Raw genomic sequence first — 113,827 nt, 5'->3', positions numbered from 1 at the left:
CTCGCCTCGAGGACATTTCCATGACAGATGCGACACCGGAAGGCGCTGTCACGGCCGTGATCGGCGAAACCATGTCGGCCCTGTCCGTGGCGGACATCGTGGATCTCGACGAGGCCCGCAAGCGGCTCGACAAGGAACTGGCCCAGCTCGACAAGGACATCACGTCGACCGAGAAGAAATTGTCCAACGAGAATTTCGTTTCCCGGGCTCCAGCCGAGATCGTCGAGGAGAACCGCGAGCGCATTGTCGACTGGACGGCCCGCCGCGAAAAGCTGAAAGCCGCCCGAAAGGGGCTTGAAGGGCTCTGACCAATGCGGGCATCCTGTTCCGGTATGAACAGGAGCTGCCCTCATGACATTTCGCTACCTGACGATCGCTGCGGCGGTCTTCCTCGGCGCGTGCGCAACGTCCGATCCGGCCGAAACGGCAACGGACATGCCTGAATGGCGCCTCGTGATCCATGGCGGCGCGGGAGTCATCACGCGCGACGGCATGACTCCGGAAAAGGAGGCGGCCTACACGGCTGCGCTGGAAACCGCGCTGGAGGCCGGGGCGGAGGTGCTGCGGTCCGGCGGCAGCGCTTTGGATGCCGTCGAGGCGGCGGTCATCCCGATGGAGGACGATCCGCTGTTCAATGCCGGCTATGGCGCCGTGATGACCGCCAGCCAGGAACATGAGCTCGATGCGTCGATCATGGACGGCCGTGACCGAAATGCCGGTGCGGTGGCGGGCGTGAAGCGCGTGCGTAATCCGATCAGGGCGGCCCGCGCCGTGATGGAGCAGTCGGAGCATGTCATGTTCGCGGGAGACGGCGCCGACGCCTTTGCCGAGTCGCAGGGCCTCGACATGGTCGACAATTCCTATTTCTACACCGAGCGCCGTCAGAATGCGCTTGAACGCGTCCTCAAGGATCGCAAGCGCACCGCCGAAGACCGCCATGGCACGGTGGGCGCGGTTGCCATCGACATGAACGGCAATCTCGCCGCGGCGACCACCACGGGCGGCATGACGGCGAAGGCAGCCGGACGAATCGGCGACTCGCCCCTGATCGGGGCGGCCACCTATGCGGAGAATGGTGTGTGTGCCGTATCCGCCACCGGGCACGGCGAATACTTCATTCGCGTGGGCGTGGCCAAGACAATCTGCGACCGGGTGAAACTGGCTGGCGATGATTTGAAACAGGCTGCCGACACCGCGCTCGCCGAGGTGGCCGATCTGGGCGGCGATGGCGGCGTCATCGTCATCGGCGCCGATGGCGATTTCGCCTTCATCTTCAATTCCGAAGGCATGTACCGGGGGCTCATCGATGCATCCGGGGCAAGAACTGCCATCTATGGTGACGAATAGCCTCTTTCCCGCAACAGATATGCGCGCTAGGGGCTAGGCAAAGCAGACAGGACAATACCCTCATGAGCAAGACCTGGGACAAATCGAGACTTCCCTCCCGCCACGTCACCGAAGGACCGGAACGGGCTCCGCACCGCAGCTATCTCTACGCGATGGGCCTGTCGACCAAGGACATTCAAAAGCCTCTGGTCGGCGTCGCATCCTGCTGGAACGAGGCAGCCCCCTGCAACACGGCGCTGATGCGGCAGGCACATGCGGCGTCCGAAGGCGTGAAAAAGGGCGATGGCACGCCCCGCGAGTTCTGCACCATCACCGTCACCGACGGCATCGCGATGGGCCATGAAGGCATGCGGTCTTCCCTGGTCAGCCGCGATACGATTGCGGATTCGGTTGAGCTGTCGATGCGCGGCCACTCCTATGATGCACTGGTCGGAATTGCCGGGTGCGACAAATCCCTGCCGGGCATGATGATGGCCATGCTGCGCCTGAATGTGCCCAGCGTGTTCCTGTATGGCGGCTCCATCCTGCCGGGCTCATATGAGGGGCGCGACGTGACCGTGCTCGACGTGTTCGAGGCCGTCGGCGCCCATGCCGCCGGCTCCAACTCCATGACCGACGAGAAGCTGCACGCGCTTGAAAAGGTGGCCTGTCCGGGGGACGGGGCCTGTGGCGGCCAGTTCACCGCGAATACGATGGCGTGCGTGTCGGAGGCCATCGGCCTCGCCCTGCCGCTCTCATCCGCGCTTCCAGCCCCCTATACCGACCGCGATGGCTATGCCGTGGCCAGTGGTGAAGTCGTGATGCAACTGGTTGAGAAGAATTTGCGTCCCCGTGACATCTGCACGCGCGAGGCGTTCGAGAATGCCGCCATCGTGGTTGCGGCCACCGGCGGCTCGACAAATGCCGCGCTGCACCTGCCGGCGATGGCCCATGAGTGCGGCGTCAAGTTCGACCTCGAAGACGTTGCCAAGATCTTTCAGAAGACACCCTACATCGCAAACCTGAAGCCCGGCGGCGACTATGTGGCCAAGGATTTCGGCGAAGCGGGCGGTGTGCCGATGCTGATGAAGACCCTTCACGAATCCGGCCTGATCAATGGTGACTGCCTGACTGTTACCGGCAAGACCTGGGCGGAATACCTCGAAGACATCGAATGGGACCCGAACCAGAAGGTCATCCATCCCGCGACCGACCCGATCACGCCGACGGGCGGTGTCGTGGGCCTGTGGGGGTCGCTGGCCCCCGATGGTGCCATCGTGAAGGTCGCCGGGCTGCACGAGCTGAAATTCTCGGGCCCGGCCCGCGTTTTCGATGGTGAGGAAGCCTGTTTCCATGCCGTCACCCACCGCGAATACAATGAGGGCGACGTCCTGGTCATCCGCTATGAGGGTCCGAAAGGCGGCCCGGGCATGCGGGAAATGCTGTCGACCACGGCGGCCATCTACGGACAGGGGATGGGCGACAAGGTGGCCTTGATAACGGACGGCCGCTTTTCCGGCGCCACGCGCGGCTTCTGCATCGGCCATGTCGGTCCCGAAGCGCAGGAAGGTGGTCCGATCGGCCTGATCCAGGATGGCGACATCATCACCATTGATGCGGAAAAGGGCACAATCGACGTGCACCTGACCCCGGCCGAACTGGAAGACCGCAAGCGCAACTGGAAGCCGCGGGTCACAGCCTACGGCTCCGGCGCCCTGCAGAAATTCGCTGCCCTGGTCGGCCCGGCCCACAAGGGCGCGACCACGCATCCGGGCTTCGAGGGCGAACGCCACGTCTATGCCGACATCTGATACAGGTTTTACCTGTCACGGAATCCGAGCTTAACTGGGGCGGTCTTTGATTGAGAGGCCGCCCCTTATGACTCAGGACCCGTCCCTGACCGACCCCTTGCCCCTGGACCCTGACGTCGTGAAAACGCTGGGCGACCTGCCGGACGAGTTCCGCAACTTCCCGCGCCTCTTCCAGGACGAAATCCGTCCGGCCCTGCTCACCCGCGAGGCCGAACGCGAGGCCGCCGTCGCGAAGGCGCGCCAGGCACGCTATGTCGGCATTGCGCTCGCCCTGATTGGAGGGCTCGCCGGGGCATTTCTGATCCGGCATCCTTTGGCCGCCATTGCGCCAGTCGTGATCGGTCTCGGCTATCTCTATTGGGGCGGGCGCGATGTCCGCCGCCTCGGCCGGGAAGCCAAGGATCTGATTGTCCAGCCTGTCGTGCGGGAACTCGGCCTCTCCTTCGCGGCCGAACCCGGGTCGATCGAGTCGATCTACCGCCATCGTCAGGTCCGGACCGTGCCGGGCTGGGACCGTGCGAGCTATGAGGACCTTCTGACCGGCCAGCGCAATGGCGTCGACTTCGAATTGTTCGAGGCGCACCTCGAGGAGCGGCGTTCCTCAACCGATTCCAAGGGCCGCAGCCGGACGCGCTGGGTCACCGTGTTTCGCGGCCAGTGTCTCCGTCTGCAATTCGACAAGCGGTTCTACGGGCGCACCCTGATCACGCGCGATGCCGGCTTCTTCAACCGGTTTGGCGGGGGCAAGGGCATGAGCCGTGCCTCGCTCGAAGATCCGGTTTTCGAGAAGATTTTCGAGGTCTACACGACAGACCAGGTCGAAAGCCGCTATCTGCTGACGCCTGACCTGATGCAGGATCTGGTCGATCTCGAAAAGGCCTTTCATGGCGGGCGGTTGAAAGCCTGCTTCGATGGCGGCGAGATGTTCATCACTCTGGAGGGCGGCGATCTGTTCGAACCCGGCAGCATGTTCAAGCCGCTCGACAGCGTCGACCGGGTCAAGGAACTGCTGACGGATTTTTCTGCCATCTTCCAGATCATCGATGCGGTGGTGCGCGGACGCCGCCGCGAGGAACTCGAGCGCAAGTGATCCGGTCCAAATGCGGCGGATCCGGGGCAGGGCCATTCAGCTTTGCTTCAGTAGCGCGCTGCCATAAACAGGCCCAGACATCGAAAGGCCCCTCTTCATGATCAGATCCCTCGCCACCGGTATCCTGCTTGTCCTTGCCGCACAGATTGCGACGGCCGAGGCAATGACGGCGGCGGATGTGAAGCGGTGCAATGCGATGGCGGCGACCCTGGCGCCGAAAAAGGCCGAGATTCAGCAAATGCAGGAAAAGCGCGACGCCATGGCCGAGACCGTCGAGGCCAAGGGCGATATCTGGGAAGAACTGGAAGTGCACCGGCTGGCATCCGCCGGTCATGCGGCACAGGCCGATGCGGCCAAGGCCGACTATGAATCGTCGAAGAAAGACCTGATGAAGACCGAGTTCGCCCTGCAGGCGCTTGCCCGCCAGTTCAATCAGGACATTGCCTCCTACAATCAGAGCTGCGCCACCAAATAGGGGCAGGTCCGCGGTGTCCGAAACAGCTGGACGAAGATCGACGGGGATGCGCTATTGGCGCGTCACCGTCGCATCGACTCGTGGGCGCTGTTGAAATTCCATCATGTGTCAACGTTGACAACTTGATTTTGATAGGCTCCTTGTTGTGCGATAACATTCGAGGCAGAACCTCGGTATAATCACACAAGCGGGCAGGGGGTTGCCTGCCGCGATTCAGGGAGGGCGCGCGGGTATGAGCGACGCAACTACGACAGTACATTCAGAGACTGGACAGGGCAGTTTTGGCCAGGTCCTGCTCATCACCGCCGTCGCCACGATCGGCGGCTTTCTTTTCGGTTTCGATTCCGGTGTCATCAACGGCACCGTGGACGGTCTGCGGGCGGCCTTCGAATCCCAGGACATCGGCACAGGTTTCAACGTCGCCTCGATGTTGCTGGGCTGCGCCGTCGGCGCGGCCCTTGCAGGCACCCTGTCGGACGCGTTTGGCCGCCGCACCATGATGATCGTTGCCGCGGTGTGTTTCATCATCTCCGCCTTCGGCTCCGGCATTGCCGGCTCCTCGACCGAGTTTGTCATCTACCGCATCATTGGTGGCCTGGCAGTCGGCGCTGCCAGCGTCATGTCTCCGGCCTATATCTCGGAAGTCGCACCGGCAAAGTATCGCGGACGCCTGTCCTCGATCCAGCAGGTGGCCATCATCAGCGGCCTCTTCATCGCCTTTGTATCCAACTATCTGATCGCGCAGGCGACCGGCGGGTCCGCCATGAATGAATGGCTGCTCGGCTTCGAAGCCTGGCGCTGGATGTTCTGGATGGAATTGCTGCCGGCAGTCTTCTTCCTGGTTGCGCTTCTCTTCATTCCCGAAAGCCCGCGTTTCCTCGTGGCGCAGGGATCAACCGATCAGGCCCGCTCCGTTCTGACCCGGCTCGCTGGCGCGAAGGCGGCCCGCCGCAAGGTCGATGAGATCGAGGAATCGCTGGCCAATGATCACAAGCCGTCCCTGAAGGACGCGCTGGGCCAGTTCGGCTTCAAGCCCATCGTCTGGGTCGGGATCGGCCTGGCGGTGTTCCAGCAACTCGTCGGCATCAATGTCGTTTTCTATTATGGCGCAGTTCTGTGGCAGGCGGTTGGCTTCTCCGAGAGCGATGCGCTGCTGATCAACATCATCTCGGGTGCGGTCTCCATCGTTGCCGTGATTATTGCGCTCCTGCTGATCGATCGCATCGGCCGCAAGCCGCTGCTCTGGGTTGGCTCCGTCGGCATGACGGTGACACTGGCCATTCTGGTTGTCTGCTTCTCGAACGCCGTCACCGTGAACGGGGCTGTCAGCCTGCCGGGCACCTACGGTCTGATCGCGCTGCTTTCGGCGAACGCCTATGTCGTGTTCTTCAACGCGTCCTGGGGGCCGGTGATGTGGGTTGCCCTGGGCGAGATGTTCCCGAACCAGGTGCGGGGCGCGGGTCTTGCCGTATCGGGCTTTGCCCAGTGGATAGCCAATTTCGCGATCACGATGACCTTCCCGATCATGCTGGCAACGGCCGGCATCGGGCTGGCAGGAGCGTACGGCTTCTATGCCGTGTGCGCCCTGATCTCGGTCTTCTTCGTGTTCAAGGCAGTCCGGGAAACCAAGGGCCTCGAGCTTGAGGAAATGCAGGGCTAGGCCCGCACTTTATCCGCCCCCGCCGATCCGTCGGCGGGGGCGTTTTCACAAAACAACAAGGGAGGTCACGATGGCCAAGTCCGTCCGGAAATCGTCAATCATCTCGTTGCTGGGCGGGGCCGCTTGCGTGGCGCTGCTCACCGCCTGCAATCTCACACCGGTCGAAAATGCGGCCGCCGAAATGTCGGACGTCGCCGAACCCGTCCAGACCGCGCTGATGACGGAACGCGACCTCACGGTGACGCCGGACCTGTGGCCGGAAATCAAGGTCCCGGCACTCGACCCGGTCATCGAGGCCCGCATCGATGACATCATGTCAAAGATGACCCTTGAGCAGAAGGTCGGGCAGGTCATCCAGGCCGACAGTGACAGCGTCACACCGGAAGAGGTGAAGCAATACCGGCTGGGGTCGGTCCTGAGCGGCGGCAGTTCTGCGCCCGGCGATGACGCGTTCGCACCAATGGACGCGTGGATCGCTGCGGCAGACGCCTATTGGGAGGCGTCCGTCGATCCGGAAGGTGTCGAGATTGCCATTCCGATCATCTGGGGCATCGATGCCGTTCACGGACATGCCAACCTCGCCGGCGCGACCATCTTTCCGCACAACATTGGTCTCGGAGCCGCGAACGATCCTGATCTGATCGAGGACATTGCGCGCATCACGGCCGAGGAACTGATTGTGTCCGGTCACGACTGGACCTTTGCACCTACCATTGCCACCCCGCGCGATGACCGCTGGGGCCGCACCTATGAAGGATATTCCGAACGCCCAGAAATCGTCCGGGCCTATGCCGAACGCATCGTTTACGGCCTGCAGGGGCGTCCCGACACGGATGGGTTCCTCGGCAATGGCCGGGTGATTTCCAGCGCCAAGCACTATGTTGGAGATGGCGGCACGCTGGACGGGATCGACCAGGGCGAAACCCAGGCCACCGAACAGCAGATGATCGACATTCATGCCCAGGGCTATTTCTCGGCGCTCGAAGCCGGGGTTCAAACGGTCATGTCCTCGTTCTCCAGCTGGCAGGGCGTCAAGATGCATGGCAGCCACGCCATGCTGACGGAAGTTTTGAAGGACCGTATGGGCTTCACCGGGTTTATCGTGGGTGACTGGAACGGGCACGGCCAGGTCCCAGGCTGTACGAATACGGATTGCCCGCAATCCCTCAATGCCGGTCTCGACATGTATATGGCACCCGACAGCTGGAAGGGCCTGTATGAAAGCACGCTCCAGCACGTGAAGGGTGGCAATATCCCGATGGAGCGTCTGGATGATGCCGTGCGCCGGATCCTGCGTGTGAAACTCGCTTACGGCATTTTCGACAAGCCTGCACCGAGCCAGCGCCCCGGCGCTAATGATGAGAGCCTGCTTGCCACACCGGAAGCGCGCAATATCGCGCGCCGCGCCGTGCGTGAGTCGCTTGTGCTTCTGAAGAACAATGACAACACATTGCCGCTGAGTACGAACCAGACAGTGCTTGTTGTCGGCGATGGTGCAGACAGCATCACCAAGACGGCCGGCGGCTGGACCCTCTCCTGGCAAGGCGGCGGGTATGACAACAGCTATTTCCCGAATGGCGAGTCCATTCTGGAAGGCATCGAAAAGGCATTACTGCCCGGAGGTGGCACGCTGATCTTCGACCCGACCGGGGAACAGGAAGTCGACGCCGATGTCGTAATTGCGGTGTACGGCGAGAATCCCTATGCTGAGGGTATTGGTGATATCCGGACGATGGACTTTGTGCCGAACGGGTTCGATACGGAGATCCTTGAAACCTATCGTGATCGCGACATTCCGGTTGTGTCGGTCTTCCTGTCCGGTCGTCCGCTCTGGGTGAACCCGGAGATCAATGATTCCGATGCCTTCGTTGCTGCCTGGCTGCCGGGATCCGAAGGTGGCGGCGTTGCAGACGTCCTGTTCCGGACCGATCCGGAGTTCGATTTCACGGGACGGCTTTCCTATTCCTGGCCAGCAACGGCGCAGCCGGGACTGCTGAACCCGTCCGATGCGCCTTATGATCCCTTGTTCGCCTACGGATATGGTCTCAGCTATGATGGCGACACCGCCTTTGTGGGCGAACTCAGCGAAGATCCGGGCCTGTCGGAAGACTTGAAGGGCAATGCGGATCCGCGGACCCTGTTCAAGCGGGGACGGCCGGGCGACCGCTGGAGCGCGCTGCTGGCTTTCGAAGGGTCATATACGACCCTGCCTGCGGGCGCGACGGAACTCGCGGGCCTCAGCGTGTCCCGGACTGACTACGAGATTCAGGAAGACGCATTGGTCATGTCGTGGTCCGAACCGTCCGGGGCGCTCTATATCGGATCATTCGCAAATGCAGTTGATCTCAGCGATTCTGGTGAGACGGGACTGGACATCGTCTTCGCCGGCAAGGTGCCGGATGGCGGAGAGCATGAACTCATGATCAGCGGCGCATGCGACCAGAACGGTCATTGCGAAACCGCTGAAGTGTTCAACGTATCCGGGGCGGAATGGGCAGAATATCGCGCGCCCTCCGCCTGCATGGGGCTCACGGATCTGACCAATATCAGCATTCCGGCCGTGATCGCCACGGTGGATGCCGGGACCGTAGCCATTGCGGACATCCGGTTTGAGCCGTCAACTGGCGGATCCTGTTCGGAGCGGTAATCTGCTCCGGGGGGCGAGGGGGAAGGGGCGGTCTCATCGAGAGGCCGCCCCTTTGCATTTCAATTGCCTGCAGATTGGGCGTAGAGTCCGAACAGCGTTCCGACGAACCCGCCTGCCTTGTCCGTGCTGAGCATCGTGCCATCCTGGCCAAGAGAGATCGCCTGCCAGTCGCCTTCTGGGGCGGCCTGGTAGAATGCCAGATCGGGCCCGTCGGACACGATCTTCAACCGGACCGGCTCGCCCGTTTCCGACGCGACCGGCATTTCTGCCACCAATTCTCCATCGCGTCCTGACGTCTCTTCGCTGCGCCGGCGCACCCGTACAATTTCCTGTCCGTCTTTGGAGCGAGACACGCCGAGTGTGTAATAGGCGGCATCATTCTGGAACACGGCGAGCCCAGCTTCATCCAATGCGTCCGCCGGCTTGAACAAGACCTCGGTCGAGGCTTCCGCATGTGTGTGCTGCTGGCGGCGGCCGAGCAGGGTGGGATGCCCGGCATCGCCGAGACGGACCGGACCCGCCGAAATGACAAGATCGCCGTCGTCCAGCCTGAACCAGTCGTCCGATTGCGTTCTCACACGCAACCAGTGCAAAGGCAGGGTGTCCCCGACGAATGTGTCCGTGTGAGTGAAGTTTCCGGTCAGTGGCAGAGGGGCCTCGGGCTGTACGGGCAGGTCCGGCCGGTCGATCACATAGGGCAGCACGTCCCCGGGGGCCGTAATGCGCGGAAGGCCATTGTCCCAATAGGCCGGCATCAGGAAGGTTTCCCGGCCGGTATTGTATTCATTGCCCTGATAGGGGCGCGTGCCCAGGAATACGGCCCACCAGTTCCCGTCGGCATCCTGTGTGAAATCCGCATGGCCGACAGATGTAATGGGATTAGGGCGGTCTTCCGGAAGGTCTCTCTGTGTCAGGACCGGATTGTCCGGATGCGGCGTGAAAGGCCCCAGCGGAGACTCCGCCGTGAAAATGACCTGGGAGTGTTGCGGGCCCGTGCCCCCTTCGGCCGCGCTCAGAAAATATCGTCCGTCCACCTTGTAGAGGTGAGGGCCTTCGATCCAGGCAGGCTCCGCCGACAGGTCAACGCCGCCATTCACGGCTACCACGGCATCCGACAATGGCTCGAAGGTGACCGGGTCGACTTCGCGAATCCAGACCGCCCTGTGCCCGCTATACAACGGCTCTCCCTCCGGCGCATCATTGTTCAGGATGTAGGCCTTGCCGTCTTCATCGAAGAAGAGCGACGGATCGATACCGCCGATATGCGGCAACCAGACCGGGTCGGACCATGGGCCCGCCGGGTCGGTTGCTGTCACGATGAAATTCCCGCCGCAATCGACACAAGTCGTGATGACGTGGAACCGGCCATCATGAAATTCGATTGTCGGGGCAAAGACACCGCGCGACACGGTGAGACCGGAAAAGTCGAGCATGTCCGGTCGGTCGATCACATTGCCGATCTGCGTCCAAGTGATCAGGTCCTGGCTGTTGAACACCGGAATGCCCGGATAGTGGGTGAAAGAGGAGTTCACGAGGTAATAGTCGGCGCCGACCTTCACCACGCTTGGATCAGGATAATAGCCAGCGAGTATCGGGTTCCGGGCCTCGTCCGGTGCCAGAGGCGTCTCGAACACCGGATCCTGGCCTGAATAGGTCAGATAGGCAAAGCGGGCTTCTGCTACATCTGTCTGGGCCTGGGGCAGTTCGGTCTGCTCCGGCGCGTCTGTTGCTGCCGGTCCACAGGCGGCCAGCCCGGCCATGGCTGCACTGGCCATCAGGCCGGCGGTCAGTTTCGGTCTCATCATGTCACTCCCTGTCGGACGTCCGGTCTGGACCCGGTTTCTGTTCCGGTTATGATAGCGGTATCATAATTAAAAGGCCAAGCCCGTTTCGGGCTGGCAAATTCCGGGAGGCCCACATGACCGAATTCACTCGACGCCACACGCTTGCCCTGATGGCAGGCACTCTTGGCTCCGCAGCCTGCGCCCACGGCAATGGCGAGACGGCATCGGGCGACTCCGGAGATGTGCCGCTCAAGACTCTTGCTGCCGGGAAAGGCATCCGCTTCGGCACCGCGATGGATGCGAGAGAAATCCATCAACCGGACTATGTCGACATCGTCCTGGCGGAATGTGCGATCATCGTCGCCGAGAATGAGCACAAGATGTACACGATCCAGCCAACGCCGGAGAAGATGGACTGGGGCCCGGGCGATGCACTCGTCGAATTTGCCAAGGCTCACGGCCTCGGCATGCGCGGTCACACCCTGCTGTGGCAGCATCCGCAATGGCTGCCGGACTGGGTCAATGACACGACTTTCTCGTCCGCGGTGGAAGCCGAGACACTCCTGCGCACCTATGTTCAGGCGGTCGCTGCGCGCGATGCCGGCTTCATTTATTCCTGGGATGTCGTCAACGAGACGATTGATCCGGAAACGGGCGAGATCCGGGAAACGTCGCTGACCCGCGCCATGGGGCCGGAGGTCCTGGACGCCGCGTTCCATGCGGCCCGGGAGGCCGCACCAAGCGCAACACTCGCATACAATGATTACATGAGCTGGGAACCCAGTCATGAAAAGCACCGAAGCGGGGTGCTGCGGATGTTGGAACGTTTGAAACGAAATGACACGCCTGTGGACGCTCTGGGCATCCAGAGTCATTCGAATGACGCGCCACCCTCGGCTTTCACGCCGACCCAGCAACGCATCTGGCGCAATTTCGTCGATGAGGCCGTCGGCATGGGGCTCGAAATCTATCTGACCGAATTCGACGTCAATGACTCGATGATGGCCCCCGGAATTGCAGAGCGCGACCGGGAAATCGCGGCCTTCACGCGGGACTATCTGGACATGATGTTCAGCTATCGCGAGACAAAGGACCTCCTGGTTTGGGGACTGGCCGACCATCACAGCTGGTTGCAGGGATTCAAGCCGCGCGAAGACGGATTGCCGAAGCGACCGACGCTCTACGATTCGGCCTATCGCGCCAAGCCGATGCGGGAGGCGGTCGCGGCGGCCCTGCGTGCGGCGCCAGTCCGTTCATGAGCTGCGCCAGATTACCCCATCTGGCTGAATCGTCTTGAAAATCTTGCAGAAACACGATGAGGTCCGAGCGACCGGCGACCATCAGGCATAGCCGATGAATCGAGACAGGGAGCCCGCCGACGGGAAGAGACAGACAGGAATGGCCGAAAAGATTTCAAAAACTGGCAGACGCCAGCACGCCACCATCAAGGAAGTCGCAGAACTGGCCGGCGTGTCCCAGATGACTGTTTCGCGCGTTCTGAACCGCCGCGACGTGGTGCGGGAAGCCACACGTGCCAAGGTCGAAGAGGCCATTCGCGAACTGAAATACCGGCCGAACCTGCTCGCCCGCAGTCTCGCCGGCGGCAGCTCGCTCTTCATTGGAATGATCTTCAACAATCCCAGTAATTCCTATCTCAGCGAATTGCTGATCGGCGCCATGAACCGGTGCCGGGAAGCGGGCCATCACCTCGTTCTGGAGGATTTCTCCTCTTATCAGGACCCCGAAGATGTCGACGAACTTGTCGGCCGTGTCAGCGGCGCAGGACTGGATGGCATTCTTGTTGTCCCCCCCCTCAGCGAAGACGATCTCCTGCTGTCGAAACTCGAAGAGGCCGGCATTCCCTGCGTGCTGATCGCGCCAAGGGTTCGCCCGGAGGAAGGCACCAGCCTGTCCATCGATGATGAAGCGGCCGCCAAGCGGATGACGGAATACCTGATCGAGCATGGTCACACCCGGATCGGGTTTGTGATCGGGGCGGAAGACCAGGTTTCTTCGCATCGGCGCTATAGCGGCTTCCAGATGGCGATGAAGGAACACGGACTGGACATCGACCCGGCGCTTGTGCGTCGCGGGCGGTTTACCTATCGCAGTGGCATGGAGGCGGCAGACGCCATGCTGGAACTGGATGACCTGCCGACTGCCATCTTCGCCAGCAATGACGACATGGCCGCCGGCGTGATCGCGTCGGCCTTTCGGCACGGCAAACGCGTTCCGGAAGACATCTCGGTGGTCGGATATGATGACACGCCCATTGCCAGCGCCATCTGGCCGCAACTGACCACGGTTCGCCAGCCCATTGCCGAAATGGGTTATCAGTCAGTGGACCTGCTGGCGTCTTTCATTTCCGAGGACGGGGCCAATGCACACAATCTGAATCCGGTGCTCGACGTGGCCATCATCGAGCGGGATTCGGTTTCCAGACTGAAGCGCTAGCGTCCGGGCAGTTCCCGCACGGTCAGCGTGATCTTTGCTGACAGGCTTTCCCCCGGCGCAAGGGTGTGCAGGCCGGTCACTTCCCTGGAGTGCCGGCTGTTTACAGCGTCAGGCGCGTGGCTGACCGGTTCGACGCAAAAGAAATCCTCGCCAGGAGGCGTGTACACGACGACATGGCCCAAGAGGCTGTCGGATTCCAGATCGACGGCAATCTTTTGGGCGGGCCATTCGATCCGGCTGACACAGCTTGAAACGGTGAAGGCGTTATCCAGGTCGGTTTCATTCACTGATTGCCAGCCGGTCAGGTCGGCAGATGGGGGCGGGCAGGAGAGACGGTCCGGGATCATGCCGGAATCTGCTGTCCACATCCTGTCGACCGGAACGCTGAACCGGGCATCGCCCCGAGGAAAATAGGGGTGCCACCCGAGCCCGGCTGGCATGTCTTCGTCACTTGTATTCGTCAGTGTCATGATCAGGTCGAGGCGATTGGCGGTGACGCGGAACGCCTGCTCCGCGCGATAGGCCCAGGGCCAGTCGGAGGGCGCATACTTGAACTCCAGACAGGCCGTCTCCGGGCCGCTGTCCACGACCTGCCATCTGTCGAGCCACGACTGACCATGGATCGCGTGCGGCTCCGGCAGGAAGTTCGGCGTCAGGGATACGGCGCGACCGTTCCAGTCGAACCGGGCATCGGATATCCGGCCCGAAAATGGGAAGAGCGGAAACCCGCCCGTATGCAACGGGCTCTCCACCCCGACCTCATCAAAGGGCCGCAGAACGTCGATTCCCCGATAGGTCAGGTTGCCAACGCTGCCGCCTAGATCGGGCAAAAGGGTCAGCACCAGCGTATCCGACTCGAGTGTGAGTTTTGCGTGTGACGTGGAGTCGGCCAATTCCGTTTCCTCATTTCAAATTATCTCGATCACAAAGCATGCGAACGCTAACATGAAAAGAAGGGGAATCCCTCAATCCGGCCGTGTGACGCTACGGAAACGGACTTCGACTGCGTAGTTTCACCAATTGAATTTCCGCCCTTGCCGCATCAAAAATGAAATGATAGCGGTATCATTTATGGAGCGGCCGCCCAGAATCAGGCCGCCGGGAGGACATCGGACACGTGTTTCTAGGGATCGATATCGGAACATCGAGCGTGAAGGCCGCGCTAATCGATGAGGCAGGGCGCCAGGTTGAAGTCAGCCAGGCTGACCTGCCCATTTCGCGACCGAAGCCGCTCTGGTCGGAGCAGAATCCTTCCGACTGGTGGACCGCGACCAATATGGCCGTCGCCAAGCTGGACGTGAACCGTCGCCACAAGGTGCAGGCGGTCGGTCTTTCTGGCCAGATGCACGGCGCGACCCTGCTGGACAAGTCGCTGGCATCGATCCGCCCCGCGATCCTGTGGAATGATGGGCGCAGCTTTGCCGAGTGCCGAGATCTGCAGGCGTCTACGCCCGCCTTCGTGTCGGAAGGCGGAAATCTCGTCATGCCCGGCTTCACGGCGCCAAAGCTCGAATGGGTCCGGCGGCATGAACCGGCCCTGTTCGAGAAGGTGCACAAGGTCTTGCTGCCGAAAGACTATGTGCGTCTCAGAATGACCGGGGATCTCGCATCCGACATGTCCGACTCTTCGGGCACGCTGTGGATGGATGTGGCAGGGCGGGACTGGTCGGGGGAATTGCTGGCGGCCTGCGGTCTGACCGTGGACCACATGCCGAAACTTTATGAAGGCCACGAGGTCACCGGCATCCTGCGTCAGGAAGCCGCCGAGGCCTGGGGCATGGATCGCGTGCCTGTCGTGGCAGGTGGCGGCGACAATGCGGCGGGCGCTGCGGGCGTCGGGGTCATCGACGAGGGCGAGGCACTGCTGTCACTAGGCACGTCCGGCGTAATCTTCGTCGCAGGCAACACATTTCGTTCGAATCCGGAGTCTGCAGCGCATGCCTTCTGCCATGCCCTGCCGGACCGGTGGCATTTGATGTCGGTCATGTTGAGCGCAGCCAGTTGCCTCGACTGGGCCGTCAAACTGACCGGGGCGCCCGATGCTGGCGAGCTCGTGCAACGCGCGCAGACAGAGACAGGTCTTGGTGGACCTGAATTCTTCCTCCCCTATCTGTCTGGCGAACGCACGCCTCACAACAATCCCCATGCATCGGGTGTCCTGTTCGGTCTGACCCATGATTCCGGGCCCGCTCAGATCGGTCAGGCCGTGCTGGAAGGTGTGGCGTTTGGCATGGCGGACGGGTTCCGGGCGCTCGTCGATTCCGGCGTCGATGTCCATTCCATTTCCGTGATCGGCGGCGGGTCCCAGTCAACCTATTGGGGCCGCATTCTGGCGGCCGTCCTCGACACGCCCATGGTGTACCGCGATGGCGCGGCAACGGGACCTGCCTATGGCGCTGCCAGGCTTGCGCGCTATGCGATCATGGGAGGTTCGATTGAGGACATGTTCGACGCGCCAGCTGTTTTGCAGATCGTGGAGCCGAAGGAGAGCGACCGCGACCGGCTTGCCCCGAAACATGAGAAATTCGGTACGCTGTACCGTATGCTGAAAGATGCCTTTTGAGGAGAGTGAACTATGGCTGACGGACAAATCAAGGTGGGCGGCGACCCCGTCTTTAAGGGCATCGACCCGATCAGATTTGAAGGACCGGACAGCGAGAACCTGCTGGCCTATCGCTACTATGACAAGGACCAGATCGTGCTGGGCAAGCGGATGGAAGACCATCTGCGGATGGCCGTGTGCTATTGGCATACGTTCTGCTGGGATGGCTTCGACGTGTTTGGCGGCGGAACGTTCAATCGCCCCTGGCACGGCGCTGTAAATGATCGCGCTGCAGCCGACGCGAAGATGGCCGCCGCCTTCGAGTTCTTCAGCAAGCTCGGCCTGCCGTATTACTGTTTCCACGATGTGGATGTGACGGAAGATTCTCCGACGCCGGATGAACTGTCCAGCAATCTGAAGCGGATGGGTGACCGGCTCGCTGCCTATCAGGAAGCCACGGGGATCAATCTCCTTTGGGGGACGGCGAACCTGTTCAGCAATCCGCGCTTTGGTGCCGGTGGCCTGACTAATCCGAATCCGGAAGTGGCCGCTGTTGCGGTTCGCCAGATCCGTGACTGCATGGAGGTTACCCATGCGCTCGGCGGCGAGAATTATGTGCTGTGGGGCGGCCGGGAAGGCTATGACACACTGCTCAACACTGACCTTGACCGGGAGCTTGGCAATTTCGGCCGGTTCCTCGCCATGGTCGTCGACCACAAGCACAAGATCGGGTTCGAGGGCAAAATCCTGATCGAGCCCAAGCCGCACGAACCGATGTACCACCAGTATGATTTCGACAGCGCAACCGTGTACGGCTTCCTCAAGCGGTTCGGCCTCGAGGACGAGGTCCATGTCAACATCGAGCCCAACCATGCGACCCTGGCCGGTCACAGTTTTGCGCATGAGATCGCGACGGCAGTGTCGCTCGGCATCATGGGGTCGATCGACATCAATTGCGGCAACTATCAGAATGGCTGGGATACCGACCAGTTCAATCTCGATATCCGGGACATCACGCTGGCGCTGATCGAGCTGCTGCCGTCCGGCGGGCTCGATACCGGAGGCTTCAATTTCGATGCCAAGGTCCGTCGTCAGTCCAGCTCGGTTGAAGACCTGTTCCATGCCCATGTCGGCGGCGTGGATGCGCTCGCACGGGCATTGCTCTCGGCAGCAGACATCCTGGAGCGCGGGGATATCGCGAAATTCAAGGCTGACCGCTATGCGGGTTGGGAAAACTCCGATCTCGGCAAGATGATGCTGTCTGAAGGCGCCAGCCTGGAGAGCATCGCGGATCACGCCGCCAAGGCCGGCCTCAGCCCTTCGCACGCAAGCGGCCGCCAGGAAATGCTCGAGAACCTGGTCAATCGCAGCCTGAAATAGCCTGCGGCCTGTGCAAGGCCTCGCCCACGCCTCCGGTGGTCGAGGCCTTGTCACTTCCGGGAAAATAACGCTAGTTTGTCCGTCAGGCCTTCTTTGGCGGACAATTTGTGTCTCCAGCGTTTTCTCGCTGCGCGGGCGTCCACCGTTTGAGGGTTCCAGCAGAGGAGCCGCGATGACTGACGGGCTGAAAACGCACTGGGCCTCCGGGCATGCCCGCCCCGCGACCATCATTGATGTGGCGCGCGAGGCTGGCGTCTCGTTCAAGACCGTCAGCCGTGTGCTGAATGGCGAGACCAATGTCCGGGAAGAGACCCGGTCAAAGGTGCTTGAAGCGGTCAAGACGCTCAACTATCGCACCAATCACAATGCCCGGAACCTGCGGGCACGGCACAGCCAGATCATCTGCCTGTTCTATGCAAACCCGTCCCGGAACTATATCGGCGAAGTGCAACTCGGCGCCCTGCAGCGGTGTCAGGCCTATGGCTACAGCCTGATCACGGAGGATTGCAGCGACAATCATCCGTCCCTTCTTGCATTGCGCGCCGAGACAAAACTGGCAGGAGCCATCCTGACCCCGCCCTTGTCGGATGACGCCAAACTGATCTCCGAATTGCAGAACCGGAACATCCCCTTCGTGCGGATCGCGCCCGCAGAAGATGTTGAGCATGGCCAGGACGTCGCCATTGATGATGCGGCGGCAGCCCGCGAGATGACGGAATACCTGATCGGGCTGGGGCATCGCCGCATTGGCTTCATCAAGGGCGCCGATAGTCATGCGCAAGCTGTGCGCCGCTTTGCCGGATACCAGCAGGCATTGTCGGACGCCGGGATCGAGGCGGACCCGAACCTGGTTCGAGACGGAGATTTCGCGTTCGACTCTGGTGTGGCCGGCGCCGAAGCGCTGCTTTCCCTCCAGGATCGGCCGACAGCCATTTTTGCCTGTAATGACGATATGGCGGCCGGGGTGCTGGCCGTGGCCTATCGGCGCCAGATCACAGTGCCGCGCGACCTGTCTGTGGTCGGGTTCGACGATACACCGCTTGCCACCACGATCAGCCCGTCCCTGACGACCATCTATCAGCCCAGCCGGGAACTGGCCGCAGAGGCGGTCAGCATGCTGCTGGAGGATTCGACGCCCGGCGGGGACGCTCCCCGCCACAAGCTGCTCGACTACAAGCTGATGCTGAGGGAATCCACAGCGGCACCCCGCCGCTAGCTGTCAATTCCGGAGTTCCTAAACCGGCAGGTTTCGTGTAAGCCGCGCGGCGATGACCGAGATCAAACCCCTCCCGCACATCCTGCAGACAAAGCCCTATGTGCCCGGCGGCAAACTGGCCGGTGCGCAAGGCCATGTGATCATGCTGGCCTCGAATGAAAACCCGTTCGGGCCCAGTCCGAAGGCGATCGAGGCGATGAAGGCGGTCGCCGCTGATGTGCACGTGTACCCGGACCCGGAATATCGGGCCTTGCGGGAAACGATCGCCGCAGCGACCGGGATCGCAGACTCTGCGCGCGTGGTTGTCTCAGCCGGCTCCGACGAAATCATTCACCTCCTGACCCAGGCCTATGCCGGGCCGGGCGACGAGATCCTGTTCACGGAACACGCCTTTTCCATGTATCGCGTCTCGGCCCTGTCGCATGGGGCGGACCCGGTGACCGTGCCGGAAACGGAGCTGACGGCCGGCGTCAATGCCATTCTCGGCGCTGTGTCGCCGCGGACGAAAATCCTGTTTCTGGCGAACCCCAACAATCCGACCGGGACGATGCTGCCGGTCGACGCCCTGACACAGATCCAGGACAGCTTGCCGCCTCATGTCCTCTTCGTGGTCGATGGCGCCTATGCCGAATATGTCGGACCCGAATACGAGGCCCGGATCCGGGATCTGGTCGACCGCCGGGCAAACACGGTGATGATGCGCACCTTCTCGAAGATCCACGGGCTGGCCGCGCTTCGCCTCGGCTGGGGCTACATGCCGGAAGCAGTCGCGCAGACCTATCAGCGCATTCGCGGGCCGTTCAACGTCAACGGACTGGCCGTCGCGGCCGGCATGGCCAGCATCCAGGATGTGGAGTTTCTGAGTCGCAGCCGCGAACACAATTCCGACTGGAGGGTACGCATGACAGGCGCCTTGAATGCCATCGGCCTCGCGACGCCACCCAGCCACGCCAATTTCGTGTTGCCGGATTTCGGCACGGCGGAACGGGCCGCCGCGGCCAACGAATACCTGAAAGCGCGCAACATCCTGGTGCGGGCGGTTGGCGGATATGGCCTGCCAGCCCGGCTGCGCATCACCGTCGGTTCGGCTGAGGACAATCAGGCCGTTCTGTCCGCCCTGTCGGATTTCACCGCGTCACGCTGATATTGTCGATCAGACGGGTCTTGCCCAGCCAGGCGGCACCCAGAAGGCGGGCCACAGTGCCGTCCGGCAAGGGGGCGTCCGGCAGGTCTTCCAGCGTATCCGGATCGACCAGGCTGACATAATTCATTTCACGAAATCCCGACGCCATGATCAGGTCGCGGGCCTCTGACAGGACTTCCGCAGGCTTCGCGCCGAGGGACAGCCGAACGGAGGCGCGGTGCAGGGCGGCCTGCAGGGCGCCCGCTGCGCGACGCTCTTCCGATGTAAGGTACAGATTGCGGGAAGATTGCGCGAGGCCGTCCGGATCGCGCGTGGTCCGGCCGCCGAGAATCTCGATCGGAAAACCGAGATCGCGCACCATCCGCCGGATGATCTGGAGTTGCTGGTAATCCTTCTCGCCAAAAACCGCCACGTCCGGCTGAACATGGAGGAAGAGGCGCGCCACCACGGTTGCGACCCCATAGAAGAAATGCGGCCGGTAGATGCCGTCCAGCAGGTCCGACATCTGCTCCACCCGGACATTGGTTCGGGTGCCGTCGGGATACATTTCCTCCACGGCAGGCAGGTAGACCAGATCGCATCCGACCGAATCGAGTTTTGCCCGGTCGGCCGATTCGTCCCGGGGGTAGGTGTCGAAATCCTCGCCCGGAGCGAACTGTGTGGGGTTCACAAATATGCTGGCCACGACCTTTGTTGCACGGGTTGCAGCCGTCTTCACCAGCGATAAATGCCCCCCATGAAGTGCCCCCATTGTGGGAACAAATCCAATGGTTTCACCGGCTTGGCGCCAGGCGCGAACCTGTTGTTGCAACTCGGCCCGCGAGCGTACCGCGGCCGTTAACGTACCTGTCTTGGAATTCACTATGAAAAGTTCCCGTATGAGGATTGTTTAAAACATCCTGCCAGAGGATTTCGTAAACGCGTTGTTAACCCATTCGGAGGAATTTCAAACCCATGACACACCGCATTCTCGCTCCGCTCAAAACATTCGCGCTTTCCATCGGTCTCCGTCTGGCCGCCGGCAAATCTGCCGCCGCAGACATGGCAATGCCGGAGCCGATCACCGAATACCTGAACCCGAATGCGGTGGACGAATGGATGTTCGACCGCGATGGCAGCCCGGTGACGGAATCTGCGGAACTCTATTCCCGCGATCTGGGGCGGGTCTCCGGCACGCTCTCCAGCCTGCGCGGCCTGCTGACCGACATAGCGGCGCATGCGCCGGTCAATGCCGAGATGCCGAAGCACGCTGCCTTCGGTCCGATCATGTCGGATGATTTGCTGTTTGATGGCGAGCCCATGGCGGCGCATTTCGGCGACATGCCGATGGAAGATGCCGACCTGTTCATGGATGTGGTCTCCACCGGAAAGTCTTCCGGTTCGGAAATGTCCCACGTCGCCTGAGCCCTGATCTGCTGACCGAGTACACTAGGAGTTGTCGATAATGCCCGCTGATGGATTCGCCCCGCTCACCACGGATAGCGGCCCGGACCTGTCAGCGCAGCAGCGCGAGGCCCGCGTCATTGTCGTTGGCAATGAAAAGGGCGGTGCGGGCAAGTCGACGGTCTCCATGCACCTGTCCGTTGCGCTGATGCGCATGGGCAAGAAGGTGGGCGTCATTGACCTCGACGTGCGCCAGCGCAGCCTGACCCGGTATCTCGAGAATCGCCTTCGCTGGATGCAGTCCACGGGCGCGCGTCTGCCCATGCCCGAAATCGTTCGCGTGGATGCGTCCACGGAAAGGGACCTCGACAAGGCTGAATCGGAGGAGACCCAGCGTTTCCTCAGCAGCGTGGCGCGCCTCAAGAAAGCCTGCGACTTCATCATCATTGATGGTCCGGGCGGTGACACCTATCTCTCGCGCCTCGCGCATGTGAATGCCGACACATTGATCACGCCGCTGAACGACAGTTTCGTCGATTTCGATCTGCTCGGCGATGTGAACCCGCAAACGCTCGAAGTGCTGCGGCCCAGCTTCTATTCCGAAATGGTCTGGTCCTGCCGCAAGAAAAAGGCACAGACCTCGCGTCGTCCGATTGACTGGATCGTCATGCGCAACCGGATGTCGCCACTGGCGGCGCGGAACAAGGAACGTGTCGGCGAAGCCCTGACGAATCTTTCCAAGCGGATCGGCTTCCGGCTCGCGCCCGGCCTGTCGGAGCGCGTGATCTATCGTGAACTCTTCCCGGCCGGCCTGACCCTGCTGGACCTGACCGAAAAGGGCTCCAACGTCTCCTTCACGATGAGCCATGTGGCTGCCCGTCAGGAGATGCGCGATCTGCTGATCGTCCTGCAACTGCCGGAGCTGGTTGGAGCCGAGATCGAATTCTGATCCCGTTGATACGAGCGAGACAACAGGGGCCAGCCTGCGGGCTGGCCTTTCGCATGTTTCGGGCTCACACTGCCTCCAAAACAGGAGGAAGCGCAGATGGTGTTCAACAATAGCGACTGGCTGGCGCAGGTTCAGGAAGACATTGTCGATCCGGATCGGGAAATCGTTGACCCGCATCATCATCTCTGGCCGCAGGCCGACATGCACTACAACGTCCCGGAATTCCTGGCTGACCTGACCAGCGGCCACAAGATTGTGCATACGGTATTCATGGAGTGCGGTGCAGCCTATCGGGAAGACGGGCCGGATCATTTGAAACCCGTTGGCGAGACGGAATTCGTGGCGGCGGCTGCGGAAGACATGAAAGCGAAAGGCGGGCCTCATATTGCGGGGATCGTCGGGCATGCCGATCTGCGTGGTCCGAATCTCGAGGAGGTTCTGGATGCCCACATGGAGGCTGCCAAAGGCCTGTTTCGGGGCATCCGCCATGCCGGCTCGCGCGACACGAGCGGCGCGACGCTGCGCATACCGGGCCGCGCGCCGGAGCGCCTGTATGCCGATGATGATTTCCGGCGCGGCGTGCAGCTGCTGGGCGAACACGGGCTCTCCTATGACACCTGGCACTACCATCACCAGAACCGCGACTATCTGGACCTGGTGAAGGCGGTTCCGAACACGACCATGGTGCTCGACCATTTCGGCACCCCGATCGGCATTGGCCCCTATGCCGACAAGCGCGAAGAGATTTTCGAGCAATGGTGCGATGACATGGCCGATCTGGCGCATTGCCCGAACGTGGTCGCGAAACTGGGCGGCCTTGCCATGCCCGACAATGGCTGGGGCTGGCATGAGCGGGAGACGCCGCCGACCTCTGACGAGTTCGTGCTGGCGCAGGCGCGCTACTATGATCACATGATCGATTGTTTCGGTGCTTCGCGCTGCATGTTCGAAAGCAATTTTCCGGTCGACCGCTGGTCCATCAGCTATCCGGTGCTCTGGAATGGACTGAAGAAGATTGCCGCGAAGTATTCCGAACTGGAACAGCGCGCCCTGTTCAGCGAAACGGCCCGGCGCATCTACCGGCTGTAGGCGCGTCTAGGCAGGCCGCACCAGAGCGCCTATAGCGCCCGAATGGCTGTTTTTCCTTTCGAGATTTCCGCGGTCGAGGGCAAGGCCCGGACCGGTGTGCTGAAAACACCGCGCGGCGACATTCGCACGCCCGCCTTCATGCCTGTGGGCACGGCGGGCACGGTGAAGGCGCTTTACATGGACCAGGTGAAGGATGCCGGGGCCGACATCATCCTGGGCAACACGTATCACCTGATGCTGCGGCCGGGCGCCGAGCGTGTGAAGCGCCTCGGCGGCCTGCATGTCTTTGCGCACTGGGACGGGCCGATGCTGACCGATAGTGGCGGCTTTCAGGTCTGGTCGCTGGCGCAGTTGCGGAAGATGGATGCGGATGGTGTTACCTTCCAGAGCCATATCGATGGCTCCACGCACCGGCTGACCCCGGCGCGCAGTATCGAAATCCAGGCCGATCTGCTGGGCGCAGATATTTCCATGCAGCTGGACGAATGCACCGATTATCCCTGCAGCCATGAAGAGGCCGAGCGCAGCCTCGACCTTTCGCTTGACTGGGGCCAGCGTTCTCTCGACGCGTTCGGCGAACGGGACCGGCAGACCCTGTTCGGAATCATTCAGGGATCGAACTATGCCGACCTGCGGGAGAAATCCGCCCGGGGCGTGGTGTCGCAAGGCTTTGGCGGCATTGCGCTTGGCGGCCTCGCCGTAGGTGAGGGCCACGATCAGATGTGCGCCACCATCGACATGACGGTGCCCCATCTTCCAGATGCCCTGCCACGCTATGTCATGGGCGTCGGCAAGCCGATTGACCTGGTCGAGAGCGTGGCGCGTGGCATCGACATGTTCGACTGCGTCCTGCCGACCCGGTCAGGACGTCACGGTCAGGCCTGGACCTGGGATGGACCGGTGAACGTGAAGAATGCCCGCTTTGCAGAGGATCTGTCTCCATTGGACGAGGCCGTGAACTGCCCGGCCAGCCAGGATTATTCTCGCGCCTATTATCACCACCTGTTCAAGGCGGGCGAGTATCTCGGGCCCATGCTGCTCAGCTGGCACAATACGGCCTTCTTCCAGGCGTTGATGCAGGAGATCCGCGCCGCCATCGCCGAGGGCCGGTTCGAGGCGCTGCGCAGCCGTCTCCAGGCCGCCTGGGCGTCGACGAAATCTAGTCCGAAGGATGAACGGGCGTGAGATTGTCCAGCTGTTTCTGCTGGTAGGCATCGTACGCGCCCGAATCCTGGGGCGCGGTGGGTGCATCGCCCTTGTAGGTGACGGCCGTTGGGTCGCGTTCCGCTGCAAAATCAGGCCGTGCGGGCAGGGGGCAGTCCTTGGCCAGACCCATGCCCTTGAGATAGGCGCGTTGCTGGGCGCCGATCTTGTAGGCCGTATTGTACTTCTTCGCGTAGCTTTCCGCGCCGGTGGCCTTGCGGACAATGCCTCGGAACGGGATCAGGCCGCGGGCCTCGGATGCGATGGCCCCCAGCGTGGCGTCCGAAGCGGAATCGGCGAGTTTCTCTGTTCTCAGCCGTTCATCCGGTACCGGTGTGTCCCAATCGGGCCCAAGCACGGCGTCGAGTTGCGCAAGCCGTTTCAGAATGTCCTCGCAACTCAGAACCTCGGGCAGGTCATAGGGGCTCTGCACCCCTTTCAGGATTTCCGGGATCGGCTCGCGTCTCAGATTGAGGTCTTCAAGCGGCGACAGGGCGGCGTCGCCCAGTCCGTCACGCGTCTGGCTGTAGGCGCTGCCGGCGGCGGCTTCGACATTGCCGGCGAGATTGCCGTCCGAATCGGTCTTTTGCTGCACGGGGGCCGGCTGGCTGGCGCAGGCACCAATCAGGGCGATTACTGGGAACAGGGGCGATATACGTCTCATCTGGCGAGGGTGATGCGAAAATTGTGGCGACTTCAAGCCATACTGTGCAAGAGGCGGTTGACCCGACCGTTCTGGTCGCCTAAATCGCGCGTTCCGGCGTGCCCTTAGCTCAGTCGGTAGAGCAACTGACTTTTAATCAGTAGGTCACAGGTTCGACCCCTGTAGGGCACACCATTCTTCCTTCCGTTGACGCCTAGCGGCAGAAATCGATCGAGGATCGGTCTCGGGAATGAAATGCCTGGCCGCGCAAGCGAAGGCCTGTTCCGAATTACCGCCATTTAACCGCCTGCGCGATGGATCCGTCGGAACATCACGGCCGCTCGGCCCGTTGGTTTCCCGAAAGGAGACCATGATGAGCAAGTATGAAACCGATATCGACCCGCAACGCCGGGATGACCTCAGCCAGCAGCGCGGCGAGGGCGAGACGCCCGGCCGCGGCGACACGAATCAGGCAGGTTTCCGGGAAACCTCTCCTCAGCCCCGAGACGGCGAGCATGGTTTTCTCCGGGATGACGGCCAGAAAGACCGTCCGCAGGCCTCCGGTACGGCCGAGGAGCGCGCACGGCGCCTCGATGAAGGCAACAATCCCGTCCTCATGCCGCGCGACGGCCGCCATCCGAATACGCCGGATATGTTGAACGCGGACACGGGCGCTGATGACAGCAAGGCTGGCGCCAAGACACCCGCGCCGGACACGCAGGAACTGGAAGACGCCTATTCGCAAAACGATCCCGGCGTCGAAACCAAACAATAAGCCAGCACAAATGGCCGGAGCGGGCCCAAGCCCCTCCGGTCCCGTCTGATCGGTCCTTGGCGGATGGAGCCATGCTCCGTTGGCCGGGGGCCGTTTTGGTATGTTGGATGAAATCATGTGGCCCCGTGTGCACGCGGGAGCGCGTTCCATCCGCCGGGACCCCTGGAGACGTACCAGATATGGTCTCGCAAGGTTCCGGACCTTTTGATGGCCAGCAGATTCGCCGAAATCGCCGACCAGGTACAGGATATGTCTTCCGCATCTCCGCCGGATTGGGGGGGGCTGCGATGCATTGTTATCACACGGGAAAACCCAGCCATGAGCGGGGAGTGCGGCAGCTGGATCATTGTTTGGCGCAGGCCCAGCGGCTAAGCCTTCGGCGCAGAAAGGATACGCTGATGGACAGGCATACGCGAATTGCCGTGCGGAACCGTTTGCTGGCCCGGCTGAGTACGGGCGACCCTTTGCTCATGGGCATTCTGAACGTCACGCCGGACTCCTTCTCTGATGGCGGCGCGCATGACTCGCTGTCGGGCGCACTTGCCCATGCCGAGCAGATGCGGGCCGAAGGCGCCGACATTCTGGACATAGGCGGGGAGTCGACCCGGCCGGGCGGCGAAGAGGTCAGTCTTGAGGATGAATGGGCGCGGGTCGCCCAGCCGATTGCCCGGCTCGCCTCGGAGGACGCGCTGCCGGTCTCGATCGATACGTACAAGGCAGAGATCGTCCGGCGGGCTGTGGCGGCTGGTGCGGTGCTGGCCAATGATGTCTGGGGCATGACCCGTGATGCGCAGATGGCCGACGCCGTGGCCGAGACAGAGAGCCTTGTCTGCATCACCTATAATCGCGGCGCGACAAATGCCGACATCAATCTACGCCAGGACATGGCCGACTTCATCGGGCGCGCCTTCGAGAGCGCTGATCGGGCAGGCATTCCGCGCGCACACATCCTGCTGGATCCCGGTGTAGGCTTTTCCAAGACCTATGAGCAGAATTTCGAAGTGCTCGCCCATCTGGACCTGATGGTGGAGACCGGCTGTCCGGTGCTGGTGGGGGTGTCGCGCAAATCCTTTATCGGCCGCCTCACGGGCAATCCTGTCGCGGAGCGGCTTGTCGGCACGCTTGCGGCGGGCCTCGATAGCGTCTACCGGGGCGCGACAATTCTTCGTGTCCATGATGTGGCCGCCCACCGGGAGGCGCTCGACATGTTCCAGGCCATCAGGAGTGCCAAGTGACCGACCGTATCTTCGTTACCAATCTTTGCCTCCACGGCTTCCACGGCGTCCACAAGGCGGAGAAGTCCCTCGGGCAGAAATTCTTCATCGATATCGACTGCCGCCTCGGACAGCCGGCCACGTCGACCGATCTGATGGAAGAGACGGTCCATTATGGCGAGGTCTGTGACCTGGCGGAGGAATTGTCCGGCAAGACCGTGTTCAACCTGATCGAAACCTTTGCCGAGCGCATCGCGGATGCCATCCTTCAGAAGTGGGACATTGTGGAAGAGGTGACCGTCACCGTTCGCAAGCCTTCCGCCCCGATCCGGCATCTGGTGGACCATGTCGGCGTGTCCATCACGCGGGCCCGCAATGGCTGAGGCGGCGCTTGGCCTCGGCACCAATATGGGAGACCGGGAAGCCGCGCTCTCACGCGCCGTGGCGCTGCTGGAGCAGATGCCGGGCGTTGAGGTGATCGCAATCTCCGGCCTCTATGCCAGCGCGCCCTGGGGCGTTGAGGACCAGCCGGATTTCCTGAATCTCTGCGTGCTCATCGAGACCGACCTCGGACCGATGCAATTGCTGCATGCCTGCAAGGCCGTCGAGGCGGAGCTGGGGCGTCAGACGCGTGAGCGCTGGGGGCCGCGGGAGATGGATTTGGATGTGCTGATGATGCCCGGTGTCGAGATGGACACCGAGACGCTCTCCATCCCGCATCCGCGCATGCAGGAGCGCCGGTTCGTGATGGAGCCGTTGGCGGAGATCGCGCCGGATTGGGTGCTGGATGGTGAGCCCATCGAAAGCAGAACGGCCGCCCTCAGACGGAGAGCGGCCGATCAGATTTGCGAGCGGGACGATTCAGCGACGCGCCGCTTTGCTGAGCTGAGAGCCCGCTAGAGGTTCTTGACGATATCCTCGACCATCTTCTTCGCGTCTGCGAGCAGCATCATCGTGTTGTCGCGGAAGAACAGCTCGTTCTGGATGCCGGCATAGCCGGAGCCCATGGAGCGCTTGATGAAGAGGACCGTCCCGGCATTCTCGACGTCCAGGACCGGCATGCCATAGATCGGGCTGGTCGTGTCGGTCTTGGCGGCGGGGTTGGTCACATCGTTCGCGCCGATGACGAAAGCAACTTCGGAATTGCGGAAGTCCGAATTGATGTCTTCCAGTTCGAAGACCTCGTCATAAGGAACCTGGGCCTCGGCCAGCAAGACGTTCATGTGACCCGGCATCCGGCCCGCAACGGGGTGGATGGCGTATTTCACTTCGACGCCTTCTTCCTTCAGCTTGTCGGCCATTTCCTTCAGCGCGTGCTGGGCCTGCGCCACCGCCATGCCATAGCCGGGCACGATGATGACCTTGGACGCGTTCTTCATGATGAAGGCCGCATCCTCAGCCGAGCCGCGCTTGAACGGACGATCGGCATCTGCACCGGCGGCACCCGCGGCTGCATCGTCGCCGCCGAAGCCGCCGAGGATGACCGAAATGAAGCTGCGGTTCATGCCCTTGCACATGATGTAGGACAGGATCGCACCGGACGAACCGACCAGCGCGCCTGTGATGATCAAGGCGAAATTGCCGAGCGTGAAGCCGAGCGCCGCTGCAGCCCAACCCGAATAGGAGTTCAGCATGGACACGACGACGGGCATGTCTGCGCCGCCAATCGGAATGATCAGCGTGATGCCGAGGATCAGGGCGAGGACCGTAAGACCCCAGAAGGCCCATTGTGCCTGGCCATGCGTCTGGATCAGGATGACCAGCAGCGCCACGATGCCGACACCGATCAGGATGTTCAGCAGGTGACGGGCCGGCAGCATGATGGGCGCGCCGGACATGTTGCCGTTCAGCTTCGCGAAGGCGATCAGTGAGCCGGTAAAGGTCAGCGCACCAATGGCGGAGCCCAGACCAAGCTCGATCAGCGACGCGGCCTTGATGCCCTCGAGACCTGCAATGCCGAAACTGATGGGTGAATACAGCGCAGCAGCAGCCACCAGCACAGCGGCAAGGCCAACCAGGCTGTGGAAGGCAGCGACCAGCTGCGGCATGTCCGTCATCGGGATCTTGCGGGCGATGATTGCGCCGATCGTGCCGCCGATGGCGACGCCGCCGAGGATCAGGCCCCAGGTTTCGAGATCAAGCTGGTTCCAGACGAGGGCCAGCGTGGTCGCCACGGCGATGGCCATGCCGATCATGCCATTGCGGTTGCCCGCGCGGCTGGTGGCCGGGCTGGAAAGACCGCGCAGGGCCAGGATGAAGAGGATGCCGGCAACGAGATAGAGCAGCGGCGCCCAAGTGGTGTGGAAGGAGTCCATGCCTTAGTCCCCCTTCTTCTTGTACATGGCCAGCATGCGCTGGGTGACGAGAAAGCCGCCGAAGATGTTCACGCTGGCGAGGATCACAGCGACCGTGCCGAGGATCTTGGAGACCCAATTGTCGGAGCTGAGGCCGACCGTGGCGGCGGCTACGAGCGCGCCGACGATGATCACGGACGAAATGGCGTTCGTCACAGCCATCAGCGGCGTGTGCAGGGCCGGCGTCACCGACCAGACGACATAATAGCCGACAAAGCAGGCCAGCGCGAAGATCGCGGCCAGGAAGACGGTGGAATCGATGCCGCCGGCATCTGCGAAGGCGGGCAGCGCGAAGCTGGCCGCGGAAAGCGTCAGGAGTGCGCGCTTCATGATTGGATCCTTTCGTTCACCGTCGCACCATTGCGCGTCAGCAGCATGGCGGTGACAATTTCGTCTTCGGTGTCGAGATTGAGGCTGCCATCCTCGGCTGTGACCAGCGGCAGGAAGGCGACAAGGTTCTTGGCGAACAGGGATGAGGCATCGGCCGGAAGGCGAGCAGGGAGGTTGGAGAACCCGGCCACTTTCACGCCGTTCACGTCAACCACTTCATCCGGCCTGGACAGCGGGCAATTGCCGCCCTGGCTGACGGCCATGTCGACGATGACCGCGCCGGGCTTCATCGTTTTCACCATGTCTTCGGTGACCAGAACCGGCGCCGCACGGCCAGGAATCAGGGCTGTCGTGATGACAATGTCCTGCTTGGCAATGTGGCTGGCCGTGAGCTCGGCCTGCTTGGCCTGGTATTCCGGCGACATCTGCTTGGCGTATCCACCAGCAGTTTCGGCCGCCTTGAACTCCTCATCCTCGACCGCGATGAATTTTGCGCCAAGCGAGGCCACCTGTTCCTTTGCGGCGGGGCGCACATCGGTGGCGGTCACGACTGCACCAAGACGGCGGGCGGTGGCGATGGCCTGCAGACCGGCAACCCCGGCGCCCATGACGAACACCTTGGCCGGGGCAATCGTGCCCGCAGCGGTCATCATCATCGGCATGGCGCGGCCATAAGTCTGGGCGCCTTCGATGACGGCGCGATAGCCCGCGAGGTTCGACTGGGACGACAGGGCGTCCATGCTTTGCGCGCGGGTGATGCGCGGCGTGAATTCCATGGACAGGGCCGCAATCTTCTTTCCGTTCAGCGGGGCTGCGTCCAGATTTGTGGGGTCCATCAGAGCGATCAGGGCGATACCTTCCGGCAGGGCGCTGATTTCATCGGCTTCAGGTGCGCGCACCTTGAAGACAATGTCCGCCCCCTTGGCCGCAGCCGACGCATCGGCTGCAATTGTGGCGCCGGCATCGGTGAAGCTGTCGTCAGGGAACCCTGCGACAGTGCCCGCTCCGGACTCGATTGTGACAGAGTGGCCAGAGGCCACCAGCTTCTTGACGGTTTCTGGTGTAGCCGCCACACGGGTCTCACCAGCTCGTCGTTCCCTCAGCACAGATATTTTCATGAGGCTGGGATAGAGGAAAAATATTGCGGCGTGCAATACGAAATTTTGCATTGGAGGGCATGAGATTGTTGAGTTTAGCTAATAAGACGGCACTGGTAACGGGCGCATCGAGTGGATTGGGTCGCCATTTCGCAGGCGTTCTGGCTGATGCAGGCGCCTATGTCGTGTTGGCGGCGCGACGTCTCGACAAGCTGGAAGAAGTTGCGGGCGAGATCGAGAAACGCGGCGGAAAGGCCCTTCCGGTCGAAATGGACGTGACCTCTGAAGACAGCGTCACCGGCGCATTCGGAGAGATTCGCGAGGCGCTGGGCCGGCCATGCGACGTTCTGGTGAACAATTCCGGCATGTCCCGGGAAGGCTGGTACTGGGACATGGACGAAAAGGACTGGGATGCAGTCATCGAGACGAATCTTACCGGGGTCTGGCGCGTGGCCAAGCATGCGACACGGGCCATGATGCAGGCTGGCGTGCCGGGATCGATCATCAATATCGCGTCGATTACCGGACTGAGACCGTCCAATATCATTTCGGCCTATTCGGCCTCCAAGGCAGGTGTGGATCATCTGACCCGCACCATGGCGCTGGAGGCCTCACGCCATGGCATTCGCGTCAACGCCATCGCGCCCGGCTATTTCAAGACCGCCATCAATGACGATTTCCTCGAGTCGGAGGCGGGTCAGCGCATGGCCAAGCGCGTGCCGATGCGCCGGTTCGGAGACTATGACGAGTTGACCGGGCCCTTGCTGCTTCTCGCCTCGGATGCGGGCAGCTACATGACCGGCGCGACGGTCGTGGTCGATGGCGGACATAGCCTGACCCCGCTTTAGGTCTTGAATTTTTCCATCATGCAGATTATCAGGCCGCTCCCGCCGGGGCGGCTTGGTAAATGCCGGGTGAATCGCACGGTGAGACAATGTCTTGAAGCCTGGCTTTGATGGAGAGTTGAGCGATGCTCACGACAGTCGTGTCCACAGGGGTTGTCGCGGTGATCTATGGCGAGGTGGACCCGGCCACCCGAATGCAGGAAAATGCCGCCGAATCCCTGCGCGCAGCATCTGCCGAGCGGACTGAAATGCTGCGGACCTTTGCCTTGCTGGACAGCGACAATCCGACGGCCACGCTGCGGTGTCATCATGGGTTCCAGGCGCCCAATGGCGGCCTGTTCTGCGGTCCGGTCACAGACTGAGACATTCCGACAGAGGGCGTTAGGCATCGGTTAGCTCTCATCGCCTATGATCCCGGAAAATTCCGGAGATTCCGATGGCCCTTCCGAATGTACAGCCAGATCCTCAAGAGGATGCCGAAACGGGCGTTGCCGTTGAAGCGCGCGATCGCCGGTCAGGTCCACCGCGCTCCAAACCGTCCGCCGCGGGGCACACAGCCTCTCCGGCGCGCCGCCTGCAGCGTCTGCTCGAAGTGGAAATGCAGGGACGCCGCGCTCCGTCCATCGGGCGCAGCATGACGCCCATCTTGGTCCTGTCACTTGCCTGTAGCGTCGCTGCGTTAAGCCTGTATGGCTTTGGCTGGCTGTAGGATTGCAGGCATTTTCCTGTTTTAAGTTAACGCGGTCTAAGGCCAAGCCTGTTTAGAACCGGTCCTGTCGGCTTGCGCCGTCATGTTGAATTCCAAGGAGCTCCTGTCTGATGCGCGTTCGTAAAGCCGTCCTTCCCGTTGCCGGATTTGGCACGCGGGTCCTGCCCGCGACCAAGGCGATCCCGAAAGAGATGCTGCCGGTCGTCGACCGGCCCGCCCTGCAATATGTGGTGGACGAGGCGCTGGAAGCCGGCATCGAACACATTGTTTTCGTGACCGGGCGCAACAAGGGCTCCATCGAGGACTATTTCGACATTGCCTACGAACTGGAAGTGGCGCTGGAAGCCAAGGGCAAGGACGCCATTCTGGAGCAGGTGCGGGCAACGAAGCTGCCGGCCGGCGCCGCGAGCTTTGTGCGCCAGCAATCACCGCTCGGCCTCGGCCATGCAGTCTGGTGCGCCAAGGACATTGTCGGAAACGAGCCCTTTGCCGTTCTCCTGCCGGATGTTCTGGTCAAGGGCACGCCATCCTGCCTGGCGCAGATGGTTGAGGCCTATGACAAGGTCGGCGGGAATATTATTGCCGTGGATCAGGTGCCCATGGAACGCGTCTCGTCCTATGGCGTGATCGCGCCGAAAGGGACCGATCGCGATGGCCGCCTGATCGAAATGACGGGCATGGTCGAGAAGCCGCCGGTGGCAGATGCGCCGTCGAACCTGAAGATCACCGGGCGCTACATCCTTCAGCCGGAAATCTTCGGCCTGCTGGAAAACCAGGGCAAGGGCGCCGGCGGCGAGATCCAGCTGACCGATGCAATGGCGCGCCTGATGGAAGCGCAATCCTTCTACGCCTACGAGTTTGACGGCCAGGATTATGATTGTGGCTCGAAGATCGGCTATTTCCAGGCCGTGCTGGGCTATGCGCTCGACAATGAAGAGATTGGCGAGGAAGCGCGCGCGATCGCGAAGGCAATGCTCGGCTAGCAATCCGTTGCAGGACAGGCAGGTTCGGTCTACGCCTCCGGCATGACCGATCCCGTCCTGCCGACTTTTGAAGACATTGTCGCCGCCGCAGACCGTCTCGACGGTGTGGCCCGCGAAACGCCGGTGCTCACGCATGCGGCGCTGGATGAGATGTCCGGCGGCACGCTGTTCGTGAAGGCGGAGTGTCTGCAGGTCACGGGCAGTTTCAAGATACGCGGCGCGATGAACCGTCTGGCGCAATTGCCGGACGCACAAAGGGCTGCCGGTGTCGTGGCCTTTTCGTCCGGCAATCATGCCCAGGGCGTGGCGCGGGCAGCCCGGCTGCTGGACATGCCAGCGCTGATCGTGATGCCGTCCGATGCGCCGGCCATCAAGGTGGCCGGGGTCGAGGCCGACGGGGCGGAAATCGTGTTCTATGATCGCGAGACCGAGAGCCGCGAGGAGATTGCGGAAACGATTGCCAGGGAACGCGGCGCGATCGTGGTGCCCAGTTTCGACGATCCCCACATCGTGGCCGGGCAGGGCACGGCAGGCCTCGAATTTGCCCGGCAGATGGCTGTGCAGGGCGCGCCTCTGGACCATCTGATCTGCTGTGCCGGTGGGGGCGGCCTGATCACCGGGATCGCCCTGGCCATGAACCGCCTGTCGCCCGATACACACATCTGGGCCGCCGAGCCCGAACAGCATGATGACTGGGCTCGCTCGCTGGCCTCGGGCGAGATCCGCACCAATGCGCCCGGAACGCGGTCCTTCTGCGATGCGATCCTGACGCCCGCTCCGGGCGAGATCACCTTTGCACTCGGCAGGCGGCTGCTCAGCGGGGGGCTGCTGGCGTCCGATAAGGAGGTCGCCACCGCCATGCGCGCAGCCTTCCGCTATCTCAAGATCGTTGCCGAGCCGGGCGGGGCAGCCGCCCTGGCGGTTGCGCTGAAAGGGCTGCCGGGCGCCCTGCGTGGAAAGCGGGTTGGGGTGATCGTCACCGGCGGAAATGTTGACGCCGGTTTGTTTGCGGATGTCCTGAACGGTACCTGAGCCGTATTCCGTAAAGATTTGTGCCCGGATCATTAATCTTCGGGGCGCGAAGTCTTTCAGTATGGTTAATCTGCCGTTCCGTTCGCAAATCAGATTTTGTGCCGGGTCTTCAACAGACCTTATCGCCTCGCGATTAATCATGAATGCTGATGAGGGCGCATCAGGCGCGGGAGAGGGCATTCAGAATGAAACTCGGACCCCTAATCAGTCTTGGATTGTCGGCAGTACTCGGCATCGCAGCCGTGTTTCTCGGCCGATACTATATGTCATCCAACAACAATGATGCGGTGGCGGAGATTTCCGCCCCGGCGATTCAGATGTCCTCCGTGCTCGTTGCCGCTGCGGCCATCGAGCCGGGAGAGCAGGTTTCGGCGAGCAATGTCAAAACGGTCAATTGGCCTGCGGCCTCGGTTCCCGAAGGCGTGGTGGAAGATGCGTCGGCCTTGTCGGAAATGCTGTATGCGCGCGGCCTGATCCTGCCGGGTGAACCGATCATGCTGGAGAAGCTGGATGCCGAAGGCAATCTTCTGACGCTGGCAGCAGCCATCGAACCTGGCATGCGGGCCGTCTCGGTCACCGTGCGCAGCGATACCGGCGTTGCCGGGTTCGTTCTGCCGGGCGACCGAGTCGACGTGAACGAGTTCATCCAGCGTGAGCCCGGTCAGTCCGCAGCGTCCTATGGCGGCGACGCGGTGCGGGTGACGGCGGACCTGATCGCCCGGCCTGTCTTGCAGAATGTGAAGGTGCTGGCTGTCGACCAGACTTTCGATTCCGGCCTTGAAGGCGCCCGCCCGTCCAGCACCGTGACGCTGGAAGTGTCGCCGGATGGCGCGCTGCGGTTGGGCGCGGCCGGCATGCAGGGCTCTCTGGGCCTCGCCCTGATCGGGCGCAAGGAAGAAGCTGAAGTCATCCGTCTCGTGAAGACGGAGCCGAAACGGCCCGTTGTCCGCCGGCGAGCTCCGAAAGCGCCGTCGACTGCGAATGTCCGCGTGATCAATGGCGACAAGGAAGTCACCGTCACGGCGCCGGCCGCTCAGCCAAAAACCCTGACCGGGGAGGCAAATTGATGCCCAAGCTCACCTATCTTCTTCTGTTCGTGGTGATCGGCATTGTCGCCGTTGCACCAAGCCATGCCTGGACCGAGCGCACGTCTGCCCCGGATGCCCGGACCCTGGTGCTCGAAAAAGGCCGTTCCACGGTGATCGAGGCCGATCAGGCCTTCTCCACCCTGGTCGTCGCCGATCCCGACATCGCCGAAGCCATGGCCACATCCAACCGGTCATTCTTCCTGCGCGGCAAGGTGCCCGGTACGACGACCGTTCTGATCTACAATGCAGATGGCACGATTGCGGAACTGATCGATGTCGAGGTCGAACTGAGCCTCGACGAGTTGCGGGCCGATCTCGGCAATCTCCTGCCGGGAGAGCGAATCGACGTCTATCCGGTGCATGACGGCATCTTCCTGGACGGCAAACTGACCACGGCTGCGGCTGCGGAAATGGCCGTGCAGGTTGCCGAGCGCCATGTGCCCGGCGGCGTCGCCAATGGCCTGTCCGTGGGGCAGAGCCAGCAGGTCCTGCTGGAGGTTCGTTTCCTCGAGGCCAGCCGCAGCGCCGTGAAGGAAATCGGCTTCGGCAATGATATTGACGCCCGGGATGCTGTTGCCTTCACCGAGCCGTCCTCGATTTCCGGTCTCGCCTCCAAGACGGTGGCCCTGTTCACCAATGTCGGCGGTGAGAACATCGACATCGAATTGCGCGCGCTGGAAGAGAAGGGTGTCGTCCGTACACTGGCAGAACCCAACCTTGTGGCCCTGTCGGGAGACACGGCCAGCTTTCTGGCCGGCGGCGAATTCCCGATCCCGGTGTCGAACGAGGATGGACAGGTATCGGTCGAATTCAAGAAATTCGGGGTCAGCCTCGACTTCACACCCACTGTTCTGGGCGACGGGCTGGTAAATCTGCGCGTCCGCCCGGAAGTGTCGCAGCTGGATCGCAACAATGGCATTCGCGCCCAGGATATCGAAATCCCCGGCATCTCTGTGCGGCGCGCCGACACCACGGTCGAACTGCATGACGGCCAGGCGTTCGCCATCGCCGGTCTTCTGCAGAATGACTATTCCAATGATGTCCGCCAGACGCCGTGGCTGGGAAATGTGCCGGTGCTGGGCGCGCTGTTCTCGTCCAAACGCTATCAGCGCCAGGAGAGCGAGTTGGTGATCATCATCATTCCACGTCTCGTACAGCCCGCGCCGCATCCGGGCCTGCTCAGGTCGCCTCTGGATGCGTTCGCTGAGCCAACCGAAGACCAATTGTTCCTGCAGAGCCTGACCGCCCCTGCGCCGGTTCACGGAGAGGGAGACTGACATGAATCTCAAATACCGCACTCTGGGCATTCTGCTGGCGGGCCTGCCGCTGGGCGCCTGCGCCACGCATGATCATCAAGATACCTATCTGCTCGGTCAGGCCACGGCTGACAATATTGCCCGCCAGTCCGTCCGGGATGTCAATCTCAGCAATTCGAAAGCCGTGGAGTCCACCTCCGGCCTGCGCGCGGCCAATGCCGTGAAGGCGCTGAATGAGGGGCGCACGAAGGAATTGCGGGATTCCTCGGTCAGCGAGTCCGGAGGAAGCTGATGTCCGGAGCTGCTCGTAACCTGTCTGATGCCGGCACGCAGACTCCGGCGGCCAGGATGTTGCCGGCCATTGCCGCGCTTGCCGGGCCGGAACGGATGGCCCAGCTGAAAGGTATCTGCCGCAATGTGGTGGACCTGGCATCACTGGACCCGGCCAGCATTGTCGAGAAATTCGGCGGCGCGCTGATCCTGCTGGAACATGGACAGCCGGGTGCAGAGCAGGTCGTTCTCGGGCTGGCCGTCGACAAGCCTGACAGCGCGATCCTCATGGTATCGGATCATCTGCCGGCGCACCTGGTGCGGGCCTTGATGAAGATCGAGGCGTCGGACATTCTCCCGTCGGATGCGGATGCTGGCGACATTCTGGAATCCGTCGAACGGATCCGCGCTGCCGCCGAAGCCGGCACATCGGGGGGAGACAGTTCCGCGTCTGCCGTATGCTGGGCCTTCCGTGGGGCGGTTGGCGGGGCAGGTGTGTCCACCCTGGCAATCGAGAGCGCATTCTCCCTGTGCGAGAAAGTCGGGCCCGGAAAGGTCTGTCTTGTCGATCTGAATGTCTCGGACGGCATGGTCAGCTCATTCCTCGAGGCTGTGCCGAAGCTGGACCTTGCGGCCCTGTCCGCCGCACCAGAGCGCCTTGATGCCCGGCTGCTGGCGGCCTGGTGCTGGCAGCATGAGGATGGCGTGGCGACGATTTCCGCACCGCGCAATCCGGATGCCGACGCGCTGGCGACCGAGGCCGCGATCCTGCGGCTTCTGGACGTTGCCTGCGCCGAATTCCCCTTTGTCATCGTTGATATGCCGCGTCACATGATGCCCTGGACGAAACCCATTCTCGGCGCCGTCGACGAGGCCATAATCGTCAGTGAGCTGACTGTGCCCAGTCTGCACGCCGCCGCGGACATGGCGCGGGAAGTGGACATGCTGCGCAGTTCCGACCGCAAGGCCAAGCTCGTGCTGAACCGCATGTTCCCCAAGAAACGCTTTCGCGCGGAATTCGCCGTGGACAAGGCGGAAAAGGCAATCGACCGAAAGATCGATGCAACCATCACATCCGATTGGGATGCGGCCCGCACAGCGGTCAATCTCGGCAAGCCGATTGCCGACGTGAAGCCCAAAAGCGCGCTTGTGGCGGACATATCGGCCCTCGTCGACAGCCTCATGCCGGACGAGGCCGTACAGGCCGCCGACGCCGCACAGCAACGCAGGAGTGCCCGATGAGCCGGTTTGGATTCTCGAACGCAGCGGCAAAGCCGCAACCTGTCGCATCGCCGGATCCGGCCCCGGAAACGCCGGCGGTTCAGTCTGCGCCGCCTCCGCCACCAGCGGATACCAAGGCGTTTGACCAGCTGGATGCAAAGCTGCGGGTGCATGCAAAGCTGATCGACGAGCTTGATCTCAGCGTGCTCGACAAGCTGGATGACGAGACGATGCGGCGGCGTGTGCGCGGCATTGTTTCGGAAATCATCAAGAAGGAAGACATGGCGCTGTCGGCGGCTGAGGAAGCCAGTTTTGCCGATGCGGTGATGGACGAGATGACCGGGCTCGGCCCGATCGAGCCACTGCTGAAGGATGACTCGATTGCCGACATCCTGATCAATGGCTGCAATCAGGTCTATGTCGAGCGTCACGGCAAGCTGCAACTGGCGCCCGTCCGGTTTGCAGACAATGACCATTTGCTGCGCATCGTGCAGCGGATCGTTTCGGCGGTCGGTCGGCGGGTGGATGAAAGCCAGCCACTGGTCGATGCCCGCCTGCTTGATGGCAGCCGCGTCAATGCCGCCGTCCTGCCCATTGCCATTGACGGACCGCTTGTCTCGATCCGGAAATTCTCGAAGTCTCCCCTGACCATGGAAAAGCTGGTCGGGTTCGGAGCGATCCCCGGGCCGGTTGCGAACTTCATCCTGGGTGCAGTGAAATGCCGGGCCTCGACGGTGATTTCCGGCGGTACCGGGTCTGGCAAGACCACGCTCTTGAACGCGCTGTCCTCCGCCATCAGCCCCGACGAGCGCATGATCACCATTGAGGATGCCGCAGAACTGCAGCTTCAGCAGCCGCACGTTGCGCGCATGGAAACCCGCCCGCCCAATATTGAGGGCAAGGGCGAGATCCGCCAGCGGGAACTGGTCAAGAACGCGCTGCGCATGCGTCCCGACCGCGTCATTCTGGGCGAGGTGCGGTCCGAGGAAGCGTTCGACATGCTCCAGGCCATGAATACCGGTCATGAAGGGTCCATGGCGACGATCCACGCCAACAATCCGCGTGACGCCCTGACCCGTCTGGAGCAGATGGTGATGATGGGCGGCATGAAGATTTCCGAAGTGGCCATCCGTGGTCAGATTGCCTCGGCCGTGAATTTCATCGTACAGGCCACGCGTCTGTCTGACGGGTCCCGGAAAGTGGTGTCCATTTCCGAAGTGACCGGTATGGAAGGCTCGGTCGTGCAGTTGCAGGAAATCTTCAAGTTCGAACGCACGGGCACAACGGAAGACGGCAAGGTGCAGGGTCATTTCGCGGCCACCGGCCTTCGGCCGAAATTCCTGGACGAGATGGAACGCCGGGGCGTTCACATGCCTGAAGGCTTGTTCGATCCGTCAACGCGGTTCTAGGGGCCGGGCGCGTGTCGTGGTTGCCTGATCTTTCTAGCACCAGCCTGACGATACTGGTGCCTGTCATCATGGCCATCGGGGCCGTGTTTCTGGCCATTCAGTCCGTGATGGGCATGGTGACCGAGGCACAGACACGCCGCATCGTGAACAAGCGCCTTCAGTTCAAGGATCGTTTCGAGACGACCAGCGAAGCCATGATCGAGCTGCGCAAGGCGCGCGGTCTGGACGATAATGGCAATTTCGCCATGCCGCTGCGCTGGTTCAATCAGCTGGTCGTGCGGTCCGGCCTGAAATTCCAGCCCATGAAATGGTTCGGCATGTCGGCCGGTGCAGGTCTCGTGGCCGGGCTCGCCTATTGGCAATTCGTCGGGGGGCTGTGGCCCGCCATCGGCATTGCGGCTGTCCTGTTTGCGCTGGCACCAATCATTGGCCTAAAATTCGTGGCCGGCCGGCGCATGAAGAAGATGTCCCAGCAATTGCCGGATGCACTGCAGATCGTCTGCCGCAGCCTGGAAGCCGGCCATCCCGTCGCAACCGCAGTCGCGCTCGTCGCCCGGGAGATGCCGGATCCCATAGGCACCGAATTCGGCATGGCAGCCGACGAGGTCTCGTATGGCATGTCGCTGACCAATGCGGTCCAGCGCATGGCGGAGCGCGCCGGTGATCCGGATGTCGAATTGTTCGTGGCGACCGTTCGCCTGCAGGAGAAGACCGGCGGCAATCTGTGTGAGTTGCTGAAGGCGAACACGACGACGATCCGTGAACGCCAGACCATGCGGCTGAAGGTGAAGGCGGCCTCGTCAGAGGGGCGGGCCTCGGCCATGATCCTGACTTCCGCGCCCTTCATCGTGATGTCGGGCATCCACGTCCTGCGGCCGGAATTCTATGGCGATGTCATGGATGAGCCGCTTGTGCGCGTCGTGTTCCCCATCCTGTTCATCTGGATGGCGATCGGGAATTTCGTCATGCGCAAGATGATCAATTTCAAGATGTAGGCCGCGACCGTGATGATGCCCCAATCCGTCTCCGCCCTGTTGCCCGTCCTGTTGCTGGTCTTTGCCGCCGTTCTGGCCATGCCGGCGCTGCTGGCCTTCGTGCGCAGCTGGAAGGCCAAGGAAGATCTTGAGCGGCGGCTGGAGCGGCGTCATGCCCGCCCGGCCGAGACCGAGACGCGGAATGAAAGCCGCATCGGACGTGCGGTCATCGGGCTGGCAAACCGCGCCACGCCGACAAATGAGGAAGCCGTCAGCGTTGTCCGCGCGAAGCTGATTATGGCCGGCTTCACGCATCCCACGGCGGTCGGTCGATATTACATCGCCCGCATTGCATGTGTGGTACTGCCCCAACTGGCCCTGCTCGTCGCCCTGCCGAATCTGGACGGCGTGTCGAAACAGACCTTGCTGATGGTGAGTGTCGGCCTGCTGATCACCGGGCTTCTTGCTCCCGACTTCTACGTGTCCCGCCGCACCAAGGCGCGTCAGCAGCAATGCTCTGCCGGGTTTCCGGACATGATGGATCTGATGGTGGCCTGCGTGGAGGCCGGGCTGAGCCTGGATGCGTCTGTGCAGCGGGTCGGCGAGGAGCTGGAACTGCGCCACCCCATTATCGCCGAGCACATGAAGAAGCTGTCGCTGGAGCTTCGCGCCGGCAAGGCCCGCAAGAATGCCTGGCGGACATTCGCCGACCGGATGAGCATCGAGGAGGCAAGTTCGCTTGCCACGATGCTGCGCCAGGCCGAGGAAATGGGCACCAGCCTGGGGCAGACCCTGCGGGTTTTCTCTGCCGACATGCGCAAGCGCCGCATCCTGATGGCTGAGGAAAAGGCGATGGCATTGCCGGCGAAACTCACCTTGCCTTTGATTATATTCGTTTTTCCGGTTCTTTTGGGCGTTCTGATCCTGCCGGCCGTGGTCAAGGTCCAGGCCGCACTTTAGTGAATTCCCGGCTAGGCGAGTCAGCCTCGCATTGCTAGTTTGCCGCCATGACCACGACTTATCTCGAATTCGAAAAGCCCATTGCGGAGCTGGACGCGAAAATCTCCGAACTGGAAGCCCTTGCTTCCACCAAGGAGGGGCCGTCTATCACGGACGAGCTGAAAAAGCTCAAGGCCAAGTCGAACAAGCAGCTGAAGGACATGTATTCCGACCTCAGCGCCTGGCGGAAGACGCTTGTTGCCCGCCATCCCGACAGGCCGCATTTCTCCGATTTCGTGGAGAATGTGTTCGAGGATTTCGAGGAACTCGCCGGGGATCGGGTCTATGGCAATGACGAGGCCGTTGTTGGCGGGCTCGCGCGCTTCAAGGGCCGCCCGGTCGTGATCATGGGCCATGAGAAGGGCCGTACCATCGAGAAGCGCCTGAAGCACAATTTCGGCATGGCGCACCCGGAAGGCTACCGCAAGGCGGTCCGCCTGATGGACCTGGCCGAGAAGTTCAACATGCCGGTGCTCAGCTTTCCCGACACACAGGGTGCCTATCCCGGCAAGGGTGGCGAGGAACGCGGGCAGGCCGAAGCCATCGCCCGCGGAACGCAGCGGGGCCTGTCGCTGGGTGTGCCATTCGTCACGCTCATCATTGGCGAAGGCATGTCGGGTGGTGCCATCGGCATCGCGGCGGCCAACAAGGTGCTGATGATGGAACATGCCATCTATTCTGTGATCTCGCCGGAAGGCTGCGCCTCGATCCTCTACCGGGATGCCGCCAAGGCCAAGGAGGCCGCTGACGCGATGAAGATCACCGCGCCCGACCTGCTGAAGACGAGAGTCATTGATGGCGTGGTCAAGGAACCGGTCGGTGGTGCCCACCGCGATCCGAAACGCGCCATGGCGGCTGCGGCGAAAGCTCTGGACGAAGCCCTGAAGGAACTGGACGGCCTGAGCCCCTCCGAATTGCGGACCCAGCGCAAGGAACGCTTCTACGCCATCGGCCGCGAAGGCTTCTAGCGTCTGCTGGCGCGGGACCCATCCCGATGGCCGAAAAGGACTGGATCTCCCGGTATTTTGCGCCGCTGGCCACTGCGCCGGGGGCGGCGGGTTTGCGCGACGATGTGGCGGAACTGACTGGCGGTGATGGGCGCCGCGTGATCACGGTCGATGCCCTGGTTGAAGGGGTGCACTTCCTTCCCACCGACCCGATCGACTCGGTCGCGCGGAAACTGGTACGGGTGAATGTGTCCGACATTTATTCTGCGGGCGCGTTGCCCCGGGATGCCTTGCTTGCATTCGGATGGCCGGCAAACCGTCCGGAGCGGGATCTGGCGAAATTTGCTGAAACGCTGCGAGACGAATTGAAACGCCATGAGATGCATCTGATTGGCGGCGATACGGTGGAGCATGGTGGTGCACTCTTTCTGTCACTGACCGTGACCGGACGCTGCCTGTCCGACGCCCCCGTGCGCCGTAGCGGTGCCCAACCGGGGCAGGAACTCTGGGTGACCGGCCAGATCGGCGCGGCCTGTCTCGGCTTCGAAACCCTGCAGGCAGGGGATACTGCCAATCCACATGTCGAGGCCTATCGCAATCCGCCCATTCCAAATGCTGACGCCGCCCGTCTGGTGGCGGATCACGCGGCCGCGGCGATGGACATATCCGACGGCCTGCTCGGCGATCTGTCCACGCTGGCCGGCGCGTCCGGATTGGGCGCGCACATCGCACTGGACCGTGTCCCGTTTGCCGGGGAGCCATCCTCCCTGACCGAGATGCTGCGCCTCGCCACCTGGGGCGATGACTACCAGCTCCTGTTCGCCGCCGCGCCGGACCGCCGGGACGCAATCCGCGCTTTCGCCGACAGAAAGGGCCTTCCTGTCGCAAATATTGGGGAACTGACCTCTCAGGCCGGGCTCGTCGCGACGTACGGGAATGCGCCCGTTAACCTCCCGGAAACCCTCGGCTTTGAGCATGGCTGAACAGAGTCCGGGCTGACTCGCCCCTGACGGGAGGCATATTGCCTATTTCCGGCAAGGCGGGCAGGCTGGCCTCCTATAATAAACAGTACAAGATCAGGATAACCTGGCGTTTTAGGTTCTGTTTGAAGGGAAGGAAACGTAACCCATGTGGTATTATCTCGCTCTCGCGGCGGGGGTTTTGTCGGTCCTCTATGGCTGGCTGCAGATCAATTCGATCAACAAAGCCCCGTCTGGTGATGCGCGCATGCGCGAAATTGCACAGGCCATTCAGGAAGGCGCAAACGCCTATCTAAGCCGCCAGTACCGGACGATTGCCATTGTCGGCGTCGTTGTGGTGGTGCTGCTGGCCATCCTGTTCCGCAACTGGCAGGTGCCGCTCGGCTTCATCATCGGCGCGGCCCTGTCCGGCGCAGCCGGGTTCATCGGCATGAAAGTGTCCGTGCAGGCAAATGTGCGCACCACCGAAGCCGCGAAATCCGGTCTTAATGCCGGTCTGAAACTGGCCTTCAAGTCCGGCGCCATCACCGGCATGCTGGTCGTCGGCCTCGCCCTGCTGGGCATCGTCGTCTATTACGGCTTGCTTACCATGGTCACGGGACTGGACCTCGGTGTCGAAGGCGAAAAGCGCCTGGTCATCGATTCGCTTGTGGCGCTCGGTTTCGGAGCTTCCTTGATCTCGATCTTTGCCCGCCTCGGCGGCGGTATCTTCACCAAAGGCGCAGATGTCGGTGGTGATATGGTCGGCAAGGTCGAAGCCGGTATTCCGGAGGATGATCCGCGCAACGCCGCGACCATCGCAGACAATGTCGGTGACAATGTTGGTGACTGTGCCGGAATGGCGGCCGACCTGTTCGAGACCTATGCCGTGACGCTGGTTGCGACGATGGTGCTCGGGGCGATCTATTTCTCGGGCGCGTCCTATATCGTCGAGATCATGATGCTGCCGCTGGCCATTGCCGCTGTCTGCATCGTCACGTCGATTGTCGGCACCTATTTCGTCAATCTCGGACCTGGCAAGACAGATGTCATGGGAGCCCTCTACAAGGGGCTCATCGTGACCGGTGTCCTGTCCATAGGCGGCCTCGCCGTCGCGGTGGCGACCGTTCTGCCGAATGGCTTCGGTGTGTTGGACGGCGCCGGGCAACGCCTGGGATTGGCCAGTGATGTTTCCGGCTGGATGCTGTTTGGTTGCGGCATTGTCGGCCTCGTTGTGACTGGCCTGATCGTCGTGATCACGGCTTTCTACACGGAAACCAAGTACCGGCCTGTCCGCTCCATCGCGATGGCGTCGGAGTCGGGCCACGGCACAAATGTGATCCAGGGTCTGGCAGTGTCGCTGGAATCCACCGCCCTGCCGGCCATCGTAATCATTGCGGGCATCATCCTGACGTTCAATCTGGCCGGCCTGTACGGCATCGCGATTGCGACGACGACGATGCTGGCGCTGGCCGGCATCATCGTGGCTCTGGATGCCTTCGGCCCGGTGACTGACAATGCCGGCGGCATTGCGGAGATGGCGGAACTTCCGTCCGAAATTCGTGATACGACGGATGCGCTGGATGCTGTTGGCAATACGACCAAGGCGGTCACCAAGGGCTATGCCATCGGTTCGGCCGGTCTGGGGGCGCTTGTCCTGTTCGCCGCCTATGCAGAAGATCTCAAATACTTCTCGGCCAGGGCCGTGGAAGGCGATTTCTTCTACAATGCGTCAGCTGACTTCTCGATTGCCAATCCGTATGTCGTGGTCGGCCTGCTGTTCGGAGGTCTGTTGCCCTTCCTGTTCGGCGGCCTGTCCATGATGGCCGTTGGCCGGGCGGCGCAAGCCGTGGTTGAGGAAGTGCGTCGTCAGTTCCGCGAAATGCCGGGCATCATGAAAGGCGAAGTGAAGCCGGACTACAGCCGGGCGGTCGACTTGCTGACGCGGGCAGCAATCAAGGAAATGATCGTGCCGTCGCTTCTGCCGGTGCTGTCGCCCATCGTGCTGTTCGGCGCGATCTTCGTCATCGCAGGCAAGGGCGCAGCGCTCGCTGCTGTCGGAGCCATGCTGCTCGGCGTGATCGTGACGGGGTTGTTTGTGGCCATCTCGATGACGTCCGGAGGCGGTGCCTGGGACAATGCCAAGAAGTATATCGAGGACGGCCATCATGGCGGCAAGGGGTCTGAAGCCCACAAGGCCGCGGTGACCGGTGATACGGTCGGCGATCCCTACAAGGACACGGCCGGTCCGGCTGTGAACCCGATGATCAAGATCACGAACATCGTCGCTCTGCTTCTGTTGGCGGTCCTCGCCGGCCATTAGAAACAAGAATTTTTCCTGAAAGGCCCCGGCGGAGCACCGTCGGGGCCTTTGTTTTATCAGGATATTCCAAGATATAGGCAGAAACTATAGCAATCGCTCTGGCAATCAATTGGTTCTATTCGCGTGATGCGCGTAAAGTGCGAGCGTTGCCCCGGAATCATTCATGGCTTCGAGGCGATAATCCCGCGTCCACGTGTTGCTGAGGACGCGAAACAGGTTTTGGAATCCGAGCGAAAGGGAGAAGAGTATGGACGGCAATGATATGGGTGGTGCTGGCAAGTGCCCCGTGATGCACGGCAGCCTGACGTCGACTGAAACGTCCGTGACGGCCTGGTGGCCGAAATCACTGAATTTCGACATCCTGCACCAGCATGACCGCAAGGTGCAGCCTTATGGACCTGACTTCTCCTATCGCAAGGAAGTCGAAAAGCTCGACTATGAAGCGCTCAAGAAGGATGTTCACGCGCTGGTTACGGACAGTCAGGACTGGTGGCCGGCAGACTGGGGCAGCTATGCAGGCCTGTTCATCCGCATGGCGTGGCACTCGGCGGGGTCGTATCGACTGGCCGATGGACGTGGTGGCGGCGGGGCGGGCAATCTGCGTTTCGCACCGCTGAACTCGTGGCCGGACAATGCCAATCTCGACAAGGCCCGCCGTCTGCTGTGGCCGATCAAGAAGAAGTACGGAAACAAGCTGAGCTGGGCCGACCTGATCATCCTGGCCGGCAACGCGGCTTATGAGGTTGCCGGACTGAAGACTTTCGGGTTCGGCTTTGGCCGCGAGGATATCTGGCATCCCGAGAAGGACACGTTCTGGGGGTCCGAAAAGGAATGGCTGAAGGATGAGCGCTATGAGCAGCTCGACAAGCGCGATTCGCTCGCCAATCCGCTGGCCGCGGTTGTCATGGGGCTAATCTATGTGAACCCGGAAGGTGTGAACGGACAGCCGGATCCGGCCAGGACCGCCATCGATGTCCGGGAAACCTTCAAGCGCATGGCGATGAATGACGAGGAAACCGCAGCCCTTACGGCGGGCGGGCACACAATCGGCAAATGCCACGGCAACTCCGATCCGGCGGGTCTTGGCCCGGAGCCGGAAGGAGAAGACGTTGTCGGCATGGGGCTCGGCTGGAAAAATTCGAACCAGTCCGGCAATGGCCGCTTCACGCTTACCGGTGGACCGGAAGGTGCGTGGACGACCAATCCGACGAAATGGGATGGCGGCTATTTCGACATGCTGCTGGACCATGAGTGGGAACTGACCAAGAGCCCGGCAGGTGCCTGGCAGTGGAAGCCGGTAAATATCGAGGAAGTCGACATGCCGGTGGATGTGGAAGATGCGTCCGTCCGCACCATGCCGATGATGACCGACGCCGACATGGCCATGAAGGTCGATCCGATCTATCGCAAGTATATGGAGAAGTTCCGTGAGGACCACGACTACTTCTCCCGGACCTTTGCGCGCGCCTGGTTCAAGCTGACCCACCGCGACATGGGACCGAAGCCGCGCTATCTGGGGCCATGGGTGCCGCAGGAAGACCTGATCTGGCAGGATCCGGTCCCGGCCGGCAGCACCAGCTATGATGTTGATGCGGTCAAGGCGAAGATTGCGTCCAGTGGCCTGTCGGTGGCGGACATGATCTCAACTGCCTGGGACAGCGCACGTACCTATCGCGGCTCCGACATGCGCGGTGGCGCGAACGGTGCCCGGATTCGGTTGGCCCCCCAGAACAATTGGGATGGCAATGAACCGGCACGGCTTTCCCGCGTGCTGGATGTGCTGGAACCGATTGCGAAGGAAACCGGTGCGAGTGTGGCCGACGTGATCGTCCTTGCGGGCAATGTCGGCGTCGAACACGCCGCCAAGGCGGCTGGCTTCGACAAGACCGTGCCGTTCACCCCCGGCCGCGGCGATGCTACCGACGAAATGACGGATGCCGAATCCTTCGAGCCGCTCGAGCCGCTGGTTGATGGCTATCGCAACTGGATCAAGGATGACTATGTCGTCAAACCTGAAGAGATCCTGCTGGACCACACTCAGCTGCTCGGTCTGACCGCTCCGGAGATGACCTGCCTTGTTGGCGGTATGCGTGTGATCGGCACCAATCATGGCGGCAGCAAGCATGGCGTGTTCACGGACAGTGTCGGCGCCCTGTCGAATGACTTCTTCGTCAATCTGACCGACATGTCGAATACGTGGAATCCAACCGACAGCGAGGGCATTTTCGAATTGCGTGATCGCAAGACGGACGCGCCGAAATGGACTGCCACACGGATTGACCTCGTGTTCGGATCGAACTCCATTCTGCGGGCCTATGCCGAGGTGTACGCTCAGGACGACAACAAGGAGAAGCTGGTCGACGACTTCATCGCTGCCTGGACCAAGGTAATGGAAGCTGACCGGTTCGACGTCCGCAACTAGCGTCTGCACGACTGTTTTTCGCGGCGTCCCGGGTGACCGGGGCGCCGCTTTTTCGTTCCGGCCTATTTCACCAGTGACGATGCCATGTGGCGGAACTCATCCTGAGTCAGCGTTTCGGCACGCGCCGTCGGGTCGATGCCGAGGTCCTGCAGCCAATCCGCGGCCTTCAGGCCGTGCCGCTTGGCCAGGGGTTTCAGGGCAGCGCGCAGCATTTTCCGGCGCTGGCCGAACGCAGCACCCGCGACTTCTTCCAGCTTTGCAAGGTGCGGGAACACGCGCTCTGCTGGAAGCGGGTGCAGAACCGCGACCGCGCTATCCACCTTCGGCGGCGGCCGAAATGCGCCGGGCGGCAACGTAAAGGCGATGTGAGGATCGCAAACGGCGTGAGCCAGCACAGCCAGCCGGCCATAATGATCCGAATTCGGCTTTGCGCAGATCCGTTCAGCGACCTCTTTCTGGAACATGAGGGCCATTTCCCCCCGCCACGGGCCAGCCTTCAGCCAGTTGACCAATAGCGGCGTCCCGACATTGTACGGAAGGTTAGCAACAATCATGGCGGGCTGGCTGGCGCCAAGTTCCTCCAGAACGGATTCCCAACGGACCTTTCGGGCGTCTTTCAGGATAACATGCAGGCGACCGTCCTGTGCCTCCGGCCAGGAACGGAGCGCGTCTGCGAACCGTTCGTCGGCCTCGACCGCAATCACCTTCCCGGCGCCCTGATCCAGCAGGGCGCGGGTCAGACCGCCCGGACCGGGCCCGACTTCGATCACCGTCCGGCCCGCCACCGGGCCTGCAGCGAGGGCAGTCCGTTTCAGAATGTCAGGATCGAACAGGAAATGCTGTCCAAGTGCCTTGCGGGCGGTGGCTTGCGTCAGGCCGGGAGTATCGTCACTGCCACTCATGCGTTTGTCTTTCGATTGTTGGCAATCAGCCGTGCCTGGCGGATGGCGGCAATCAGGCTGTCGGGGCGAGCGGTACCGGCAGCAGCGGCGTCGTAGCCCGTACCATGGTCCGGGCTGGTACGGACGATAGGCAGTCCAAGAGTCGTGTTCACGCCGCCCCACATGTCCAGCGTCTTGACCGGGATGAGGCCCTGGTCATGCGTCATGGCAATAATGGCGTCGAAGCGGCCGGACAGGGCCTCAGCGAAAACCGTATCGCCGGACCGGGCGTCGGACATGTCGATACCCTGTTCGCGCAGAATGGCGGCCGCGGGGTTGATGATGTCGATTTCTTCCCGGCCAATCGTGCCGTCTTCCCCGGCATGAGGATTGAGACCCGTGAAAGCGAGGCACGGCGCGGGGATGGCAAAGTCCTGTCGCATGGCCTCGGCGACGGTCTTGCCGAGTTCGACCAGTTTGATCGTGTCCAGCAAATCGGGCACGTCCTTGAGCGGGACATGAATGGTTGCCAGCGCGACGCGCAGGCCGCCGCCGGTCAGGAGCATGACGGGCCTCGACGGAGTCTCGCAGGCCGCGTCACAGAGGGCGGCGACAAATTCCGTATGGCCCGGGTGCCGGAAACCCGCTCCATAGAGAAGCGCCTTGTTGATGGGATTGGTCACCATGCCAGACACGGCCGAAGACAGACAGAGTTCGGTGGCCTGTTCTATCGAGGCCAGAATGGCGGTGGACGCGCCGACATCCGGCTTGCCCGGCTCGACCTGCGGAACGCCCGGCAGCGACAGGACCGGCAGCGCGTTGGAGAATACCTCGCAGGCCTCGCCCGGATCGACAATCGGGTGAACGGGAACGCGGCCTTCATAGAGTTCCAGTGCGCCGATCACGAAGAAGGCGTGTTCGACCTGGTCACGTAATTTCGTCCACGCCGCGCCGGTGATACCGGGGCCTACGCCTGCAGGATCGCCCATGGTCACGGCGAGTGGAGTGTGTGCAATGTCAGTCACTCTGGCGGTTTTCACTCAATCCGCACGCCGCGCAAGGCCTAGCGGTAGATAATCGTCGCCTCGCGGCGCAGATCACGCAGTTCCCGCTCGGAAATCATGTTGAGTTCCTGATCCTTCAGGCGGCCCTTCAGGTCGTCGCGGGAGGGCAGGGCTTCGGCGCCGTCTTCCCGGCGGCAGACATACATGACTGCCAGACCGCCGCCAGCCGCGAAGATCTCTGTCGGTTGCCCGACTTCCGTGGCCAGAACCAGTGCCTTGCCTTCCGATCCCAGTTCCTCGACGTCGATGTCATCAAGGTCGGCATGCCGCAAATTGGATTTCGAATTGGACACGCTCTGAACGTCGTCGCAGGTCTCGATTTGGGCGAGGGCGCCCTTGAGGTCGGCTTCGCTGCCATCAGTAACCTGAAGGCGCATCAGGTCGACTTTGGTCGTCAGTTTTGCCGGCTCGCGCTTGTTTGCGACGTTCAGAATGTAGATCCCGTTTTCCGTGGCGATCGGCCCGAGCAGGCCGGGGCCGACAGAGGCTTCCACAGCTTCGGCCAGGACCGGGTCCAGATCACCTGTGGTGATCCATCCCATGTCCCCCCCAGTCGCCGAGGTCGGTGCTGAGGAAATCCGTTGTGCCGCGATACGGAAATCGGCGCCCTGTTTCAGCTGCTCGATAATCGAATTGGCCGCCTGCATGGCCTGAGACTGGGTTTCCGGGTCAGGTGCGTAGAGGAAGATCTCCGAAATCCGGTACTGCGTTTGTTGCAGGGAATTTCGCACGCGGCTCAACTGTTCGTCGACTTGGTTGTCCGAAATCCGGATGCGTGAGCCGTACAGGCCGCTCATCACGCGGTTCCATGCGATCTCGGCCCGCATCTGCTCTTCCAGGCTGGTCGGGTTCACGCCGGCCGCCAGCAATTGCTGTTTCAACTGGTCTCCGCTGGCACCCGACTGGCGCGCCATGTCATCTACGGCAGCATTGACTTCTTCGGGGGCAATTTCGAGTTCGAATTCGGCCGCTTTCTCGAGCTGCAGCTGCTCGTCGATCAGTTGCTCCAGCGCCTGGCCGGTGATCTGCTGGATCTGTTCCTGGGTTGGTTGCTGGCCCCCAAGGCTGAGCAGGAGGAGCCGCGCGCGCTGGCGCACATCGGAATAGGAGATCGGACGGTCATTCACGATGGCCGCCACGCCTTCGAGGGCCAGGCGTTCAGGCGCGCTCGCCTCCTGTGCGATGGCGCTACTGCCGACCGGAAGGGCCGCGAGAACAGCAGCGGCGATAAACTGACGAACCATACATGGCCTCCGTTGAGTGCCCAGCCGGGCCCCATGGCAATTTTATCTGCCGGACCATACTAGTCTTGTATCCCAGCGCAACGGATGAGGGCAGTCTTCCCTGAATCCTTACGGAAATTTAGGGCATGACCGGCGTGTCCCCTACTGCGTTCGGGCCCGAATCAATCGAACTCGCTGGACCCGAAATCACCGATTGTCTTGAGGGAGAACCGGAACTGGATGTTTTCCTCCGGTCCGAGCGTCCGGTCCTGAAGCTCGGAGCGCTGATAGACGATCTCGAAGCGAGAACAATCGTCCTCGAAGGCAATGCCATATTCCTGTTTTGCGTTGAGATTGTCCGAGATGTCCCGCAATTGTCCGGCAAACACGGAATACTGGCTGGTCACACGGAACTCGCCCCGCAGGAATATCCCCTCATCACTCTCGCCAGTGGTCGAGATGCGTTCATCCACCTTGTAGTATTGCGCGACAGCACGCAGTCTCTTGTAATTCGAAGATATTTTTGCGTCGATCCGATTCAGGCTGAAGCCGTCCTCGTCGAGGCGCGCATGCGTGTCGATGCGCAGTTTCCGGCCGAAATCTGCCGTGGCTGCAATGATCCAGTCAGAGGATGTGCCGTCCAGGTTGCTGGTCGCGTCAAAGGCATCATCGGGGCGGGACCGCCAGCGCTTGCCAATCGTTGTGCTGAGATCCGGACCATTTTTCCAGAGCGCGCGCGCCGTGATCCCGGCAGCGAGTTTGCCATCACCCTCGAACAGGTCATAGGCGCCGAAACCATTGGCGTCGAACAACACAGACTCGTCCGCTTCGAAGAGCAGACTGTCTTCATTTGGGATCACGTCATCATTTGAATTGGACGTGCCCCACGCGGCCATGACGGCGGGCTCCAGCATGACATCGACCACCTTGCCGGGCCGTACCATTGGATAGGCGAGCTTGCCGCCCACATTGCCCAGAGCGCGCGTCACGCTTTCCTCGCCGGATTCGTCTTCGTCGAGTCCGTAATAGTCCGCCCGCACTTCAGCGAATGGTTCGAATGTGAAGCCGCCGGGCAGGATGTTCAGATCCGACCAGTCAGCGCCGACACTGACGCGATGGCTGTCCTCCCCGATGTCCCGCTCCAGAATGGCGCTGGAGGCGTTCACGCTTGCGAAGCCCCATTTGCCCAGATCCCAGAATTTCTCGCTGTAGAATACAGGGAGCGCCGTCGGCAGTTCGGCGTCATCATCACCTTCGCGAAGGCCCTGAAATTTCAGGAGGGCGACATCTGCGTAATAATCATCGCCCTGTCCGGTTGCGAACAATTGGGACAACAGTCGGCGCGGTGCGCTGGAATACAGTCCGCGCTGTTCATTCTGACCGTCGATGTCATAGCGGCGATCATACAAATCATCGGACTGGTGTTCGACCCCAAAGCCCCATTTCCATTCATTGTTGATCGCAAACAGGCCATTGCCATAAACGTGGCCGCGAAGGCGTTCTTCCCCGAACAATTCGCCATCGCTGTCGAAGTCCTGCTCGTAGGTAAAGCTGGTATTGAGATTGATCGATCCGGAATAGAACCGTTTGCGGAAATCCAGTTCCAGAAGCGGGTTCACATTCTGGCTGACCATGGGTGAGATCGTCAGGTCCGAATGCTCCGAGACGGCCCAATAGTAGGGTTGCTGGTAGAACCAGCCCAGTTTTGACGAATTGCCGGCCGACGGGATCAGCAGGCCGGAGCGCCGTTCGGAGGTCGGGTCGGGATGCGCCAGAAAGGGCAGGTAGAAGACGGGGATGCCTGCAATCTCGATCACCGCGTCGCGGTAGGAAATCATCTGGCTTTCCTGATCCAGCACGGCTCGGCGCGCCCGCACGGCCCAGGTCGGGGTCTTCTTCTCTTCACAGACCGGACAGGCCGTATAGACCACCTGGTCCAGCGCGTTCACGCCATTGGACTGACGGATGGCCGAATTGGCAGCCACAGTGGCGCCATCCTCCAGACGGGCCGAGAACCCGATCGCATATCCATCCGACAGGCGCGAATCGACTTCGACCTCGTCAGCAAATTGCTGGCTGCCGGTCTCGTCTATGATGATGACATTGCCACTGGCCCGGACCTTGTCTGTCGTCCGGTCATAGACAATCCGGTCAGCGCGCAGGATGCGTCCCTGATAAAGTGCTTCGACATTGCCTTCGGCGACCAGCTTGTTCTCGTCGCGAACCTCGTAGACATAGTCGGCTTCCAGCACGACCCGTTCGTCCTGGCCTGCGGGTTGCGGCGCGGCTGCGTCGTCCTGGGCAATGGCGTACCAGGGGAGACAGACCGCCAAACCAAGCGCGGCCGCAACATGATGCCATTTTGCCAAAACGCGTACCTTTACCAGTCTCTCGTCACACCTGATGCGGCGTGCATGTCCTTTGGCAGCCTTAGAGAGGAAGGGGGGAATCGTCCAGACATCAGGCCCCGATGGCTGAATTTTCATGCATCTGGCGATGCAGTCGAGTCACAGGGCGTCGTCATGCAGCCCGACAGGCGAGACCACCCGGCAAGGTTACTGCGTCGCCCGCCAGTTCCAGTTCCATCAGCATGGCCGCACATTGCGGATAGGAAGCACCTGCAGCCCGGGCGATTTCGCCAATCGGCATCGGGTTGAACGACAAGGCCTGAAGAATGCGGGTTTGAAGGTCTTCTGGCGGGGCGCCGGACGCAGCCGGATCCGCGAACGGCGTTAGAGGGGCAGAGACGCCTGTCAGGGGAAGGCTGTCCAGAACTTCGAGTACATCGTCCACATGCCGGACGAGCGTTGCGCCCTGGCGGATGAGCCGGTTTGTGCCGGCTGAGCGGGGATCGAGGGGGGATCCTGGCACCGCCATCACTTCGCGGCCCTGTTCGCCTGCCATTCGTGCCGAAATCAGCGAACCTGAACGCTCTGCCGCCTCGACCACGATGACACCCCGGCAAAGACCGGTGATGATGCGATTGCGGCGAGGGAAATCCTGCGCCTTGGCGCGGTGGCCGAAAGCCGTTTCGGAAAGGATCAGGCCTTTGGCGGCAATTTCCGCATAGAGCCGGTCATGCTGGGGTGGGTAGACATGATCCACCGCTCCGCCAAGCACCGCAATTGTGCCGGTCTGCAAGCTGGCTGCATGCGCTTCGCCGTCTATGCCCCGGGCCAGGCCGGACACAGTGACCCAGCCTGCCTGTCCCAGCCCGCCAGCCATGTCGCGCGCCATCTTGCGCCCGGCCGCCGACGCATTGCGCGCGCCTACAATGGCGACGGTTGGTTGAGCGGCAAGATCCGTATTGCCGAGAGTGGCCAGAACGGGCGGAGGTGGATCCAGCGCCTTCAGGAGTTGCGGAAATTCCGGCTCGCAGCTCGCAATGATGCGGGCGCCATACTGACGGGTCTGTTCAAGTTCCCGTTCGATATCGGCACGGCTTGGAGGCTGGAACCTGCGGCGGGCCTTTCGGGTAAGTTCCGGCAGCGCGTCCAGTGCGGCCGCGGGCGTGCCAAATCTGTGCAGCAGCTGGGCAAATGTTACGGGGCCGACATTCGGTGTCCGCGCGAGCCTGACCCAGTCGATGCGGTCTGCATCACCGAGGGCTCGCGGCGCCGTCATGCACTCGGGCTGTCAGGTTTCTTCGCGCCGAATTTCGGCTCTTCCCCTTTCAGGAGACGGCCCAGATTTGCGCGATGTGTCCAGAACACGAACAGCGACAGGAGTGCCAGCCCCCCTATGATGAACAAGTTCCGTTCACCCAGCAGCCAGGCGCCCGGTGCAACCAGAGCGGCGGCGGTCAGCGCGGCCAGTGACGAGATGCGGGTGATGGCGAACAGGCCCAGCCAGACCGGCGCAGCCACGAAAAAGCCGGGCAGGGAGACAAAAGGGAGCAGGCCGGCATAGGTTGCGACGCCCTTGCCGCCCTTGAATCCGAGCCAGACGGGATAGCAATGGCCGATGAACGCGAAGGCGCCCGCCACAAATCCCAGCTCTCGCCCCCCCAGAATACCGAAGCCGAGAGCGACGAGACCGGCCTTCAGGCTGTCGAGCAACAAGGTTGCAAGAGCCAGATCCTTGCGCCCGGTGCGCAGAACATTCGTGGCGCCGATATTGCCTGAGCCGATGGCGCGGATATCGCCGAGTCCGGCCGCACGCGTGATCAGCAGACCGAAGGGCACGGATCCGGCGAGGTAGCCACACAGGGCTGCCAAGGGAAATGCCAGTTCTGGGGTCAGGTCAGTCACATCAATCTCCAATTGAAATTCTTACGGCCGGAGGTGTGTTTCGACAAGTCCGGAAACCTAACGGGTGAAGACGAATTTGCCGCCGATCAGCGTCTTCATCACGCGGCCTTGAAGGCGCCGGCCATCAAACGGGGAATTCGTTGAGCGCGACAGCAATTCGTCGCGGTCGCACAACCAGGGTTTGCCTGGATCGAACAGGATGACGTCTGCAGGTGTGGCTGCAGCCAGTCGTCCCTGTGGAAGGCCGAGCATGTCGGCGGGTCTGCAGGTCAGCGGTGCGAGCGCGTCGAGCAGGTCGAGCGGCCCGTCATGGACCAGGCTCAGCAGGGCAGCCAGAGTGGTTTCAAGCCCCGCTGCACCAAAACTGGCTTCGCCGAAGGGAAGGCGCTTTTCCTCCGGGGGTTGCGGATCATGCGCCGAGACCACCGCGTCTATCTTGCCTGCTGCGAGCGCCGAGATCATCGCCTGCCGCGTGTCTTCATCCCTGAAGGGCGGGTTGACCTTGCAATAGGTGAGATAATCTCCGACATCGATCTCGTTGAAGAACAGGGAGTGGGCGGCAATCGTGGTGAACACGCTGGCGCCGCGATCTCGCGACTGACGGACAAGGTCAAGCGTCCGTGGGGTAGAGACCTGGTCGAGAATGAGCGTGCAGCCTGTGGCTTCCGCCAGCATCAGGTCGCGGGCCGCACCGATCCATTCAGCTTCGGGCGGAATGCCTGCCAATCCCTTGCGCGCGGCAAAAGCGCCTCCATTCATCACGCCGGAGCCTTTCAGCGCCCCATCGTCGGGCCGGCTCATGACGATAGCGCCGCGGCTGGCGGCATAGGTCATGGCCCGCTTCTGAATGGAGGCGTTGGTCACCGGGCTGTCGCCATTCGTGAACAGGACGGCCCCGGCATCCGCCATCAAGCCGATTTCGGCCATTGCTTCGCCCTTCAGGCCAGTGGTCAGCGCACCCGCAGGATAGATGCGCGCCTGCGCGCTCGCTTTCGCGCGGTCCGAGATGAAACGCACCAGCGCGACGTCGTCGATGACAGGCTGAGTGTCGGGCATCACGACGAGGCTGGTGACTCCCCCGGCGACTGCTGCACGGGATGCCGTAGCCAGTGTTTCCTTCTGTTCGTCGCCGGGCTCTCCCGTCTTCACACGCAGGTCGATCAGGCCGGGTGCGAGGCAAAGGCCCCCAGCGTCCAGGATTTCAGCGGCCGCGGCGTGTGGTGCGGTCGCGCCGGGTGAGACCTCCTGGATCATGCCGTCTTCGATCAGGATTGCGCCTGGACCGTCGAGTCCCGTCGCCGGGTCGAGGAGCCGCGCATTGTAGATGGACAGGCTCATGGGCGGCCTCCTGCCAGCAGGTGCAATACAGCTTCCCGGACTGCGACGCCCATTTCGACCTGTTCGGTGATTACGGAGCGATCCCCGTCGGCGATGGCGCTTTCGATCTCGATGCCGCGATTCATCGGACCCGGATGCATGACGAGAGCGTCGTCTTTGGCGAGAGAGAGCCGTTCCTGGGTCAGTCCGAAATAGCGGAAATACTCCCGCCGACTTGGCAGATAGGCACCATCCATGCGTTCCAGCTGGAGCCTTAGCATCATCACGACGTCGGCGCCTGCCAGGGCAGCGTCGAAATCCGATGTGGCGGAGGCCGCACCCCAGGTTTCTGTCCCGGACGGCATCAGCGTGCGGGGCGCACACAAATGCACCTCCGCGCCGAGCAGGTGCAGGGCCAGTGTCGTCGAGCGCGCCACGCGCGAATGGGTGATATCCCCGCAGATGACAACTTTCAGGCCTTCGATCTGGCCCTTGTTTCGGCGGATCGTCAGCGTGTCGAGCAGGCCCTGTGTCGGATGCTCATGGGTTCCGTCGCCCGCATTGACCACTGCGCAGTCTACCTTGCGAGACAGGAGTTTGGCCCCGCCCGAGGCCGAATGTCGGACCACCAGTACATCAGGCTTCATGGCGTTCAGGGTCATCGCCGTGTCGATCAGCGTTTCGCCCTTCTTCACGGAGGACTGGGCAACAGGCATGGAAATCACGTCGGCGCCCAGTCGGCGGGCCGCAATTTCGAAGCTGCTCATCGTGCGGGTCGAATTCTCGAAGAACAGGTTCACAACGGTCTTGCCCGACAGGACGGGATCGGCGCGTCGCCCTGCGCGGGTCGCTTCCGCATAGTCGTTGGCCAGATCGAGAATATGGGTGATGTCGAGCGGGTGAAGGCCATTGATGCCCAGCAAATGCTCGTGGTCGAAGGAGTAGTGGATTGCCGCCTTGCTCATGGAGGCCCTTTCGATTTTCGGCGGTTTAGGACCGTTTCCGAGTCGGGGCAAGAGGGTCAGCTGGTCAGGAGCAGGTAAAGCCCCGGCAAGGTAATCATGGCGAGCACGGTTTCCACGGCAATCAAATTCGCGGCCAGCGGGGCATCGCCGCCGAGTTCCTTTGCCAGGATGTAGGAACTGGTCGCCGTTGGCGTGGCGGCGCAGATCAGGGCAATGACCAGCGGAACGCCGGTGACGCCGAGCAGAACACAGAACCCGACGGCCAGTGCCGGCAGACCGAGCAGCCGGACGAGGGACCAGATCAGCGTTCGCGTGCCGGCCCGTCGCAGGGCCGACAGATCGACCCCGGCCCCGGCTGACAGCAGTCCGAGCGCAAGCGCGGCGTCACCAAGAATGCGGAGACTGTCGTCGAGAAGGCGGGGCAGGCTGGCATTCATGCCGGCCAGTGCGAGCCCCGCGATGCAGGCAAGCACAATGGGGTTGCGCAGCAATGCCCTGAACGGGTTGGGCCTTGGCCCGTGCGGCTGGTCGGCATGAGCGATGAGCGCATAGACCGAAATGATGTTGGCCGTCGGGATCATCACGGCAGCTGCGATGGTGACGAGGGCAAGGCCTTCCTCACCGAACAGAAGGCTGCCGATGGAAAGGCCTATCATGGTGTTCCAGCGCACATTGGACTGGATGACCGAGCCAACGGCCGGACCCGGCATGTTCGGCAGGAAGCGTCCGCACCAGCCGACGCCAGCGAGCACGAATTGCGCCAGGATCAATGCCCCGGCCAGTCCCCAGGGGGCCTCCTCGAAAGGCGCGTGCGCCAGCGTTCGCACGATCAGCGCCGGGAAAAGCACAACATAGGACAGACGTTCGATGGCCCGCCAGCTGTCGGCGGGGATCCATTTGCGCACCGACAGGATGTGCCCGAGGGTCACGATCGCAATGACCGGAAGCAGGGCGTAGAGAAAGCCGCCCATCAGCTGTTGGCCAGTCTCTGCAGCGCGTCATTGAGGATGACGGCAGCGGCTGACGCGTCGATCCGTTCGGCCCGGCGCTTGCGCGGCAGGTCCGCAGCGATCATGGCCTGTTCGGCCTCGGCGGTGGACAGGCGTTCGTCCTGGAACAGGATCGGTATGTCCCGGCGTTGCAGGATATGCCAGGCGAGTGCGCGGACAGATTGTGCCCGAGGGCCTTCTGTGCCGTCCATGTTGAGCGGCAGGCCCATCACAATCCCCACGGCACCGCGGTCGTCATACAGGTGGAACAGGCGATCGAGCACCGGCGCCAGTTTCTTGCCGCGCGGAATGGTTTCGACGGGACTGGACAGCATGCGCAGGGCGTCTGCAGATGCCACGCCCAGTGTCTTCGTGCCGGGATCAAGGCCGAGCAGTGCGCCGGTGGCGGGAAATTGGTCGGGGGCAGTTATGGGCATGGACAGCCCACATAGCGTCTTGATGCCCGGTTGCCTATGGCGTAATCGGGCGGCTGCAACGCAATCAGGGGAGCCCCGCCATGTCTGTTACCAAGGATGATGTCCGCAAGGTCGCCCGCCTGTCGCGTATCGCCGTCAACGAACAGCATGCCGAAGAACTGGTCGGAGAGCTGAATGGCATTCTCGCCTGGATCGACCAGCTGAATGAAGTCGATATCGAGGGCGTGGAGCCGATGACGTCTGTGGTCGAAACCCAGTTGCCGATGCGCGAGGATGTCGTGACCGACGGCAACATCCAGGATCAGGTGCTGGCCAATGCACCGCGCAGCGAAGACGGGTTCTTTGTCGTTCCAAAATCGGTGGAATAGGTTTCAGATAATTTCAGACGCGTAGTCTTCATAGTCGATCAGTATCTCGGCATCTCGCGCAATCGGCTTCCGGGCCGTCAGACTGATTGACTGCGTCTCCACGTCTATCTGGAAATCGGCATTCGCATCGGGACTGTGATTGCACATGGAGATCGGACCGAAGGCGACCGCGGTGCGAGCCCTTCCATCCGGATCTTCATCGATGTGGAAGACGTAGTGACCGATCAGCGTGTTGCGGATGGCGGCGCTGTCCTCATGGTCAAGGATCAGGAGCGGATAGATCGCAATGCGATCGCCTGTGTCAAAGGAAACGGCCGCGAACAGGCCGCGACCGTGAAACGGGGACGTGCGAACCTCGATGGGCGAGGCATGACCGGGTTTTTCCATGGGCTGGTTACCACAGGTCCTGCCCGCCGCCATCAGGATTCTTCTGAGTCTCCAGAAGATTCAGTCGCGGGCTTATCGGTTGCATCCTTGTCCCATTTGTAGATCGCCTTCACGAGGCATTTCTGGGTCTCGAACGGGTGGTTCTCCCGAACCGGGAAGAGGCTGGAAGAGACGATCAACCGATCCCCCTTGCTGAGACAGCCTCCTGTGCCGTCAAAACCGATCTGCATGGCATCGTCGAGCGGCGTGCATGCGGCAAAGGTCTCGATCAGATAATGGTCCCGGCCTTCGCGCACGATGACCGTGTCGCGTGTGGTTTCCCCGAACCCGTCAATGGTGGACGCAAAGCATATCCGGTCGACCGGCGCTCCAAGTCGCGGATCGTCGGCATAACGTTCGACCCCTTTGGGGTTGTCGGACATTTTTTCGGTGGTCGAGCAGGCTGCCAAGAGCATTGGCGCTGTCAGGCTGAGCAGGAAAAGGCGCATGGGAAACTCCTGTCCGGTTTGCAGGTCTGGAAGGGTGCGCCAATCCCGGCGAACTGACAAGAAGCCTCACGAAGGCTTGAACTTTTATGCCAAGCCGTCATAGCAGGCGGGCAGATATCTTCTCAGGATTTCCGATGACCGAACTGACCAAGCTCACCCTCGCTGCAGCGCTCGATGGCCTCAAGGCCAGGGAGTTTTCCTCGCGCGAGATCACCCAGCAATTCGTCGACGCCATCGAAGGTGCGCGGACGCTGAATGCGTATGTCGTGGAAACGCCGGAAAAGGCACTGGCCATGGCGGATGCCTCCGATACCAGACTTGCAAAGGGTGAGGGCGGCAAGCTGGAAGGCGCGCCGCTCGGCATCAAGGACCTCTATTGCACCAAGGGTGTGCGCACGACAGCCTGCAGCAGCATTCTGGGCGAGTTTACGCCGACCTATGAGTCCACGGTCACACAAAATCTGTGGGATGCGGGCGCGGTGATGCTCGGCAAGCTCAATATGGACGAGTTCGCGATGGGCTCGTCCAACGAAACGTCGCGTTTCGGACCGGTTGTGAACCCGTGGCGCCGCAAGGGCGACAATCGCGACCTGACACCTGGTGGCTCATCGGGTGGCTCTGCTGCTGCGGTGGCTGGCGACCTTTGCCTCGCGGCGACGGCATCCGACACAGGTGGTTCAATTCGCCAGCCGGCGGCCTTTACGGGTACGGTTGGCATCAAGCCGACCTATGGCCGTGCCAGCCGCTATGGCATGGTGGCATTTGCCTCGTCGCTCGATCAGGCCGGGCCTATTTCCAAGACCGTGGAGGACAGCGCCATCCTGCTGGAAGCCATGTGCAGCCATGATCTGAAAGACTCCACCTCCCTCAATGTCGAAACGCCGGATTGGCGCAGCGATGTCTCGAAGGGCGTGAAAGGCATGCGGATCGGCATTCCGAAGGAATACCGCATGGACGGCATGTCGGCCGAGATCGACAAGCTGTGGGAGCAGGGCATCGATTGGCTGAAAGCAGCGGGCGCAGACATCGTGGACATTTCCCTGCCGCACACGAAGTACGCATTGCCTGCTTACTATATCGTGGCCCCTGCCGAAGCTTCGTCCAATCTCGCCCGGTATGACGGCATGCGCTATGGGGCACGGGTCGATGGGGAGAACCTTACGGCCACCTATGAGGGCACGCGCGCAGAAGGCTTCGGCGCAGAAGTCCAGCGCCGCCTGATGATCGGGACCTATGTGCTGTCGTCAGGATATTATGATGCCTACTATCTGCGCGCGCAGAAGGTCCGTACCAAGATCCTGAACGATTTTGTCGGTGCCTTCGAAAGCTGCGATGCGGTCCTTACGCCGACCTGTCCGTCGCCGGCCTTTGCATTTGGCGAGAAGAGCGGCGATCCGGTCGAGATGTATCTGAATGACGTGTTCACAGTGACGGCAAACCTTGCCGGATTGCCGGGCATTTCCGTGCCTGCCGGCCTGTCGGATTCCGGCCTGCCGCTGGGCCTGCAGGTGATCGGCAAGGCGCTGGATGAAGCCGCCTGCTTCCGAGTCGGCGGCGAGTTGGAGCGCGCAGCCGGTTTCGTGGCCAAGGCGGAGAAGTGGTGGTAGGCTTCGGGCCATGACCCGTTTCCTGATCCTTTTCATTGTGTTGCTGGCGATCAGCCTCGCCCTGATGGCGGGGATGATGGCGCAGTACGGCTACAGCCTGTTCGCGCCGGAAATGCGAAACATGCTGCTCGTGGCCTTCCTGGTCGCCGGCTATGTTTCGTTTCGCATCACACGCATTCTGGATCGCCGCCGTCAGAAGCTGGATGACCATCCCCAGCCAGGGGGTGCGGGCCGGTCCAAATTGGCCGGGCTTTTCTCCGGCAAGAGCGCAGCGCAGCAGGCGCGCGAGGCGAGGGTTGCTGCGCGGCGCCGCAAACTCGTCGAGGCGGGCAAGTTGAAAGAGGAAGACACGCCTGCAGGTCCGGACGCGGAACCGGACGAGGCGGCACCGACCCGGGTGTCCCAGTCTGCGCCGATCGGGGATCGCATGGCGGCGCGTGCAGAGCGAGTTCGCCGGGCAAAGGAAGCTGGCAAGCTGGACTGATCAGGCCTTTGAAGGTTTCAGCCGCCCCACCAGACCGGTGTCGGCGCGCACGACAATCTGTTCGTGACTGGCTGGCTCGGTCGCGTTTCCACCGGGGCCGGATTCGTCATCATCATCCTTGTCGGAATCGCGCTCTGTAACCCTGGACAGGTAGACCCCTATGCCAATCAGGCCGCCCACAGGGCCGCATTGCAGCATCATCGCGAATATCCAGAGTAGCGGCATGTCGAGGTCCATGCCCTGAAGCGACAGGAGCAGGATGGCGAGCATGATTGAGCCGACGGCAACGCCGCCGGCGAATCCCAGGACAAGGTGTTTCAGAAAGCCGCGAACGACCGGTTTCTCTTCCTCGCTCGAGGCGTCCATGATCATTTTGAAGACCATTTTGGCGCTCCGTGTTCCTCCATGGCCGGGATTATTCGCCGATATCCCGAAAATTGGAAGGGTGAGGGACGACAGGATGGTATTCCCGGCTCGACATCGCGCCGGTCCGGCGGCTAGAACAGCGCGAAATCAGACTGCCAGCAGGGAATGCCATGTCCGCGCGCACACCATATGTCATCAAAGGCGAAACCGGCGATTGGGAACTGGTCATGGGCCTTGAAGTCCACGCCCAGGTCTCCTCCAATTCGAAACTGTTTTCGGGCGCCGCGACAGCCTTTGGTGCAGATCCGAACTGCAATGTCTCCCTCGTGGACGCCGCAATGCCGGGCATGCTGCCGGTGATCAACAGGTTCTGTGTCGAGCAGGCGATCCGCACGGGCCTTGGCCTGAAAGCGAAGATCAACACCTACTCGCGGTTCGACCGGAAGAACTATTTTTATCCTGACCTGCCGCAAGGCTATCAGATCAGCCAGTTTGCTCACCCGATCGTGGGCGAGGGCGAGATCGATGTGGATGTCGAACCGGCCCATGGCGGAGATGCCTATTCCTTCCCGTGCCGGATCGAACGCCTGCACCTGGAGCAGGATGCCGGAAAATCCATTCACGACATGGACCCCAGCTCCACCTATGTGGACCTGAACCGGTCCGGCGTGGCGCTGATGGAAATCGTCTCCATGCCGGATGTGCGCTCGCCCGCCGAAGCCGCCGCCTATGTGAAGAAGCTGCGCGCGATCGTGATTGCGCTTGGCACCTGTGATGGCGACATGGAGAAGGGCAATCTGCGGGCCGACGTGAACGTGTCTGTCTGCCGCCCGGGACAGTATGAGAAATTCCGTGAAACGGGTGATTTCAGCCATCTCGGCACACGGTGCGAACTGAAGAACATGAACTCGTTCCGTTTCATCCAGCAGGCGATCGAGTATGAGGCTCGCCGTCAGATCGAGATTCTCGAGAATGGCGGCAAGATTGATCAGGAAACGCGCCTGTTCGATCCGGTCAAGGTCGAGACACGGTCGATGCGCTCAAAGGAAGACGCGCACGACTATCGCTATTTCCCGGATCCGGACCTCTTGCCGCTGGAAGTCGAACAGGCCTGGATCGAAGAAATTCGAGCGACACTGCCGGAACTGCCGGACGAGAAACGCGCGCGTTTCGAGACCGATTATGGCCTGTCGCGCTATGACGCCGGCGTGTTGAGCGCTGATGCGGAAAAGGCCGACTTCTTTGAGGAAGTGGCGAAGGGCCGCGACCCGAAACTGGCCGCCAACTGGGTGACGCAGGAATTGTTCGGCTATCTGAACAAGCAGGATATCGAACTGGCCGACAGCCCGGTGTCCGCAGCGAGCCTCGGCGGCCTGATCGAACTGATCGCGAATGACACGATCAGCGGCAAGATCGCGAAAGATGTTTTTGCCCGTATGATTGATGGCGAGGGTGAGGCCGCCGATATTGTCGAGACGCATGGCCTGAAACAGGTCACTGATACCGGCGCCATCGAGAAGGTGGTCGATGAGATCATCGCGGCCAATCCGGAGCAGGTGGCCCAGGTCAAGGAAAAGCCGAAGACGATGGGCTGGTTCGTTGGCCAGGTCATGAAAGCCTCCGGCGGCAAGGCCAATCCGAAGGCGGTCAATGATATCCTGAAAGCGAAGCTGGGGCTCTAGGCATCGAGCTTGTCCTTGATGCGTTCGGCCAGTGCGCCGAGCACGCCCATGTCTGCCATTTCACCAGAACTGTGGCGTCCAAGCGCAACATCCTTCCAGCGTGGAATGATGTGGAAGTGCAGGTGGAACACGGTCTGTCCGGCGGGCGCGCCATTGAACTGGGTCACGACGAGACCGTCCGGCGCCAGCGCGGACTCCACCGCCCTGGCCACTTTCTGGACGGCCTGCATGTAAGGGCCGAGCTTTTCTGCGGGCATGTCCAGTAGGTTGCGCGCCTCAACCCCCTTCGGCACGATCAGTGTATGGCCTTCAGCCTGGGGAAACACGTCCATGAAGGCCAGCGCCGCGTCATCCTCGTACACTTTGACGGCGGGCATCTCGCCGCGCAGGATTTTGGCAAAGATGTTGTCGGGGTCGTAGGCAGCGTGAAGGGTCATGTCGTGGGTGAACTTTCCAATTGGTGTGATCTTGTAGGCCGTAGCTTCAGATAGGTGGCCCGCAGGAAGCGCCACAGGACGAATAGCAAGAGCCAGTCGGTAATCAACACGGCGGCGACGGCCCAGGCGCGCCAGTATTTCTTTCTTGCAGGGACTGGCTCTTCCCCAGTCGCTTCTGCCAAGCGATCCGCGGCTGTATCAACCATCTCCTGGAGATAGGCCCTTGCGTCTTCCAGCTGCGATACCGGCAGCCGGACGGGAATGCCGCCGAGGGCCGGAACGATCAGCCAGTTCACGGACGCATGATTGTAATTGTCGATGGAGGCGTCGAAGCCGGCAGCCTGCAACGCCGCGCAGACGATGAGGGCCTCTTCAACCTGGCCATAATTCCTGAGGACGGCGGACTGGCTCATTCGCCCTTCTTAAAGGGTGTTCGCTCGGTGAGATAGTCCATGTCGGATTCCACGGCTTCGCGTTCGCGCTCGAGATAGTCCGCAATGGCGTTGCGCAGGCCGGGATGGGCGATCCAGTGCGTGGAATAGGTGGTAACCGGGGCATAGCCGCGCGCGAGCTTGTGGCCGCCTTGCGCGCCCGCCTCGACAAAGGCGAGATCGTGCGCGATGGCGTAATCGATGGCCTGATAATAGCAGGTCTCGAAATGCAGCATTGGTCTGTGTTCGGTGCATCCCCAGTATCGGCCATAGAGCGTGTCGGAGCCGATCAGGTTCATGGCACCGGCAATTGGGGAGCCGTCCGACATGGCAAACACGAAGAGCAGGTCATCTGCCATGCGTTCGCGCAGAAGGGTGAAGGTCTCGCGGGTCAGATAGGGTGAGCCCCATTTGCGCGCGCCGGTGTCCATGTAGAAAACGTAGAAGGCATCGAGATGATCTTCGGTAATCTCGTCACCGCGCAGATGAAGGAAGTCGAGACCTTCCTGCGCCTTCCTGCGCTCCTTGCGGAGGTTCTTCCGTTTGGACGAGGACAGGTCGGCCAGAAAGTCGTCAAAGGCGGCATAGTCCCGGTTTTGCCAGTGGAATTGCTGATCCGTGCGTAGCAGCAGACCGGTTTCGGCGAGGCGGTCTGCTTCCGCGCGGGTCACGAAATTGAGGTGGAGCGAGGACAGGCCGTTCTGTTCGGCAAGCTGGATGGCGCCGGACAGGAGGGCGGTCTGAAGGCGCACCTCGTCCGGCCCGGGGCGGACCAGAAGACGCCGGCCAGTGACAGGTGTAAACGGGACGGCGGACAGGAGCTTCGGATAATAGGCGCCGCCCGCCCGCTCGAATGCGTCGGCCCAGGAATGGTCAAAGACAAACTCGCCCCGGGAGTGGCTCTTGCCATAGAGGGGCATCGCGGCCTTCAGCCGCCCGGTACCATCGCGGATCAGGACGTGCCGAGGCATCCAGCCGGTATTCGGCGTGGCCGCGCCGGAGGTCTCCAATGCGTCCAGAAACTCCCATTTGAGGAACGGGTCATAACGCGCCCCCGGCGGATTGGCGATCGCATTCCATTCTTCCGGATCGACCTCCGCCATGGCGGTGGCAAAATCCAATTTCAGCGCCGTGTCATCCATGCCGGGAATCTAGGGCATGGCGTAGGCGGAAACCAGTGCCGGATCGAGATGTTCGAAGATGATGGCCACATTTTCATGTACCGCGGCGCGCACCTCGTCGAGAGACCGGACCGTCCAGCACACAACGGGATAGTCTTCCGGCACGCGTTTGCGGATGTCCGCGACATCGGCAATGTTGATGGCCGCATAGTCGATGCCATCGGACAAGGCACGCTGGAGGATCTCGCCGAATTCGACGGCGCCGATGGAATGGATCGGCGGGATCAGCTGGCCACGCATCAGGTCGGATGGCAGGGCGCGGACCGCGGCTTCCGAAAAGCTCATCGCGGCGGCGAGTCCCGGATAGGCCGACAGGATGTCCCCGGTGCGTCTGCCGAAGGCGGCCGGATCTGTGCGACCGTCGATCTTCATTTCGGTGAGCAGCGGCAGTTCCTGCGGCCAGGATGCCAGCAGATCGGAAAAGCTCGGCAGGCCGTGCTCGCCTGCTATGACGACCTCCCGAAGCGCCGAAACGGCCAGATCCTCGATCCGGTCGGGATGGCCGGCCATGCGCTCGAGTGTGTCATCATGGAAGACGACCGGTTTACCATCCGATGCCGGCCGTATGTCGAACTCCATGCCCAGTCCGAGCTGCGCGGCCGCGTTGAAGGCCGCCATCGTGTTTTCCGGCGTCGCACGACCAGACCAGAGCCCACGATGGGCGTAGAGGAAGTCGGTCAGGACAAAGCGCCGGGCCATCTAGCCCGCGATCTCGAAAATGCCGTCGATCTCGACTGCCACGCCGAGGGGCAGTTCCGGACAGGAGACGGCGGAGCGGGCGTGGCGTCCGGCCTCGCCGAACACGTCGACCATCAGATCGGAACAGCCATTGATGACTTGCGGGATGTCTGTAAAGCCGGGCGCGACGTTCACGAACCCGCCGAGTTTCACGACACGCTTGATTCGGGAAAGGTCGCCGACGGCGGACTTGCATTGTGCGATCAGATTGATGCCGCAAAAGCGCGCGGCCTGCTGACCGGCGGACAGTTCCATGTTCTCGCCAAGGCGCCCCTTGATCAGGCCATCGGCAGAGGCGCTGACCTGGCCGGACACAAACAGCATGTTGCCGCTGATCACAAAGGGCACATAGGTGGCGACCGGCTTCATCGGCTCGGGCAGTTCGATGCCGAGTTCATCGAGACGGGATTCTGGGGTCGACATGGCAGGCTCCTTCGAAAGTGTGGTCCGCTCCTCCCTAGACCCCGAGGACAGGCCACGGCAAGCGGCCTCAGCGATCCGAATTCCGGGTGCGTGCGGACCGCCCTGTCATCACTGCATCGGCGCCGAACTTCTTCCGCGCAATATCCGAGGCGCGCTCGGCAGCGGCGCGCTTTGCCACCAGCGGGTCCAGAAGGTCGGCGGCATCGGCCCGGTGTTCGGTCAGCTCCGATATGCCGACGCCGATCAGTCGGAACCGCGTGCGGCCATTGGCTTCCTTTGCAAGGAGCACTTTCGCGCTGCGAAACAACGTCTGGGCAAGCTGCGTCGGCTCGGCCAGCGACATGCGTCGGGTAAGGGTACGGAAATCGGCTGTTTTCAGCTTTAGCGTGATCACGGTGCCGTCCAGTCCCGTCGCCTTTGCGCGGTCGGCCGTCTTCACACAGAGACGCCACAACTGGTCCTCCAGCCAGGCCGGGTCCGAGACGTCTTCTCGGAAGGTGGTTTCCGAACTGACAGACTTGCGCTCTTCATCGGTACGGACCGGCCGGGTATCCTGACCATGCGCCCGCTGTTTCAGCCACATGCCGGTTTCACCATACCGGCCGATCAGCTGTTTCAGCTCGGCCCGCTGGAGATCCGCGATCGTGTCATAACCGTCAGCCGCCAGCTTCTGGGCGAGTTTCGGGCCGACACCATGGATGAACCCGACCGGGCGGGGCGCGAGCAAGGCCTCGGCATCTTCCGGCGCAATGATGGCGAAGCCGCGCGGCTTGTCGAGCTCGCTGGCGGTTTTGGCGAGGAATTTGTTGGTGGACAGGCCGATCGAAACGGTGATCCCGATGTCGCGTTCGATGTCGGCAGCGAGCCGGGCAAGGGAAACCGCCGGTGGCGCCTTGTGCAGGGTTCGGGTTCCGGTGAGGTCGAGATAGGCTTCGTCTACCGAAACAGGCTGGATCACCGGGGTCAGGGCCAGCATCTTTTCACGGACCTGCTGGGCCGCAATCCGGTATTTTTCGCCATTCGGCTTCACCACCACCGCATCCGGACACGCCTTGAGCGCCTGGAACATCGGCATGGCTGACCGGACGCCATAAAGCCGGGCGATGTAACAACATGTGGCCACGACCCCTCTTTTTCCGCCGCCGACAATGACTGGCCGGTCTTTCAATGAAGGATCGTCACGCTTTTCGATGGCGGCAAAGAAGGCATCGCAATCGAGATGCGCGATTCCGAGCGTTGTGATGTGGTTATTACGGATCACACGCCGCCGCTGACATTGCGGACAGATGTCCGCATTGGTGTCGAAAAGGTAAAAGCAGTCGCGGCAAAGGGTACTCATCGTCTCATGTTCATGCCATGTTCCGCGAAAACGGGCAATCTGCGAGGCCTCAACCCGTAAACCAGTGTTAACGATTTGCGGTGTAGCTGGCAAAAGAGCTCACAAAAATGGCCCGAATCACAGGCAACAGAAGTGCTATGACGCAGTCGCAAACCAGGAAAGTTCTGGTCGTTGAGGACAATGAACTCAACATGCGGCTCTTTTGCGACTTGCTGGACGCCTACGGGTTCCAGACGTTCCAGTGCCGAGACGGCGCAAAGGCCGTCGAGATCGCTCGCCAGGAACAGCCTGACCTGATCATCATGGACATCCAGCTGCCGGAGGTTTCCGGTCTCGACATCACGCGATGGCTCAAGGATGACGACAAGGTGGCTCACATTCCGGTGCTGGCCGTCACGGCGTTCGCCATGCGGGCAGATGAAAAGCGTGTCCGGGAAGCGGGCTGTGAAGGATATCTCTCCAAGCCGATCCAGATTGCTACCTTCATCAAGGCTGTCGAGGCATTGATGCCCAAGGAGGCGGCGTGACAGCGCGTGTCTTGGTCGTAGATGACATTGAAGCAAACCGGCGCCTGCTGCAGGCCAAGCTGGAGGCGCAGTATTATACGGTTTTCCTGGCTGCGAACGGCGTCGAAGCGCTGCGCGCGGTCGAGCAGCATGAGCCCGACATCGTCCTGCTGGATGTCATGATGCCCGGCATGGACGGCTATGAAGTGTGCCGTCGTTTGAAGAACAATCCGGCTACGGCCCATATTCCGGTGGTGATGGTGACGGCGCTCAATGATGTGGAAGACCGTGTGCGTGGCCTGGACGTCGGCGCGGAAGACTTCCTGACGAAGCCGGTGGATGATTTTGCCCTGATGGCCCGCATGGGGGCGCTGACCCGGTACAATGCGGTCGCGTCGGAATTGCGCCAGCGTCAGGCGAGCGGTTTGCGCGCCGGCATCGACAGCGATGACAGCGTGCATGTGAAGGACGTTCCGGCGCGGCTGTTCGTGGTGGATGACAATCCGCGCACATCCGCACGCATCGCTGACATGTTGCGAGCAGGTGGCCATCAGGTGATCACGCTGCTGGAGGCGGGTGACATGACCGGCCTGAACGAACTGGGTGTCGACATACTGGTCCTGTCCATGCTGAGCGACCGCTATGATGCGCTGAAATTGTGCGCCCATTTCAAGATGAATGCGGCGACGCGCTCGATCTCCATCCTTCTGGTCTGTGACCCGGATGACCGCCAGCGCGCCGGCCGGGGACTCGATCTCGGGGCCAGTGACGTGATCTTCGTGCCGCTCGACCGTCAGGAATTGCTGGCTCGGGTCCGCACCCAGGCGCGGCGCGCGCGTTACATCGAAATGCTGCGAGATCGCGTTGACCGGGGACTCGAACTGTCCGTGATCGATCAGCTGACCGGTCTGTACAATCGCCGCTACATGAACAACCAGCTGGAACAATTGATGCAGCGCTCGCTGATGGGCGGACGGCCGGTTTCGGTGATGATGGTTGATATCGACCATTTCAAGTCGGTGAACGACACCTATGGCCATGATGTCGGTGACGAAGTGCTGCAGGAGATGGCCAGCCGCCTGAAGACCAATAGCCGCGTCATGGACGTCGTGTGCCGTCCGGGCGGCGAAGAATTCATGATCATCATGCCGGATACACCCGGTGATCTTGCCTGTGCCGCAGCGGAACGGATCCGGCGGGCTGTGGCGGCGGAACCCTTCAAGGTGAATGCCAGTGTCGGGGAGATCACGGTGACGCTGAGCGCCGGAGTTTCCACGGTCAACCTGCTTGGGGACACGATTGCCGACCTCACCAAACGGGCCGACACCGCACTTTACCAGGCGAAGTCTGCCGGCCGGAACCGGGTTGAAAGTCTCGCGGCCTGATTGACTTGAGGCCCGCCGCGCCGCATTGCGCAGGTCATGACTGACCGGTTCTCGGCATTTCGCCACTCTTCCTATCGCAGATACTTCCTGTCGCGCTTCCTGACGTCGCTGGCCGCGCAGATCGTGTCTGTTGCGGTTGCCTGGCAGATGTATGACGAGACCCAGAATGCGGCGCTGCTGGGCTGGATCGGTCTTGTGCAATTCCTGCCGGCATTGCTTCTGGTCGTCGTGACCGGGGTTGCATCGGACCGGCTCGGGCGCCGCAATGTGATGGGGGTATCGGTCAGTGTGGAGCTGCTCTGTGCGGGGGTCATTCTGGCGCTGGCTGCCACAGGCGCGTTCGACCCGCTGATTGTCCTGGCGACACTGACCGTGTTCGGGATTGCCCGTGCCTTCTACACACCGGCCTCGTCGAGCCTGGCGGTGAATCTGGTCCCGCGAGAGGATTTTGCCAATGCCGTTGGCTGGCTCGCCTCGTCCTGGCAAACGGCCTCCATCCTCGGGCCCGTGGCCGGCGGGCTGCTCTATGGCGTCGCGGCGGGGTTTGCCTATGGCACGGCTGTGACCTTGTTTGCGATTGCCGCGCTGTTGATTTTCTCGATCCCCAAGCCGGAGCAGAAGATTGACCGCGAGCCAACGACGCTGAGCGTGCTTCTGGGCGGATTCAAGTATGTCTTCAACCAGAAGGTCGTGCTCGGCGCGATTTCACTCGATCTGTTTGCCGTGCTGCTGGGTGGAGCCGTAGCGCTGTTGCCGATCTATGCGCGCGACATTCTGGAAATCGGGGAAGAAGGGCTCGGCCTGTTGCGGGCCGCGCCTGGAATCGGTGCGATCCTGATGTTGGGGATCATCACCATCTTCCCGATACGTGACCATGCCGGGCTGATTCTCTTCGTGTCGGTGGCCTTGTTCGGTCTGGCGACCGTTGTGTTCGGCCACTCCAACCTGGTCTGGTTGTCGATCATGGCCCTGATCTTTGTAGGCGCCTTCGACATGGTCTCGGTCTATATCCGCGAAATCCTGCTGCAGCTCTGGACCCCGGACCAGGTGCGCGGGCGGGTGAATGCGGTGAATTCGATATTCCTGGGCGCATCAAACGAACTCGGTGAGGCGCGGGCAGGGTTCATGGCGGCCAAATGGGGCGCAGTGTTCACCGTGGTTGCGGGCGGTTATGCGGCTATCGGCGTGGCGGCGGCCTGGGCGGTGCTGTTCCCGGGCATTCGCAAGACCCGGAACCTGCATTCGGGCGTGCCGGAAGACTAGGCAACAAAAAACCCGCTCTTGCGAAGCGGGCTTTTCGAAACATTTCATGAAAACAAGGATCTTACTTGATCTTGCCTTCCTTGAATTCGACGTGCTTCTTCGCGATCGGGTCATACTTACGCTTGACCATCTTCTCGGTCATGTTGCGCGGGTTTTTCTTCGTCACGTAGAAGAAACCGGTGTCGGCCGTCGAATTCAGGCGGATCTTGATGGTGGCTGGTTTGGCCATGACGAATGCTCGCTTGTGTTAGCGTCTGAAACTGGAAAGCGGCTTAATGACGATGTGCGGACCGGAAGTCAAGCGCCATTGCTGCTAGAGGCGGTCGGTTGAGTGGCCGCTGCGGGTCCAGCGCAGGAAGGGTGGGCCGCGATTGAGCGACGGCTTTTCGATCCGCTCCTCGATTTCCCCCAGCATGAAGCGCGTGACGTTCGGCAGGTCGAGGTCCAGCGCGTCCTTCAGGGTCACCCATTGCAGGTCTGACAATTCTGCACCATCGACCGGAGGGCGCTCATCGATCAGGGCTTCTTCGGCGTCAGCCATGAAGAAGCGGGCGTCGAATCGCTTCGGCCTGTAGGGCGGCGTAATCGCCCGCCCGATAAAGGTCAGCGGTGACAGATGGGGCGCTGCATCAAGATCATGGAACCGTTTCCATCCGCTGGGATAGCGCGCCGGCATCTCTGCCTCACGGGCCACCAGAAGACCGGTTTCCTCGAACGTCTCGCGAATTGCAGTCAGGCCAAAGGCACGCGGCTTGCGGCGGCTCTGGATGCGCAACAGGCGTTCCTGAAGCGGTTCGAATTCGCACCAGGATACGGCCTTGCCGTCCTGCGGATCGACGCGCCCGCCGGGAAAGACGTATTTGTCCGGCATGAAGGCATGGCGCGCAGAGCGCTTGCCCATCAGGACGCGCGGCCGGGCCGCGTCCCTGCGCACCAGAATCAGGGTCGCCGCATCTTTCGGGCGTGGGCTGCGCTTGCGTGTCTCGATGACATCGCCATCGTCTTCCTTGTCAAACGCCGAGCCGATCAGCGTCCTTGTATGCGGGTTCGAGGTCATGGTGTGTCTTATGTCCGGCGCTTGCGCTTGTGTTTCGGCAGCGTCTTCTTGTTGAATTTCGGTTTGCCTGCGCGTTTGCCGGTCGGTTTTCCCGGGCCGGGGCGACGGCGGGAACGGTGACCGGCATCTGCGCGTTGGCGCGCTTCGCGGCGCCCCTTGGGCGCGGGCATGGGCTCTGACAGCATTTCCAGCAACAAGCCGCCCTGCAACGGGGTCACTTCCTTCAGTTTCACGCGCACGATCTGGCCGAGGCCGAACGTCTTGCCCGATCCGCGCGCATAGATCTGCATGGCCGCTTCATCCAGCACCCAGTAATCATCTGAGATGGAGGAAATCGGTACGAAACCGTCCGCGCCGGATCCGGCGAGCGCGATGAACAGTCCTGCACCGGTCACGCCGGTGATGCGGCCTTCGAACTCGCTTCCCACCCGATCGGCCAGGAAGATGGCGAGGTAGCGGTCTGTCGCTTCCCGTTCGGCGGCCATCGAACGGCGTTCGGTGTCCGAGATGTGCTGCGCCATTTCTTCCAGACGCGCAGCCATGTCCTTGGACAGGCCATCCGGACCAAGGCCGAGTGAGGCAATCAGCGCCCGGTGAACAATCAGGTCTGCATAGCGGCGGATCGGCGAGGTGAAATGGGCATAGCGGACAAGGTTCAGGCCGAAATGGCCGAGATTCTCTTCCGAATAGATCGCCTGCGCCTGCGTACGCAGCACCATCTGGGTGACCATCTGGTCGTAGTCGCTGCCATCAATGTCACCAAGCAGGCGGTTGAAATGTTCGGTCTGCGGGCGCTGGCCGATGTTCCACTTCATGTCGATGGTCTGAAGGAATTCGGCAAAGGCCGCGATCTTGGCATCCGTCGGTGTGTCATGGACGCGGTAGATCAGGGGGCTGTTCTGCTTTTCCAGCGACTCGGCGGCGGCCACATTGGCCTGGATCATGAATTCCTCGATCAGGCGGTGCGCTTCGAGTCGTTCCTTTGTGATGATGCCGTCGATCTCGCCATCCTCGGTGAACAGGATACGGCGTTCGGGCAGGTCGAGGTCCAGGGGCGAGCGCCGGTCGCGCGCCTCGGCCAGCGCCGCATAGGCCCCCCAGAGCGGGTTCAGGACCGGCTCCAGCATCTCTTCGGCCTTGCCGCCCGGCTTGCCGTCAATGGCGGCCTGGGCTTCCTCGTACGACAGTTTGGCGGCCGACTTCATCATGCCGCGAATGAAGCGGTGAGACCGTTTTGTCCCGGCCTTGTCGAAGATCATTTCCACAGCCATGCAGCGGCGCAATTCCCCCTCGCGCAGGGAGCATGCGTCTGCCGACAGTTCAAAGGGCAACATCGGCACGACCCGGTCCGGGAAATAGGTGGAATTGCCCCGCTTCAGCGCTTCACGGTCCAGCGGCGAGTCCGGCGTCACAAAGGCGGCAACGTCGGCAATGGCGACGATCACGCGCCAGCCATCGTCCAGCTGCTCGGCAAAGACGGCATCATCATGGTCGCGCGCGTCGTGCGGGTCGATCGTGATCAGCGGGATCTGGGTCAGATCCTCGCGTTCGGCGGGGGCAGGCTTCGGATTGCGGGCCTGCTCCAGAGCGGCTTCGGGAAAGTCGACCGGAATGCCGTGCGCATGAATGGCCAGCAGGCTGGCCGAACGCGGATCGCTGATATGGCCGATGACCTCCCGGATGATGCCGAGATTGGGGCCGTATTGCCTGCGGCCCTGCGGCTTTGGCGTGGTGACGACCAGGTCGCCATCTTCCGCACCGTTGCGATCGGCTTCCTGTATGAGGAATTCCCGGCGTTCCTTGCGGTTGGCGGGAGTTACCTTGCCGCCGCGCGGACCTTGCGAATAAAGTCCGACCAGTGAATTGGTGAGACGCTTTTCCAGGACTGTCAGCGCGCGGGCCTGCCATTCGCCGTCCACTTGCTTGATCTTGCAGAGGGCACGGTCGCCTTCGCCAGGCTCCGTGGCCTTGCCCTTCGGCTTGCCGGAAAGGCCCGTATAGACGATGTCGGGGCCGAATGGCCCATTGTCGCCGACAGCCTTGCCGATCAGGTCGCCATTGTCGTCGGTATGGGTGAATTGAACAACGCCCGTGGGCGGCGGACGGTCTGCCTGCGCCCAGGCGCGCTTGCCTGTTCGCTCCAGCGTGCCATCGGCCTCCAGCTCCTTGAGGATTTCGCGCAGCACGGCGCGTTCGCGGCCCTTCACATGGAGGCCGCGGGCAATATCCTGCTTGGTCGTTGCGGTCGGATTGTCCCGAATGAAATCGAGGACTGTTTGTTTATCTGGGAAACTCATGAGGCCCATATAGGCAGACTCGGACGAAAATGCGCGGGGGATTTGCGCAAAAGGCTCAGCGGCGCGCCGATCAGGGCGCCGGGTCCCCGGCTGCGGGCAGCGCCAGGACGTCCACAGGCTCCAGTGCGAACGAGCCTGACCGGGCGCCCCACTGACCGGTCAGAACCTCATAGTGCAGGTGACGTGGAAGGCGATACCCGGCCGTGTTGCCCATCGTGCCGATCATCTGTCCCGCGACCACTTGATCGCCCTGCCGGATGTCAGAGAAATCTTCGAGATGGGCGTATCGGGTATAGACGCCGGCACCATGATCGATGACGACCATGTTGCCATAATCCTCCCGGTACAATCTGCGCCGGATCTTGCCGGCCGCCGCCGCATAGATCGGCACCGGCGCGTCATGATAGAAATCCACGCCCTTGTGGAGGCGGCCATTTCGCTGGCCGAAGATCGAAGACAGGCACCCGCCGCCGACCGGCGCCGTGGCGAGCGTGACAGAACCTTGCGCCACGACCAGGGGCTTGTAGTCGGTGACCCGAAGGTCGCCATCAACATTGTTGCCGAGACTGGGCGCCATTCCCTTGCAGGCCAGCAGCGTGTCCAGATGGCCGCGCGGGGCGGGCGTCAGGGTGAGCACTGCGGGAAGCACGTCATGACGGGACGGGTTCGCCGCAGGAGAGTCAGAGGCGAGCCCGGTGTCCGCCAGATCGCCTGGACGTGCGGGCGGCTGGGTATCCGGCGTCCGCGCCATCAGGATGATCGCGACCGTTACCGCACCCAGAAAGACATATTTCTCGAGACTGGCCATCGCCTGTTCCAAAACCAAACAACCATACTCAGATTATCCAGCTTGCAGGCAGCTGCTCAAGCGAGGCAGGGGCCTTGTCTGGTGCAGCGGTGTCTCACCCGTCCCGGGTGCTGCTGACTAGTCCTTTTTGGCAGCGGCCTTTTTCCTGGCGGGCGCCTTCTTCTTGGCAGGGGCTTTCTTCTTGCCGCCTTTTGCCGCCTTGGCGTTGATCAGTTCAATCGCCTGTTCCAGCGTCACGGTCTCCGGCGTCACATCCTTGGGCAGCGTTGCGTTCGTCTTGCCATGCTTCGCATAGGGGCCGTAGCGGCCTTCGAAAATTTCGATCGCGCCGCCATCCGGATGGTCGCCAAGTGATTTGAGAACCGTGCTGCGGGCGGTCTGTTTGGCCCGTTTGTCGGCAATCAGGGTGACCGCATGGTTGAGGCCAATGGTGAAGACGTCACCTGGATCCTTCAGGTTCGCATAGGTCTTGCCATGCTGAACATAGGGACCGAACCGGCCGAAATTCGCCAGGATCGGTTCGCCGTCTTCCGGGTGCTTGCCGACTTCGCGCGGCAGAAGCAGCAATTCGACGGCGCGGTCCAGCGTGATGTCTTGCGGGTTTTCCTTCTCGGCCTTGGTCAGGGACGCACGCTTCGGCTTGTCGTCTGTCGCCATCTCGACATAGGGGCCAAAACGGCCGGTCTTGAGATAGATCATCTGACCGGTTTCCGGGTGCAGGCCGAGTTCATTGCCGTCTGGATCGATGGCCGCCGCCGCCTCTCCATCGGCGCTGAACTGACGTGTGAACTTGCATTCCGGGTGGCGCGAGCATCCGACAAAGGCGCCGTAGCGGCCGAGCTTGATCGACAGTTCACCTTCCTTGCAGAGCGGACACAGCCGCGGATTCTCAACCGGGTTCCCGTCTGAATCCTGGCGCGGGAAGACATAGGCGCCAAGTTCCTCGTTCAGCACGTCGAGCACTTCGGAGACGCGGAGATCCTTGGTCTCACCGATGTCGGCAACGAACTGGTTCCAGAATTCGCGCAAGAAGACTTTCCAGTCGAGCTTCCCATCGGAAATGATGTCGAGCTTTTCCTCGAGACTGGCCGTGAAATCGTATTCCACATAGCGCTGGAAGAAGTTTTCGAGAAAAGCCGTCACCAGGCGGCCCTTGTCTTCCGGGATCAGTTGCTTCTTCTCGAGCCGGACATAGCCACGGTCCTCGAGTGTGGAGAGCGTGGACGCATAGGTGGATGGGCGCCCGATGCCGAGTTCTTCCAGCTTCTTGACCAGCGAGGCTTCGGTGTAGCGCGGGGGCGGGCTGGTGAAATGCTGTGCGGCATCGGCCTTGAGCAGGTCGGCATGCTGGCCTTCCTGCATCTTGGGCAGGCGGTTCTCGTCGTCATCCCCGTCATCGCCCTCGTCGCGGCCCTCGAGGTACAGCTTGATATAGCCGTCAAACACCAGGACCTGGCCGGTCGCACGCAGGACCGCCCGCTTGTCCTTGGAGGTCATGTCGATTGTGGTACGCTCGAACCGCGCCGTTTCCATCTGCGAAGCGACCGCACGCCGCCAGACCAGCGTGTACAGCTTCTTCAGGTCTCCATCGCCATGATAGTCTTCCGGACGGAGATCGAAATTGGTCGGGCGGATGGCTTCGTGCGCTTCCTGGGCGTTCTTCGCCTTGGAGGAATAGCGCCGGGTCTTCTCCGGCAGGTACTGGGCACCATAATTGGACTGGATCATCGAGCGGGCGGCGGCATAGGCCTCTTCCGCCATGTTCACGCCGTCGGTCCGCATATAGGTGATGCGTCCTTCCTCATACAGTTTCTGGGCGGCCTGCATGGTGCGCTTCGCGGTAAAGCCCAGCTTGCGGGAGGCTTCCTGTTGGAGGGTTGAGGTGATGAAGGGCGGAGGCGGGTTGCGCTTGACCGGCTTGGCCTCGACCGAGGAGACGGAATAGCCACCGCCACGCACGACTTCCAGAGCCGTATCGGCATCCCCCTGATTGCCCAGCGTGAATTTCTTAAGCGTGTCGCCATCGAGACTGTAGAGACGGGCTTCAAAATCGGTGCCGTCCGGGGCCCGCATGTTGGCGGTGATGGTCCAGTATTCCTGCGGCTTGAACAGCTCGATCTCGTTCTCGCGGTCGCAGACGATTCGCAGGGCCACGGACTGGACCCGGCCCGCAGAGCGGCTGCCGGGCAGCTTGCGCCAGAGGACCGGCGACAGGTTGAAGCCGACCAGATAATCCAGTGCGCGGCGGGCGAGATAGGCGTCCACCAGTTCGCCATCGATCTGGCGCGGCTGCTCCATCGCTGAAGAAACCGCCGACTTGGTGATGGCATTGAAGACGACGCGCTCAACCGGAGTGTCCTTCTTGAGGGCACGGCGCTTGCGCAGGGCTTCGACCAGGTGCCAGCTGATGGCTTCCCCTTCGCGGTCGGGGTCGGTTGCGAGAATGAGCTTGTCGGCTTCCTTGAGCGCCGAAGCGATTTCGGAAATGCGCTTGGATGATTTGGAATCGGCTTCCCAGACCATGTCGAAATCATTGTCGGGATCGACCGATCCGTTCTTGGAAGGCAGGTCGCGAATGTGCCCGTACGAGGCCAGGACCTTGTAGTCCTTGCCCAGATACTTGTTGATGGTTTTTGCCTTGGCGGGCGACTCGACGACGACAAGTTTCATGCGCTTACCTCTTTAAGGCGGCGAGAGATGGGCTCGGGAGACAGGCCCTGTCAAGGCCGTGTGGTGATTAGCCGTCTTCCCTGTAGGCGATGAAGGTAAGCGTGCAGAACAGCACGAAAAGGGGCGGGCTCCATGCGGCGACTACAGGCGGCGCGGCGCCGGTTGCGCCGAGGCTGGAGGAGAACTGGGTGAAGAAATACAGCCCGACAGCTGCCAGCGACCCTATGGCGAGCAGCTGCGAATTGCCGCCCATGCGCTGGAGTCGCAGGCAGACAACCGCGCCGATCAGCGCCATGGCCACGAACAGCGCCGGTAGGGCCATCAGCGAATTGAGCCGCATCCGGTAGCGCGATGCGTCGAGGCCGGCATCCTGGGTCTGGCGGACGAAGTGCGGCAATTGCCAGAAGCCGATCGTGTTCGGCGAAGCGAACTTGTCGAGCAGGGTCGATGCGTCCAGCGTGGTGGGAATGGCGAGATTGTCCTTGAATTCGGGCGGCTGGTTGGGCGTGTTCTCGATCACGCCTTCAAGCTGCCAGAAGCCGTCGCGCAGCACTGCACGCTCTGCATCGATCCGGCGGGCGAACGCATAGTCACTGGTCGGGCGGCCGTCTGCATAGAGGCGCTCTTCCTGGATCATCTTCACGTCCTGAAGGTTCACCCCGCCCTCGGCAACGCGTTCGGCATGAATGACGATCTGATTGGTTTCGTCGCCCTGGCGCAGCCAGATGCCCGTATCGGAGACCGCCAGCGTGGGCCGCCCTTCATTCAGCAGTCGGTCGCGGGTCTGCTCGAAAGATTCCGAAAGCCGCGCTGCAAAGGGGTTCAGCACCATCATGGTGAACAGGCCCAGCGCCACGCCAAGCACCATGACGGGGGTCAGAAAGCGCCAGGCGGAAATCCCGCTGGCGCGGATGATGGAGAGTTCGGATCTGCGGTTCAGCCGCGTAAACGCCATCATCGAGGCGATCAGCAGGGCGAAGGGCAGGGTCTGCTCCACGATCTGGGGCAGTTTCATCAGCGACAGGTTCAGCGCGCCGAAAATGCTGAGCCGGACATCGCCGCCCACGGTGCGCAGCTGTTCCACCACGTCGATCATCAGGATGGCCAGCAACAGGATGCCGAGCACCAGCGCGAGCCCCTGCAGGCATTCGCGGAGGATGTATCTCTGGATGCGCGAGAACAGGGGCATCAGCTGACCGCGCCTCCATTTGGCCGGAACATGTCGAATTGCGGCCGTTCGATCTTCCCGAGATGGCGCCCGCGACCGAAATAGATGTAGCTGAGTGTGCCGGCTACGCTCAGCGGTGCGAGCCATTGCAGGATGTTCAGGGCCGGATCATTGGCAGATGCCGATTGCAGGACGAGTTGCACGATCAGGACCCCGATGGCGCCGCCTGTCGCCCAGGCGATCCGCTTGCTGTAGCCCTTTCGGCTGAAATCCCCGCCCAGAACGGCGACAATGGCCAACAGGGTCATGACGATGTTCAGGAGCGGCGTGGTAAGCCGGCTGTGCGCTTCGGCCAACAGGGCGTCGGCTTCCTTCAGTTCGAAATAGTTTGTCCGGTCCACGAAAAATAGCTCGTGGAGATATTTGTCGGACGCCTTCAGGACGAGATCGGAATCTTCCTTCATGAAGTCTGTCAGATCGAACAGGTACTGGTCGAATTCGAGGATCGACAACTGGCTGTTGGAATCGAGCTGCTGGCTTGTCGCGTCCCGCAGCAGCAAGGTGGGGTGACCTTCATATTCGATCAGGGCGGCGCTGCGAGCCAGAATGTCGGTGGGGTTTTCCGGATCGGTCATGTCGGAGATCAGCACGCCGCGCAGCTCCCCGCCGACCTGCTCCCGGGCGTAGAAGGTAAGCCGGTCGCCATTCGAGGTGAACTGGCCCGGCCGGATGAGCGCGGCCGCCAGATCTGCCCGGGCGGAGGCAACGGTCTCGCGCATCGCCCGCTGGGCAGTCGGCTGGACCCAGAGATTCACGGCCAGATGCGCAATCATGCAGAACACGGCCAGCCGCAGGATTGGAGAGGCGACCTGCCAGCGTGTCATGCCGGCGGCCTGGGCGACGACGATCTCGCTGTCCTTGTGGATGCGGTTCAAGGACCACACGCCTGCCACGAACAGGGCCAGCGGGGTCAGCAAGGCGATGATCTGCGGCGCGCCGAGCATGACGATGTAGAAATAGGTCGCGGCGGACTGGCGGTTCTCGAGAATGACGTCGGTCCTGGACAGGCCCTGGGCCAGCAGAGCCAGCATGACCAGACCGCCGACAATGATGACCACCGCCCGCAGGACCTCAAAGAACAGATATGTCTGGATTTTGGTCATAGGGTGAACGGCAGGCTTTCCGCAGAATCCTTCAGAAAGGGGTGATATTTCCCTAGCTAACGAGTTGCGCAACGCGCGTCGACGTTTAGTTTCCGCTCCAAATGGAGAATCCACACATGAACATCACATTTGCTGACAGTGCCAAGACCGACATTATCGCATTCCTGATCGATGAAGGCGGCGCGCTTCCGGAGGCCGCTGTCGAACTGGACAAGGCGGTTGGCGGCTTGCTGGCCGAAGCTCTGGAAGGGGCCCGCTTCAAGGGCAAGAAGGACCAGCAGGCCTTCATCGTCCTGCCGAAGGGCAGCGATGCCCGCCGGGTTGTCCTGATCGGGACCGGCAAGGCTGACAAGCGAGATGCCAGGGTCCTGGAGGGACTGGGCGCGAACCTCTACAAATCCCACGCCAATAGCGGGTTCGCATCGCTCGCCATCCATGCCGGGTCGGCAGAAGATGCCGCACGCATTGCGTTGGGCGCCAAGCTCGCGTCCTACCGGTTCGACACCTATTTCACCAAGAAGGAAGATGACCAGAAGCCGAGCCTCGAAACGCTGACGCTGGTCGTCGAGGATGTGCCAGCTGCCGAGGCGGCGTTTGCTCCGCTCTCTGCCGGCGCCGACGGCACTTTCCTCGCGCGGGACCTGGTCAACATGCCGCCGAACGATCTCTATCCCGCCAGCTTTGCCGAGAAATGCCGCGAACTCGGCCAGTATGGCGTGCAGGTCGAAGTGTTGGGCGAGGATCAACTCGCCAAGCTGGGCATGAATTCCATGCTCGGCGTCGGTCAGGGCAGCGTGAAGGAAAGCCAGCTGGGCATTATGAAATGGATGGGCGGCGCGGAAGGCGACGACCCGGTGATCCTGATCGGCAAGGGCGTCTGTTTCGATACGGGCGGCATCTCTCTGAAGCCGGGACCGGGCATGGAAGACATGCGCGGGGATATGGGCGGCGCAGCGGCGGTGACCGGAACGATCCGCGCGCTGGCCGAGCGCAAGGCCAAGGTCAATGTGATCGGTCTGGTCGGCCTGGTCGAGAACATGCCGGACGGCAATGCGATCCGCCCCGGCGACATTCTGAAATCGGCGTCCGGCCAGACCATTGAAGTGCAGAACACAGATGCCGAAGGCCGGCTCGTCCTGTGTGATGTGCTCTGGTATGCGCAGGAGCATTTCAAGCCGAAGGCGATGGTCGACCTCGCCACGCTGACCGGCGCGATTGTCATCTCGCTCGGCCATCACCATGCTGGCCTGTTCACCGAGAGCGATGATATTGCCAGCGAACTCACAAAGGCCGGCCTGACCGAGGGCGAGCGCGTCTGGCGCCTGCCGCTGGGGCCGGAATACGACTCGCTGCTGAAGTCGAAATTCGCGGACATGCGGAACATTGGCGGCCGGGCCGCCGGCTCCATCACGGCCGCGCAATTCCTGAAGCGCTTCGTGAAGGAGGGCGTGAAATGGGCGCACCTCGATATTGCCGGTGTGGCCTGGGTCGAGGGTGAAAAGGCCGCCCATGATGTCAGCTGGGCGTCCGGTTTCGGGCCGCGCCTTCTGGATCGTTGGATTGCCGACAATTACGAGAATTGATCCATGTCAGAGGCGCCGAAGCCGGAATGGTGGTTTTACCATCTCTCCCGCACCACGCTGGAGCAGGCGGCGGCGCCCCTGATGCAGAAATGTCTGGATGCGGGCTGGCGGGTTCTGGCCGTCAGCCCCAGTCCCGACCGGCTGGCGGCGCTTGATTCCAGCCTCTGGACGTTTGACGAGAAAACCTTCCTGCCGCATGGCCAGGCCGAGGCGCCGGGACTGGATCCGGCGCGCCAGCCGATCCTGCTGACCGGCAAGCTGGACAATCAGAACCGAGCCGAGGCGCTGGTCCTGATGGACGGGACCAAGGCGCCGGTCGACGCGCCGTTCACGCGCTGCATGGTCATGTTCGATGATGGTGACACCGACACGAGATCGCTCGCGCGCCAGCAATTCAAGGCTGCAAAGGATGCCGGGCTGGTGACGCGCTATTTCCAGCAGACGCCGAGTGGTGGCTGGAAGGAGGCGGGGAAGTAGGGGCTCACGCCTTCTTCACGAACTCGGACTTCAAGCCCATCTGGCCGATGCCGTCGATCCTGCAGTCGATATCGTGATCGCCATCAACGAGGCGGATATTCTTCACCTTGGTGCCGCGTTTGACGACCGAGGAGGATCCCTTGATCTTCAGATCCTTGATCACGACGACCGTGTCGCCGTCGGCGAGCGGGTTGCCGTTCGAATCCCGGATGATGGTCGCATCGGCTTCGCCTGCCGCGTCCGCGCTCCATTCATGGGCGCATTCCGGACAGATCAGCAACGCGCCGTCTTCATAGGTATAGGGCGAGTTGCATTTGGGGCAGGGCGGCAGCGCGCTCATGGGCGGGTCCTCGAATCTTTACAGGCCGGGCTGGTAGGCCCGTCTCAGCGCCTGCGCAAGAGCGGCCTTCGACGCTTGCCCCGCTGCGCCAGCGCCGCTATAGGCCGCGCGTGACCCCAATTTCCCTTTAAAACAGGACCTCATCATGGCTGTTCAGCGTACTTTTTCCATCATCAAGCCGGACGCGACCGAGCGTAATCTGACCGGCGCCGTCAATGCCGTGATCGAGCAGGCCGGCCTGCGCATCATCGGCCAGCGCCGTATCCAGATGACCGAAGACCAGGCCAAGCGTTTCTATGCGGTGCATGCCGAGCGCCCCTTCTATGGCGAACTGGTCGAGTTCATGACCTCCGGCCCGGTGGTCGTTCAGGTCCTGGAAGGCGAGAACGCCGTTGCGAAATACCGCGAAGTGATGGGCGCCACGAACCCGGCCGAAGCGGCTGACGGCACGATCCGCAAGCTCTACGCCAAATCCATCGGTGAAAACTCCGTCCACGGCTCGGACTCCGAAGAGAACGCTGCGATCGAAATCGCGCAATTCTTTTCCGAGGCCGACATCGCCGGCTAAGGCATCGCCTTCGGGCAGGTGAGATTTTGAAGGGCCGCGCCGGAAGGTGCGGCCTTTTCTTTTGCGTTCAGCACATGCGGCCGGAGACCTGCGGGGCATCCGGGGGGCAAATCCTTGATTGTCCCAGAAGAGTCAGATTTCCGGCAGCGGCAGCAGAAATGCGTTGCCGTATACCCGGCGCAGGCCGGGATCTCTTGCGGCGGGAGGCCCCGGCATGCGCCGGGGACACGGATCGGGGGTGAGGATTAGCACCTCGCCATAAGCTGCTTCGCGGAAGCGGCGTGACGGCTGGAAACCGAAATCGGAGTGCGGCGCCTTGTGCCCCGACAGATCATCCGACAACAGATTGACCACCACCCGGCCATCCCGGGTCACGCCCCACAGCATTTGCGAGCCGGGGGCGCCATTCTCCTGGAACCAGGCCTTCAGGCGACGGATGCGCCAGTAGATCAATGGCCAGAGAAGCCAGAGATGGGAAGGCAGGCCCGGCAGGGGCTGGAAGAGGGAGACCGATGGCATCGCGGTATGAAGGTAACCGCGTGTGCAGGGCTGTCGGATTGGCGGTGGCTTGGGACGCGTGTTTGCGGACGATTGGGCTGTTTTGTGTGGGGATAGGGCAGGATGTTTCCCCCTCCGCCCTTCGGGCACCTCCCCCGCAGGCGGGGGAGGATCCATGCGGCGCGTCCGGTCTTTCTTCTCCCCCGCGTGCGGGGAGGTGGGCGCGGAGCGCTCGGAGGGGGCGCTAGGTACGTGCCTTGATGGCTTCGCAGGCTTTTGCCAGTGCTTCCGGGTACAGCCTGTGTTCGACCGGCAGGATGCGGGCGGCGAGGCTGTCAGCACTGTCGCCGGGCAGTATGGGGATGGCGGCTTGCTGTATGATTTCGCCATCATCCACGCCGGGGCTGACCCAGTGGACCGTGCAGCCGGCCTCGGAATCGCCCGCATCAATGGCGCGCTGGTGCGTGTCGAGGCCCTTGTATTTGGGCAGGAGGGAGGGGTGGATGTTGATCATCCGGCCTTCCCATGTGTTGACGAACCAGGGCGTCAGGACCCGCATGAAACCGGCCAGCGCGATGATTTCGACGCCGGCGGCTTCGAGTTGTTCGTGCATGGCGCGTTCGAAGGCCTCGCGGTCCTTGCCGAACGTCTTGTGATCGATGGCATGGGTCGCAATGCCTTCGGCTGCGGCCGTTTCGAGACCCCTGGCGTCCGGCCTGTTCGACAGGACGAGGACCGGTTGTGCCGGGAAGGATGGATCGCGCGCGGCCTCCAGCAGGGCTTTCATGTTCGAGCCCCGGCCGGAAATCAGGATCGCGAGCTTCAGGCGCGTCATGCGGCGACGAGATCCCCGAGGATGACCGGGCTTTCCCCCGCCTCGCGCAGCCGGGCGATGACCGTGTCGGCCATGTCCGGCGCGACAGCGAAGACCATGCCGATGCCCATATTGAAGGTGCGGTGCATTTCGTCGAGGTCCACCCCGCCGGCCTGTTGCAGCCATTGGAAGACCGGGCCGGGCGTCCAGCTGGTGCGGTCGATGCGCGGAGCGAGATGGTCCGGGCACATGCGGGGCGTGTTTTCGGTCAGGCCGCCGCCGGTGATGTGGGCAAGCCCATTGATGAGGCCGCCCTTGATGAGCGGCAGGGCTGCGGAGGAATAAAGCCGCGTCGGCGTCAGCAGCGCTTCGCCGAGCGTGCCGTCCGAAAAGGGCGAAGCGGCCTCATAGGACAGGCCCTCCCGCTCGACGATGCGGCGGATCAGGGAATAGCCATTCGAGTGCGGCCCGGAGGACGAAATGCCGATCAGCACGTCGCCGGCTGCCATGTCGGCCATGCGCGGCAAGACTTTCGCCCGGTCCACGGCGCCGACCACGAAGCCGGCCAGATCATAATGGCCCGGCGGATACATGCCCGGCATTTCGGCGGTCTCCCCGCCCACCAGCGCGCAGCCGGATTGACGGCAGCCTTCGGCGATGCCCGCAATCACCGCTTCCGCGATGCCGGCTTCGAGCTTGCCCGTGGCGAAATAGTCCAGAAAAAACAGGGGCTCGGCTCCCTGAGCGAGCACATCATTGGCGCACATGGCGACAAGGTCGATGCCGACAGTGTTGTGAATGCCGGTTTCGAAGGCGAGCATCAGCTTCGTGCCGACCCCGTCCGTGCCGGAGACGAGGACAGGGTCCTCATAGCCGGAGGCTTTCAGGTCGAACAGCGCGCCGAAGCCGCCAAGGCCGCCCATCACGCCCGCGCGGGCGGTGGCTTTTGCCAGCGGGCCAATGGCCTCGACCAGCCTTTCTCCTGCCTCAATGTCGACACCGGCATCACGGTAGGAAAGGAGAGTTTTGGATGTATCGCTCATGATGACTCGCGCGTTAGCATGGGGAAAACGTCTCTGCCAGTGCCGCTTGCGGTTTCGGCTGTCGCATTGGCTTGCTACAACAAATTCAAACGGAGGCCGTCGACCATGATTCGTATCCTAATCGCGTCCCTTTTTGCCCTCGCCGCGATGGGAGCCAACGCCTTTGCCGACACCCGCGATGTCTACACCGTCTCGAACATCGAAGTGGACGAGCGGGCCGGCTCGCTGATCGAGGCGCGCGAACTGGCCATGGCGTCGGCGCGCGTCCAGGGCGCCCGCGTGCTGATCGACCGGATCACGCTGGCAGAGGACCGGATGAAGACGGGCGGCCTGGTCGTCGATTCAGCGCTGGCAGACCGATTGTCGGCGGCGGTGGACGTGCAGGAAGAGACGGCTGGTGCAGGCCGCTACAAGGGCACGCTGGCCGTGGTCTACAATCCGCGCATGGTACGGGCGCATCTGGACTCCCTGTCGGTACCCTATGTCGATACCCAGGCGCCCAAGGGATTGCTTGTGCCGCTGGCCGGGTCTGCCGGCCTTGATGCCGCCTGGCGCGAAGCGCTCGGCACCGGCCGGGACGAGACCCTGTCGCCCTTCGTGACCGCGAACAGCCCGGGGTACAGCGCCTATAGCGACTGGCTGGAATTGTCGCCGGAAGCCACGGTCCAGGGCGCCCGCAGGGGTATCCTGGCGGATCTGTCCGGTCGGGACGGCGCCTGGCAGGTAACTGTGTCGACGGTGACTGCCGCCGGCACGCAGCGGATTGGCACAACGCCTTACGCCTCCTCGCTGGAGGTCGCGGTCGACCGGATGGTGACCCTGCTGGACGAGCACTGGAAGGAAACCTCGATCATCCGGTCCGGCGAGCGGACCCCGGCGACGGCCAGCGTACGCTATACCTCGCTGGCGGAATGGAACACGTTGCGCGGCGCGCTGGCGCGGTCGCCGCTGGTATCGGAGTTCCGCATCGAGGCCATTGCTCGCGACGGCGCCCTGGTGGCCTTCTCCTATGCCGGTGATGCCCGGCGGCTGCAGAACGATCTGTTGCAACGCGGCGTCTCCCTGTCCGAAAACGAGTATGGCTGGATCGTGCGATCGGCTGTTTCGGCATCGGGGGAACCGTGAGCGCGGATCAGCAGAAAGGCCCCGGAAAGCCGAGCCAGCTGAGTCTTGGTTTCCCGGCAACAGAACCGAAATTGACGGCGCTTCTGGTCACGGAAGCCAATGAGAGCGCGGTGGCCGTGCTGCGGGCGCCGCAGTCCTGGCCATTCCACACAATCTGCCTGCTGGGCCCGCCGCGCAGCGGCCTTTCGGCGCTGGCGCGGGCCTGGGGGCGGGAATTTGACGGGCAGTATTATGCCGCCAGGGATTTCTCGCGCCTCAAGACGCCGGGCCTGTCGGCGCTGGCCGAAGGGTATTCGATCGTGGATGATGCCGACCAGGTGAAGAAGTCGGAAAACCTGCTGACGCTGATCGATTCCGCCGCTGCCGGGGGCGGGCGGGTCCTGTTGACCTCGAAACGCCATCCCAGCCAGTGGCCGACCGGGTCGGCCGACCTGAAATCGAGACTGATGGCGCTGCCGGTGGTCGAAATTCATGAGCCGGACGAGCACATGCTGAAGGCGCGCCTTGAGGCGGCCGCTGCGCGCTATTTCCTGAAACTCGAGCCGGAAGTCATAAAGTATATGGTCCCCCGGCTGGAACTCTCCTATGAGGCCATTGAAACCTTTGTGGAAAAACTGAGCGACAAGGTGACCGAGGCGGGACGGCCCCCGTCGGTTCCGATGGCCCGGGAAGTGGTCGAGGATCTGGGATGGGCCGGGCCGGACCCGGCTGGCTGACCGGGACGCAATGGAAGAGCGGAGTTCGCATCATGGCTGATGGACCGTCTGAAACCGTGGAACAGCTGATGACGTCGCCGGACCGGTTCCTGAACCGCGAATTGTCCTGGCTGGAATTCAATCGGCGGGTCCTGGAGGAAGCGTCCAATTACGAGCATCCGCTGCTGGAAAGGCTGCGCTTCCTGTCGATCTCCGCGAGCAATCTCGATGAGTTCGAGATGGTGCGCTATGCGGGGTTGCGCGAACAGGTGCGGGCCGGCGTCGTGCGGGCCAGCCAGGATGGGCTGACGCCGGCGCAGCAGATCGAACAGATCGAGGCGGCCTCGCTCAACCTGATCGCCGAGCAGCAGGAGCGCTGGCGGACGCTGAAGGAGGAATTGCACGCCGAAGGCATCGATGTGCTGGGCGTCAAGGATTTGAACAAGCGGGACCGGGCGGAACTGGACAAGTATTTCCGCTCGAACATCTTCCCGGTGCTGACGCCGCTGGCGGTCGATCCGGCGCACCCGTTCCCGTTCATTCCCAATCTCGGCTTCTCCATCGCCATCAATTTGGTGCCCAAGGGCAATGGTGAGGATCATGTCGGGATCATTCCGTTGCCGGCCTTTGTGCGCCGTTTCATCCGGTTGCCCAAGGGCAACAAGGGGCATTTGCGCTTCATCGCGCTGGAAGACGTGATCGGCATGTTCATCGGGGAATTGTTCCCCGGCTTCGAGGAAAAGGACCGGTGCCTGTTCCGGATCATTCGCGACAGCGATATCGAGATCGAGGAAGAGGCCGAGGACCTGATCCGGGAATTCGAAGTGCTGCTGAAGCAGCGCCGCCGCGGGCGTATCGTCCGTATCCGGATGCAGTCGAGCGCGCCGGATGATTTGCGCAAGCTGATCACGCGCGAGATCGGGGCCGAACAGGCCGACATCGTGTTGTATGACGGCATTCTGGGCATGGCGCAGCTGTCGGAACTGATCGTGAGCGACCGGCCCGACCTGCAATTTCCGTCCTACGAGCCGCGCTATCCCGAGCGCATCCGGGAAATGGGCGGGGATTGCTTCGCGGCCATCCGGGCGAAGGATATCCTGGTGCACCACCCGTTCGAGACCTTCGATGTCGTGGTCCAGTTCGTGCGCCAGGCTGCGGCGGATCCGCAAGTGGTCGCGATCAAGCAGACACTGTACCGGACGACCGCCAATTCCCCGATCGTGGCTGCGCTGGTGGAAGCCGCCGAAGCCGGAAAGAACGTCACGGCGCTGGTGGAGATCAAGGCGCGGTTCGACGAGGAGGCCAATCTCCGCCTGGCGCGGGATCTGGAGCGGGCTGGTGTGCAGGTCGTATACGGATTTATCGAGTACAAGACCCATGCCAAGGTGTCGCTGGTCGTGCGCCGTGAAGGCGATGCGCTGCGCACCTATACGCATTACGGCACGGGCAATTACCATCCGATCAATGCGCGGATCTATACCGATTTGTCGCTGTTCACGGCCGATGATGCGCTGGGGCGGGATGCCAATCGCCTGTTCAACTTCGTGACGGCCTATCGCGAGCCGCCTTCGGTTGGCCCGGTCATGGAGAAGGTGGGCATGTCGCCGCTCGACATGAAGGAACAACTGGTCGGGATGATCGAGGCCGAGGCCGAGGCGGCAAAACGGGATGAGCCGTGCGGCATCTGGGCGAAGATGAACTCGCTGGTCGACGGCGAAGTGATCGATGCGCTCTACCGGGCCAGCCAGGCCGGGGTGCCGATCATTCTGGTCGTGCGGGGCATCTGCTGCCTGCGCCCGGGCGTGCCGGGCCTGTCGGACAACATTTCCGTCAAGAGCATTGTCGGACGGTTCCTTGAACATTCGCGGATCGTGTGTTTCTCGAACGGCCATGCCCTGCCATCGCCGAAGGCCAAGGTGTTCATCTCGTCCGCAGACTGGATGCCGCGCAATCTGAACCGCCGGGTCGAGGCCCTGGTGCCGGTGGAGAATGCCACGGTGCACCGGCAGGTGCTGAACCAGATCATGGTGGCGAATCTGAATGACGAGCAGCAGAGCTGGATCATGCAGGAGGATGGCTCCTATCAGCGGATGGATTGGGAAGAGGGCGCCAAGCCGTTCTCGGCCCATACCTATTTCATGGACAATCCCAGCCTGTCCGGCCGTGGCAGCGCGCTGGAAGTGAGCCTGCCGCCCCGGCTGAAGCCGCGGGAAGGCGTGTCCAGCTGATGCTGCCGAAGTCTGAACGCGCGGCCATTATCGATATCGGATCGAATTCGGTGCGTCTGGTCATCTACAGCGTGCTGGGGGCATCGATCCTGCCGACCTTCAACGAAAAGGTCATGGCGGGCCTTGGCGAAGGCCTGATGAAGACGGGTCAGCTGTCGCCGACCGGCGTGGAGTCGGCCCTCCGGGCGCTGGGCCGCTACAAGGCGATCCTGAAGGCGCTCAATCTGGGTAATTATACGGCCGTGGCGACCGCCGCCGTGCGTTCGGCCGAGAACGGGCCGGCCTTCATCCAGCAGGCCTCCCGGGCCCTGGGCCGTCGCGTGACCATCCTGTCGGGGCAGGACGAGGCGCGCCTGTCGGCTGTCGGCGTGGAAGCCAGTTTCCACAATCCGGCAGGCATGATCGGCGATCTTGGCGGATCGAGCCTGGAATTCAAGCAGGTGGGCGGCGTCGCCGAACCGGGCGAAAGCCTGATGCTGGGGCCATTGTCCCTGGTGGATGGCGACCTGGACCTGAAGGCGCTGCGCAAGACGATCCGCGCGACCCTCAAGACGTCGGAGACCCTGGCGCAGGCCGAGGGGCGCTTCTATGCGGTGGGCGGCGCCTGGCGCACGCTGGCCAAGCTGAACATGGAGCTGGAATCCTATGCGCTGCGGGTACTGCAGGGATACCAGATGTCGAAGACCCAGGTGGACAAGGTGGCCAGGCTCTGTTTCGACAGCCTGACTAATCCGGCCGCGCGGACCTTGCTGGAAAACGTCGACAAGCGGCGCGCGAGATATTTGCCAGTCGCGGCCATCCTGCTGCAGGAAATCCTGGCGATGAGCGAGCTGGAGGGCGTGACGATTTCATCCAGCGGCCTGCGGGAAGGCGTGTTGCGGGATGCTCTGGGGCCAACCGCAGATGATCCGCTGATGGATGGGGTGATCGCCTTTGCCCGGCTCGACCGCAACCAGATCCAGTTCGGTGAGGCGCTGCACGATTTCATCGCACCGGCCCTGGCGCCGGAACCGGACCTGTTCGGGTCGCCGGCAGCGGATATCCGGATCGAAAAGGCGGCCTGCATGATGGCTGACAGTGCCGGGCGGTTTCATCCGGACCATCGCTCGCAGATGGCCTATGATCAGGCGCTGCGCGCGCCCTATACCGGCGTCAGCCACAGCGAACGGGCCCTGATCGCCTACGCCATTGGCTGCCGATACGAGAAGGATTTCAAACGGCCGGACGAGTACACGCCGCTGACCACGCCGGAGCAGGATGGGCGGGCGCGCCAGATCGGCAGTGCCATGCGGCTCGGGGCGGTGTTTTCCGGCCGGTCCGGACCGATCCTGCGCCGGGCCAGCCTTGCCCGAACGGAGGATCTGCTGCAGCTGCGCGTGTCGAAGGCGGACGAGGCGATGGTGTCGGACACGGTCGTGCGGCGTCTGTCACAGACGGCCAGCCAGTTGCGTCTCAAGCCGGATGTGAAGATCGGCTGAGGCGACGCCTCAGACGTCGAACAGCCGGACCTGTCCCCCTTCGAAGGAGACGGCCAGCTTGCCGCTGAGCAGGGCCTGAGCCTTGCGGCCGAACATGTCAAACCGCCAGCCCGACATGGCGGCGATCTCGTCGCTGGTCTCGCCGCGGGCGATGCGGTCGATGTCGGCGGCATTGGCGATCAGGCGCGGGACCACGTCATTCTCTTCGCTGACATGTTTCAACAGCACCTTGAGCAGTTCCGGCGCGCCAGCGGGAATCTGGGCATTCTGGACGCGCGGGGCGAGCTCGGGCGCATAGCGGTCCGGATTCTCGATAGCGTCGGCGACCGCCTCCAGCAGGCCCTGCCCATATTTCGACCGAATGAAACCGTTCGGCACCGCGCGCAGCTGACCGAAATCCTGCTCCGAGCGGGGTTTCTGGCTGGCGATCTCCTGAATGGCGTCATCCTTGAGAATGCGCCGGCGCGGCTTGTCGAGTTCCTGGGCGATGGCTTCGCGCCACGCGGCGACCGCGACGACAATCGCGGCGTAATCCTTCTTCGGCTTGCGCAGCTTCAGGCGCTGCCAGGCATTGGCCGGGTCGGTGTCGTATTTCACCGGGTCTTCCAGGTCCGCCATTTCCTCGCGGACCCAATTGAGCCGCCCGAGGGATTCCAGATTGTCCCGCATCTTGAGATACGCGTCGCGCAGATGGGTCACGTCTCCGAGGGCGTAGACCAGCTGTTTCTGGCTCAAGGGGCGGCGGGTCCAGTCGGTGAACTGGCTGGACTTGTCGATCTGGCGCTTCAACACACGCTGGACGAGATTGTCATAGGAAATCGAATCACCGAGGCCGAGCGCCATGGCGGCGACTTGCGTATCGAAGATCGGGCCGGGCGGGTGGCCGATCAGCCGGTTGAAGATTTCGATATCCTGACGGGCCGCATGAAACACTTTTACCCGGTTGTCGGCGGCGATCAGGTCCAGAAAGGGGCCGATGTCCAGATCGTCCGCCAATGGGTCGATCAGGCCTTCCACGCCGGGGGCGGAGGCCTGTACGAGGCAGAGTTCCGGCCAGTATGTCGTCTCCCGATGAAACTCGGTGTCGACGCAGATAAAGTCGGATTCAGAGAGCTTTCCGCACAGGTCTTCCAGTGCCGACTGCTCAGTAATGGGAGTCAGGGTGTTGTCAGTCATCGCGCGCTTGCGTATCGCATCGCCTTGACAATTGCGAGAGGTTCCATGCCTTTCGCGCTTTATTTCTGTTGGACCGTATTTCCGGAGAGAATTTCCGATGCACGCCTATCGCACCCACACCTGCGGGGAACTTCGCCAGTCCCATGTCGGTGAAACCGTTAAACTGTCAGGCTGGCTGCACCGCCGCCGCGATCATGGCGGGGTGATGTTCATCGACCTGCGGGATCATTACGGCCTGACACAGGTTGTGTTCAATCCGGGATCGCCGGGTTTTGCGACCGTCGAACGGCTGCGGGCGGAAAGCGTCATCACGCTGGAAGGCAAGGTGGTTGCCCGGGACGAGAGCCTCGTCAATCCGAACCTCGCCACGGGCGAGATCGAGGTCGTGGCGGGTGAGGTCAGCGTCCAGTCGGAAGCTGCGGAACTGCCGCTGCCGGTGTTCGGTGAGCCGGACTATCCGGAAGACATCCGCCTGAAGCATCGCTATCTCGATTTGCGCCGCGAGACGCTGCACAAGAACATGGTGCTGCGCAGCCAGGTGATTGCCAGCCTGCGCCGCCGCATGATCGAGCAGGGCTTCACCGAATACCAAACGCCGATCCTGACGGCGTCGAGCCCGGAAGGCGCCCGTGACTTCCTTGTGCCGAGCCGTCTGCATCCGGGCGAATTCTACGCGCTGCCGCAGGCGCCGCAGCAGTTCAAGCAGCTGCTGATGGTGTCCGGCTTCGACCGGTACTTCCAGATCGCGCCCTGCTTCCGCGACGAGGACGCCCGCGCCGACCGGTCGCCCGGCGAATTCTACCAGCTCGATATCGAAATGAGCTTCGTGACGCAGGAAGACGTGTTCAACGCCATCGAGCCGGTCATGGCGGGCGTGTTCAGCGAATTCGCCGACTGGGAAGGCAAGGGGCGCACCGTGCCGGACGGCCCGTTCCCGCGTATTCCCTATGCCGAGGCGATGGCCAAGTATGGCTCTGACAAGCCGGATCTGCGCAACCCGATCGAACTGGCGGACGTGTCCGACTTCTTCGCGGATGACAGCAAGACCGGGTTCGGCATCTTCGCCAAGATCATTGCCGGTGGCGGCCGCGTAATTGCCATCCCGGCACCGAAGGCCGCGGCGGAGAAATCCCGCAAATTCTTCGACGATCTCGACAAGTGGGCGAAGAAGGAAATGCAGGCTCCGGGGCTCGGCTATGCCCGCCTGAAGGATGCCGATGGCGGCGGGGTCGACAGCCAGGATCCGGTGCTGAAGAATTTCGAGCCGGCCCATCTGGCCGCATTGCTGGAATCGCTCGGCCTCGGTGCAGGCGACGGCATCTTCTTCTCTGCCGGCAAGAAAGGCGACGCCTACAAGCTGGCCGGAGCGGCGCGGACAAAGATCGGCGAGGAACTGGAGCTGATCGAGGAGGGCGTCTTCCGCCTCTGCTGGATCGTCGACTTCCCGATGTACGAGTATGACGAAGACAACAAGAAGGTCGATTTCAGCCATAACCCGTTCTCGATGCCGCAGGGCGGCATGGACGCCTTGATGGCGGCCGACACCGAAGAGAAGCAGCTTGAGCTGAAAGCATACCAGTACGACATCGTCTGTAATGGCGTGGAGCTATCATCCGGTGCTATCCGGAACCACAGCCCGGAGCTGATGCTGAAGGCTTTCGAACTGGCAGGTTATGGCCCGGATGTGGTCGAAGCCGAGTTTGGTGGCATGCTGAACGCGTTCCGCTATGGCGCTCCGCCGCACGGCGGCATTGCCCCCGGCGTGGACCGCATTGTGATGCTGCTGGCAGATGCGGAGAACATCCGCGACGTGACGCTGTTCCCGATGAACCAGCAGGCCCGCGACCTGATGATGCAGGCACCGAGCCCGGTAGACGAGAAACAGCTGAAAGAGCTGCACATCCGCCTGGCCCCGCAGGTCAAATCCTAGCCGGTTGGCGCGGACACAGGACAGGGCGGCGGAGCGTTGCGCGTTCCGCCGCCTTTTCTATTTGCTGGCAATCGTGGCGGGCGCCGGGCTGGTGCTGGCGCCGCAGAGCGGCAGGGCCAGCGTCTCCGGCAAGAGGGTGCTGAGCGAGACGCACGCGCCCGAGAATTCAGCTGCCTCAGCACCTGTGACGCCAGTCAGATCGGCGTCGATGAACCGGACATCGCGGAAGGATGCGCCGGCGATATCTGCATTGACCAGCTGGGCGCCGGTCATGTTCGCTCCATTGAAGACGGCGCCGGTGATTACGGACTCATTGAGCCATGCGCCGGTGAGATTGGCGCCTGACAGGTCAGCCTGTTCGAGACGCGCCCCTGTCAGATCTGCAGAGGCGAAATTTGCCCCGACCAGGAGCGCTGCCTGGAAGTTTGCGCCGCGCACATTGGCGCTGCGAAAGTCGGTGCCCGTGGCCTGAACGCCCTGCAGGCGTGCGTCAGCCATGGTGGCGCCCGAGAATCGTGCAGAGGTCAGGATTGCCCCGCGCATGTCGGCACTGGTTGCTTCGGCATTTTCGAAATTGGCATTGCCGGCTTGCACACCGCGCATAAAGGCGTATTCGAGCCGGGCGCTGGCATAATTGCCGCCGGTCAGGGTCCAGCCGGTCAGATTCTTGCCGGACAGGTCGCATTCCCCACAGGCACCGGCATAACCGGGCGACCATGCAACCGGCTGGCTCTGGGCTTCTGCGGTCATCGCAGCGCCGCAGAAGGCCGATGCGGACAGGAAGGCATAAACCAAGCGCGTCATGCCTATCTGGATACCGCGTCGCCCGTATACGCCAAACTGAACAAACAGTAAGAACTGTCAAATTCGGGCCAAGTGTTGCAAATCCGCCATGACTTGAAACGCGCCCCTACACTTCAATTCGGGGCAGACCTGGCCGGATGTTTACTGTGCGTGGGACAGTAATCAGGACGGAGCCTCGCCGGACCCCATCAGTTCCTGACCGCATGTGTCGCATTCGGCATCGCCCGTTTCGCTGATCTGGAACAGGGTGAAGCTGCCACAGGACGGACAGGGCTCGCTGAGATAATCGGGCGCATCGAGCGAGTCATCCTCGGCTTCTTCGCTCTGTTTTTGCTCACGTTTCTTGTCGAGGATCACGATATTGTCGGGCAGCTGTCCGCGTGAGAAGCCGCGGGAGATGAGCTGTGCGGCCTCTTCGGTGAATTCGGCCGGCTCACGCGTGCCATCCCCGGCGCCGCGGCCGAGTCCGTCATGGGTGACATCCACTTCGGCGAGGTCGTCCCGGCCGAGATAGGACACAGCCAGTTCGCGGAAAATATAGTCGAGGATCGAGGTGGCCTTGGTGATCCGGTCATTGCCTGTGACGGCGCCGGCGGGCTCGAATCGGGTGAACACGAAGGCGTCGACGAACTCCTCCAGCGGCACGCCATATTGCAGTCCGATGGAGGTTGCGATGGCGAAATTGTTCATGAGGCTGCGGAAGGCGGCGCCTTCCTTGTGCATGTCGATGAAGATCTCGCCGAGCGCGCCGTCATCGAACTCGCCGGTATGGAGGTAGACCTTGTGTCCGCCGACCGACGCTTTCTGGATATAGCCCTTCCTGCGGTCGGGCAGGCGGGTGCGCCCCGCGGGTCGGCGACTGCCGGGCTCGGCCGTCTCGGTGGCCTGGTAGGCGGCGTCGGACTCCACGGCCAGTTCATCGGCGAGCGTCAGGATCTGCTCCATGCGGTCGACCACATCGTCGCCCGCCGGGGCGCGGATGCCGGTCAGCAGGGCAGACACACCGGCAGCAATTGCCGCATCGGCCATGTCGAGCCCGTTCCGGCCCGTGACGCGAACGGCCGTGAGGCTGCCAAGCGCGGCGGCGCAGGTTTCGGCGAAGGCGATTTCGGCTTCCATGCTGACACTGGTTTCAAGACCGCTCTGGCGAAACGCCTGGGCGGCAATGTCTTCGGCTGTCCCGTCGACCGCAGCCTCGGCGTTCGCGATGTCCTTGCGCGAGAAGCCCATGGCCGACAGCAGTCCCAGCCCGTCGGAATCGAACTTCTCCGGCGCGAGCTTGAGATCCTCGCTGATGATTTCGTCGCCCAGAACCCAGCGCGAGAAAGCGGCGTTCAGCGGCAGGCCTTCGCCCAGGGCGCGGGAGACACGCTCCAGTGCCGCTTCCGAAAATCCGCGATCACGCAACCGGTCCGCGCCGAGTGCTGATTCGAGATCCTCGCTGCCGCATTCGGCCACACGGCTGAGAATGGTGGGCAGGGATTCCGGAGAGGTCCGCGAAATGGCGAGGCGGGCGCACCGGGCCAGGGTCGGGCCTTCATCGGTGTAGGCGAGCAGGGTGCGGACCGGCGCAGCCGCTTCACTCTCGCACTCCGGCAGGATGTCCGCCAGGTCGGCAATCGGCAGGATGGCGACGGTACAGGCTTTCCTGGACGCGGCACGCCGGGCTTCGAGCCCGAGAATGCCGGCCTGGGCCGCAGGCAGCGAGGCTCCGGTCGCGCAGGATTTCACCAGCGCACAGAGCGCACCGGCGACGGACCGGCCCTCCTCGCTGTCATAGGCGAGACCGAGCGACAGCACGGCAGCACCGAGACCGTGCACCAGAAGGACGCCCTCTCCGAGGCTTTTGCCGGCGGCCTCGGCGATGGAGGCAAGAAGGTCGCTCTCGAGGCCATCGGGGCTGATGGCCAGGGATACATCGAGCAGGCGGCAGGCCTGACGGGCGGCCGGCAGGGGCGCGTGTGTCAGCAGGATTTCCGCGCCTTCGCGGAGCGCTCCGAGCAACAGGGAATCGAGGTCCTGTGACATACCATCTGCGCTGAAGACGGCAGGTGGCGGTGGCGGGATATTGGCGGCGGCGATCCGGAGGGCGTCTGCGGTGCGCGCGAAGCCGTCCGGCTGGCGCAATGCTTCTTCCAGGATGTCCTGCGGCAGGCCGGATGCGACGGCTTCGGCCAGTTCCGCATTGCGAGGCGCATCGCCAAGCCGTTCGAGCATTTCCGCAGTGGCAATCTGGGAGGCCTCGAGCAGGCCGCGGGCGGCATAGGCGGACGAGACATTCCGAAGGGCTTCCGCGGTCATCGGCCGGCAGGGTTTGCCAGCTGCGCGGAGGATTGCGCCCAGTTCCAGTTCCTCCGACAAGAGCCCGTCAGCCTCAGCGGCCTGCAGAACCGATTCCATCTCGGCTGTCTTCATCCATGCCTCCCCGCGAATCATCAGCGAATCACTCAGACAAGCGTGACGGGTCCGGAGGCCGGTATCAACCGCGCCGGCCTTTAAAACACACGCGCCGTTCATTAAATCGTGCGTCGCATTGCCTGCGGCTGCCGGATGGATTAACTGCCCGGATGACGCCATATTACGGCCAACAAGACACGTCAGGACTTCCCCACGATGCTGAAACAGATTTTCACCTGGTGGAGCGGGCACACGCTCGGAGCCGCTTTCGACATCAAGCGGCGCTCGGCCTATGTCGGCACCGATGAGTATGGCAATCGGTATTTCGAGGAACGCAAGGCGTCCCTGGAAGGTCGTAAACGCCGTTATGTGATGTACAAGGGCCTGGCCGAGCCGTCCAAAGTGCCGGCAGACTGGCATGGTTGGCTTCACCACACCGTCGAGGAGCCGCCGACGAAGACCCCCCTGACTCGCCGGGACTGGGAAACCGATCACAAGCCGAACATGACCGGCACCCCTTATGCCACCAAGCCCAAGGGCAGCCTGTCGTCCGGCATGGCGCGCCAGAAGGCGAGCGGCGACTATGAGGCCTGGACTCCAGATGCGTGAATCCCTGTTCGAAACCCTGGTCGGAGCGGCCGTCGTCGCAGTGGCGGGCACATTCCTCTGGTTCGCGATGGATCGCGGCGGGGACGGCCAAACGCAGGGCGATCAGTATGACGTGACGGCACGCTTCAACAATGTTTCAGGCATTTCGCGGGGCACCGATGTGCGCATCGCCGGCGTGAAGGCCGGCATCGTGAAAAGCATCGAGGGCGACCCGGACCGGTTCGAGGCCGTGGTCACGATGAGCCTGGACGAAAAATGGGCCCTGCCGGAAGACACCGACGCACGGGTGTCGACCGATGGCCTGCTGGGCGGGGCCTATGTCGCGCTGGAGCCGGGCGGCAGCTTTGACAACATCCCGCAGGACGGATCCGGTGAGATCACATTCACACGCGGCAGCGTCGACCTGCTGACCCTGTTTGCGTCTTTCGCGTCAGGCAGCGGAGATGGCGGTGACAGTTCGGCCGGGGATGCCGGTTCGGCCAGCGATGATGCCTATCCGGTAGAGGATTACGAGTGATGCGAAGCTTCGCCTTCACCTTGCTGGCGTCGGTTCTTGCGGTGGGCGCCGCGCAGGCTGCCAACTTCGTCCAGAAGGACACTGCAACCTTGCGGGCGCTGGACAAGATTACCGGCCGGTCCACCGACATCGAAGTGAAAGTGGGCGAGCCGGTCGTGTTCGGGTCCCTGAAAGTGGAATTGCAGGTCTGTTACCAGACGCCGCCGGAAGAAGCCCCGGAAAGCGCGGCCTTCCTGAAGATCGCATCGACCCAGCCTGTTGCCGTCGAAACGATGGAAGCGGCCGTTGATGCCGAAGATGTCGAGACAGTGAGCGAAGAGAACCCTGAACTCTTCTCCGGCTGGATGTATGCGTCCTCGCCGGGCCTCAGCGCGCTCGAACATCCGGTCTATGATATCTGGGTGATCCGTTGTGCGGCCCCGGATCCGGTAAAGCTTGCGCCCCGCGCTGAGGACGACGAGACCGAATTCGAATAGAAGCGCGCGTCGATCTTGAGCGCCTCCTTCAGCAATTGTTTGAAGTCTGCCCGGGGAATCTCGATCAGGCCGAACTGTTCCAGGTGCGGATTGTGGAACTGGGCATCGAGCAGCACGAAGCCGTCTTCGAGAAGATGGGCGACCAAGTGGACCAGGGCGATCTTCGAGGCGTCCGTCGCCCGTGAAAACATGCTCTCTCCGAAGAAGGCACCTCCGAGCGCAACGCCATAAAGCCCTCCGACCAATTGGTCCCCGTCCCAGCACTCGATCGAATGGGCGTGGCCCTCGCGGTGCAGCGCGCTGTAGAGATTCAGGATCGGAGAATTGATCCAGGTGCTCTCCCGGCCTGCCGCGCTTTCGGCGCACATCTCCATGACCCGGGTGAAGGCCTGATCAACGGTGACCCGGAACGGTTCCTGCTTCACCTTGCGCATCAGGCGTTTCGGAACGTGAAACCCGTCCAGGGGGATGATGCCGCGCATGTCGGGGTCGACAAGAAACAGGTTCGGATCGTTGCGCGCATCGCCCATGGGAAAGATCCCACGTCGATAACAGGCAAGCAGGTCCGATGTCGAAAACCGTTGTGACATAGACGCTATATGGCCACCGGGGTCGGGGCTGTCTACCCTCTGACGAGCCAGTTTCACCGCTTAGGTCGAATATCCCTCAGCTTTGATTTTCAAGAAACTTTTCGAGCCAGTGGATATTGTATTCTCCGGCCAGGACGTCCTCGTTCTCAACCAGCCTGCGATGCAGGTCCAGCGTGGTGAACACGCCGCCAACGACCATTTCCTGAAGCGCCCGACGCAGCCGCATGATGCATTCCCGGCGGGTTCGTCCGTGAACGATCAGCTTCCCGATCAGGGAGTCGTAGTGCGGCGGGATCCGGTAGCCGGAATAGGCAGCGCTATCGAGCCGAACATCGGGACCGCCCGGGGCATGGAAATCGGTGATGAGGCCGGGTGACGGCACAAAGGTTTCAGGATGCTCGGCATTGATGCGGCATTCGATGGCGTGGCCCACCAGCATCACGTCCTGCTGGCTGAACGACAGCTTCTTGCCCTCGGCAATACGGATCTGTTCCCGGACAAGATCGATCCCGGTGATCATCTCGGTAACCGGGTGTTCGACCTGCAGGCGCGTATTCATTTCGATGAAATAGAACTTGCCGTCCTCGTAGAGGAACTCAATCGTGCCGGCACCGCGATAGCCAAGCTTCTCCATGGCACGGGCGCAGATACCGCCGATCTCTTCCCGTTGTGCCTGGTTGAGCTCGGGTGAGGGCGCCTCTTCGAAGACTTTCTGGTTGCGACGCTGAAGCGAACAGTCGCGTTCCCAGAGATGGGCGACATTTCCATGCGTGTCCGCAATGATCTGGATCTCGATGTGACGCGGGCCCTGAAGATACTTCTCCAGATAGACGGCATCGTCGCCGAAGGCTGCCTTGGCCTCGGTCTTGGCGGTGCGGACCGCGTTTTCCAGATCGGCCTCGGTCTTGGCGAGCTTCATGCCCCGGCCACCGCCGCCTGCCGAAGCTTTCACGAGGACCGGGAAACCGATCTTCTTGGCGGCCTTCTTGGCATCGGCAATCGAACTGACGGCGCCATCAGATCCTGGCACACAGGGGACACCGGCATCGATCATGGCCTGTTTGGCCGCGATCTTGTCACCCATGATACGGATATGCTCTGCCGTCGGCCCAATGAAGGCCAGGCCATGAGCCTCGACCATCTCGGCGAACTGAGCATTCTCCGACAGGAAGCCGTAGCCCGGATGGATGGCGTCTGCACCTGTGATCTCGGCAGCGGCGAGAATTTGCGACTTCTTCAGATAGCTTTCGGAGGACGGGGCAGGGCCAATACAGACACTCTCGTCTGCGAGGCGCACCGCCATGGCGTCACTGTCGGCTTCCGAATGAACGACGACGGTCGACAGGCCCATCTCCTTGCAGGCCCTGTGAATCCGAAGTGCGATCTCACCGCGATTGGCGATGAGAACCTTCTTGATAACGGGTTGGTCAGCCATGCTAGTCGATCAGGATTAGAGCTTCGCCATATTCAACGGGTTGCGCGTCGGAAACATAGATTTCCTTGACCACGCCAGCCTTGTCGGCCTCGACCGGGTTGAATGTCTTCATTGCCTCGACGAGGAGGAGCGTGTCGCCCTTCTTCACCTTGTCACCTACCGAGACAAATGCCTTGGCGCCGGGTTCCGGCGAAAGATAGACCGTTCCGACCATCGGCGACTTGATCGCCTTGTCGGAGGCAGCCGGTGCAGCCGCAGCCGGAGCGTCAGTCGTGGCCGGGGCAGCCGCAGGTGCGGGCGCAGCGGCGACAGGCGCCGGAGCGGCAACGGCAGCCTGGACGACGGGTGCCGCAGGCTTGCTGACGCGAATCCGCAGGCCGTCATGTTCGACTTCAACCTCGCCGAGGTCTGCTTCCCGCAGGATGGCTGCGAGTTCCCGGACGAGGCCGGTATCCAGCTTGTTCTTTGGTGTGCTCATGGGGTGTCAGGTCTCTTCTTGGCCCGTCAGGGACTTGGCCGCCATCAATGCCAGCTCATAACCATAGGCACCGAGGCCTGCGATTGTGGCCTTAACGGCGGGGGAAACGTAATTCACTTGGCGGAACGAGTCTCGTGCCGCCGGATTCGACAAATGGACTTCAATCACCGGGATATTGCACGCCTTCAGGGCATCGTGAATTGCAATGGAGGTATGCGTGTATGCAGCAGCGTTCAGAATCAGCGCTGAGCCGCTGGCAGAGGCCTCCTGAATCCAGGTGACCAGTTCGCCTTCGTGATTGGTCTGGCGCAGCTCCAGAGGTGTGCTGCCGGCGAGCGTGCGCAGGCGCTGGTGAATGTCCTCAAGCGTGTCGCGCCCGTATATCTCGGGCTCGCGTGAGCCGAGAAGGTTGAGGTTGGGACCTCCGAGGACATATACGGGCTTGGACATAGTGTTCCGTCTTGCGCTGTAACGCCGGGCAAGGCAAGGGGGCTGGTGAACGGAGAAAACCTGAATGTTGATCACAGTCAATGGGGAGTCCCGCGAAGTGGAAGCCGGTACAACACTCGCCATGCTCGTGCTGCAGATTGCAGGCGAGTCCGGCCGGGACCAGCGCGGCATCGCCATTGAACGGAATCTCGAGATCGTCCCAAAGTCGGAACATGCCGGCACTGTGATCGAAGCGGGGGACCGCATAGAGGTGGTGCAATTCGTGGGCGGTGGCTGATCTCCCGCGCCTCCGCCGGCTCCGCAGAAACCCTACACAAGACAGGCCAGACCTTTGACAGACCAACTCACCATTGCCGGAAAGACCTACAATTCCCGCCTGATCGTGGGCACGGGCAAATATGCGTCCTATCAGCAGAACGCCGATGCGGCGCGCGCGGCCGGGGCGGAGATCGTTACGGTGGCGTTGCGCCGGGTGAACCTGTCCAATCCGGAAGAAGACCGGCTTACGGATTTTGTCAGCCCTGACGAGTTCACCTATCTGCCCAACACGGCAGGCTGCTACACGGCCGATGAGGCCGTGCGCACGCTGCGCCTGGCGCGGGAAGCCGGTGGCTGGAACCTGGTCAAGCTGGAAGTCCTGGCCGATCAGAAAACCCTGTATCCCAACATGCCGGAGACCCTGGACGCCGCGAAGGCGCTGATTGCGGATGGGTTTGAAGTGATGGTCTATTGCTCAGACGATCCCGTCTATGCGCGCATGCTGGAAGACGCTGGCTGCTGTGCCATCATGCCGCTTGGCAGCCTGATCGGCTCGGGACTCGGCATCATGAACCCTGTGAACATTCGCCTGATCGTGGAGCAGACCCGTGTTCCGGTGATTGTGGATGCGGGCGTGGGCACCGCGTCGGATGCGGCCTTTGCCATGGAATTGGGGTGCGATGGCGTTCTGATGAACACCGCGATTGCGGCGGCAAAGGATCCAATTCGCATGGCGAATGCGATGAAGCACGCCGTCATTGCGGGCCGGGATGCGTATCTGGCGGGCCGGATGCCGAAGAAAATGTATGCTGATCCAAGCTCGCCCCTGGCCGGCCTGATCTGATCAGGCGAGGCCGAGCAAAGCGTAGAGCAACAGGCACATCGCGAACCCGACCAGGCTGATCAGCGTGGTGGACACGGTCCAGGTGCGCAAGGTTTCCCCGGGCGAGATCCCGAAAATGCGGCCGACCAGCCAGAAGCCGCTGTCATTGACATGACTGCCCGTCGTCGCACCGGCGGCAATGGCAATCGCCACCAGACCAAGCTGGGGGGCGGTCAGGCTGGCCATCGCGACGATTGGCGCGGTGAGGCCTGCCGATGTGATCATCGCGACGGTTGAGCTGCCCTGTGCCAGCCGCAGGATGACGGCGAGCACGTATCCCGTCAGCAGCGGGCCAAATCCGATTCCCAGGGCGGCCGTTGCGATCTGCTCGCCGGCCCCTGTATCGACCAGAACCTGTTTGAAGGCCCCGCCTGCGCCCGTCACGAGGATGACGGCGCCGGTGGGTTCGAACGCGCGGGCGAGAGCATCGGACATGTGCTTGCGGCCGGCCTCTGTCTTCGGGAACAGGAGAAGCCAGGATGCTCCGCAGGCAATGAGCAGGGCGCTGAACGGGTGGCCGACGATTTCGAGCACGTAGCGCACCGGCCCGTCCGGCAGCATGCCGGAGAGTGTTCCCAGCAGGATCAACGCCAGCGGCAGAGCAATCAGGAATATGGCGCGTTCCACACGGGGCATGGTGCTGGCGGTCGCAGAGGCAGGCTCGTCGAAGTCGAAGGCAGGATCGCCGACAGGGAGCAGGCCGCGTTTCTCGAGGAATATCGCAAGGAGCGGGCCCGAGACAGCGAGTGCTATCGCTCCGGTCAGGGCGCCGAACAGGATGACCCAGCCAAGGTCAGCGCCGATCAGTTCCGCGATCGCGATGGGGCCCGGCGTCGGTGGCAAAAAGGCATGGCCGACCGCGAGGCCCGCCATCAGGGGGAGGCCCAGCGACATGGCCGGTTTCAGGCGCTCATGGGCCATGGTCAGGATCAGGGGGGCCAGAATGATCAGGGCGACGTCAAAGAAGACCGGCGTGGATGCCAGAAGGCCTATGCCGGCGATGCGCCATTGATTGGTGCGGAATCCGGACGTCGAGGAGAGCTTGCTCGCGAGTGCGTCCAGGGCGCCGGATGCTTGCAGGATTGCGCCGAACAGCGCACCCAGGCCAATCACCGTTGCAATAAAGCCGAGTGTTCCGCCCAATCCGCGAGACAATGTGTCGAATGCGTCATCGGGTGCCATGCCGGCGGCGAGCGCACTGAAAATGGCAACCAGCAACAGCGCCGCAAAGGCGTTCATGCGCGCCCGCAGGATCAGGACAAGCAGGCCCGCAATGCCGAACCCGGTGGCGAGCAGCGGGCGATAGGCCGCCAGGGTTTCGGTCAGCTCCATGCGACGCCGCGAAGAGTCGTCCGGATACGCATCAATGTGTCATGTGCCGTGATGTAGAGGGTCTGCCCGTCGGCATCGCCAAAGCAGCAGTTTGCGGTTGCCATTCCGGTATTGATCCGGGCCAGCGCCTCACCCGCCGGGGAGAGGATGAAAACTCCGCCCGGGCCCGTGGCACAGATGTGACCGGAGCGGGCAACGGCCATGCCGTCCGGCAATCCGGGGGCGTCGTCGGACATGTAGGCCGCCGCGTCAAACAGGATGCCGGCACCTGACCCGTCAGGTGCCATGCGCAGGATGACGGGCGCTTCAGGATCGGACTGGCTGACATAGACGGTCTGTTCGTCCGGCGACAGCGCCACCCCGTTCGGGAACGTCATCGTGTCGATCAGGCGGGTGACGGTCCCGTTCGGGGCGCGCCTGTAGACGCCATTGGCAGTCTGTTCCTTGAGCGGGGACGCATTCATCCCTTCCAGGCCATAGGGCGGGTCGGTGAAGAACAGGGTGCCATCCTGTGCTTCGATGACATCGTTCGGGCTGTTGTATTTCTGTCCTTCATATGTCCCGGTCAGGATTGTCCGCGCTCCGGTATCGAGATCCATGGCTTCGACGGCACGCTTGCCATGATTGCAGATCAGGAGCCTGCCATCCCGCGAGATCGCAAGACCATTGGCGCCGGGTTCACGGAAACCGAGGGCCTGCGACCCCGGTATCCCGGACGGGTTCAGGAATTCCTGGGCGCCCCCGGCTTCAGACCAGGTCCAGCAGATGTTTCCCGGCACATCGGAGAAATAGAGACGGTTGCGGACGCGATCCCAGACCGGACCCTCGCTCCACGTGTAGCCGGATGCCAGGGATTCTAAATGGGCGCCGTGCGGAAACAGGCCCCGCGCCCCATCAGTCATCCATTCGATGTTGGCCGATGTCGCCGCAGAAGATCGCACAGGCGTGGCGCATGCAGCCGTGAGACCGGTGGCAAGAGCGGTGCCCAGAAAGGTTCGACGGGACTGCATCATTGGACGTCCACCTTGGTTTCGAGCGCGCTGGCTGGCGCGTCTGTTGAGTAGGTCTGGCTGATTTCAACGCTGGCCTTGCTGCGCAGGTCGGCAGCGGAGGCGCCGACCATGAAATCGAGGCGGCCGGCTTCAACCGTCCAGCCCGCATCACGCCGGTATATCGCGGCCTGGTCGGGGGTGAGCGTGAAGGTCACGATCCGGGTTGCGCCGGCCGGAATGCGGGTCCGGATGAAGCCGCGCAGTTCGCGCGATGGCCGGGCGATGGTGGCAACGGGATCGCGCATGTAGAGCTGCACGACTTCGTCCGCATCGACGGGACCGGTATTCGTGACCGGTACGCTCAGCCGGATTTCCTCGCCGGGGGCCGCAGACGCGACATTGCTGGTCAGGTCCCCATAGTCGAACTGGCTGTAGCCAAGCCCGTGGCCAAAGGGAAAAAGCGGTGTGATCGGAATGTCGATGAAGCGGTTCGTGTCGCGAGACAGGTCGGGATCGGCGGGGCGGCCACCGGGATACTCCGAATAGGTGTGCGGTACAGCGCCGGTGCGGCGCGGGAACTCCACCGGCAGGCGCCCGGCAGGAGAGACATCCCCCCACAGCACATCGGCCAGCGCATTGCCCGCCTCGACTCCGAGCATCCAGGTGTTCAGCACCGCGTCGGCGGCGTCCGCTTCTGTCTCGATGGCGAGCGGACGGCCCGTCACCAGGATCAGGGTGACCGGTTTGCCGGTGCTGAACACGGCTTCGGCCAGAGCGGCCTGATTGGCCGGCAGGGCAATGTCGGACCGGCTTCGCGCCTCTCCGGACAGGTCATAGTCTTCGCCAATCACCAGCAGGACATGGTCAGCGGCCAATGCAGCGCGCACGGCATCCTCGATTGTGGTGTCTGTCTCTGTTGAGGGATGGGCCCCCGCCACATAATCGATGCGGGTTCCGTCTGGCGCGTTGTCACGCAATCCGTCGATCAGCGAGACCACGTCGTCCACCTGTCCCTGAGCGCGCCAGGAGCCGAGCTGTGTCAGCCGGTCTTCGGCCAGTCCGCCAATCACTGCGAGATTCTGCGGGGAGCGGGACAGCGGCAGGGTTTGAGCCTCATTCTTCATCAGGACGATGGATTTGACCGCCGCCTCGCGCGCGGCGGCGCGGTTCGAGTCTGTCAGCAATGCGGCAACTTCCCGGTCCGTGTCATGATAGGCCATTGGCGTGTCAAACAGTCCCAGACGTTCCTTGGTCGTGAGAATCCGTGCGACGGCCGCATCCAGATCCTGCGCGAGACAGTCATCGCCTGCGACGGCCGCCTTGATCTCGGTCGGCAGGACGGCGCTCGTCATGTCCATGTCGACCCCTGCCTGCAGGGCCAGGATACCGGCCTGTTCACGGGTCTCCGCAACGCCGTGATTGATCAGTTCGGCCACGGCATTCCAGTCCGACACGATCATCCCGTCAAATCCCCACTCGCTGCGCAGAAGACCATCGATCAGGGCTTCGTTGCCGGTAGTGGGAACGCCGGCAATATCGTTGAAGGCGGTCATCATCGAGCCGGTGCCGGCGCGCGTCGCAGCATAGAAGGGCGGCAGATAGCTCTCCATCAGGCTCTGTTCGCTGATGTCCGCAGATCCATAGTCGCGGCCGCCAATGGGGGCGCCATACGCCCCGAAATGCTTGGTGGCGGCCAGAATTGTATCCGGTGCCGACAGGTCGGACCCCTGATACCCCTCGACCTGTGCGACGGCCATGCGCGCACCGAGATAGGGATCCGCGCCGGCGCTCTCGACGATGCGCCCCCAGCGCGGGTCCCGCGCAAGATCGACCATGGGGGCGAAGGTCCAGTGGAGACCGGAGGCCGACGCCTCGTCAGCCGAGATCCTTGCGGCATCCTGCCAACTCGTCGGGTCCCATGTGGCGGCCATGGCGAGGGGAACGGGGAAGAGCGTCCGATAGCCGTGTACCACGTCCATTGCGAACAGAAGCGGAATGCCGAGCCGGCTTTCCTCCACGGCCACTTTCTGGAGTTCACCGAGCGGTTCGGCCCCCGCGACATGCAGATAGGATCCGATCTCGCCGCGCCGCACCTTGTCCAACTCGTCTGGCGTGAGTTTCGAGTTCAGCGACTTGCTGCGCCCACCGGCCGCCTGGTTGAGCTGTCCCAGTTTTTCATCCAGCGTCATCTCTGCGACCAGGGCGCGAACGCGCTCGGACGCATTGGTCAGGCTGGAATTGGGCTGGCACGCCGCAGGAACGGTGACGGGACCGGCAGAGCTGGCTGGCAGGGGCGCGGCTGCCTGCGGCGTTGCGCAAGCCGTCAGAAGCGCGCCGGCCGCAACAAGGCTGCCTGCAATAGAAAGTGTTTTGCTCCACTGAGCATTGGCCATGATTCCCTCCCGCACTGCGCGCCGATTGCGCATCTTGTTAGCGCGATCATTGAGGGAGCCTGTCTGAATGTCAACGTTAACATTCCGGCCATGCGGAGTGGCACGATCCAGGAAGCGTCAGGTAATTGAAACGGCCTCAGGCCTTGACGAGTCCAATCTCGCGCAGACGCTCCATGAGATAGTCCCGTGAGGTGATGGGCGGAAATTCCGTGCCCCCTTCGGCAACGCAGCCCGGCAGGGCCTCGATCAGATAGTCATGATTGAAATGCAGGAAGAAGGGGGTCGAGTAGCGCGGAAAACGGGCGCGCTCTGCCGAGGGATTGAGCACACGGTGCGTGGTCGAGGGCAGCACGCCGCCCGTCAGCCTTTGCAGCATGTCCCCGCAATTGATCACGAGCGCGCCTTCCGGCGGGTTCACATCAAGCCATTCGCCCGATTTGTGAAGCACCTGCAGGCCGGCTTCCTCGGCCCCGAGCAGGAGCGTGATCACATTGATGTCTTCGTGAGCGCCGGCGCGTACCGTGCCTTCGGGCGGCGGGGTCAGTTGGGGTGGATAGTGCAGCAGCCGCAGGATGGAATCGCCGAATTCGACCTTGTCTTCGAACCAGGCGGAGTCGAGGCCGAGATGCAGGGCAACCCCTTCCAGAATCTCCCGGCCCATGGAGTCGAGCGCGTCATACAGGCCGCGAGTGGCCGCATCAAATCCGGGTACATCCGGCACACTGGGCGTATCTGCCATCGTCGCGCGATAGGGGCTGTCTTCCGGCAATTGTCGACCCGTATGCCAGAATTCCTTCAGGTCTGCCTTGGCGTGGCCCTTGGCGTTTTCTGATCCAAATGCGGTATAGCCCCGCTGGCCGCCGCCGGTCCGCCCGTCATATTTCAGCTTGGCGGCGTCGGGCAGGGCAAAGAAGGCCTTTGTGGCCTCCAGGTTGCGGGCAATGATTTCGGGATCGACGGTGTGACCGGAGACCACGGCAAAGCCGGTTTCCCGGAAGGACCGGCACAGCGCGTCGCCGAATGCCTTCTTGTCGGTACGGAACAGGGAAAACGGAACGGGTTTGAAGTAGTCGGTGGTCATGCAGGGGTCTCTGGGCGCGGGATCTGGTACAGGTTTGCCGCAAACTAGCACAGGCCGGCGGCGTCGCCATACGTAAGCCCACATATGTTGCAGCGCCTTGTATTCGTGGGGCGCGGTTCAGCCAGATCCGGCACCAATCTAAACGAAGTGACCCGGTAACCGGTCATAAACTGCAATCAGAGAGAATCGACACTTGCCCCTCAGGTCCAATATCTCTAGGGGTTTCAGGCGCTGGAGAGGTGGCCGAGTGGCTGAAGGCGCGCCCCTGCTAAGGGCGTATACGTTAACGCGTATCGAGGGTTCGAATCCCTTCCTCTCCGCCATTTCGGTATAAAACTGGGCACGCCGTTCGCCGCCGATTCTGCGCTATTTGCGGCGGCTAGGGTTCTCAGAAGCTCGTTCTTCGATCCCATGATGCGCACTTCGCGCTCGTCGACCTCGACGCGCTGAGCTAACGCGCGCAGATGATCGCGCCGATAGCCGCCGCCCTCCAACCGCATTTTCTCGCGGGCCGCTGCGGCGAATCTCTCGATCATTTCCGGCGTGACGGCCTGATGAGTGGCGCTGTCGAGCATGGCTTCGGCGCGTTCCGCGTCGGTTTTCGCCTGATCACGAAGGACTTTCAGACCGGCGATGCGCTCTTTCAGCGCCGGATCGTCGAGGTCGGCGACGCCGATCTCGATGGCGTCGTAAAGGCGTTTCAGCCGCAGCTCCGATTCCGTTGCCCGCCGGTTCAGTTCGGCGATGTGCTCACGGCGGCGCTCAGCGCGCTCTTGCCGTCGGTCGAGCACATCGACGAGAACCTCTTCCAGCCGATCAGACGTCAGCAGACGCTCCTCCAGATGCTGAGCAACCAGCGTATCGAGCTTATCCATCGGGATTGTCCGGCCCTTGCAGCCAGTCTCGCCCTGACGCGCCTTGATCGAGCAGGCGTAGTAGCGGTAACGCCCGCTCTTGCCAGTGCGGATGGTCATGGCGCCGCCGCACTTGCCGCAAAAGCAGATCCCCGTCAGCAAGGTTGGTCCTGTCACTACGCGTGGCGGCGCGACCTTGGGATTGCGCGCCTGCATCAGCTTCTGCACGGCGTCGAAGGTCTTGCGGTCTATGATCGGCGGAACCGGAACCGTCACCAGGTCTTCCGGCTTGGTCGGCTCCTTGTTCTTGCGATGCTTGCCCCATTGATGCTCGCCGATATAGGTCCGCCGGGTCAGGATGCGATGAACCTGTCCGATGCCCCAGCGGCCGCCGTCTCGCGTGAAGATGCCCCTGCCATTGAGATGCGTGGCGATCGCTTTGACGCCCATGGCCCCGCGCGTTCCGTCCCCTTCCAGGGCGAGGCGATAGATCAGCCGGATCGTGTCGGCGTGCAGCGGATCGATCTCCAGTTTCTTCTTGGTCTTGGCGCCGCGCTGTTCGGCCGCGACCACGCGATAGCCGACGGGCGGGCGCGAGCCGTTCCAGAAGCCCTGGCGGGCGTTTTCCTTGAGCGCGCGCAGGACGTGCTTGGCGTTCTCCTTGGACTGATATTCATCGAACAGCGCCATGATCTGGCGCATCATGACGTGCATGGGATCGTCGCCCATCTCCTGGGTGATGGAGACGAGCTTGACGCCGTTCTTGGCGAGCTTCCGGACGTAGAACTCCAGCTCGAAATGGTCGCGGAAGAAACGGCTGAATGAGTGGACGACCACGATGTCGAAGGCTGAGGGCTTGGACGTACCCGCCTCGATCATGCGCTGGAATTCGGGGCGCTTGTCGTTCGTTGCTGACGCTCCTGGCTCCACATAGGTCTCGACGAGTTCGTAGCCGCGCGCCTCGCACCACGCTTCGCCCTGGCGTTTCTGGTCAGGGATCGAGACGTCATGCTCGGCCTGCCGCGTCGTCGAGACGCGCAGGTAAAGCGCGGCGCGGAGCTTCACGGCGTTTTGCGGTGCGTTCATGATGCGCCTCCCGCTGCCTTTCGCCATTCCTCGCCGGTCAACGTCAGATCAAGCGAAACACGGTCGTAGAGGACTCGCGGACGCCGCCGGCGCCCTTCCGGTTCCATCTCGACCAAACCGTATTCGGCCATCTTCTTCAGCGTTCGCGACAAGTTCGATTTGGCGCGCCCAGTCATCTCCGCCAACTCGTCAAGCGAAGCCGGTGCGCGTTCGGCGATGGTCCGCAACAGTTCGCGATTACCGGCTGACAGCACCTGGGCAAAGGACTCGGTCGATGTGAACCATACCTTCGGATCGTCCGGCCCCGGCTTTTGCTCGCCGCGGGCGATCCGCATGGTGCGGGCCTTCATCTCCTCATAATCGGCGATGCCGATCTTCAACGTCGTCATTGCAGTACGCCTCGCTCCTTTAACACTGCATCCACCGTCTCCCAGAAATCGACGATCAGGCTCGCGGCATCCTGATAGTCATAGGGACGCACGGTCCGGAGCCGGTGGCGGTGATCCTGCGGTTCTCCGCGTTTGCGGCGGCCGACAGGATGAGCATTGTCGAAGCCGACAAGCCGCTCGCCGTCAGGTCCGTGCAGCGTCAGCGAATAGTCGAGCCCATGGGGCTTCTCCGGGCTAACGGGCACGCGCGTAACGACGAACTTCACCCAATGCCTGCCCGCAGGGTCGATGACGAGCACCTGGCCATCGAGATCGAGCAAGGCGTCAAGGCTCGGATCGTATGTCTCCTCTGTCATATTAGGTTATCTTTAGATGATAACTTTGTCAAGGAGCCAACCGAACCCAAGGGGCCGAACAAATCGTCGAACAGATCACCGAACCAGGCCTCAAACACATCCACTTCGGACGAAGTGACCGGCACGCGCTTCAGCCACTCATCGGTGACGCGCCAGTCGGTCAACTCTGGTTCGGGACGTCCACGCGGCTTCGGTTCCGGAATCTGCGCGTAGTCGTAAAGATCAATTTTTGCCGCGCGCGAACGCTGCCGGCGTTTGGGTACGGAATTGGACATGAAGCGACTGTGCCGCCCCGTAGTACGCGGAGAAATGCTCCGCATCCGGGTGAAGCGTCAATGGCGGCGAAGACAGGTGTTCGGCGGTGCTGCGCCAAATGCCTGGCCAATCAAGACGAACATGTTCCCCGATAAAGAGTAAGAGTTCGGCGGCTTTCGCCGTGACGGGTTTGGAGGTCGAGAGAGAGGCTCTCGGCCGACCTGTCGCGGAGATTGACCCATGACCAACCTTGAAACCCTGGACGGCCGGCGCGACGCGAGCGGCGGCTACAAAGTCGATATCTCGCGCGGAGAGCGGATCGGCCGCGTCTCCTCGGAATGGTTTTCCCGGCCGAATGACGAGCGCTATCTGTCCCTGTCGGAGCTCTACGCGTCGGTGAAGGGCCGCGCCGAGCGCAGCCGCACGCGGACAGTCGAGAGCGCGGCGATCCGCGTTGAAGCCCATCGCGACGATCCGGAAAACCTGGCGCTCATCCTGCCCGACGCCGAGGCGCCGGTCGCGCCGACCCATTGGAGCTTCGGCCAGCTCGCCAGCCTAGTCAGCGCGCCGGCGGCCTATCTGCGCCAGCTCCCGGCGCCGCTTGCGGGCATCAACCTGCAATACGGGCTCACCTCGCACCGAGCCGAGCAGATCAAGACGCTGGAAACCGAAGACGGGCGCACGGAACTGCGCGCCGTCACCGGCCCGGATTATGGCCGCATCTACGACCACGAACTCGTGGCGGCCGTGCAGAAGATCGCGGGGAACGGAACTGGCGATACGCGCTGGAAAGTGCCCGGCACGCTCGACTGGTCGAGCGGCGTCTACAATCCGATGGTCGACATCACCAAGGACACGAC

General features: G+C 62.2%; 109 protein-coding genes, 2 tRNA genes and 1 pseudogene (2 of these 112 running past the window's edge). 60 read left to right on the top strand and 52 right to left on the bottom strand.

Features of this window, described 5'->3' with window-relative positions; translation table 11 throughout:
- From HF955_RS17080 to HF955_RS17050, 7 genes are all read left to right on the top strand, one after another.
- A protein-coding gene (locus HF955_RS17080; RefSeq protein WP_291076835.1) for a valine--tRNA ligase crosses the window boundary here: on the top strand, positions 1–308 show its final stretch. 2,431 nt of this gene lie to the left of the window's left edge; the window shows 308 of its 2,739 coding nt (coding positions 2,432–2,739); its start codon lies beyond the left edge, outside the window; the stop codon is at positions 306–308.
- A gap of 43 nt (positions 309–351) precedes the next feature.
- Positions 352–1,347, top strand: a complete 996-nt coding sequence (locus HF955_RS17075; protein WP_291076834.1) for an isoaspartyl peptidase/L-asparaginase family protein — start codon at positions 352–354, stop codon at positions 1,345–1,347.
- Between the two features lie 62 nt (positions 1,348–1,409).
- Positions 1,410–3,137 carry a dihydroxy-acid dehydratase gene (gene ilvD / locus HF955_RS17070; protein WP_291076833.1) on the top strand — a complete coding sequence of 576 codons (1,728 nt, stop codon included), beginning with the start codon at positions 1,410–1,412 and terminating at the stop codon, positions 3,135–3,137.
- 67 nt (positions 3,138–3,204) lie between these two features.
- Positions 3,205–4,227, top strand: coding sequence for a DUF3137 domain-containing protein (locus tag HF955_RS17065; protein ID WP_291076832.1), 1,023 nt, complete (start codon positions 3,205–3,207; stop codon positions 4,225–4,227).
- 97 nt (positions 4,228–4,324) lie between these two features.
- Entirely contained in the window at positions 4,325–4,702 is a 378-nt protein-coding gene (locus HF955_RS17060; protein WP_027836316.1) for a hypothetical protein, read from the top strand.
- A gap of 232 nt (positions 4,703–4,934) precedes the next feature.
- The gene (locus HF955_RS17055) at positions 4,935–6,362 is read left to right on the top strand and encodes a sugar porter family MFS transporter (protein WP_036260080.1); all 1,428 of its coding nucleotides are present in this window, start codon (positions 4,935–4,937) and stop codon (positions 6,360–6,362) included.
- 70 nt (positions 6,363–6,432) lie between these two features.
- Positions 6,433–9,009 (top strand): glycoside hydrolase family 3 protein, encoded by a 2,577-nt coding sequence (locus HF955_RS17050; protein ID WP_291076831.1) that lies wholly within the window; start codon positions 6,433–6,435, stop codon positions 9,007–9,009.
- A gap of 59 nt (positions 9,010–9,068) precedes the next feature.
- Here the strand turns inward: HF955_RS17050 and HF955_RS17045 are convergent, their stop codons facing one another.
- On the bottom strand, positions 9,069–10,814 hold the full coding sequence (locus tag HF955_RS17045; protein ID WP_291076829.1) for a glycoside hydrolase family 43 protein: 1,746 nt from the start codon (positions 10,812–10,814) through the stop codon (positions 9,069–9,071).
- Positions 10,815–10,927: 113 nt separating this feature from the next.
- Between HF955_RS17045 and HF955_RS17040 the strand changes: the two genes are divergently transcribed.
- Positions 10,928–12,052 (top strand): endo-1,4-beta-xylanase, encoded by a 1,125-nt coding sequence (locus HF955_RS17040; protein ID WP_291076827.1) that lies wholly within the window; start codon positions 10,928–10,930, stop codon positions 12,050–12,052.
- Positions 12,053–12,191: 139 nt separating this feature from the next.
- Entirely contained in the window at positions 12,192–13,247 is a 1,056-nt protein-coding gene (locus tag HF955_RS17035) for a LacI family DNA-binding transcriptional regulator (protein WP_291076825.1), read from the top strand.
- Here the strand turns inward: HF955_RS17035 and HF955_RS17030 are convergent.
- Positions 13,244–14,140 (bottom strand): aldose 1-epimerase, encoded by an 897-nt coding sequence (locus HF955_RS17030; RefSeq protein WP_291076823.1) that lies wholly within the window; start codon positions 14,138–14,140, stop codon positions 13,244–13,246. The genes HF955_RS17035 and HF955_RS17030 overlap by 4 nt on opposite strands.
- Before the next feature lie 224 nt (positions 14,141–14,364).
- Here HF955_RS17030 and xylB point away from each other — a divergent pair, with 224 nt between their 5' ends.
- The 4 genes from xylB (at position 14,365) to hisC (ending at position 19,529) form a co-directional block, all read left to right on the top strand.
- Positions 14,365–15,810, top strand: a complete 1,446-nt coding sequence (gene xylB / locus HF955_RS17025; RefSeq protein ID WP_291076821.1) for a xylulokinase — start codon at positions 14,365–14,367, stop codon at positions 15,808–15,810.
- Positions 15,811–15,822: 12 nt separating this feature from the next.
- Entirely contained in the window at positions 15,823–17,169 is a 1,347-nt protein-coding gene (gene xylA / locus HF955_RS17020) for a xylose isomerase (protein WP_291076820.1), read from the top strand.
- A 172-nt stretch (positions 17,170–17,341) separates the two neighbouring features.
- Positions 17,342–18,385, top strand: a complete 1,044-nt coding sequence (locus HF955_RS17015; RefSeq protein WP_291076818.1) for a LacI family DNA-binding transcriptional regulator — start codon at positions 17,342–17,344, stop codon at positions 18,383–18,385.
- 52 nt (positions 18,386–18,437) lie between these two features.
- Complete coding sequence (hisC, locus tag HF955_RS17010; RefSeq protein ID WP_291076816.1) at positions 18,438–19,529, top strand: histidinol-phosphate transaminase; 1,092 nt, start codon at positions 18,438–18,440, stop codon at positions 19,527–19,529.
- On the opposite strand, the gene panC is transcribed toward hisC, so the two are convergent.
- Positions 19,513–20,391 carry a pantoate--beta-alanine ligase gene (gene panC, locus HF955_RS17005; RefSeq protein ID WP_291076815.1) on the bottom strand — a complete coding sequence of 293 codons (879 nt, stop codon included), beginning with the start codon at positions 20,389–20,391 and terminating at the stop codon, positions 19,513–19,515. The two genes, hisC and panC, sit on opposite strands and share 17 nt — an antisense overlap.
- A 92-nt stretch (positions 20,392–20,483) precedes the next feature.
- On the opposite strand from panC, the gene HF955_RS17000 reads away from it, so the two are divergent.
- From HF955_RS17000 to tgt, 4 genes are all read left to right on the top strand, one after another.
- Positions 20,484–20,933, top strand: a complete 450-nt coding sequence (locus HF955_RS17000) for a hypothetical protein (RefSeq protein ID WP_027836305.1) — start codon at positions 20,484–20,486, stop codon at positions 20,931–20,933.
- 40 nt (positions 20,934–20,973) lie between these two features.
- Positions 20,974–21,861 (top strand): division plane positioning ATPase MipZ, encoded by an 888-nt coding sequence (locus HF955_RS16995; RefSeq protein WP_027836304.1) that lies wholly within the window; start codon positions 20,974–20,976, stop codon positions 21,859–21,861.
- 96 nt (positions 21,862–21,957) lie between these two features.
- Positions 21,958–22,950 (top strand): amidohydrolase, encoded by a 993-nt coding sequence (locus HF955_RS16990; protein WP_291076812.1) that lies wholly within the window; start codon positions 21,958–21,960, stop codon positions 22,948–22,950.
- A gap of 42 nt (positions 22,951–22,992) precedes the next feature.
- Positions 22,993–24,135, top strand: a complete 1,143-nt coding sequence (gene tgt, locus HF955_RS16985; RefSeq protein ID WP_291076811.1) for a tRNA guanosine(34) transglycosylase Tgt — start codon at positions 22,993–22,995, stop codon at positions 24,133–24,135.
- Here tgt and HF955_RS16980 read toward each other — a convergent pair.
- A complete protein-coding gene (locus HF955_RS16980; protein ID WP_291076809.1) occupies positions 24,110–24,817 on the bottom strand; it encodes a hypothetical protein in 708 nt (235 codons plus the stop codon). The genes tgt and HF955_RS16980 overlap by 26 nt on opposite strands.
- Before the next feature lie 98 nt (positions 24,818–24,915).
- Here HF955_RS16980 and HF955_RS16975 point away from each other — a divergent pair.
- From HF955_RS16975 to folK, 5 genes are all read left to right on the top strand, one after another.
- Positions 24,916–24,991 (top strand) — tRNA-Lys (locus HF955_RS16975).
- Positions 24,992–25,169: 178 nt separating this feature from the next.
- Positions 25,170–25,571 (top strand): hypothetical protein, encoded by a 402-nt coding sequence (locus HF955_RS16970; protein WP_291076807.1) that lies wholly within the window; start codon positions 25,170–25,172, stop codon positions 25,569–25,571.
- A 398-nt stretch (positions 25,572–25,969) separates the two neighbouring features.
- Complete coding sequence (gene folP, locus HF955_RS16965) at positions 25,970–26,806, top strand: dihydropteroate synthase (RefSeq protein ID WP_291076805.1); 837 nt, start codon at positions 25,970–25,972, stop codon at positions 26,804–26,806.
- Positions 26,803–27,168 carry a dihydroneopterin aldolase gene (gene folB / locus HF955_RS16960; protein WP_035552361.1) on the top strand — a complete coding sequence of 122 codons (366 nt, stop codon included), beginning with the start codon at positions 26,803–26,805 and terminating at the stop codon, positions 27,166–27,168. The genes folP and folB overlap by 4 nt, the downstream gene beginning before the upstream one ends.
- Complete coding sequence (gene folK, locus HF955_RS16955; RefSeq protein ID WP_291076803.1) at positions 27,161–27,685, top strand: 2-amino-4-hydroxy-6-hydroxymethyldihydropteridine diphosphokinase; 525 nt, start codon at positions 27,161–27,163, stop codon at positions 27,683–27,685. Before folB ends, folK begins: the two co-directional genes overlap by 8 nt.
- Here folK and HF955_RS16950 read toward each other — a convergent pair.
- Genes HF955_RS16950 through HF955_RS16940 form a run of 3 tightly spaced genes read right to left on the bottom strand, consistent with a single transcriptional unit; the run spans position 27,682 to position 30,587 of the window.
- A complete protein-coding gene (locus HF955_RS16950; protein ID WP_291076801.1) occupies positions 27,682–29,100 on the bottom strand; it encodes an NAD(P)(+) transhydrogenase (Re/Si-specific) subunit beta in 1,419 nt (472 codons plus the stop codon). The two genes, folK and HF955_RS16950, sit on opposite strands and share 4 nt — an antisense overlap.
- 3 nt (positions 29,101–29,103) lie before the next feature.
- Positions 29,104–29,469 carry a proton-translocating transhydrogenase family protein gene (locus tag HF955_RS16945; protein ID WP_272982634.1) on the bottom strand — a complete coding sequence of 122 codons (366 nt, stop codon included), beginning with the start codon at positions 29,467–29,469 and terminating at the stop codon, positions 29,104–29,106.
- Positions 29,466–30,587, bottom strand: a complete 1,122-nt coding sequence (locus tag HF955_RS16940) for a Re/Si-specific NAD(P)(+) transhydrogenase subunit alpha (RefSeq protein WP_291076797.1) — start codon at positions 30,585–30,587, stop codon at positions 29,466–29,468. Before HF955_RS16940 ends, HF955_RS16945 begins: the two co-directional genes overlap by 4 nt.
- A gap of 59 nt (positions 30,588–30,646) precedes the next feature.
- Here HF955_RS16940 and HF955_RS16935 point away from each other — a divergent pair, with 59 nt between their 5' ends.
- The 16 genes from HF955_RS16935 to katG all read left to right on the top strand — a co-directional run bounded on the left by HF955_RS16935 (position 30,647) and on the right by katG (position 48,003).
- Complete coding sequence (locus tag HF955_RS16935) at positions 30,647–31,414, top strand: SDR family NAD(P)-dependent oxidoreductase (protein ID WP_291076795.1); 768 nt, start codon at positions 30,647–30,649, stop codon at positions 31,412–31,414.
- Positions 31,415–31,536: 122 nt separating this feature from the next.
- Positions 31,537–31,773 (top strand): hypothetical protein, encoded by a 237-nt coding sequence (locus tag HF955_RS16930; RefSeq protein ID WP_291076793.1) that lies wholly within the window; start codon positions 31,537–31,539, stop codon positions 31,771–31,773.
- Between the two features lie 74 nt (positions 31,774–31,847).
- Positions 31,848–32,120: a hypothetical protein gene (locus tag HF955_RS16925; protein ID WP_027836293.1), complete on the top strand. Its 273-nt coding sequence runs from the start codon at positions 31,848–31,850 to the stop codon at positions 32,118–32,120.
- A gap of 110 nt (positions 32,121–32,230) precedes the next feature.
- The gene (galU, locus tag HF955_RS16920; protein WP_291076790.1) at positions 32,231–33,103 is read left to right on the top strand and encodes a UTP--glucose-1-phosphate uridylyltransferase GalU; all 873 of its coding nucleotides are present in this window, start codon (positions 32,231–32,233) and stop codon (positions 33,101–33,103) included.
- Positions 33,104–33,145: 42 nt separating this feature from the next.
- Positions 33,146–34,135, top strand: coding sequence for a threonine/serine dehydratase (locus tag HF955_RS16915; protein ID WP_291076788.1), 990 nt, complete (start codon positions 33,146–33,148; stop codon positions 34,133–34,135).
- A gap of 185 nt (positions 34,136–34,320) precedes the next feature.
- Positions 34,321–35,202, top strand: a complete 882-nt coding sequence (gene cpaB / locus HF955_RS16910) for a Flp pilus assembly protein CpaB (RefSeq protein WP_291076786.1) — start codon at positions 34,321–34,323, stop codon at positions 35,200–35,202.
- Positions 35,202–36,500: a type II and III secretion system protein family protein gene (locus HF955_RS16905; RefSeq protein ID WP_291076784.1), complete on the top strand. Its 1,299-nt coding sequence runs from the start codon at positions 35,202–35,204 to the stop codon at positions 36,498–36,500. Before cpaB ends, HF955_RS16905 begins: the two co-directional genes overlap by 1 nt.
- 1 nt (position 36,501) lies before the next feature.
- Entirely contained in the window at positions 36,502–36,771 is a 270-nt protein-coding gene (locus tag HF955_RS16900; protein ID WP_291076783.1) for a hypothetical protein, read from the top strand.
- Complete coding sequence (locus HF955_RS16895; RefSeq protein WP_291076781.1) at positions 36,771–37,991, top strand: hypothetical protein; 1,221 nt, start codon at positions 36,771–36,773, stop codon at positions 37,989–37,991. The genes HF955_RS16900 and HF955_RS16895 overlap by 1 nt, the downstream gene beginning before the upstream one ends.
- The gene (locus HF955_RS16890) at positions 37,988–39,379 is read left to right on the top strand and encodes a CpaF family protein (RefSeq protein ID WP_291076779.1); all 1,392 of its coding nucleotides are present in this window, start codon (positions 37,988–37,990) and stop codon (positions 39,377–39,379) included. Before HF955_RS16895 ends, HF955_RS16890 begins: the two co-directional genes overlap by 4 nt.
- An 11-nt stretch (positions 39,380–39,390) precedes the next feature.
- Complete coding sequence (locus HF955_RS16885; protein WP_291076778.1) at positions 39,391–40,374, top strand: type II secretion system F family protein; 984 nt, start codon at positions 39,391–39,393, stop codon at positions 40,372–40,374.
- Between the two features lie 12 nt (positions 40,375–40,386).
- Positions 40,387–41,313 (top strand): type II secretion system F family protein, encoded by a 927-nt coding sequence (locus HF955_RS16880; protein WP_291076777.1) that lies wholly within the window; start codon positions 40,387–40,389, stop codon positions 41,311–41,313.
- A 47-nt stretch (positions 41,314–41,360) separates the two neighbouring features.
- On the top strand, positions 41,361–42,320 hold the full coding sequence (locus HF955_RS16875; RefSeq protein ID WP_027836285.1) for an acetyl-CoA carboxylase carboxyltransferase subunit alpha: 960 nt from the start codon (positions 41,361–41,363) through the stop codon (positions 42,318–42,320).
- Between the two features lie 26 nt (positions 42,321–42,346).
- The gene (gene thiL / locus HF955_RS16870; RefSeq protein WP_291076776.1) at positions 42,347–43,282 is read left to right on the top strand and encodes a thiamine-phosphate kinase; all 936 of its coding nucleotides are present in this window, start codon (positions 42,347–42,349) and stop codon (positions 43,280–43,282) included.
- Positions 43,283–43,427: 145 nt separating this feature from the next.
- Positions 43,428–45,581, top strand: coding sequence for a sodium-translocating pyrophosphatase (locus HF955_RS16865; protein ID WP_027836283.1), 2,154 nt, complete (start codon positions 43,428–43,430; stop codon positions 45,579–45,581).
- 247 nt (positions 45,582–45,828) lie between these two features.
- The gene (gene katG / locus HF955_RS16860; RefSeq protein WP_291076775.1) at positions 45,829–48,003 is read left to right on the top strand and encodes a catalase/peroxidase HPI; all 2,175 of its coding nucleotides are present in this window, start codon (positions 45,829–45,831) and stop codon (positions 48,001–48,003) included.
- A gap of 62 nt (positions 48,004–48,065) precedes the next feature.
- Here the strand turns inward: katG and rsmA are convergent, their stop codons facing one another.
- The 10 genes from rsmA to ruvX form a co-directional block, all read right to left on the bottom strand.
- A complete protein-coding gene (rsmA, locus tag HF955_RS16855; RefSeq protein WP_291076773.1) occupies positions 48,066–48,905 on the bottom strand; it encodes a 16S rRNA (adenine(1518)-N(6)/adenine(1519)-N(6))-dimethyltransferase RsmA in 840 nt (279 codons plus the stop codon).
- On the bottom strand, positions 48,902–49,900 hold the full coding sequence (pdxA, locus tag HF955_RS16850; RefSeq protein WP_367279806.1) for a 4-hydroxythreonine-4-phosphate dehydrogenase PdxA: 999 nt from the start codon (positions 49,898–49,900) through the stop codon (positions 48,902–48,904). The genes rsmA and pdxA overlap by 4 nt, the downstream gene beginning before the upstream one ends.
- 47 nt (positions 49,901–49,947) lie before the next feature.
- The gene (locus HF955_RS16845) at positions 49,948–51,192 is read right to left on the bottom strand and encodes a peptidylprolyl isomerase (RefSeq protein WP_291076771.1); all 1,245 of its coding nucleotides are present in this window, start codon (positions 51,190–51,192) and stop codon (positions 49,948–49,950) included.
- Between the two features lie 161 nt (positions 51,193–51,353).
- Positions 51,354–53,540, bottom strand: a complete 2,187-nt coding sequence (locus HF955_RS16840) for an LPS assembly protein LptD (RefSeq protein ID WP_291076770.1) — start codon at positions 53,538–53,540, stop codon at positions 51,354–51,356.
- A 151-nt stretch (positions 53,541–53,691) separates the two neighbouring features.
- Positions 53,692–54,795: a DNA-processing protein DprA gene (gene dprA, locus HF955_RS16835; RefSeq protein WP_291076769.1), complete on the bottom strand. Its 1,104-nt coding sequence runs from the start codon at positions 54,793–54,795 to the stop codon at positions 53,692–53,694.
- Positions 54,792–55,421 (bottom strand): glycerol-3-phosphate 1-O-acyltransferase PlsY, encoded by a 630-nt coding sequence (plsY, locus tag HF955_RS16830; RefSeq protein ID WP_291076768.1) that lies wholly within the window; start codon positions 55,419–55,421, stop codon positions 54,792–54,794. The genes dprA and plsY overlap by 4 nt, the downstream gene beginning before the upstream one ends.
- Before the next feature lie 57 nt (positions 55,422–55,478).
- A complete protein-coding gene (pyrC, locus tag HF955_RS16825) occupies positions 55,479–56,759 on the bottom strand; it encodes a dihydroorotase (RefSeq protein WP_291076766.1) in 1,281 nt (426 codons plus the stop codon).
- Positions 56,756–57,703: an aspartate carbamoyltransferase catalytic subunit gene (locus HF955_RS16820; RefSeq protein WP_291076764.1), complete on the bottom strand. Its 948-nt coding sequence runs from the start codon at positions 57,701–57,703 to the stop codon at positions 56,756–56,758. Before HF955_RS16820 ends, pyrC begins: the two co-directional genes overlap by 4 nt.
- A gap of 56 nt (positions 57,704–57,759) precedes the next feature.
- Entirely contained in the window at positions 57,760–58,674 is a 915-nt protein-coding gene (locus HF955_RS16815; protein ID WP_291076762.1) for an AEC family transporter, read from the bottom strand.
- Positions 58,674–59,129: a Holliday junction resolvase RuvX gene (gene ruvX / locus HF955_RS16810; protein ID WP_291076760.1), complete on the bottom strand. Its 456-nt coding sequence runs from the start codon at positions 59,127–59,129 to the stop codon at positions 58,674–58,676. The genes HF955_RS16815 and ruvX overlap by 1 nt, the downstream gene beginning before the upstream one ends.
- 80 nt (positions 59,130–59,209) lie before the next feature.
- Between ruvX and gatC the strand changes: the two genes are divergently transcribed.
- Positions 59,210–59,497, top strand: a complete 288-nt coding sequence (gatC, locus tag HF955_RS16805; RefSeq protein ID WP_027836271.1) for an Asp-tRNA(Asn)/Glu-tRNA(Gln) amidotransferase subunit GatC — start codon at positions 59,210–59,212, stop codon at positions 59,495–59,497.
- A 3-nt stretch (positions 59,498–59,500) separates the two neighbouring features.
- Here gatC and HF955_RS16800 read toward each other — a convergent pair whose 3' ends face one another.
- Positions 59,501–59,884 (bottom strand): SET domain-containing protein-lysine N-methyltransferase, encoded by a 384-nt coding sequence (locus tag HF955_RS16800; protein ID WP_291076759.1) that lies wholly within the window; start codon positions 59,882–59,884, stop codon positions 59,501–59,503.
- Positions 59,885–59,916: 32 nt separating this feature from the next.
- Positions 59,917–60,372 carry a DUF6491 family protein gene (locus HF955_RS16795; protein WP_291076757.1) on the bottom strand — a complete coding sequence of 152 codons (456 nt, stop codon included), beginning with the start codon at positions 60,370–60,372 and terminating at the stop codon, positions 59,917–59,919.
- A gap of 134 nt (positions 60,373–60,506) precedes the next feature.
- Between HF955_RS16795 and gatA the strand changes: the two genes are divergently transcribed.
- Positions 60,507–61,979 (top strand): Asp-tRNA(Asn)/Glu-tRNA(Gln) amidotransferase subunit GatA, encoded by a 1,473-nt coding sequence (gene gatA / locus HF955_RS16790; RefSeq protein ID WP_291076755.1) that lies wholly within the window; start codon positions 60,507–60,509, stop codon positions 61,977–61,979.
- A 10-nt stretch (positions 61,980–61,989) separates the two neighbouring features.
- Positions 61,990–62,463 carry a hypothetical protein gene (locus HF955_RS16785; protein WP_291076754.1) on the top strand — a complete coding sequence of 158 codons (474 nt, stop codon included), beginning with the start codon at positions 61,990–61,992 and terminating at the stop codon, positions 62,461–62,463.
- Here the strand turns inward: HF955_RS16785 and HF955_RS16780 are convergent, their stop codons facing one another.
- Entirely contained in the window at positions 62,464–62,847 is a 384-nt protein-coding gene (locus HF955_RS16780) for a hypothetical protein (RefSeq protein WP_291076752.1), read from the bottom strand.
- Positions 62,848–62,999: 152 nt separating this feature from the next.
- Between HF955_RS16780 and gatB the strand changes: the two genes are divergently transcribed.
- Entirely contained in the window at positions 63,000–64,511 is a 1,512-nt protein-coding gene (gatB, locus tag HF955_RS16775) for an Asp-tRNA(Asn)/Glu-tRNA(Gln) amidotransferase subunit GatB (protein ID WP_291076751.1), read from the top strand.
- Here the strand turns inward: gatB and HF955_RS16770 are convergent.
- From HF955_RS16770 to HF955_RS16745, 6 genes are all read right to left on the bottom strand, one after another.
- Positions 64,508–64,948 carry an HIT family protein gene (locus HF955_RS16770; protein ID WP_291076750.1) on the bottom strand — a complete coding sequence of 147 codons (441 nt, stop codon included), beginning with the start codon at positions 64,946–64,948 and terminating at the stop codon, positions 64,508–64,510. The two genes, gatB and HF955_RS16770, sit on opposite strands and share 4 nt — an antisense overlap.
- On the bottom strand, positions 64,945–65,361 hold the full coding sequence (locus tag HF955_RS16765) for a hypothetical protein (RefSeq protein WP_291076749.1): 417 nt from the start codon (positions 65,359–65,361) through the stop codon (positions 64,945–64,947). Before HF955_RS16765 ends, HF955_RS16770 begins: the two co-directional genes overlap by 4 nt.
- Positions 65,358–66,521, bottom strand: coding sequence for a GNAT family N-acetyltransferase (locus tag HF955_RS16760; protein ID WP_291076748.1), 1,164 nt, complete (start codon positions 66,519–66,521; stop codon positions 65,358–65,360). The genes HF955_RS16765 and HF955_RS16760 overlap by 4 nt, the downstream gene beginning before the upstream one ends.
- 9 nt (positions 66,522–66,530) lie before the next feature.
- Entirely contained in the window at positions 66,531–67,259 is a 729-nt protein-coding gene (locus HF955_RS16755; protein WP_291076747.1) for a glycerophosphodiester phosphodiesterase family protein, read from the bottom strand.
- Positions 67,260–67,721 carry a RidA family protein gene (locus tag HF955_RS16750; protein WP_291076746.1) on the bottom strand — a complete coding sequence of 154 codons (462 nt, stop codon included), beginning with the start codon at positions 67,719–67,721 and terminating at the stop codon, positions 67,260–67,262.
- Positions 67,722–67,788: 67 nt separating this feature from the next.
- On the bottom strand, positions 67,789–69,060 hold the full coding sequence (locus HF955_RS16745) for a DNA polymerase IV (protein WP_291076745.1): 1,272 nt from the start codon (positions 69,058–69,060) through the stop codon (positions 67,789–67,791).
- A gap of 137 nt (positions 69,061–69,197) precedes the next feature.
- Here HF955_RS16745 and HF955_RS16740 point away from each other — a divergent pair, with 137 nt between their 5' ends.
- Genes HF955_RS16740 through HF955_RS16730 form a run of 3 tightly spaced genes read left to right on the top strand, consistent with a single transcriptional unit; the run spans position 69,198 to position 72,214 of the window.
- Positions 69,198–69,587 carry a response regulator gene (locus HF955_RS16740; RefSeq protein WP_027836258.1) on the top strand — a complete coding sequence of 130 codons (390 nt, stop codon included), beginning with the start codon at positions 69,198–69,200 and terminating at the stop codon, positions 69,585–69,587.
- Positions 69,584–70,951, top strand: a complete 1,368-nt coding sequence (locus HF955_RS16735) for a PleD family two-component system response regulator (protein WP_291076744.1) — start codon at positions 69,584–69,586, stop codon at positions 70,949–70,951. The genes HF955_RS16740 and HF955_RS16735 overlap by 4 nt, the downstream gene beginning before the upstream one ends.
- A 36-nt stretch (positions 70,952–70,987) precedes the next feature.
- Positions 70,988–72,214 carry an MFS transporter gene (locus HF955_RS16730; RefSeq protein WP_291076743.1) on the top strand — a complete coding sequence of 409 codons (1,227 nt, stop codon included), beginning with the start codon at positions 70,988–70,990 and terminating at the stop codon, positions 72,212–72,214.
- A gap of 61 nt (positions 72,215–72,275) precedes the next feature.
- Here HF955_RS16730 and rpmG read toward each other — a convergent pair whose 3' ends face one another.
- The 7 genes from rpmG to HF955_RS16695 all read right to left on the bottom strand — a co-directional run bounded on the left by rpmG (position 72,276) and on the right by HF955_RS16695 (position 81,377).
- Positions 72,276–72,443 carry a 50S ribosomal protein L33 gene (gene rpmG / locus HF955_RS16725; protein WP_027836255.1) on the bottom strand — a complete coding sequence of 56 codons (168 nt, stop codon included), beginning with the start codon at positions 72,441–72,443 and terminating at the stop codon, positions 72,276–72,278.
- A gap of 84 nt (positions 72,444–72,527) precedes the next feature.
- A complete protein-coding gene (locus HF955_RS16720) occupies positions 72,528–73,271 on the bottom strand; it encodes an NUDIX hydrolase (RefSeq protein ID WP_291076740.1) in 744 nt (247 codons plus the stop codon).
- 8 nt (positions 73,272–73,279) lie between these two features.
- Positions 73,280–75,568 (bottom strand): ribonuclease R, encoded by a 2,289-nt coding sequence (rnr, locus tag HF955_RS16715; protein ID WP_291076738.1) that lies wholly within the window; start codon positions 75,566–75,568, stop codon positions 73,280–73,282.
- Between the two features lie 70 nt (positions 75,569–75,638).
- Positions 75,639–76,376, bottom strand: coding sequence for a M23 family metallopeptidase (locus HF955_RS16710; RefSeq protein ID WP_291076737.1), 738 nt, complete (start codon positions 76,374–76,376; stop codon positions 75,639–75,641).
- A gap of 117 nt (positions 76,377–76,493) precedes the next feature.
- Positions 76,494–79,046 carry a type I DNA topoisomerase gene (gene topA / locus HF955_RS16705; RefSeq protein WP_027836252.1) on the bottom strand — a complete coding sequence of 851 codons (2,553 nt, stop codon included), beginning with the start codon at positions 79,044–79,046 and terminating at the stop codon, positions 76,494–76,496.
- A gap of 67 nt (positions 79,047–79,113) precedes the next feature.
- Positions 79,114–80,235, bottom strand: a complete 1,122-nt coding sequence (lptG, locus tag HF955_RS16700; protein WP_027836251.1) for an LPS export ABC transporter permease LptG — start codon at positions 80,233–80,235, stop codon at positions 79,114–79,116.
- Entirely contained in the window at positions 80,235–81,377 is a 1,143-nt protein-coding gene (locus HF955_RS16695) for an LptF/LptG family permease (protein WP_291076733.1), read from the bottom strand. The genes lptG and HF955_RS16695 overlap by 1 nt, the downstream gene beginning before the upstream one ends.
- Before the next feature lie 116 nt (positions 81,378–81,493).
- On the opposite strand from HF955_RS16695, the gene HF955_RS16690 reads away from it, so the two are divergent.
- Entirely contained in the window at positions 81,494–82,960 is a 1,467-nt protein-coding gene (locus HF955_RS16690) for a leucyl aminopeptidase (protein ID WP_291076731.1), read from the top strand.
- A gap of 3 nt (positions 82,961–82,963) precedes the next feature.
- The gene (locus HF955_RS16685; RefSeq protein ID WP_291076729.1) at positions 82,964–83,437 is read left to right on the top strand and encodes a DNA polymerase III subunit chi; all 474 of its coding nucleotides are present in this window, start codon (positions 82,964–82,966) and stop codon (positions 83,435–83,437) included.
- 4 nt (positions 83,438–83,441) lie between these two features.
- Here the strand turns inward: HF955_RS16685 and HF955_RS16680 are convergent, their stop codons facing one another.
- Positions 83,442–83,777 carry a zinc ribbon domain-containing protein YjdM gene (locus tag HF955_RS16680; protein ID WP_291076727.1) on the bottom strand — a complete coding sequence of 112 codons (336 nt, stop codon included), beginning with the start codon at positions 83,775–83,777 and terminating at the stop codon, positions 83,442–83,444.
- A 145-nt stretch (positions 83,778–83,922) separates the two neighbouring features.
- Here HF955_RS16680 and ndk point away from each other — a divergent pair, with 145 nt between their 5' ends.
- On the top strand, positions 83,923–84,345 hold the full coding sequence (ndk, locus tag HF955_RS16675; protein WP_027836247.1) for a nucleoside-diphosphate kinase: 423 nt from the start codon (positions 83,923–83,925) through the stop codon (positions 84,343–84,345).
- A gap of 132 nt (positions 84,346–84,477) precedes the next feature.
- Here the strand turns inward: ndk and HF955_RS16670 are convergent, their stop codons facing one another.
- The 3 genes from HF955_RS16670 to purM form a co-directional block, all read right to left on the bottom strand.
- The gene (locus HF955_RS16670; RefSeq protein WP_291076724.1) at positions 84,478–84,864 is read right to left on the bottom strand and encodes a hypothetical protein; all 387 of its coding nucleotides are present in this window, start codon (positions 84,862–84,864) and stop codon (positions 84,478–84,480) included.
- A 223-nt stretch (positions 84,865–85,087) separates the two neighbouring features.
- A complete protein-coding gene (gene purN, locus HF955_RS16665) occupies positions 85,088–85,678 on the bottom strand; it encodes a phosphoribosylglycinamide formyltransferase (protein WP_291076723.1) in 591 nt (196 codons plus the stop codon).
- Entirely contained in the window at positions 85,675–86,700 is a 1,026-nt protein-coding gene (gene purM / locus HF955_RS16660) for a phosphoribosylformylglycinamidine cyclo-ligase (RefSeq protein WP_291076721.1), read from the bottom strand. Before purM ends, purN begins: the two co-directional genes overlap by 4 nt.
- Positions 86,701–86,805: 105 nt before the next feature.
- Here purM and HF955_RS16655 point away from each other — a divergent pair, with 105 nt between their 5' ends.
- The 4 genes from HF955_RS16655 to HF955_RS16640 are packed head-to-tail and all read left to right on the top strand — an operon-like array spanning position 86,806 to position 92,226.
- Positions 86,806–87,825, top strand: coding sequence for a hypothetical protein (locus tag HF955_RS16655; RefSeq protein WP_291076719.1), 1,020 nt, complete (start codon positions 86,806–86,808; stop codon positions 87,823–87,825).
- Positions 87,822–88,541, top strand: coding sequence for a DnaA/Hda family protein (locus HF955_RS16650; protein WP_291076717.1), 720 nt, complete (start codon positions 87,822–87,824; stop codon positions 88,539–88,541). Before HF955_RS16655 ends, HF955_RS16650 begins: the two co-directional genes overlap by 4 nt.
- A 32-nt stretch (positions 88,542–88,573) precedes the next feature.
- Complete coding sequence (locus HF955_RS16645) at positions 88,574–90,748, top strand: RNA degradosome polyphosphate kinase (protein WP_291076715.1); 2,175 nt, start codon at positions 88,574–88,576, stop codon at positions 90,746–90,748.
- Entirely contained in the window at positions 90,748–92,226 is a 1,479-nt protein-coding gene (locus HF955_RS16640; protein ID WP_291076713.1) for a Ppx/GppA family phosphatase, read from the top strand. The genes HF955_RS16645 and HF955_RS16640 overlap by 1 nt, the downstream gene beginning before the upstream one ends.
- 9 nt (positions 92,227–92,235) lie before the next feature.
- On the opposite strand, the gene rnd is transcribed toward HF955_RS16640, so the two are convergent.
- A complete protein-coding gene (gene rnd / locus HF955_RS16635; RefSeq protein WP_291076711.1) occupies positions 92,236–93,402 on the bottom strand; it encodes a ribonuclease D in 1,167 nt (388 codons plus the stop codon).
- Between the two features lie 97 nt (positions 93,403–93,499).
- On the opposite strand from rnd, the gene aspS reads away from it, so the two are divergent.
- The gene (aspS, locus tag HF955_RS16630) at positions 93,500–95,332 is read left to right on the top strand and encodes an aspartate--tRNA ligase (protein WP_291076710.1); all 1,833 of its coding nucleotides are present in this window, start codon (positions 93,500–93,502) and stop codon (positions 95,330–95,332) included.
- A gap of 57 nt (positions 95,333–95,389) precedes the next feature.
- Here aspS and HF955_RS16625 read toward each other — a convergent pair whose 3' ends face one another.
- Together HF955_RS16625 and HF955_RS16620 are read right to left on the bottom strand one after the other, a co-directional pair.
- Positions 95,390–96,136 (bottom strand): pentapeptide repeat-containing protein, encoded by a 747-nt coding sequence (locus HF955_RS16625; protein WP_291076708.1) that lies wholly within the window; start codon positions 96,134–96,136, stop codon positions 95,390–95,392.
- A 162-nt stretch (positions 96,137–96,298) separates the two neighbouring features.
- On the bottom strand, positions 96,299–98,551 hold the full coding sequence (locus HF955_RS16620; protein ID WP_291076706.1) for a hypothetical protein: 2,253 nt from the start codon (positions 98,549–98,551) through the stop codon (positions 96,299–96,301).
- A 198-nt stretch (positions 98,552–98,749) separates the two neighbouring features.
- On the opposite strand from HF955_RS16620, the gene HF955_RS16615 reads away from it, so the two are divergent.
- Genes HF955_RS16615 through HF955_RS16605 form a run of 3 tightly spaced genes read left to right on the top strand, consistent with a single transcriptional unit; the run spans position 98,750 to position 100,135 of the window.
- The gene (locus HF955_RS16615; RefSeq protein WP_027836236.1) at positions 98,750–99,142 is read left to right on the top strand and encodes an NADH:ubiquinone oxidoreductase subunit NDUFA12; all 393 of its coding nucleotides are present in this window, start codon (positions 98,750–98,752) and stop codon (positions 99,140–99,142) included.
- Complete coding sequence (mlaD, locus tag HF955_RS16610; RefSeq protein ID WP_291076702.1) at positions 99,135–99,659, top strand: outer membrane lipid asymmetry maintenance protein MlaD; 525 nt, start codon at positions 99,135–99,137, stop codon at positions 99,657–99,659. The genes HF955_RS16615 and mlaD overlap by 8 nt, the downstream gene beginning before the upstream one ends.
- A complete protein-coding gene (locus HF955_RS16605; protein WP_291076700.1) occupies positions 99,659–100,135 on the top strand; it encodes a DUF2155 domain-containing protein in 477 nt (158 codons plus the stop codon). The genes mlaD and HF955_RS16605 overlap by 1 nt, the downstream gene beginning before the upstream one ends.
- Here HF955_RS16605 and aat read toward each other — a convergent pair.
- The 4 genes from aat to HF955_RS16585 form a co-directional block, all read right to left on the bottom strand.
- Positions 100,048–100,725 carry a leucyl/phenylalanyl-tRNA--protein transferase gene (gene aat, locus HF955_RS16600; protein ID WP_291076699.1) on the bottom strand — a complete coding sequence of 226 codons (678 nt, stop codon included), beginning with the start codon at positions 100,723–100,725 and terminating at the stop codon, positions 100,048–100,050. The two genes, HF955_RS16605 and aat, sit on opposite strands and share 88 nt — an antisense overlap.
- Before the next feature lie 76 nt (positions 100,726–100,801).
- Positions 100,802–102,160, bottom strand: a complete 1,359-nt coding sequence (accC, locus tag HF955_RS16595; protein ID WP_291076697.1) for an acetyl-CoA carboxylase biotin carboxylase subunit — start codon at positions 102,158–102,160, stop codon at positions 100,802–100,804.
- A gap of 1 nt (position 102,161) precedes the next feature.
- A complete protein-coding gene (accB, locus tag HF955_RS16590; protein WP_291076695.1) occupies positions 102,162–102,638 on the bottom strand; it encodes an acetyl-CoA carboxylase biotin carboxyl carrier protein in 477 nt (158 codons plus the stop codon).
- Between the two features lie 6 nt (positions 102,639–102,644).
- Positions 102,645–103,088, bottom strand: coding sequence for a type II 3-dehydroquinate dehydratase (locus HF955_RS16585; protein ID WP_291076693.1), 444 nt, complete (start codon positions 103,086–103,088; stop codon positions 102,645–102,647).
- Between the two features lie 64 nt (positions 103,089–103,152).
- Here HF955_RS16585 and thiS point away from each other — a divergent pair, with 64 nt between their 5' ends.
- Together thiS and HF955_RS16575 are read left to right on the top strand one after the other, a co-directional pair.
- The gene (gene thiS, locus HF955_RS16580) at positions 103,153–103,365 is read left to right on the top strand and encodes a sulfur carrier protein ThiS (RefSeq protein ID WP_027836230.1); all 213 of its coding nucleotides are present in this window, start codon (positions 103,153–103,155) and stop codon (positions 103,363–103,365) included.
- A gap of 54 nt (positions 103,366–103,419) precedes the next feature.
- Positions 103,420–104,190 carry a thiazole synthase gene (locus HF955_RS16575; RefSeq protein WP_027836229.1) on the top strand — a complete coding sequence of 257 codons (771 nt, stop codon included), beginning with the start codon at positions 103,420–103,422 and terminating at the stop codon, positions 104,188–104,190.
- Here the strand turns inward: HF955_RS16575 and HF955_RS16570 are convergent, their stop codons facing one another.
- From HF955_RS16570 to HF955_RS16555, 4 genes are all read right to left on the bottom strand, one after another.
- Positions 104,191–105,561, bottom strand: coding sequence for a GntP family permease (locus tag HF955_RS16570; RefSeq protein WP_291076688.1), 1,371 nt, complete (start codon positions 105,559–105,561; stop codon positions 104,191–104,193).
- The gene (locus HF955_RS16565; protein ID WP_291076686.1) at positions 105,552–106,574 is read right to left on the bottom strand and encodes an SMP-30/gluconolactonase/LRE family protein; all 1,023 of its coding nucleotides are present in this window, start codon (positions 106,572–106,574) and stop codon (positions 105,552–105,554) included. Before HF955_RS16565 ends, HF955_RS16570 begins: the two co-directional genes overlap by 10 nt.
- Positions 106,571–108,946, bottom strand: a complete 2,376-nt coding sequence (locus HF955_RS16560) for a glycoside hydrolase family 3 N-terminal domain-containing protein (protein ID WP_291076685.1) — start codon at positions 108,944–108,946, stop codon at positions 106,571–106,573. The genes HF955_RS16565 and HF955_RS16560 overlap by 4 nt, the downstream gene beginning before the upstream one ends.
- A gap of 136 nt (positions 108,947–109,082) precedes the next feature.
- Entirely contained in the window at positions 109,083–110,027 is a 945-nt protein-coding gene (locus HF955_RS16555) for a 2-oxoglutarate and iron-dependent oxygenase domain-containing protein (RefSeq protein ID WP_291076683.1), read from the bottom strand.
- A gap of 233 nt (positions 110,028–110,260) precedes the next feature.
- Here HF955_RS16555 and HF955_RS16550 point away from each other — a divergent pair.
- A tRNA-Ser gene (locus HF955_RS16550) sits at positions 110,261–110,350 on the top strand.
- Between the two features lie 576 nt (positions 110,351–110,926).
- Here HF955_RS16550 and HF955_RS18490 read toward each other — a convergent pair.
- The 4 genes and pseudogenes from HF955_RS18490 to HF955_RS16530 all read right to left on the bottom strand — a co-directional run.
- Positions 110,927–111,967, bottom strand: a pseudogene (locus HF955_RS18490) (recombinase family protein); the annotation flags it as partial.
- The gene (locus HF955_RS16540) at positions 111,964–112,356 is read right to left on the bottom strand and encodes a helix-turn-helix domain-containing protein (RefSeq protein WP_009802170.1); all 393 of its coding nucleotides are present in this window, start codon (positions 112,354–112,356) and stop codon (positions 111,964–111,966) included. The pseudogene HF955_RS18490 and the gene HF955_RS16540, both read right to left, overlap by 4 nt.
- Positions 112,353–112,712 (bottom strand): DUF6516 family protein, encoded by a 360-nt coding sequence (locus tag HF955_RS16535; RefSeq protein ID WP_009802169.1) that lies wholly within the window; start codon positions 112,710–112,712, stop codon positions 112,353–112,355. The genes HF955_RS16540 and HF955_RS16535 overlap by 4 nt, the downstream gene beginning before the upstream one ends.
- Positions 112,709–112,987 carry a hypothetical protein gene (locus HF955_RS16530; protein ID WP_206740500.1) on the bottom strand — a complete coding sequence of 93 codons (279 nt, stop codon included), beginning with the start codon at positions 112,985–112,987 and terminating at the stop codon, positions 112,709–112,711. Before HF955_RS16530 ends, HF955_RS16535 begins: the two co-directional genes overlap by 4 nt.
- A gap of 220 nt (positions 112,988–113,207) precedes the next feature.
- Here HF955_RS16530 and HF955_RS16525 point away from each other — a divergent pair, with 220 nt between their 5' ends.
- Positions 113,208–113,827, top strand: partial view of a DUF932 domain-containing protein gene (locus tag HF955_RS16525; protein WP_291076681.1) — the 5' portion only. 466 nt of this gene lie beyond the right edge of the window; the window shows 620 of its 1,086 coding nt (coding positions 1–620); it begins with the start codon at positions 113,208–113,210; its stop codon lies beyond the right edge, outside the window.

The organism is Hyphomonas sp. (assembly GCF_017792385.1).
Classification (GTDB): domain Bacteria; phylum Pseudomonadota; class Alphaproteobacteria; order Caulobacterales; family Hyphomonadaceae; genus Hyphomonas.
Note: the sequence above shows the minus strand (reverse complement) of the source record. Positions and strands in the feature narration are given on the sequence as shown.

Bases quoted from the DNA above. Each gene is read 5' to 3' on its own strand.
- HF955_RS17075 (WP_291076834.1), top strand. From the start codon at position 352: ATGACATTTCGCTACCTGACGATCGCTGCGGCGGTCTTCCTCGGCGCG.
- ilvD (WP_291076833.1), top strand. From the start codon at position 1,410: ATGAGCAAGACCTGGGACAAATCGAGACTTCCCTCCCGCCACGTCACC.
- HF955_RS17065 (WP_291076832.1), top strand. From the start codon at position 3,205: ATGACTCAGGACCCGTCCCTGACCGACCCCTTGCCCCTGGACCCTGAC.
- HF955_RS17060 (WP_027836316.1), top strand. From the start codon at position 4,325: ATGATCAGATCCCTCGCCACCGGTATCCTGCTTGTCCTTGCCGCACAG.
- HF955_RS17055 (WP_036260080.1), top strand. From the start codon at position 4,935: ATGAGCGACGCAACTACGACAGTACATTCAGAGACTGGACAGGGCAGT.
- HF955_RS17050 (WP_291076831.1), top strand. From the start codon at position 6,433: ATGGCCAAGTCCGTCCGGAAATCGTCAATCATCTCGTTGCTGGGCGGG.
- HF955_RS17045 (WP_291076829.1), bottom strand. From the start codon at position 10,814: ATGATGAGACCGAAACTGACCGCCGGCCTGATGGCCAGTGCAGCCATG.
- HF955_RS17040 (WP_291076827.1), top strand. From the start codon at position 10,928: ATGACCGAATTCACTCGACGCCACACGCTTGCCCTGATGGCAGGCACT.
- HF955_RS17035 (WP_291076825.1), top strand. From the start codon at position 12,192: ATGGCCGAAAAGATTTCAAAAACTGGCAGACGCCAGCACGCCACCATC.
- xylA (WP_291076820.1), top strand. From the start codon at position 15,823: ATGGCTGACGGACAAATCAAGGTGGGCGGCGACCCCGTCTTTAAGGGC.
- HF955_RS17015 (WP_291076818.1), top strand. From the start codon at position 17,342: ATGACTGACGGGCTGAAAACGCACTGGGCCTCCGGGCATGCCCGCCCC.
- hisC (WP_291076816.1), top strand. From the start codon at position 18,438: ATGACCGAGATCAAACCCCTCCCGCACATCCTGCAGACAAAGCCCTAT.
- HF955_RS17000 (WP_027836305.1), top strand. From the start codon at position 20,484: ATGACACACCGCATTCTCGCTCCGCTCAAAACATTCGCGCTTTCCATC.
- HF955_RS16995 (WP_027836304.1), top strand. From the start codon at position 20,974: ATGCCCGCTGATGGATTCGCCCCGCTCACCACGGATAGCGGCCCGGAC.
- HF955_RS16990 (WP_291076812.1), top strand. From the start codon at position 21,958: ATGGTGTTCAACAATAGCGACTGGCTGGCGCAGGTTCAGGAAGACATT.
- tgt (WP_291076811.1), top strand. From the start codon at position 22,993: ATGGCTGTTTTTCCTTTCGAGATTTCCGCGGTCGAGGGCAAGGCCCGG.
- HF955_RS16980 (WP_291076809.1), bottom strand. From the start codon at position 24,817: ATGAGACGTATATCGCCCCTGTTCCCAGTAATCGCCCTGATTGGTGCC.
- HF955_RS16970 (WP_291076807.1), top strand. From the start codon at position 25,170: ATGAGCAAGTATGAAACCGATATCGACCCGCAACGCCGGGATGACCTC.
- folP (WP_291076805.1), top strand. From the start codon at position 25,970: ATGGACAGGCATACGCGAATTGCCGTGCGGAACCGTTTGCTGGCCCGG.
- folK (WP_291076803.1), top strand. From the start codon at position 27,161: ATGGCTGAGGCGGCGCTTGGCCTCGGCACCAATATGGGAGACCGGGAA.
- HF955_RS16950 (WP_291076801.1), bottom strand. From the start codon at position 29,100: ATGGACTCCTTCCACACCACTTGGGCGCCGCTGCTCTATCTCGTTGCC.
- HF955_RS16945 (WP_272982634.1), bottom strand. From the start codon at position 29,469: ATGAAGCGCGCACTCCTGACGCTTTCCGCGGCCAGCTTCGCGCTGCCC.
- HF955_RS16940 (WP_291076797.1), bottom strand. From the start codon at position 30,587: ATGAAAATATCTGTGCTGAGGGAACGACGAGCTGGTGAGACCCGTGTG.
- HF955_RS16935 (WP_291076795.1), top strand. From the start codon at position 30,647: ATGAGATTGTTGAGTTTAGCTAATAAGACGGCACTGGTAACGGGCGCA.
- HF955_RS16930 (WP_291076793.1), top strand. From the start codon at position 31,537: ATGCTCACGACAGTCGTGTCCACAGGGGTTGTCGCGGTGATCTATGGC.
- HF955_RS16925 (WP_027836293.1), top strand. From the start codon at position 31,848: ATGGCCCTTCCGAATGTACAGCCAGATCCTCAAGAGGATGCCGAAACG.
- galU (WP_291076790.1), top strand. From the start codon at position 32,231: ATGCGCGTTCGTAAAGCCGTCCTTCCCGTTGCCGGATTTGGCACGCGG.
- HF955_RS16915 (WP_291076788.1), top strand. From the start codon at position 33,146: ATGACCGATCCCGTCCTGCCGACTTTTGAAGACATTGTCGCCGCCGCA.
- cpaB (WP_291076786.1), top strand. From the start codon at position 34,321: ATGAAACTCGGACCCCTAATCAGTCTTGGATTGTCGGCAGTACTCGGC.
- HF955_RS16905 (WP_291076784.1), top strand. From the start codon at position 35,202: ATGCCCAAGCTCACCTATCTTCTTCTGTTCGTGGTGATCGGCATTGTC.
- HF955_RS16900 (WP_291076783.1), top strand. From the start codon at position 36,502: ATGAATCTCAAATACCGCACTCTGGGCATTCTGCTGGCGGGCCTGCCG.
- HF955_RS16895 (WP_291076781.1), top strand. From the start codon at position 36,771: ATGTCCGGAGCTGCTCGTAACCTGTCTGATGCCGGCACGCAGACTCCG.
- HF955_RS16890 (WP_291076779.1), top strand. From the start codon at position 37,988: ATGAGCCGGTTTGGATTCTCGAACGCAGCGGCAAAGCCGCAACCTGTC.
- HF955_RS16880 (WP_291076777.1), top strand. From the start codon at position 40,387: ATGATGCCCCAATCCGTCTCCGCCCTGTTGCCCGTCCTGTTGCTGGTC.
- HF955_RS16875 (WP_027836285.1), top strand. From the start codon at position 41,361: ATGACCACGACTTATCTCGAATTCGAAAAGCCCATTGCGGAGCTGGAC.
- thiL (WP_291076776.1), top strand. From the start codon at position 42,347: ATGGCCGAAAAGGACTGGATCTCCCGGTATTTTGCGCCGCTGGCCACT.
- HF955_RS16865 (WP_027836283.1), top strand. From the start codon at position 43,428: ATGTGGTATTATCTCGCTCTCGCGGCGGGGGTTTTGTCGGTCCTCTAT.
- katG (WP_291076775.1), top strand. From the start codon at position 45,829: ATGGACGGCAATGATATGGGTGGTGCTGGCAAGTGCCCCGTGATGCAC.
- rsmA (WP_291076773.1), bottom strand. From the start codon at position 48,905: ATGAGTGGCAGTGACGATACTCCCGGCCTGACGCAAGCCACCGCCCGC.
- HF955_RS16845 (WP_291076771.1), bottom strand. From the start codon at position 51,192: ATGGTTCGTCAGTTTATCGCCGCTGCTGTTCTCGCGGCCCTTCCGGTC.
- dprA (WP_291076769.1), bottom strand. From the start codon at position 54,795: ATGACGGCGCCGCGAGCCCTCGGTGATGCAGACCGCATCGACTGGGTC.
- pyrC (WP_291076766.1), bottom strand. From the start codon at position 56,759: ATGAGCCTGTCCATCTACAATGCGCGGCTCCTCGACCCGGCGACGGGA.
- HF955_RS16820 (WP_291076764.1), bottom strand. From the start codon at position 57,703: ATGAGCAAGGCGGCAATCCACTACTCCTTCGACCACGAGCATTTGCTG.
- HF955_RS16815 (WP_291076762.1), bottom strand. From the start codon at position 58,674: ATGGGCGGCTTTCTCTACGCCCTGCTTCCGGTCATTGCGATCGTGACC.
- ruvX (WP_291076760.1), bottom strand. From the start codon at position 59,129: ATGCCCATAACTGCCCCCGACCAATTTCCCGCCACCGGCGCACTGCTC.
- gatC (WP_027836271.1), top strand. From the start codon at position 59,210: ATGTCTGTTACCAAGGATGATGTCCGCAAGGTCGCCCGCCTGTCGCGT.
- HF955_RS16800 (WP_291076759.1), bottom strand. From the start codon at position 59,884: ATGGAAAAACCCGGTCATGCCTCGCCCATCGAGGTTCGCACGTCCCCG.
- HF955_RS16795 (WP_291076757.1), bottom strand. From the start codon at position 60,372: ATGCGCCTTTTCCTGCTCAGCCTGACAGCGCCAATGCTCTTGGCAGCC.
- gatA (WP_291076755.1), top strand. From the start codon at position 60,507: ATGACCGAACTGACCAAGCTCACCCTCGCTGCAGCGCTCGATGGCCTC.
- HF955_RS16785 (WP_291076754.1), top strand. From the start codon at position 61,990: ATGACCCGTTTCCTGATCCTTTTCATTGTGTTGCTGGCGATCAGCCTC.
- HF955_RS16780 (WP_291076752.1), bottom strand. From the start codon at position 62,847: ATGGTCTTCAAAATGATCATGGACGCCTCGAGCGAGGAAGAGAAACCG.
- gatB (WP_291076751.1), top strand. From the start codon at position 63,000: ATGTCCGCGCGCACACCATATGTCATCAAAGGCGAAACCGGCGATTGG.
- HF955_RS16770 (WP_291076750.1), bottom strand. From the start codon at position 64,948: ATGACCCTTCACGCTGCCTACGACCCCGACAACATCTTTGCCAAAATC.
- HF955_RS16765 (WP_291076749.1), bottom strand. From the start codon at position 65,361: ATGAGCCAGTCCGCCGTCCTCAGGAATTATGGCCAGGTTGAAGAGGCC.
- HF955_RS16760 (WP_291076748.1), bottom strand. From the start codon at position 66,521: ATGGATGACACGGCGCTGAAATTGGATTTTGCCACCGCCATGGCGGAG.
- HF955_RS16755 (WP_291076747.1), bottom strand. From the start codon at position 67,259: ATGGCCCGGCGCTTTGTCCTGACCGACTTCCTCTACGCCCATCGTGGG.
- HF955_RS16750 (WP_291076746.1), bottom strand. From the start codon at position 67,721: ATGTCGACCCCAGAATCCCGTCTCGATGAACTCGGCATCGAACTGCCC.
- HF955_RS16745 (WP_291076745.1), bottom strand. From the start codon at position 69,060: ATGAGTACCCTTTGCCGCGACTGCTTTTACCTTTTCGACACCAATGCG.
- HF955_RS16740 (WP_027836258.1), top strand. From the start codon at position 69,198: ATGACGCAGTCGCAAACCAGGAAAGTTCTGGTCGTTGAGGACAATGAA.
- HF955_RS16730 (WP_291076743.1), top strand. From the start codon at position 70,988: ATGACTGACCGGTTCTCGGCATTTCGCCACTCTTCCTATCGCAGATAC.
- rpmG (WP_027836255.1), bottom strand. From the start codon at position 72,443: ATGGCCAAACCAGCCACCATCAAGATCCGCCTGAATTCGACGGCCGAC.
- HF955_RS16720 (WP_291076740.1), bottom strand. From the start codon at position 73,271: ATGACCTCGAACCCGCATACAAGGACGCTGATCGGCTCGGCGTTTGAC.
- rnr (WP_291076738.1), bottom strand. From the start codon at position 75,568: ATGAGTTTCCCAGATAAACAAACAGTCCTCGATTTCATTCGGGACAAT.
- HF955_RS16710 (WP_291076737.1), bottom strand. From the start codon at position 76,376: ATGGCCAGTCTCGAGAAATATGTCTTTCTGGGTGCGGTAACGGTCGCG.
- topA (WP_027836252.1), bottom strand. From the start codon at position 79,046: ATGAAACTTGTCGTCGTCGAGTCGCCCGCCAAGGCAAAAACCATCAAC.
- lptG (WP_027836251.1), bottom strand. From the start codon at position 80,235: ATGCCCCTGTTCTCGCGCATCCAGAGATACATCCTCCGCGAATGCCTG.
- HF955_RS16695 (WP_291076733.1), bottom strand. From the start codon at position 81,377: ATGACCAAAATCCAGACATATCTGTTCTTTGAGGTCCTGCGGGCGGTG.
- HF955_RS16690 (WP_291076731.1), top strand. From the start codon at position 81,494: ATGAACATCACATTTGCTGACAGTGCCAAGACCGACATTATCGCATTC.
- HF955_RS16685 (WP_291076729.1), top strand. From the start codon at position 82,964: ATGTCAGAGGCGCCGAAGCCGGAATGGTGGTTTTACCATCTCTCCCGC.
- HF955_RS16680 (WP_291076727.1), bottom strand. From the start codon at position 83,777: ATGAGCGCGCTGCCGCCCTGCCCCAAATGCAACTCGCCCTATACCTAT.
- ndk (WP_027836247.1), top strand. From the start codon at position 83,923: ATGGCTGTTCAGCGTACTTTTTCCATCATCAAGCCGGACGCGACCGAG.
- HF955_RS16670 (WP_291076724.1), bottom strand. From the start codon at position 84,864: ATGCCATCGGTCTCCCTCTTCCAGCCCCTGCCGGGCCTGCCTTCCCAT.
- purN (WP_291076723.1), bottom strand. From the start codon at position 85,678: ATGACGCGCCTGAAGCTCGCGATCCTGATTTCCGGCCGGGGCTCGAAC.
- purM (WP_291076721.1), bottom strand. From the start codon at position 86,700: ATGAGCGATACATCCAAAACTCTCCTTTCCTACCGTGATGCCGGTGTC.
- HF955_RS16655 (WP_291076719.1), top strand. From the start codon at position 86,806: ATGATTCGTATCCTAATCGCGTCCCTTTTTGCCCTCGCCGCGATGGGA.
- HF955_RS16645 (WP_291076715.1), top strand. From the start codon at position 88,574: ATGGCTGATGGACCGTCTGAAACCGTGGAACAGCTGATGACGTCGCCG.
- HF955_RS16640 (WP_291076713.1), top strand. From the start codon at position 90,748: ATGCTGCCGAAGTCTGAACGCGCGGCCATTATCGATATCGGATCGAAT.
- rnd (WP_291076711.1), bottom strand. From the start codon at position 93,402: ATGACTGACAACACCCTGACTCCCATTACTGAGCAGTCGGCACTGGAA.
- aspS (WP_291076710.1), top strand. From the start codon at position 93,500: ATGCACGCCTATCGCACCCACACCTGCGGGGAACTTCGCCAGTCCCAT.
- HF955_RS16625 (WP_291076708.1), bottom strand. From the start codon at position 96,136: ATGACGCGCTTGGTTTATGCCTTCCTGTCCGCATCGGCCTTCTGCGGC.
- HF955_RS16620 (WP_291076706.1), bottom strand. From the start codon at position 98,551: ATGAAGACAGCCGAGATGGAATCGGTTCTGCAGGCCGCTGAGGCTGAC.
- HF955_RS16615 (WP_027836236.1), top strand. From the start codon at position 98,750: ATGCTGAAACAGATTTTCACCTGGTGGAGCGGGCACACGCTCGGAGCC.
- mlaD (WP_291076702.1), top strand. From the start codon at position 99,135: ATGCGTGAATCCCTGTTCGAAACCCTGGTCGGAGCGGCCGTCGTCGCA.
- HF955_RS16605 (WP_291076700.1), top strand. From the start codon at position 99,659: ATGCGAAGCTTCGCCTTCACCTTGCTGGCGTCGGTTCTTGCGGTGGGC.
- aat (WP_291076699.1), bottom strand. From the start codon at position 100,725: ATGTCACAACGGTTTTCGACATCGGACCTGCTTGCCTGTTATCGACGT.
- accC (WP_291076697.1), bottom strand. From the start codon at position 102,160: ATGGCTGACCAACCCGTTATCAAGAAGGTTCTCATCGCCAATCGCGGT.
- accB (WP_291076695.1), bottom strand. From the start codon at position 102,638: ATGAGCACACCAAAGAACAAGCTGGATACCGGCCTCGTCCGGGAACTC.
- HF955_RS16585 (WP_291076693.1), bottom strand. From the start codon at position 103,088: ATGTCCAAGCCCGTATATGTCCTCGGAGGTCCCAACCTCAACCTTCTC.
- thiS (WP_027836230.1), top strand. From the start codon at position 103,153: ATGTTGATCACAGTCAATGGGGAGTCCCGCGAAGTGGAAGCCGGTACA.
- HF955_RS16570 (WP_291076688.1), bottom strand. From the start codon at position 105,561: ATGGAGCTGACCGAAACCCTGGCGGCCTATCGCCCGCTGCTCGCCACC.
- HF955_RS16565 (WP_291076686.1), bottom strand. From the start codon at position 106,574: ATGATGCAGTCCCGTCGAACCTTTCTGGGCACCGCTCTTGCCACCGGT.
- HF955_RS16560 (WP_291076685.1), bottom strand. From the start codon at position 108,946: ATGGCCAATGCTCAGTGGAGCAAAACACTTTCTATTGCAGGCAGCCTT.
- HF955_RS16555 (WP_291076683.1), bottom strand. From the start codon at position 110,027: ATGACCACCGACTACTTCAAACCCGTTCCGTTTTCCCTGTTCCGTACC.
- HF955_RS16540 (WP_009802170.1), bottom strand. From the start codon at position 112,356: ATGACGACGTTGAAGATCGGCATCGCCGATTATGAGGAGATGAAGGCC.
- HF955_RS16535 (WP_009802169.1), bottom strand. From the start codon at position 112,712: ATGACAGAGGAGACATACGATCCGAGCCTTGACGCCTTGCTCGATCTC.
- HF955_RS16530 (WP_206740500.1), bottom strand. From the start codon at position 112,987: ATGTCCAATTCCGTACCCAAACGCCGGCAGCGTTCGCGCGCGGCAAAA.